Annotated in this window: 113 protein-coding genes (2 of these 113 only partly in view); 49 read left to right on the forward strand and 64 right to left on the reverse strand. The window is 69.4% G+C overall.

Annotated elements, in window-relative coordinates:
- Positions 1-172 carry the 3' end of a hypothetical protein gene (locus tag KBZ12_RS18620; RefSeq protein ID WP_254956835.1) on the forward strand. Its footprint begins 233 nt before the window's first position, so 172 of the gene's 405 nt are visible here — the last part of the coding sequence; the start codon falls outside the window, past its left edge; its stop codon occupies positions 170-172.
- Positions 173-232: 60 nt separating this feature from the next.
- Here the strand turns inward: KBZ12_RS18620 and KBZ12_RS05335 are convergent, their stop codons facing one another.
- The 9 genes from KBZ12_RS05335 to KBZ12_RS05375 form a co-directional block, all read right to left on the reverse strand.
- The gene (locus KBZ12_RS05335) at positions 233-484 is read right to left on the reverse strand and encodes a carboxysome peptide B (protein WP_216909748.1); all 252 of its coding nucleotides are present in this window, start codon (positions 482-484) and stop codon (positions 233-235) included.
- Complete coding sequence (locus KBZ12_RS05340; protein WP_254956837.1) at positions 484-786, reverse strand: carboxysome peptide A; 303 nt, start codon at positions 784-786, stop codon at positions 484-486. Before KBZ12_RS05340 ends, KBZ12_RS05335 begins: the two co-directional genes overlap by 1 nt.
- Positions 787-788: 2 nt before the next feature.
- On the reverse strand, positions 789-2,324 hold the full coding sequence (locus KBZ12_RS05345) for a carboxysome shell carbonic anhydrase (protein ID WP_254956839.1): 1,536 nt from the start codon (positions 2,322-2,324) through the stop codon (positions 789-791).
- A gap of 6 nt (positions 2,325-2,330) precedes the next feature.
- A complete protein-coding gene (locus KBZ12_RS05350; RefSeq protein WP_254956841.1) occupies positions 2,331-4,742 on the reverse strand; it encodes a CsoS2 family carboxysome shell protein in 2,412 nt (803 codons plus the stop codon).
- Between the two features lie 72 nt (positions 4,743-4,814).
- On the reverse strand, positions 4,815-5,156 hold the full coding sequence (locus KBZ12_RS05355) for a ribulose bisphosphate carboxylase small subunit (RefSeq protein ID WP_094586905.1): 342 nt from the start codon (positions 5,154-5,156) through the stop codon (positions 4,815-4,817).
- Positions 5,157-5,256: 100 nt separating this feature from the next.
- A complete protein-coding gene (locus tag KBZ12_RS05360; RefSeq protein WP_254956843.1) occupies positions 5,257-6,669 on the reverse strand; it encodes a form I ribulose bisphosphate carboxylase large subunit in 1,413 nt (470 codons plus the stop codon).
- 51 nt (positions 6,670-6,720) lie between these two features.
- Positions 6,721-7,032, reverse strand: coding sequence for a BMC domain-containing protein (locus tag KBZ12_RS05365; protein ID WP_015107695.1), 312 nt, complete (start codon positions 7,030-7,032; stop codon positions 6,721-6,723).
- Between the two features lie 201 nt (positions 7,033-7,233).
- Positions 7,234-7,515, reverse strand: coding sequence for a P-II family nitrogen regulator (locus KBZ12_RS05370; RefSeq protein ID WP_254956845.1), 282 nt, complete (start codon positions 7,513-7,515; stop codon positions 7,234-7,236).
- 46 nt (positions 7,516-7,561) lie between these two features.
- Positions 7,562-8,593, reverse strand: coding sequence for a sodium-dependent bicarbonate transport family permease (locus tag KBZ12_RS05375; RefSeq protein ID WP_254956847.1), 1,032 nt, complete (start codon positions 8,591-8,593; stop codon positions 7,562-7,564).
- 235 nt (positions 8,594-8,828) lie between these two features.
- On the opposite strand from KBZ12_RS05375, the gene KBZ12_RS05380 reads away from it, so the two are divergent.
- The 4 genes from KBZ12_RS05380 to KBZ12_RS05395 all read left to right on the forward strand — a co-directional run bounded on the left by KBZ12_RS05380 (position 8,829) and on the right by KBZ12_RS05395 (position 14,122).
- On the forward strand, positions 8,829-9,437 hold the full coding sequence (locus KBZ12_RS05380; RefSeq protein WP_254956849.1) for a non-canonical purine NTP pyrophosphatase: 609 nt from the start codon (positions 8,829-8,831) through the stop codon (positions 9,435-9,437).
- A gap of 82 nt (positions 9,438-9,519) precedes the next feature.
- A complete protein-coding gene (locus KBZ12_RS05385; protein ID WP_254956850.1) occupies positions 9,520-10,950 on the forward strand; it encodes a DUF3365 domain-containing protein in 1,431 nt (476 codons plus the stop codon).
- Between the two features lie 26 nt (positions 10,951-10,976).
- A complete protein-coding gene (locus tag KBZ12_RS05390) occupies positions 10,977-12,158 on the forward strand; it encodes a GGDEF domain-containing protein (protein ID WP_254956851.1) in 1,182 nt (393 codons plus the stop codon).
- The gene (locus KBZ12_RS05395) at positions 12,155-14,122 is read left to right on the forward strand and encodes a sensor domain-containing phosphodiesterase (RefSeq protein ID WP_254956852.1); all 1,968 of its coding nucleotides are present in this window, start codon (positions 12,155-12,157) and stop codon (positions 14,120-14,122) included. The genes KBZ12_RS05390 and KBZ12_RS05395 overlap by 4 nt, the downstream gene beginning before the upstream one ends.
- Here the strand turns inward: KBZ12_RS05395 and KBZ12_RS05400 are convergent.
- Together KBZ12_RS05400 and KBZ12_RS05405 are read right to left on the reverse strand one after the other, a co-directional pair.
- Positions 14,100-14,900 (reverse strand): BMC domain-containing protein, encoded by an 801-nt coding sequence (locus KBZ12_RS05400; RefSeq protein WP_254956853.1) that lies wholly within the window; start codon positions 14,898-14,900, stop codon positions 14,100-14,102. The two genes, KBZ12_RS05395 and KBZ12_RS05400, sit on opposite strands and share 23 nt — an antisense overlap.
- A 130-nt stretch (positions 14,901-15,030) precedes the next feature.
- Positions 15,031-15,591, reverse strand: a complete 561-nt coding sequence (locus tag KBZ12_RS05405) for a hypothetical protein (protein ID WP_254956854.1) — start codon at positions 15,589-15,591, stop codon at positions 15,031-15,033.
- 161 nt (positions 15,592-15,752) lie between these two features.
- Here KBZ12_RS05405 and KBZ12_RS05410 point away from each other — a divergent pair, with 161 nt between their 5' ends.
- From KBZ12_RS05410 to KBZ12_RS05430, 5 genes are all read left to right on the forward strand, one after another.
- The gene (locus KBZ12_RS05410) at positions 15,753-16,256 is read left to right on the forward strand and encodes a hypothetical protein (protein ID WP_254956855.1); all 504 of its coding nucleotides are present in this window, start codon (positions 15,753-15,755) and stop codon (positions 16,254-16,256) included.
- A 103-nt stretch (positions 16,257-16,359) separates the two neighbouring features.
- Complete coding sequence (locus KBZ12_RS05415; RefSeq protein ID WP_254956971.1) at positions 16,360-17,628, forward strand: ferredoxin:protochlorophyllide reductase (ATP-dependent) subunit N; 1,269 nt, start codon at positions 16,360-16,362, stop codon at positions 17,626-17,628.
- Positions 17,629-17,635: 7 nt separating this feature from the next.
- Positions 17,636-19,330: a ferredoxin:protochlorophyllide reductase (ATP-dependent) subunit B gene (locus KBZ12_RS05420; protein WP_254956856.1), complete on the forward strand. Its 1,695-nt coding sequence runs from the start codon at positions 17,636-17,638 to the stop codon at positions 19,328-19,330.
- 116 nt (positions 19,331-19,446) lie between these two features.
- Positions 19,447-20,358: a ferredoxin:protochlorophyllide reductase (ATP-dependent) iron-sulfur ATP-binding protein gene (gene bchL, locus KBZ12_RS05425; RefSeq protein WP_254956858.1), complete on the forward strand. Its 912-nt coding sequence runs from the start codon at positions 19,447-19,449 to the stop codon at positions 20,356-20,358.
- 77 nt (positions 20,359-20,435) lie between these two features.
- Positions 20,436-20,987, forward strand: a complete 552-nt coding sequence (locus KBZ12_RS05430; protein ID WP_254956859.1) for a manganese efflux pump MntP family protein — start codon at positions 20,436-20,438, stop codon at positions 20,985-20,987.
- Between the two features lie 40 nt (positions 20,988-21,027).
- On the opposite strand, the gene KBZ12_RS05435 is transcribed toward KBZ12_RS05430, so the two are convergent.
- The 5 genes from KBZ12_RS05435 to psaM all read right to left on the reverse strand — a co-directional run bounded on the left by KBZ12_RS05435 (position 21,028) and on the right by psaM (position 24,380).
- Entirely contained in the window at positions 21,028-21,912 is an 885-nt protein-coding gene (locus KBZ12_RS05435) for a hypothetical protein (protein WP_254956860.1), read from the reverse strand.
- Positions 21,909-22,496: a hypothetical protein gene (locus tag KBZ12_RS05440; RefSeq protein ID WP_254956861.1), complete on the reverse strand. Its 588-nt coding sequence runs from the start codon at positions 22,494-22,496 to the stop codon at positions 21,909-21,911. The genes KBZ12_RS05435 and KBZ12_RS05440 overlap by 4 nt, the downstream gene beginning before the upstream one ends.
- Before the next feature lie 99 nt (positions 22,497-22,595).
- Entirely contained in the window at positions 22,596-23,600 is a 1,005-nt protein-coding gene (locus KBZ12_RS05445; protein WP_254956863.1) for a protochlorophyllide reductase, read from the reverse strand.
- A gap of 35 nt (positions 23,601-23,635) precedes the next feature.
- Positions 23,636-24,049, reverse strand: coding sequence for a hypothetical protein (locus tag KBZ12_RS05450; protein ID WP_254956865.1), 414 nt, complete (start codon positions 24,047-24,049; stop codon positions 23,636-23,638).
- Between the two features lie 226 nt (positions 24,050-24,275).
- Positions 24,276-24,380 (reverse strand): photosystem I reaction center subunit XII, encoded by a 105-nt coding sequence (psaM, locus tag KBZ12_RS05455; protein ID WP_254956972.1) that lies wholly within the window; start codon positions 24,378-24,380, stop codon positions 24,276-24,278.
- 91 nt (positions 24,381-24,471) lie between these two features.
- On the opposite strand from psaM, the gene KBZ12_RS05460 reads away from it, so the two are divergent.
- Positions 24,472-24,957: a CRR6 family NdhI maturation factor gene (locus KBZ12_RS05460; protein ID WP_254956867.1), complete on the forward strand. Its 486-nt coding sequence runs from the start codon at positions 24,472-24,474 to the stop codon at positions 24,955-24,957.
- On the opposite strand, the gene KBZ12_RS05465 is transcribed toward KBZ12_RS05460, so the two are convergent.
- The gene (locus KBZ12_RS05465; protein ID WP_254956868.1) at positions 24,918-25,727 is read right to left on the reverse strand and encodes a sulfite exporter TauE/SafE family protein; all 810 of its coding nucleotides are present in this window, start codon (positions 25,725-25,727) and stop codon (positions 24,918-24,920) included. The two genes, KBZ12_RS05460 and KBZ12_RS05465, sit on opposite strands and share 40 nt — an antisense overlap.
- Before the next feature lie 20 nt (positions 25,728-25,747).
- Between KBZ12_RS05465 and KBZ12_RS05470 the strand changes: the two genes are divergently transcribed.
- Positions 25,748-26,626 (forward strand): lipoyl protein ligase domain-containing protein, encoded by an 879-nt coding sequence (locus KBZ12_RS05470; RefSeq protein WP_254956869.1) that lies wholly within the window; start codon positions 25,748-25,750, stop codon positions 26,624-26,626.
- Here KBZ12_RS05470 and KBZ12_RS05475 read toward each other — a convergent pair.
- Entirely contained in the window at positions 26,560-27,864 is a 1,305-nt protein-coding gene (locus tag KBZ12_RS05475) for a site-2 protease family protein (RefSeq protein ID WP_254956973.1), read from the reverse strand. The two genes, KBZ12_RS05470 and KBZ12_RS05475, sit on opposite strands and share 67 nt — an antisense overlap.
- Positions 27,865-27,943: 79 nt before the next feature.
- Here KBZ12_RS05475 and KBZ12_RS05480 point away from each other — a divergent pair, with 79 nt between their 5' ends.
- Together KBZ12_RS05480 and KBZ12_RS05485 are read left to right on the forward strand one after the other, a co-directional pair.
- Positions 27,944-28,603, forward strand: coding sequence for a phosphoribosylanthranilate isomerase (locus KBZ12_RS05480; RefSeq protein ID WP_396100711.1), 660 nt, complete (start codon positions 27,944-27,946; stop codon positions 28,601-28,603).
- 55 nt (positions 28,604-28,658) lie between these two features.
- Entirely contained in the window at positions 28,659-29,189 is a 531-nt protein-coding gene (locus tag KBZ12_RS05485) for a hypothetical protein (RefSeq protein ID WP_254956870.1), read from the forward strand.
- Between the two features lie 15 nt (positions 29,190-29,204).
- On the opposite strand, the gene folE is transcribed toward KBZ12_RS05485, so the two are convergent.
- The 6 genes from folE to KBZ12_RS05515 all read right to left on the reverse strand — a co-directional run bounded on the left by folE (position 29,205) and on the right by KBZ12_RS05515 (position 34,433).
- Positions 29,205-29,948 (reverse strand): GTP cyclohydrolase I, encoded by a 744-nt coding sequence (gene folE / locus KBZ12_RS05490; protein WP_254956871.1) that lies wholly within the window; start codon positions 29,946-29,948, stop codon positions 29,205-29,207.
- An 8-nt stretch (positions 29,949-29,956) separates the two neighbouring features.
- The gene (locus KBZ12_RS05495; protein WP_254956872.1) at positions 29,957-30,667 is read right to left on the reverse strand and encodes an SDR family oxidoreductase; all 711 of its coding nucleotides are present in this window, start codon (positions 30,665-30,667) and stop codon (positions 29,957-29,959) included.
- 25 nt (positions 30,668-30,692) lie between these two features.
- Positions 30,693-31,682, reverse strand: coding sequence for an acetyl-CoA carboxylase carboxyltransferase subunit alpha (locus KBZ12_RS05500; RefSeq protein ID WP_254956873.1), 990 nt, complete (start codon positions 31,680-31,682; stop codon positions 30,693-30,695).
- Positions 31,683-31,720: 38 nt separating this feature from the next.
- Positions 31,721-32,770 (reverse strand): long-chain acyl-[acyl-carrier-protein] reductase, encoded by a 1,050-nt coding sequence (locus tag KBZ12_RS05505; protein ID WP_254956874.1) that lies wholly within the window; start codon positions 32,768-32,770, stop codon positions 31,721-31,723.
- An 83-nt stretch (positions 32,771-32,853) separates the two neighbouring features.
- Positions 32,854-33,594 (reverse strand): aldehyde oxygenase (deformylating), encoded by a 741-nt coding sequence (locus KBZ12_RS05510; protein ID WP_254956876.1) that lies wholly within the window; start codon positions 33,592-33,594, stop codon positions 32,854-32,856.
- A 35-nt stretch (positions 33,595-33,629) separates the two neighbouring features.
- Positions 33,630-34,433, reverse strand: a complete 804-nt coding sequence (locus tag KBZ12_RS05515) for a creatininase family protein (RefSeq protein ID WP_254956878.1) — start codon at positions 34,431-34,433, stop codon at positions 33,630-33,632.
- A gap of 71 nt (positions 34,434-34,504) precedes the next feature.
- On the opposite strand from KBZ12_RS05515, the gene KBZ12_RS05520 reads away from it, so the two are divergent.
- From KBZ12_RS05520 to pgeF, 3 genes are read left to right on the forward strand one after another with little or no spacing between them, the layout of a single operon-like run.
- Entirely contained in the window at positions 34,505-35,779 is a 1,275-nt protein-coding gene (locus KBZ12_RS05520; protein ID WP_254956879.1) for a S1 RNA-binding domain-containing protein, read from the forward strand.
- Positions 35,776-36,660, forward strand: a complete 885-nt coding sequence (locus tag KBZ12_RS05525) for a Tab2/Atab2 family RNA-binding protein (protein ID WP_254956880.1) — start codon at positions 35,776-35,778, stop codon at positions 36,658-36,660. The genes KBZ12_RS05520 and KBZ12_RS05525 overlap by 4 nt, the downstream gene beginning before the upstream one ends.
- Positions 36,653-37,486, forward strand: coding sequence for a peptidoglycan editing factor PgeF (pgeF, locus tag KBZ12_RS05530; RefSeq protein ID WP_254956882.1), 834 nt, complete (start codon positions 36,653-36,655; stop codon positions 37,484-37,486). Before KBZ12_RS05525 ends, pgeF begins: the two co-directional genes overlap by 8 nt.
- Here the strand turns inward: pgeF and KBZ12_RS05535 are convergent.
- The 7 genes from KBZ12_RS05535 to hemH form a co-directional block, all read right to left on the reverse strand.
- The gene (locus tag KBZ12_RS05535) at positions 37,428-39,128 is read right to left on the reverse strand and encodes an NAD(P)/FAD-dependent oxidoreductase (protein WP_254956883.1); all 1,701 of its coding nucleotides are present in this window, start codon (positions 39,126-39,128) and stop codon (positions 37,428-37,430) included. The two genes, pgeF and KBZ12_RS05535, sit on opposite strands and share 59 nt — an antisense overlap.
- Before the next feature lie 208 nt (positions 39,129-39,336).
- The gene (gene ppsA, locus KBZ12_RS05540) at positions 39,337-41,799 is read right to left on the reverse strand and encodes a phosphoenolpyruvate synthase (protein ID WP_254956884.1); all 2,463 of its coding nucleotides are present in this window, start codon (positions 41,797-41,799) and stop codon (positions 39,337-39,339) included.
- A 104-nt stretch (positions 41,800-41,903) separates the two neighbouring features.
- Positions 41,904-42,107, reverse strand: a complete 204-nt coding sequence (locus KBZ12_RS05545) for a GIVxVP protein (protein ID WP_216909680.1) — start codon at positions 42,105-42,107, stop codon at positions 41,904-41,906.
- Positions 42,104-42,460, reverse strand: a complete 357-nt coding sequence (locus tag KBZ12_RS05550) for a hypothetical protein (protein WP_254956886.1) — start codon at positions 42,458-42,460, stop codon at positions 42,104-42,106. Before KBZ12_RS05550 ends, KBZ12_RS05545 begins: the two co-directional genes overlap by 4 nt.
- Positions 42,442-44,214 (reverse strand): biosynthetic-type acetolactate synthase large subunit, encoded by a 1,773-nt coding sequence (gene ilvB, locus KBZ12_RS05555; protein ID WP_254956976.1) that lies wholly within the window; start codon positions 44,212-44,214, stop codon positions 42,442-42,444. The genes KBZ12_RS05550 and ilvB overlap by 19 nt, the downstream gene beginning before the upstream one ends.
- 233 nt (positions 44,215-44,447) lie before the next feature.
- Entirely contained in the window at positions 44,448-45,062 is a 615-nt protein-coding gene (locus KBZ12_RS05560; protein WP_254956888.1) for a M23 family metallopeptidase, read from the reverse strand.
- Positions 45,043-46,218 (reverse strand): ferrochelatase, encoded by a 1,176-nt coding sequence (hemH, locus tag KBZ12_RS05565; RefSeq protein ID WP_254956889.1) that lies wholly within the window; start codon positions 46,216-46,218, stop codon positions 45,043-45,045. Before hemH ends, KBZ12_RS05560 begins: the two co-directional genes overlap by 20 nt.
- Before the next feature lie 177 nt (positions 46,219-46,395).
- Here hemH and KBZ12_RS05570 point away from each other — a divergent pair, with 177 nt between their 5' ends.
- Both KBZ12_RS05570 and cobO read left to right on the forward strand, forming a co-directional pair.
- On the forward strand, positions 46,396-47,619 hold the full coding sequence (locus KBZ12_RS05570) for a site-specific integrase (RefSeq protein ID WP_254956890.1): 1,224 nt from the start codon (positions 46,396-46,398) through the stop codon (positions 47,617-47,619).
- 63 nt (positions 47,620-47,682) lie between these two features.
- Positions 47,683-48,384 carry a cob(I)yrinic acid a,c-diamide adenosyltransferase gene (gene cobO / locus KBZ12_RS05575; protein WP_254956891.1) on the forward strand — a complete coding sequence of 234 codons (702 nt, stop codon included), beginning with the start codon at positions 47,683-47,685 and terminating at the stop codon, positions 48,382-48,384.
- Between the two features lie 24 nt (positions 48,385-48,408).
- Here the strand turns inward: cobO and KBZ12_RS05580 are convergent, their stop codons facing one another.
- Positions 48,409-48,594, reverse strand: coding sequence for a hypothetical protein (locus KBZ12_RS05580; protein ID WP_254956892.1), 186 nt, complete (start codon positions 48,592-48,594; stop codon positions 48,409-48,411).
- 100 nt (positions 48,595-48,694) lie between these two features.
- Here KBZ12_RS05580 and pyrH point away from each other — a divergent pair, with 100 nt between their 5' ends.
- From pyrH to KBZ12_RS05595, 3 genes are read left to right on the forward strand one after another with little or no spacing between them, the layout of a single operon-like run.
- A complete protein-coding gene (gene pyrH / locus KBZ12_RS05585; protein WP_254956978.1) occupies positions 48,695-49,414 on the forward strand; it encodes a UMP kinase in 720 nt (239 codons plus the stop codon).
- A gap of 27 nt (positions 49,415-49,441) precedes the next feature.
- The gene (gene frr / locus KBZ12_RS05590; protein WP_254956893.1) at positions 49,442-49,981 is read left to right on the forward strand and encodes a ribosome recycling factor; all 540 of its coding nucleotides are present in this window, start codon (positions 49,442-49,444) and stop codon (positions 49,979-49,981) included.
- Positions 49,978-51,117 carry an NAD(P)/FAD-dependent oxidoreductase gene (locus KBZ12_RS05595; protein WP_254956894.1) on the forward strand — a complete coding sequence of 380 codons (1,140 nt, stop codon included), beginning with the start codon at positions 49,978-49,980 and terminating at the stop codon, positions 51,115-51,117. Before frr ends, KBZ12_RS05595 begins: the two co-directional genes overlap by 4 nt.
- A gap of 6 nt (positions 51,118-51,123) precedes the next feature.
- Here KBZ12_RS05595 and KBZ12_RS05600 read toward each other — a convergent pair whose 3' ends face one another.
- The 5 genes from KBZ12_RS05600 to KBZ12_RS05620 all read right to left on the reverse strand — a co-directional run bounded on the left by KBZ12_RS05600 (position 51,124) and on the right by KBZ12_RS05620 (position 56,626).
- A complete protein-coding gene (locus KBZ12_RS05600; RefSeq protein ID WP_254956895.1) occupies positions 51,124-51,513 on the reverse strand; it encodes a Crp/Fnr family transcriptional regulator in 390 nt (129 codons plus the stop codon).
- A 76-nt stretch (positions 51,514-51,589) separates the two neighbouring features.
- Positions 51,590-52,759 (reverse strand): transaldolase, encoded by a 1,170-nt coding sequence (locus KBZ12_RS05605; protein WP_254956896.1) that lies wholly within the window; start codon positions 52,757-52,759, stop codon positions 51,590-51,592.
- Positions 52,760-52,859: 100 nt separating this feature from the next.
- Positions 52,860-54,710, reverse strand: a complete 1,851-nt coding sequence (locus KBZ12_RS05610) for a peptidoglycan D,D-transpeptidase FtsI family protein (RefSeq protein WP_396100685.1) — start codon at positions 54,708-54,710, stop codon at positions 52,860-52,862.
- The gene (locus tag KBZ12_RS05615; RefSeq protein WP_254956897.1) at positions 54,710-55,150 is read right to left on the reverse strand and encodes a hypothetical protein; all 441 of its coding nucleotides are present in this window, start codon (positions 55,148-55,150) and stop codon (positions 54,710-54,712) included. Before KBZ12_RS05615 ends, KBZ12_RS05610 begins: the two co-directional genes overlap by 1 nt.
- Before the next feature lie 57 nt (positions 55,151-55,207).
- Entirely contained in the window at positions 55,208-56,626 is a 1,419-nt protein-coding gene (locus KBZ12_RS05620) for a CPBP family intramembrane glutamic endopeptidase (protein ID WP_254956898.1), read from the reverse strand.
- 84 nt (positions 56,627-56,710) lie between these two features.
- Between KBZ12_RS05620 and KBZ12_RS05625 the strand changes: the two genes are divergently transcribed.
- Both KBZ12_RS05625 and KBZ12_RS05630 read left to right on the forward strand, forming a co-directional pair.
- The gene (locus tag KBZ12_RS05625) at positions 56,711-58,036 is read left to right on the forward strand and encodes a histidine phosphatase family protein (RefSeq protein WP_254956899.1); all 1,326 of its coding nucleotides are present in this window, start codon (positions 56,711-56,713) and stop codon (positions 58,034-58,036) included.
- A 28-nt stretch (positions 58,037-58,064) separates the two neighbouring features.
- Positions 58,065-59,345 (forward strand): dihydroorotase, encoded by a 1,281-nt coding sequence (locus KBZ12_RS05630; RefSeq protein ID WP_254956900.1) that lies wholly within the window; start codon positions 58,065-58,067, stop codon positions 59,343-59,345.
- Here KBZ12_RS05630 and lepB read toward each other — a convergent pair.
- Positions 59,299-60,027, reverse strand: coding sequence for a signal peptidase I (lepB, locus tag KBZ12_RS05635; protein WP_254956901.1), 729 nt, complete (start codon positions 60,025-60,027; stop codon positions 59,299-59,301). The genes KBZ12_RS05630 and lepB overlap by 47 nt on opposite strands.
- 67 nt (positions 60,028-60,094) lie before the next feature.
- On the opposite strand from lepB, the gene KBZ12_RS05640 reads away from it, so the two are divergent.
- Positions 60,095-61,612 carry a hypothetical protein gene (locus tag KBZ12_RS05640; protein WP_254956902.1) on the forward strand — a complete coding sequence of 506 codons (1,518 nt, stop codon included), beginning with the start codon at positions 60,095-60,097 and terminating at the stop codon, positions 61,610-61,612.
- Here KBZ12_RS05640 and KBZ12_RS05645 read toward each other — a convergent pair.
- Positions 61,609-61,974 carry a Spx/MgsR family RNA polymerase-binding regulatory protein gene (locus KBZ12_RS05645; RefSeq protein ID WP_254956903.1) on the reverse strand — a complete coding sequence of 122 codons (366 nt, stop codon included), beginning with the start codon at positions 61,972-61,974 and terminating at the stop codon, positions 61,609-61,611. The two genes, KBZ12_RS05640 and KBZ12_RS05645, sit on opposite strands and share 4 nt — an antisense overlap.
- 6 nt (positions 61,975-61,980) lie before the next feature.
- Positions 61,981-62,343: a 2Fe-2S iron-sulfur cluster-binding protein gene (locus KBZ12_RS05650; protein WP_254956904.1), complete on the reverse strand. Its 363-nt coding sequence runs from the start codon at positions 62,341-62,343 to the stop codon at positions 61,981-61,983.
- A 151-nt stretch (positions 62,344-62,494) separates the two neighbouring features.
- Between KBZ12_RS05650 and KBZ12_RS05655 the strand changes: the two genes are divergently transcribed.
- Positions 62,495-63,181, forward strand: a complete 687-nt coding sequence (locus KBZ12_RS05655; protein WP_254956905.1) for a class I SAM-dependent methyltransferase — start codon at positions 62,495-62,497, stop codon at positions 63,179-63,181.
- Positions 63,182-63,660: 479 nt separating this feature from the next.
- Here the strand turns inward: KBZ12_RS05655 and KBZ12_RS05660 are convergent, their stop codons facing one another.
- A complete protein-coding gene (locus tag KBZ12_RS05660; RefSeq protein WP_254956906.1) occupies positions 63,661-64,071 on the reverse strand; it encodes a hypothetical protein in 411 nt (136 codons plus the stop codon).
- Positions 64,072-64,331: 260 nt separating this feature from the next.
- On the opposite strand from KBZ12_RS05660, the gene KBZ12_RS05665 reads away from it, so the two are divergent.
- The 4 genes from KBZ12_RS05665 to KBZ12_RS05680 all read left to right on the forward strand — a co-directional run bounded on the left by KBZ12_RS05665 (position 64,332) and on the right by KBZ12_RS05680 (position 68,990).
- Positions 64,332-66,122 (forward strand): proline--tRNA ligase, encoded by a 1,791-nt coding sequence (locus KBZ12_RS05665; RefSeq protein WP_254956908.1) that lies wholly within the window; start codon positions 64,332-64,334, stop codon positions 66,120-66,122.
- 25 nt (positions 66,123-66,147) lie between these two features.
- The gene (gene psb27 / locus KBZ12_RS05670; RefSeq protein WP_254956910.1) at positions 66,148-66,561 is read left to right on the forward strand and encodes a photosystem II protein Psb27; all 414 of its coding nucleotides are present in this window, start codon (positions 66,148-66,150) and stop codon (positions 66,559-66,561) included.
- A 74-nt stretch (positions 66,562-66,635) separates the two neighbouring features.
- Positions 66,636-67,949 (forward strand): adenylosuccinate synthase, encoded by a 1,314-nt coding sequence (locus KBZ12_RS05675; RefSeq protein WP_254956911.1) that lies wholly within the window; start codon positions 66,636-66,638, stop codon positions 67,947-67,949.
- Positions 67,950-67,991: 42 nt separating this feature from the next.
- A complete protein-coding gene (locus tag KBZ12_RS05680) occupies positions 67,992-68,990 on the forward strand; it encodes an adenosine kinase (RefSeq protein ID WP_254956912.1) in 999 nt (332 codons plus the stop codon).
- Here KBZ12_RS05680 and cutA read toward each other — a convergent pair.
- Entirely contained in the window at positions 68,926-69,315 is a 390-nt protein-coding gene (gene cutA / locus KBZ12_RS05685; RefSeq protein WP_254956913.1) for a divalent-cation tolerance protein CutA, read from the reverse strand. The two genes, KBZ12_RS05680 and cutA, sit on opposite strands and share 65 nt — an antisense overlap.
- Entirely contained in the window at positions 69,308-70,114 is an 807-nt protein-coding gene (locus tag KBZ12_RS05690) for a precorrin-6A/cobalt-precorrin-6A reductase (protein WP_254956914.1), read from the reverse strand. Before KBZ12_RS05690 ends, cutA begins: the two co-directional genes overlap by 8 nt.
- Positions 70,115-70,143: 29 nt before the next feature.
- Between KBZ12_RS05690 and KBZ12_RS05695 the strand changes: the two genes are divergently transcribed.
- Entirely contained in the window at positions 70,144-70,662 is a 519-nt protein-coding gene (locus tag KBZ12_RS05695) for a single-stranded DNA-binding protein (RefSeq protein WP_254956915.1), read from the forward strand.
- 19 nt (positions 70,663-70,681) lie between these two features.
- On the opposite strand, the gene KBZ12_RS05700 is transcribed toward KBZ12_RS05695, so the two are convergent.
- Positions 70,682-70,933: a hypothetical protein gene (locus tag KBZ12_RS05700; RefSeq protein WP_254956917.1), complete on the reverse strand. Its 252-nt coding sequence runs from the start codon at positions 70,931-70,933 to the stop codon at positions 70,682-70,684.
- 60 nt (positions 70,934-70,993) lie between these two features.
- On the opposite strand from KBZ12_RS05700, the gene KBZ12_RS05705 reads away from it, so the two are divergent.
- From KBZ12_RS05705 to KBZ12_RS05715, 3 genes are read left to right on the forward strand one after another with little or no spacing between them, the layout of a single operon-like run.
- Positions 70,994-71,569, forward strand: coding sequence for a DUF2854 domain-containing protein (locus tag KBZ12_RS05705; protein WP_254956918.1), 576 nt, complete (start codon positions 70,994-70,996; stop codon positions 71,567-71,569).
- Complete coding sequence (gene argB / locus KBZ12_RS05710) at positions 71,566-72,462, forward strand: acetylglutamate kinase (protein ID WP_254956919.1); 897 nt, start codon at positions 71,566-71,568, stop codon at positions 72,460-72,462. The genes KBZ12_RS05705 and argB overlap by 4 nt, the downstream gene beginning before the upstream one ends.
- Positions 72,455-73,588 (forward strand): DUF3153 domain-containing protein, encoded by a 1,134-nt coding sequence (locus tag KBZ12_RS05715; RefSeq protein ID WP_254956921.1) that lies wholly within the window; start codon positions 72,455-72,457, stop codon positions 73,586-73,588. The genes argB and KBZ12_RS05715 overlap by 8 nt, the downstream gene beginning before the upstream one ends.
- Positions 73,589-73,616: 28 nt before the next feature.
- On the opposite strand, the gene priA is transcribed toward KBZ12_RS05715, so the two are convergent.
- Positions 73,617-75,923 carry a primosomal protein N' gene (gene priA / locus KBZ12_RS05720; RefSeq protein WP_254956922.1) on the reverse strand — a complete coding sequence of 769 codons (2,307 nt, stop codon included), beginning with the start codon at positions 75,921-75,923 and terminating at the stop codon, positions 73,617-73,619.
- A gap of 431 nt (positions 75,924-76,354) precedes the next feature.
- On the opposite strand from priA, the gene rpoD reads away from it, so the two are divergent.
- The 7 genes from rpoD to KBZ12_RS05755 all read left to right on the forward strand — a co-directional run bounded on the left by rpoD (position 76,355) and on the right by KBZ12_RS05755 (position 84,858).
- Positions 76,355-77,629 (forward strand): RNA polymerase sigma factor RpoD, encoded by a 1,275-nt coding sequence (gene rpoD / locus KBZ12_RS05725; protein ID WP_254956923.1) that lies wholly within the window; start codon positions 76,355-76,357, stop codon positions 77,627-77,629.
- Between the two features lie 77 nt (positions 77,630-77,706).
- Positions 77,707-78,816 (forward strand): glycosyltransferase family 2 protein, encoded by a 1,110-nt coding sequence (locus KBZ12_RS05730; RefSeq protein WP_254956924.1) that lies wholly within the window; start codon positions 77,707-77,709, stop codon positions 78,814-78,816.
- A 78-nt stretch (positions 78,817-78,894) separates the two neighbouring features.
- Positions 78,895-80,712, forward strand: coding sequence for a glycosyltransferase family 39 protein (locus tag KBZ12_RS05735; protein WP_254956925.1), 1,818 nt, complete (start codon positions 78,895-78,897; stop codon positions 80,710-80,712).
- A complete protein-coding gene (locus tag KBZ12_RS18485; protein ID WP_254956927.1) occupies positions 80,709-81,464 on the forward strand; it encodes a phosphatase PAP2 family protein in 756 nt (251 codons plus the stop codon). Before KBZ12_RS05735 ends, KBZ12_RS18485 begins: the two co-directional genes overlap by 4 nt.
- Positions 81,370-81,783, forward strand: coding sequence for a DUF1824 family protein (locus KBZ12_RS05745; RefSeq protein ID WP_254956928.1), 414 nt, complete (start codon positions 81,370-81,372; stop codon positions 81,781-81,783). Before KBZ12_RS18485 ends, KBZ12_RS05745 begins: the two co-directional genes overlap by 95 nt.
- Positions 81,784-81,890: 107 nt before the next feature.
- Positions 81,891-82,844 carry a hydroxymethylbilane synthase gene (gene hemC, locus KBZ12_RS05750; RefSeq protein ID WP_254956929.1) on the forward strand — a complete coding sequence of 318 codons (954 nt, stop codon included), beginning with the start codon at positions 81,891-81,893 and terminating at the stop codon, positions 82,842-82,844.
- On the forward strand, positions 82,819-84,858 hold the full coding sequence (locus KBZ12_RS05755; protein ID WP_254956930.1) for a chloride channel protein: 2,040 nt from the start codon (positions 82,819-82,821) through the stop codon (positions 84,856-84,858). The genes hemC and KBZ12_RS05755 overlap by 26 nt, the downstream gene beginning before the upstream one ends.
- Here the strand turns inward: KBZ12_RS05755 and KBZ12_RS05760 are convergent.
- Genes KBZ12_RS05760 through KBZ12_RS05775 form a run of 4 tightly spaced genes read right to left on the reverse strand, consistent with a single transcriptional unit; the run spans position 84,804 to position 87,909 of the window.
- Entirely contained in the window at positions 84,804-85,106 is a 303-nt protein-coding gene (locus KBZ12_RS05760) for a hypothetical protein (RefSeq protein ID WP_254956931.1), read from the reverse strand. The two genes, KBZ12_RS05755 and KBZ12_RS05760, sit on opposite strands and share 55 nt — an antisense overlap.
- 10 nt (positions 85,107-85,116) lie before the next feature.
- Positions 85,117-85,692, reverse strand: a complete 576-nt coding sequence (locus KBZ12_RS05765) for a L,D-transpeptidase (protein ID WP_254956932.1) — start codon at positions 85,690-85,692, stop codon at positions 85,117-85,119.
- Positions 85,693-85,740: 48 nt separating this feature from the next.
- Positions 85,741-86,328 (reverse strand): inorganic diphosphatase, encoded by a 588-nt coding sequence (locus tag KBZ12_RS05770; RefSeq protein ID WP_216909603.1) that lies wholly within the window; start codon positions 86,326-86,328, stop codon positions 85,741-85,743.
- Positions 86,329-86,382: 54 nt separating this feature from the next.
- Complete coding sequence (locus tag KBZ12_RS05775) at positions 86,383-87,909, reverse strand: carboxypeptidase M32 (protein WP_254956933.1); 1,527 nt, start codon at positions 87,907-87,909, stop codon at positions 86,383-86,385.
- 77 nt (positions 87,910-87,986) lie between these two features.
- Between KBZ12_RS05775 and KBZ12_RS05780 the strand changes: the two genes are divergently transcribed.
- Complete coding sequence (locus KBZ12_RS05780) at positions 87,987-88,664, forward strand: hypothetical protein (protein ID WP_254956934.1); 678 nt, start codon at positions 87,987-87,989, stop codon at positions 88,662-88,664.
- Here KBZ12_RS05780 and KBZ12_RS05785 read toward each other — a convergent pair.
- Positions 88,606-89,022: an OsmC family protein gene (locus KBZ12_RS05785; protein ID WP_254956935.1), complete on the reverse strand. Its 417-nt coding sequence runs from the start codon at positions 89,020-89,022 to the stop codon at positions 88,606-88,608. The genes KBZ12_RS05780 and KBZ12_RS05785 overlap by 59 nt on opposite strands.
- Positions 89,023-89,100: 78 nt before the next feature.
- Here KBZ12_RS05785 and KBZ12_RS05790 point away from each other — a divergent pair, with 78 nt between their 5' ends.
- Positions 89,101-89,550, forward strand: a complete 450-nt coding sequence (locus KBZ12_RS05790) for a DUF2721 domain-containing protein (RefSeq protein ID WP_254956936.1) — start codon at positions 89,101-89,103, stop codon at positions 89,548-89,550.
- Between the two features lie 11 nt (positions 89,551-89,561).
- On the opposite strand, the gene KBZ12_RS05795 is transcribed toward KBZ12_RS05790, so the two are convergent.
- Complete coding sequence (locus tag KBZ12_RS05795; protein WP_254956937.1) at positions 89,562-91,103, reverse strand: NAD(P)/FAD-dependent oxidoreductase; 1,542 nt, start codon at positions 91,101-91,103, stop codon at positions 89,562-89,564.
- A gap of 200 nt (positions 91,104-91,303) precedes the next feature.
- Between KBZ12_RS05795 and KBZ12_RS05800 the strand changes: the two genes are divergently transcribed.
- From KBZ12_RS05800 to KBZ12_RS05815, 4 genes are all read left to right on the forward strand, one after another.
- The gene (locus tag KBZ12_RS05800) at positions 91,304-92,365 is read left to right on the forward strand and encodes a fatty acid desaturase (protein WP_254956938.1); all 1,062 of its coding nucleotides are present in this window, start codon (positions 91,304-91,306) and stop codon (positions 92,363-92,365) included.
- 18 nt (positions 92,366-92,383) lie between these two features.
- The gene (locus KBZ12_RS05805) at positions 92,384-92,836 is read left to right on the forward strand and encodes a secondary thiamine-phosphate synthase enzyme YjbQ (protein ID WP_254956939.1); all 453 of its coding nucleotides are present in this window, start codon (positions 92,384-92,386) and stop codon (positions 92,834-92,836) included.
- Between the two features lie 25 nt (positions 92,837-92,861).
- Positions 92,862-93,149 carry a 4a-hydroxytetrahydrobiopterin dehydratase gene (locus tag KBZ12_RS05810; RefSeq protein WP_254956940.1) on the forward strand — a complete coding sequence of 96 codons (288 nt, stop codon included), beginning with the start codon at positions 92,862-92,864 and terminating at the stop codon, positions 93,147-93,149.
- Between the two features lie 72 nt (positions 93,150-93,221).
- Positions 93,222-93,995 carry a Coq4 family protein gene (locus KBZ12_RS05815; RefSeq protein WP_254956941.1) on the forward strand — a complete coding sequence of 258 codons (774 nt, stop codon included), beginning with the start codon at positions 93,222-93,224 and terminating at the stop codon, positions 93,993-93,995.
- Positions 93,996-94,023: 28 nt separating this feature from the next.
- Here the strand turns inward: KBZ12_RS05815 and KBZ12_RS05820 are convergent, their stop codons facing one another.
- The 3 genes from KBZ12_RS05820 to KBZ12_RS05830 form a co-directional block, all read right to left on the reverse strand.
- Positions 94,024-94,494: an NUDIX hydrolase gene (locus KBZ12_RS05820; protein WP_254956942.1), complete on the reverse strand. Its 471-nt coding sequence runs from the start codon at positions 94,492-94,494 to the stop codon at positions 94,024-94,026.
- Positions 94,495-94,527: 33 nt separating this feature from the next.
- On the reverse strand, positions 94,528-97,173 hold the full coding sequence (clpB, locus tag KBZ12_RS05825) for an ATP-dependent chaperone ClpB (protein WP_254956943.1): 2,646 nt from the start codon (positions 97,171-97,173) through the stop codon (positions 94,528-94,530).
- A gap of 155 nt (positions 97,174-97,328) precedes the next feature.
- Positions 97,329-97,667, reverse strand: coding sequence for a hypothetical protein (locus KBZ12_RS05830; protein ID WP_254956944.1), 339 nt, complete (start codon positions 97,665-97,667; stop codon positions 97,329-97,331).
- Positions 97,668-97,719: 52 nt separating this feature from the next.
- Here KBZ12_RS05830 and KBZ12_RS05835 point away from each other — a divergent pair, with 52 nt between their 5' ends.
- Entirely contained in the window at positions 97,720-97,926 is a 207-nt protein-coding gene (locus tag KBZ12_RS05835) for a hypothetical protein (protein WP_254956945.1), read from the forward strand.
- Positions 97,927-98,022: 96 nt separating this feature from the next.
- On the opposite strand, the gene KBZ12_RS05840 is transcribed toward KBZ12_RS05835, so the two are convergent.
- From KBZ12_RS05840 to KBZ12_RS18390, 6 genes are all read right to left on the reverse strand, one after another.
- Positions 98,023-98,364 (reverse strand): c-type cytochrome, encoded by a 342-nt coding sequence (locus KBZ12_RS05840; protein WP_015107789.1) that lies wholly within the window; start codon positions 98,362-98,364, stop codon positions 98,023-98,025.
- 106 nt (positions 98,365-98,470) lie between these two features.
- Positions 98,471-99,502 (reverse strand): NAD(P)-dependent oxidoreductase, encoded by a 1,032-nt coding sequence (locus KBZ12_RS05845; protein ID WP_254956946.1) that lies wholly within the window; start codon positions 99,500-99,502, stop codon positions 98,471-98,473.
- On the reverse strand, positions 99,499-100,557 hold the full coding sequence (gene hemE, locus KBZ12_RS05850; protein ID WP_254956947.1) for a uroporphyrinogen decarboxylase: 1,059 nt from the start codon (positions 100,555-100,557) through the stop codon (positions 99,499-99,501). The genes KBZ12_RS05845 and hemE overlap by 4 nt, the downstream gene beginning before the upstream one ends.
- A gap of 63 nt (positions 100,558-100,620) precedes the next feature.
- Complete coding sequence (locus tag KBZ12_RS05855) at positions 100,621-101,805, reverse strand: FUSC family protein (protein ID WP_254956949.1); 1,185 nt, start codon at positions 101,803-101,805, stop codon at positions 100,621-100,623.
- Entirely contained in the window at positions 101,802-101,978 is a 177-nt protein-coding gene (locus KBZ12_RS05860) for a hypothetical protein (RefSeq protein ID WP_254956950.1), read from the reverse strand. The genes KBZ12_RS05855 and KBZ12_RS05860 overlap by 4 nt, the downstream gene beginning before the upstream one ends.
- Complete coding sequence (locus KBZ12_RS18390) at positions 101,975-103,222, reverse strand: hypothetical protein (RefSeq protein ID WP_261359832.1); 1,248 nt, start codon at positions 103,220-103,222, stop codon at positions 101,975-101,977. The genes KBZ12_RS05860 and KBZ12_RS18390 overlap by 4 nt, the downstream gene beginning before the upstream one ends.
- 205 nt (positions 103,223-103,427) lie before the next feature.
- On the opposite strand from KBZ12_RS18390, the gene KBZ12_RS05870 reads away from it, so the two are divergent.
- Complete coding sequence (locus tag KBZ12_RS05870) at positions 103,428-104,825, forward strand: TolC family protein (protein ID WP_254956951.1); 1,398 nt, start codon at positions 103,428-103,430, stop codon at positions 104,823-104,825.
- 19 nt (positions 104,826-104,844) lie between these two features.
- Here the strand turns inward: KBZ12_RS05870 and KBZ12_RS05875 are convergent, their stop codons facing one another.
- The 4 genes in view from KBZ12_RS05875 to KBZ12_RS05890 are tightly spaced (at most 59 nt apart) and all read right to left on the reverse strand, a layout consistent with a single transcriptional unit that may run on beyond the window.
- A complete protein-coding gene (locus KBZ12_RS05875) occupies positions 104,845-105,516 on the reverse strand; it encodes an ion channel (RefSeq protein ID WP_254956952.1) in 672 nt (223 codons plus the stop codon).
- A 59-nt stretch (positions 105,517-105,575) separates the two neighbouring features.
- Entirely contained in the window at positions 105,576-107,870 is a 2,295-nt protein-coding gene (glgB, locus tag KBZ12_RS05880) for a 1,4-alpha-glucan branching protein GlgB (protein WP_254956953.1), read from the reverse strand.
- Between the two features lie 51 nt (positions 107,871-107,921).
- Entirely contained in the window at positions 107,922-108,692 is a 771-nt protein-coding gene (locus tag KBZ12_RS05885) for a DUF3887 domain-containing protein (RefSeq protein ID WP_254956954.1), read from the reverse strand.
- Positions 108,693-108,714: 22 nt separating this feature from the next.
- Positions 108,715-109,725, reverse strand: the 3' portion of a protein-coding gene (locus tag KBZ12_RS05890; RefSeq protein WP_254956955.1) for a CocE/NonD family hydrolase. It continues 600 nt past the right edge of the window; the window shows 1,011 of its 1,611 coding nt (coding positions 601-1,611); its start codon lies beyond the right edge, outside the window; it ends in the stop codon at positions 108,715-108,717.

The raw sequence follows: 109,725 nt of genomic DNA on the forward strand, positions 1-109,725 counted from the left end.
CGGGGTGCCGCCCCCGGCTGGCCCTGCGGTGCTGCCAGCCACGGGCGGTGGAGCCGCCGCCGGTGTCGCCGGTTTGGCGGCGGCCGGCGCCGGAGCGGAAGTGGCCGGCTGGGGGGTGGCGTCGGGACCGGTGCGGGGGGTGCGGCTGGCCATGGGACGGGCGCGGGGATGAGGAACAGGACTGCTGATGATCGACAGGAGGCAGGCCGCCAGGGGCGGTACCCCCCGGCGCTTACCCGTCCGGCTCCCAGAAATCGATGATGCCGCCGATGGTGAGGTCGGTGTGCGTCTCCGGGTTGCCACAGGCGAAGCGTGCGGCCGAACCACTGGCGGTGAACACCCAGTTGCCGGGGGCGGCACCGACGGGGTCCACGGCGACGCTGAGCTTGCCCTTGGGGCTGCGCAGCACCCGCAGGTTCCAGTGTTCCAGGCCGGGGACCCGCTGGGAGCAGACCAGGGAACCGGTGACCTGCATGATCTCCATCAGGCGGCACCTCCCTGGGTGGCCGCGGCACCGCTTGGGGGCGGGCTGGGCTTGCCGGCGTCGGGGTCCCAGTGGTCGATGATCCCCACGATCGTGAGATCGCTGGGGTAGGACTTGCTGCCTGCAGCCTCACGGGCCGCCGAGCTGCCCACGCAGATCACCCAGTCGCCAGGGATGCAGCCCACCGCATCGACGGCCACCTTCTGGGTGCTGCCGTCCTGAACCACCTGGAGGTGCTTGTGCTCGAAATCAGGGATGCGGTTGGTCGAGACAAGGGGCTTGACCACTTTGCAGATCAACATGGTCAGTGCCCTCCTGCGGTGGTGAGGCTGATGGTGGAACCTACCGCCTCGGCGGGCGTGTGCCGTTCCTGGTCGCGCACGGTGAGCAGGGCATGCAGCAGGCCCTGGGCAAAAAGATCCGGGTAACGGTTCTCGATCGCTTCCTGCACCCGCTGGGCATGGCGCACCGCCCGCTCCCGGGCACCGGGCACCTTGCCGTTGTAATCGAAGCGCACCACCACCGGCACCGGCAGGCCGCGGGAGACGTTGAGGCCCTTGAAGATCTTCACTCCCACGTCCATGTCGGGGGCCCCCTCCTCAACGGTGTCCATGTAGGCGAAGTAGGTGAGGTTGCGCAGGTGGATCTCCTTGAAGCCGATCCCCACGCCGATGAAGCGCTCGGCATGGCCGGCATCGGCGTAGTGGCCGTGGTGGTACTGGCGCACGTAGTCGATCTGGGAGATGTTGTGCTCCAGGAGCCGGGCAATCAGCCGCACCATGCCGGGATCAGGGGTGCTCGCTGCCGCCGCCGTGGCCAGCTCGGCGATCCGGCGCCTGGCCTCCTCGGGGTGCAGGTGGCGCGTCGCCTCATACACCGTGGTGGCATCCAGCCAGTGATCCAGGCGGGTGCTGCCATCCATGCCCGGCACGTGAACCCGGATGGCGTCGGTGTCGGTGTCGATCCCCAGCAGCAGCAGGTCGACGGAGGCGCCGCAGCAGAAGCTGTTCTCCACGGCCTGCTGGAACTCCATCAGCCGCGCTCGGCCGCAGCTGGCGGCCAGGGCGTCATCACTGCCGTGGGCGGCGCAGCCCTCGTGGGACGGGTCACGGGAACTGAAGTGGTACAGCACCACCTTCAGGTAACGGGTGTCGTCATGGGCGGGGTTGGGAACGCCCTCCCGGTAGCGGCGATGTTCGGTCTTGACCCAGCGGTTGACCGTGTTCTCCACATCAAACAGGGCACCGGCATGGGGGCGGCGGCGCACCGAGCTGAACGGCAGCCTCAGGGCAAAGGCGATGGCATGGGCCAGGCGTCCATCGGCGCAGGGGGTGGCATCCAGCAGGTGGAAGCCACAGGAGAGCAGGAAGGCGTTGAATTCCGCCGCCGCCGGGCTGCCGGGTTGGCCCTGCAGGGGATCGTTGCGGAAAAACCCGTCGCTGGTCTGTTCGTAGGTTTCGAAGACGCACCAGGCGAACAGGCTGCGCATGTCGAGCTGGCTGACCCAGGCCTTCTCCAGGATCGGCAGGGGCAGGCTGAACCCCAGTTCGGCCTGGGCCAGGGCCTGGGCGCGCGCGACGAAGTCATCCTCGTGCTGCAGGGCCGACAGGCGCTTGAGCACGGGCACGATCCGATCGAAGGCGTCCTTGACGCCGCGGTCGTAGCCCTCGAGGGCCGCGTTGGCGGCGCTGTCCGTCAGCGGATGGAGGCCCGACGCCCCCTGACCGAGCCGGACAGCCGCCAGGCGCCGGGAGAGATCGGCGCCACCGGAAGCGTCGGTCCGGCGCCGGGGGGCGCTGGGGGCAAGGGGACGGATCGTTGGAGCCGGGCGGCGGGGCATCAGGGATCAGCCCCGGGCTCCGCCGGAGACCGTGATCAGGGAACCGGAGTTGGTGCTGCCGCTGGATCCGGTGATCTTGTTGGTGGGCTCGGGCAGGGCCTCGTTGCGCTTGTTCTGGAAGCCGGGCATGGCCGACATCGGGCCAACCCTGCTGGGGTTGCGGCGACGGGCCGAGGCCCCTTCGGTGCCGGTGACGTGCTTGCCCCGATCCCAGTCGTCACCGGTGATGTTCAGGCCGGCGGAGATGCCTTCGCCGGTGACTCGGGAGGTGGGACGGGCATCCTCATCGACAGTCACCGGAGCTGCCGCCGCCGGCGGGCGGAGGCGCACCCGATCCTGGGCGGGACGGTCGAAGCGGAACTGTTCGGTGCCGGTCACCTTGTCGGCGGCCATGTCGAACGGTCCGGTGATGCGGTTGCCCTGCTCGTAGCTGTTGCCGGTAACGCCACCGGGCCGCTGGCGGGAGCTCTGGGCCGTCTGGGCGGCGCGGGCCGGGGACTGGACACTGAACTGCTGCCAGGGCTGACCAGTGAGGGGCTGGGGGAAGTCGGCGTCCTGGCTAACGGCGGCGCCGCAGGCTTCTGCCAGCTGGTCGCCGCCGATGTAGGGGGTGCCGGTGATGTCCTCGCAGGCGCCGCGCTCGGCACCGGTCATGACGCCGCCGACGCCAGGCTGAAGACCGGTCATCACGGTGCCCATGCGCACCGGGGTGCGCTGGCGGATCTCGGTCAGCCGGTCGGAGGAGCACCAGGTACCCGCCTGCTCCATGCCGGCGTAGGGGGTGCCGGTGACCGCCTTGCAGGTGCCGGGTTCATCGCCGGTGACCTTCTCGGAACGGCCGGTGCGGGTGCCGCTCACCACCATCGCCTTGTTGGTGACGCTGAAGCCCACCTTGGCCGCTTCCGGTGCCGGCTTGGTGCCGCAGAACTGTTCGAACTGCTGGGTGCCGATGTATTCGTCGCCGGTGACCAGGCGGCAGGAGCCCGGCTCGTCGCCGGTGACGTGCTCACTGCGGCCCACGTGGGTGCCGGTGATGCCGGTGCCCCGCAGGGTGTGCAGGCTGCTGACCTTGGCGGGGGCACGGCCAGGCACCTGGGCCTGGTCGTCCATGTACTGGGTGCCGGTGAGCTGGCGATTGGCACCCGGCTCGTTGCCGGTGACTTTTTCGGAGCGCTCCACGCTCACCCCGGAGACCGGCCGGCCCTCGGTGGTGCGGGTGAAGGCCACCTTGCGGGGGGAGGGAGCGGGGGCGGAGGTGCCGCACCAGGCGGCGCTCTGGTTGGCGGAGATGTACTCGGTGCCAGTGACGTTTTTGCAGGTGCCGGGCTCGTCGCCGGTGACCTTCTCGGAACGACCGACCTCGTTGCCCGTGACCCGGTTGCCGTGGCTGGTGGCGCTCACCCGCACCTTGGCGGGCTGCAGGGGGGTGGGATCGCTCTGGCAGAAGGTGCGGAAGATCTCGGCGCCCATGTACTCAGTGCCGGTGACCGGCCGGCAGGTGCTGGCCTCGTTGCCGGTGGTCTTGAGGGAACGGTTGGCCTGGGTGCCGGTGACCACCTGGCCCCGGGCCGTCTCGCTCACACCCACCTTCCAATGGGCATCGGCGGCGGCATCGATCTTGGCCTGGCCGCGTCGGGGCCCGGTGGGACGGGAGCCACCGCTGCGGGAGCTGCCGGCGGAGCCCACCTTGCACTTCAGTTCGCGCACCTTCTGGGCCAGCTCGCGGCTGCTCATGTCGGGGTTCGCCTGGCGAGCCACCGAGGCGGCGACGGCGCTGGTGGGGGCGCTGGCGGATTTGCCCCGCTTGGAGAGGGCCTCGCGCCGGGCCATGACGATGGCCCGGCTGGGGTTGTGCTGGGCGGTGCGCTTGGCGGTGCCGCGGCGCTCGCCGTTCCGCGAATTTCGGTTGGCCAGGGAGGCCCCGAGGCCGGCGGAAGAGCTGGTGCTCACGGCGGCGGCGGCCGCCGCCTTGGCGTCCTTGCAACCGCAGGGGCGGTCGCTGGCGGTGGCCGCGACGGGGGTGGCGGCGCTGGCCTTGCTGGCGCGCATCGCCTCCTGGCGGGTGCGGTCGCTGGAGGTGTCGGCGCGCTTGCCGCGGCGGGAGAGGGCTTCCCTGCGCTCCAGCACCAGGTTCCGGCTGGGGTTCGCCAACGGCTTGGCGTTGCTGCGATGGCCGGAGCCGGAGGAGGCGCTCAGGGAGGAAGCACCCCCACGACGCGCGGTGGGGGTGGGGCGCTGGGGCGCCGGGGCAGCGGCGACAGGTGCGGCACTCACCGTTTCGGGGCGGCTGCGCTGGGCGTCAGCGGCCGTGCGCACCCTGCCCGGGGAGGACATGAACTGGGCGGAGGCTTTCTTGCCGCCGTTGGTGAGGGCCTTGCGGCGCTCCAGAGCTGCTTCCCGACTGGTGGTCCTGGCCATGTCCGCCCCGTGAATGGATGATCAAAAGTGATGGATCCCGACCGCCGGTCGGGATCCGCTGGAACCGCTGGATCAGCGGCCTTCGAACACAACGAAGCAGGCACCCTGACTCTGGGTGTAGGCGTCGTAGCCGACGAGGCGCACGTGATGGTCCGGATAGGCCCGGTGGCAGGACTCCAGTTCGTTCACGATCACACCCAGATCCTTCTCACCGAAGAAGGGCAGCTTCCAGAACGACCAGTAGGTGGCCATGGAGCGGCTGGGGTGGACGTGCTCGACCAGGGGGCTCCAGCCCTGGGCAATGATGTAGGCGATCTGGTCGTAGATCTCGTCCTGGGTCATCGGCGGGAGGAAGCCGAAGGTCTCCAGGGTGGCGACTGTTTGATAGTCACCCACGGTGCTCTTGAAGGGCATGGGGATCCTTGTGGGGAATGGGATGGGAAGCCCAGCTCCGCTGACCTCCGGTGGGTACACCTTCGGTCAGCGGAGGCAAGGCAGGGGGCCGGATGTCGGCTCAGCCGACGTCGAGTTTGTCGACGGTGTCGAACTCGAATTTGATTTCCTTCCAGGTCTCGAGGGCGATGGCCAGCTCGGGGCTGTGCTTGGCGGCTTCCAGGAGGATGTCGCGGCCTTCTTTCTCGATCTCACGGCCGGCGTTGCGGGCCTTGACACAGGCTTCCAGGGCCACCCGGTTGGCGGCGGCTCCGGCGGCCGAGCCCCAGGGGTGACCGTGGGTGCCACCACCGAACTGGAGCACGGAGTCGTCACCGAAGATGGCGACCAGGGCGGGCATGTGCCACACGTGGATGCCGCCGGAGGCCACGGCGAAGACGCCGGGCATCGAACCCCAGTCCTGATCGAAGAAGTTGCCGCGGGTGCGGTCTTCGGGGATGAAGGATTCGCGCAGCTGGTCGATGAAGCCCAGGGTGGTCTGGCGGTCACCCTCGAGCTTGCCCACCACGGTGCCGGTGTGCAGCTGGTCGCCGCCGGAGAGGCGCAGGCACTTGGCCAGCACCCGGAAGTGGATGCCGTGCTTGGGATGGCGGTCGATCACCGCGTGCATGGCGCGGTGAATGTGCAGCAGCATGCCGTTCTTGCGGCACCACTTCGACAGACCGGTGTTGGCCGTGAAGCCACCGGTGATGTAGTCGTGCATGATGATCGGCTGCCCGAGTTCCTTGGCGAACTCGGCCCGCTCGTACATCTCCTCAGGAGTGGCGGCGGTGCAGTTGAGGTAGTGCCCCTTCTTCTCGCCGGTTTCTTCCTGGGCGAGCTGGACGGCTTCGGCCACGAACTCGAAACGGTTCTGCCAGCGCTGGAAGGGCTGGGAGTTGATGTTCTCGTCGTCCTTGGTGAAGTCGAGGCCACCGCGGAGGCATTCGTAGACCACCCGGCCGTAGTTCTTGCCGGAGAGGCCGAGCTTGGGCTTGATGGTGCAACCCAGCAGGGGACGGCCGTACTTGTTCATCCGGTCGCGTTCGACGTGGATGCCGTTCGGCGGGCCGGGGCAGGTCTTGATGAAGGCCATCGGGAAGCGGATGTCTTCCAGACGCAGGTGTCGCAGGGCCTTGAAGCCGAACACGTTGCCCACCAGGGAAGTGAGCACGTTGGTCACGGAGCCTTCCTCGAACAGGTCGAGGGGGTAGGCGATGAAGGCATAGAACGACTCCTTGTCACCAGGGACGTCTTCGATGCGGTAGCAGCGGCCCTTGTAGAAGTCGAGATCGGTGAGGAGCTCGGACCACACAGTGGACCAGGTGCCGGTGGAAGACTCGGCGGCCACGGCGGCAGCCACTTCTTCCTTGGGAACACCTTCCTGGCCGGTGCACTTGAAGCAGGCCAGCAGGTCGGTGTCGAGGGGGACGTAATCGGGAGTCCAGTAAGTGTCGCGGTACTCCTTGACCCCGGCGTCGTACTTCTTGCTCATGGGATTGTTCGGATGGGTTCGGATGAAAAATCAGAGGGTCGCCTTGACCGCTCAGTCCTTCGATCCCAGGCCGAAGCTGCTGTTCAGCGCCGGCTCCACTTCACGGTGGGGACGGGCGATGATGTGGGCGGCCACCAGGCCGTCGCCCACCCGCTCGCAGGCGTCGGCGCCGGCGCGGACGGCGGCGTTGACGGCACCGGTTTCACCCCGCACCAGGACGGTCACGTAGCCGCCTCCGACGAATTCGCGACCAATGAGGCGCACTTCGGCGGCTTTGGTCATGGCGTCAGCCGCTTCGATGGCGGGGACCAGACCGCGTGTCTCGATCATGCCGAGGGCGATGCCCATGGTTTCGTTTGCCATTACCTGCTCCTGGAGGAGGGGGGTGGAATGTTCGTGTGCAACCTTGCTCCTCCGTCAAACCCTCCGTCAAGCGATTGGCAGCCCTGCGGCCATCATGGTTTCGCGATTGGCTGATAAGGGCAGCTGATCAGTGCGACACAAAAAGCAAACTTTGCTTGATCGCTGCTGCCGCCTCGGCCGCTGCGGCGCCGCCTGCCGCGTTCAGAGGGGCTCGGCGCTCGAGACGAAGCCCACGCCGCCGTAGCGCTTCAGCAGGGGGCGCAGGGCCTTGCCCACGGCGTCCAGCACGGCGTCCTCCACGAACACGATCACGTGGGCATTGGCCCCCAGCCCGCTGAAATCCATCCCCTCCGAGATCTCCCCGGACGGCCCCATGCCCGTGACGTGCCGCATCACTGAATAGCCCTTGGCCCCGGCCGCGGTGATGGCCTTGCAGACGCGGTTCAACTCCCGTTCGCTGAGAAACAGATCGATTCGCTTCATGGTGTCGGGGCGAAGGTTCGGCGACGGGATGGCAGACGGCCTGCGTTCAGCCGACGGGGATGAAGTGTCGGGTCAGCGCCATGTACAGGGGAATCCCGACAACCACATTGAAGGGGAAGGTGAGGCCCAGGGCCGTGGAGATGTAGAGGCTCGGGTTGGCCTGGGGAACGGTCATACGCATCGCCGCCGGCACGGCGATGTAGGAGGCGCTGGCGCAGAGCACCATGAACAGCAGGGTGTTCCCCTGGCTCAGGCCCAGCAGGGCACTCACCAGCAGCCCCAACAGGGCATGCACGGGGGGGGCCAGCAGGGAGAAGCCGATCAGGAAGGCCCCTGTCTGGCGCAGGTCCCGCAGCCTCTGCGCCGCCACGATGCCCATGTCGAGCAGGAAGAAGCAGAGGGCGCCGTAGAACAGTTTTTCGGTGAAGGGATCCATCTTTTCCAGCCCCGCCGGGCTGAAGGCGGCCACCACATAGCCAATCACCAGGCTGCCGATCAACAGGTACACGGAACCGTTGAGAAAGGCCTCCTGGAGAACTTCCCGCCAGCGCAGACTGCCACTGCCCTCCTGATCCCCGCCGTTCTCTTGATCCCTGACGGACTCCGCATCTTCGGCAGGGGCCGAGAGCTTGGCCAGGATCACCCCCACCACGATCGCCGGCGATTCCATCAGGGCCAGGGCCGCCACCATGAAGCCGTCGAAGTTCACCTCGAGAACATTGAGGAAGCTCTCGGCGGTGATGAAGGTGACGGCACTGATGGAGCCGTAGGAGGCGGCGATGGCGGCGGCGTTGTAGCCATCCAGCCGCAGCCGCAGCAGCAGGAAGCTCGTGAGGGGCACCAGCAACGACATCACCACCGCCGCCCCGATCGTCAGCAACACCTGCGGGCCGAGGCCGCTGTGGGCCAGTTCCATGCCCCCTTTGAAGCCGATCGCCAGCAGGAGGTAAAGGGAGAAGAGCTTTGGCAGCGGTGAGGGGATCTCCAGGTCGGAGCCGACCAGAACACCGAGGATGCCCAGGAAGAAGAACAGCACCGGCGCTGAGAGCAGGTTCTGTAGGACCAGGCTCGACTGCATTGCCCTCCGGGGCCCAAAGGGTGGAGGCAACCTAGGGGCGATTCCGGCTGGCGAACGTCACCGGTCGCGCAATGTTGCCCGCCGTTTCGTCCGATCGGTGGCGAATTCCCTATCCTCCGCCCGGGGCAGGAACCCTGGAGTTCTCCGGGGGTGGAATGTTCAACCCGTCCTGCCCCACCCCTTCAGCGACCTCCCTACCCCGCTGCACCACAATGGGGCCCCCCGTGGGCCCGGTTTGTCCCTCTCCCCTTCCCGCCCGGTGCTGGTGATCGCCAGCGGCAACCCCCACAAGGTGGCCGAGATCACGGCCATGCTCGAGGGTGTAGGTCCGGAGGTGGCTCTGGAGGTGCGGCAGCAGCCCAAGGGCCTGGAGATCGAGGAGACGGGCCTCACCTATGTGGAGAATGCGCGCCTGAAGGCCTCCACCGTGGCCTCCCTCACGGGCTGCTGGTCGCTGGCCGATGATTCGGGCCTGGAGGTAGATGCCCTCGATGGCCGCCCGGGTCTGCATTCGGCCCGCTATGCCCCCACCGACCACGAGAAGATTCACCGGCTGCTGCACGAGCTGGGGCCCACGCCCTATCGCAGCGCCAGTTTCAACAGCGCCATGGCCCTGGCCGATCCCAGCGGTACCACGGTGCTCGAGGCCGAGGGGATCTGCCGCGGCGAGATCCTTACCGCGCCCCAGGGCCATGGCGGCGGCTACGACCCGATCTTCTGGGTGCGGGAGGCGGGCCTGAGCTACGCCGAGCTCCCCGAGCACCTGCGCCATAAGCTGGGTAGCCGCGGCAAGGCGGCGCGGACGATGGCCCCCGGGCTCAGGCACTGGCTGGGGGTGGCCTGACGCCCCATTTGTGTTAAAGCATTACCCCTAGCATGGGCGTCGGTCTGTGGTTCAGGGGCGTCGCTGGTTGGGTCTGCGGCTTATGCCGCGCATAGCTGGCGGCATCGGCAAACTGCGCCGGGTTCTGCTGCGGCCTGATGCCATCCTCTGGCTGTTGCTGGCCTGCCTGTTGCTGCTGCCCGTGGTGGGGCTCAACGCGATCTCGAGCGCCACCATCAGCCAGATGCAGTTGCAGGCCCGGGAGGTCTCGACGCTGGCGTCGGGCATCCGCGCCTACTACGCCGACAATGTGATCGCCCGCCTGCAGGCCGCTGACGGCCAGGCGGTGTATTCCGAGAAGTACCGCGAGGTGCATGGCGGCATTCCGATTCCTGCCACCCTTTCCATTGAGCTGGGCGCCCTGTTTGACAACGCCCATACCGACGGGCGCATCTCCTATGAGTTCATCTCCGACTATCCCTTTGCCAATCGGGTATCCCGCAGGCTCGATCCCTTTGAGGGGCAGGCACTGGAGGCCTTCCGCAGCGACCCTGGCCTGAAGACCGTCACCAAGCTGGAAGGCAATGGCCTGGGGCGCTCCTCCTACCGCCTGGCCACCCCGGTGCTGATGCGTCAGGCCTGTGTGACCTGCCACAACGCCCATCCCGATTCGCCGAAGCGCGACTGGAAGCCGGGCGATGTGCGCGGCATCCAGGCGGTGACGGTGCGCGGCCTGCGCGTGGACGGCTTCGGCAACCTCGGTTACTTGTTGGGCTACGTGGGGCTGCTGGGCGTGATCTCCGTCGGGGCGACAGGCGTCTTTCGGCATCAGAGCCTGCAGTTGAACAAGACGAACCGGCGGCTGGTGGAGGCCAATGCCCGCGAGTCGACGCTCTCGGCCCGCATGGCCGACCAAGTGCAGGAGCTCTCCATCTTCGGCACGGTCGTTGACCATTCCGTGGTGGGAATCGCCGTGGCCGACATGCGCCAGCCCGACAATCCGCTGGTGTACGTGAACCAGGCCTTCACGGCGATCACGGGCTATTCCAGGGCGCTGACCATCGGCTTCAACTGCCGCTTCCTGCAGGGCCCCGATACGGACCCCAAGGAGTTGGAGCGCCTTCGTCAGGCCATCCGCTCCGGGGCTCCCTACAGCGGTGAATTGATCAACTACCGCCAGGACGGCAGCCGCTTCTGGAATCGCCTCACGCTGACGCCGGTGGGTGGCTCCAGCCGTGAGCAACCGGATTTCTATGTGGCCAATCAGGTGGATATCACCCGCCTCAAGGAGGAGGCCGGTGTGCCGCTGCGGGAGCTGCGTGCCCTGGAGGGAGAACTCCAGACGGCTGAGCAGGCCCTGAGCGATGCTGCCCGCTTCGGTGACGCCCTGCAGCGCCAGATGGAGGCCGCGGGTGATCTCGCCTCCCTGCAGATGGAGGCGTTCCTGCGTTCGCAGCAGCAGGCCCTTGGTCAGCTCACCGAGGTGTTCGAGCGCATTGCCCAGCTGCTGCGAGAGCATCGCGACGCCGGATGAAGGAGACGCGATCCCTGCACCGCCGAATGTCCAGCCAGCTGCTGCGCCTGCTGTTCGGCTACTGGCTGGGGGCCACGCTGCTGCTCACCCTGCTGCTCTCGTTGATCGACGTGTTGGAGCGTCACCGCGAGGTGATCCGCGCCGGTGAGCAGGCCAGCGAGGTCGTGGCCAGCTCCATGGCGGTGGTGATGCCGCCCGCTCTGCGCCAGAGCCTGGTGGAGGCCTATGGCAAAACCTCCGGGAGCAGGGGTGCCGATGACCTGAATCTGCTGCTGGTGCTGGATGGGGAGGGGCGCGTTGCGTACAGCTCCAGGCCTGCCTGGCGGACGCTGCCCATTGGCGATCCGGTGTTCTCCTTTCCCGAAACCAGCGATCCTGAATTCCGCGCGGTTGTCGACTGCTTTCGGCTGAATCGTGACGACTGCGGCCTGTTGCGATCCAGCAACATCAGGCTCGCCACCGACAGCCTGACGGTCATCAGGTCCGTGGAGATGGCGTCGCAGGATCTGGGCCTTCCCCGCCAACGCTTCCTGGTGGTGGTGAATTTCGACGCCGGCCTCATCTGGGTCCATCTGCTGGAGGACGTGCTGGTCTGGCTGCTGGTGTCGATGCTGTTCGCCACCCTGCTGGCGGGATTCTGCTGGCTGACCATCGCCATGCGGCTGCTGCCGCGGATGGCCGAGGAGGCCCAGACGGATGGCCTCACCGGATTGAGCAACCGCAACCACTTCATGGAGCAGGCCATCACCCTGCTGGCCGCTGCCGAGGAGAGCCATGGCTCCTATGTGTTCGCCATCCTCGATATCGACCACTTCAAGCGCATCAACGACACCTATGGCCACGGCTGTGGCGACGCGGCCCTGGTGGCCGTTGCCGGCGTGCTCAAGGCGGTGACCCGCCCCGAAGATCTGGTGTGTCGCTTCGGCGGCGAGGAGTTCGCCCTGCTGATCCCCGCCCCTAAGGAGGCCGGTCGCAGGGCGATGGAGCGGCTGCGGATTCAGCTGGAGACCAGTTCCGTGCTCTATGGCGGTCATCGCCTGTCGATCACGGCCAGCATCGGCGCCTTGGCCACAGCCGATAGCGGCTACAACATCGACTATCTCTATACCGTGGCGGACCGCGCCCTCTACCAGGCCAAGCAGGAGGGCCGCAACCGGGTTGTGTGGTTCGGCGGTGAGTCGATCTCGCTCCTGAGGCTGTCGCCATGACGGGGATGCAGGAACCCGCGATTCCGGCCGATGAGCACGCCAGGTTGCTGGACCTCTACAGCCTGGGCGTCCTCGATACGGGTGCGGACGCCCGCTTCGATGACATCAGCGAGTTGGCGCGGCGCATCGCCGGCACGGAGATCGCCATCATCAGCCTGGTGGATGCCAACCGCCAGTGGTTCAAGAGCTGCGTGGGTGTGCCCCTGGCCCAGGAGGAGACGCCGCGCCGCATCTCCTTCTGCGGCCACACGATCCTGCAGCGCGATCCGATGATCGTGGATGACTGTCTGGAGGATCCCCGCTTCGCCGGCAATCCCCTGGTGAGCGGTGAGCCCCATATCCGCTTCTATGCCGGCTTTCCGCTGATCACCACCAGGAGCTTCGCGGTGGGGAGTCTGTGTGTGATCAGCCGCGAGCCGCACCAGCTCGATCAGCAGCAGATCGACAGCCTCACGCGGCTGACCCTGCTCACCGTAGGCCTGCTGGAGGGAAGACCCGACGCCGGCCGTCCGGCCGGCCGCACGCTGGGCCAGGAACCGAAGCGCCGGGGTGAGGCTTCCCCCAGGCGCCTGAGCTCCCTGGAGCGCCTGATCAGTCGCGATCAGATGGTGCAGAGGCTGGATCTGCTGTTCACGATGGATGTCGGCGCCCCCTTCGCCGTGATGCGCTGCCGCTTCCGCGATTACGAGCGGATCAACGCCACCCTGGGCGGCAGGGTGGCCGAAGACTTCATCAATGAAGCGGCACGGAGGATGTTCGCAGCCCTCCCCAGGGCCGCCACCATCGCCCGCTTTGCCGATGCCGAACTGGTGGTGTTGCTGCCCTTCCAGCAGGATCAGCCCGCCGTGGAGCAGCTGGCGGAACGGGTGATCGCCTTCAGCGGCCAGCCCTATCGCAGCGGCTCCCAGGCCCTGTCGATGGGGGTGGCCATCGGCCTTGCCATCTGCCGCCAGAACGATCAGAACGCCGAGACGATTCTGGCTGATACCAGCATGGCGCTGCGGATGGCGAGCCGCCGCACGGCCAGTGCCTGCTGCCTGATCGATGCGGAGGCCCGCGTGGCTGCCCAGCAGATCTATCGGCTGGAATCGGATTTCCGCGATGCCGTGGCCCGCAAGCTGCTGGTGCCCTACCTGCAGCCGATCGTGGACCTCGCCAGCAGCGAAACCGTGGGCTTTGAGGCCCTGGCGCGCTGGCCCCAGAACGGCGAGGTGCTGCAGCCGAGCCACTTCCTGCCGCTGGCCCTCGAGACCGGCCTGACCGGCGAACTCGACCTGCTGATCCTGGAGAAGGCCCTGGCGGCGCTGCCGTTGCTGGCCCAGCCGATTCCGCGCCAGGAGATGACGATGAGCGCCAATCTCTCCGGCACGCTGCTGGAGGATCCCCAGCTGCGCGAACGGCTGCTCAACCTCATTGACGAGACGCCGATTCCGCCGGGCTGGACCCTGCAGGTGGAGCTTGTGGAGGACATCTTTCAATACACGGATGCGGCCTTTGATCAGTTCCTTGATGCCCTGGCGCACCGCGGCGTGAGGATTGCCCTGGACGACTTCGGCACCGGCTATTCCTCGCTGGCCCGACTGCTCTCCCTGCCGATTCAGATCGTCAAGGTCGATCAGACCTTCGTGACCCGCCTCAGTGGACAGCAGGATTCACCCCGCACCCTGCTGCGCACCATGCTCACGATGGTGCAGGATCTGGGGCTGGCGACGATCGCCGAGGGCGTCGACTGTGGCGACCAGCGTGACTGGCTGCTGCAGAACGGTGTGGCCAAGGCCCAGGGCTACCTGTTCTCCCCGCCGGTCTCGGTTTCCGAGGCGATTGAACAGCTGCAGCGGCAGGAGTTCCGTCCCCCGGCGATTCCCGTGGAAGCCAGTCGCCTGCGGGCCCTGCGCCGCCGTCTGCCGGGGCGTTCCTGGGCCGCTGATCTGCTGGGGCGTTTCAGGCGCCGGCGCCGGCGTTGATCTGGGCCACGGCGCGCATGGCGGCGGCGGCGGCCTCCTCCACATCGCCCTCCTTGCCCGCCAGGGTGAGGCGGCCGAAGGCACCGACGGCCTTGACGTCGACCACGGTGATGTTGGAGCCCTTCTCCGCCTCATTGGCGGCGATCAGCACGTAGCCGGCCGGCTCGGTCTCGAGGATGAACATGCTCATGCCGGCCTGGATCATCGAACCGCGGCGGTTCTGGCGGTTGATCAGCACGGCATGGTCGGGGGTGATCGCCCGGATGATCTCGGTCCAGGTCACCTCACAGCGGCTGCGCAGCTCCACCCGGCTGCCGATGGCCTCCAGCACCACGTCACCGGAGTGGAGCACATTGCTCTGGTCCCGGTGGTAGAGGGCCAGGGAGCCGAAGGCCCGCTCCACCACCATCTGGCCGAGCCGCACCGTGCTGGCCTTCAGGGCAATGTCGGTGACCCGGTGCACCGCCATGCCCGGGGACACCTCCAGCCAGAGGCAGGCATCGCCGGGAATCGGCAGGAAGCCATGGGACACCGTGCCCATGTAGGACGCCAGCTGGGGCTGGAGCGAATCCAGGAAGACGTAGGTGCGCAGCTCGATCGACTGCACGTGGCTCGACTGGCGCGCCAGGCGCCTGCCCTCGCTGTCGGTGGTGATCACGCAGCTGGCCCCGGAGGCCTCGCCGCTCACATCGGTGCCGGTGATGCGGAGGTTCGCCGTCCTTCTCCTGGCGTCCGACCGGTCGTCGCGAAGGAAGGAACGGGCAGCCTGCGAATCCATCACGGCGCCAGGCGCCAACTCCCGGAAAGGACGATCGTCTCGATCACCGGGGGGTGAAGCACCGGGATCCCTGGTTGCCACCGATGGCAGTCCAGGACTGGAGGGTACTCCCCCCCGGGGCGGCAGCGGCCTAATGACTGCTCAGGGCAAGGGCATCGGCGGCGCGCACCCGGTCGCCGGCGTCGTGGCCGAAGCTGTCGATGACCTGCTTGCCATGGTCGGAATCCAGTTCGATCAGGGAGTCGCTGGCGGGCAGCTTCCCCTCCTCCAGGGTTCGACGGTTGGCCAGGCCCGTGTGTGGATCGCAGAGGGCAGTGGTGTTGCGGGCGGCCACCTCGTGGGTCTCCCGTCGCTGGGGGTGTCGAAAGACCTCAGCCAGCCGGGGCAGGGCGGCGCAAATGTCGGGGGCGGAGTGGTGACAGACGAGCCAGCGGATGGCGCCCAGATCGATGTTGGCGCGGAGTTTGGCGAGGGTGCCTTGGTTGGTGAACGGCGAACCCGGATCGATCAGCACGCCGTCCGAACCGTTGGCAATGACAGAGGTGTGGCACTGGAAATGGTCACTCGCCAGACGCACTCCAACCCACCACACACCGGGGGCGATTTCTATGGGCTCTTCCCGTGATGCCGTCGCGTCGAACCGGGGGTACGCAGCGGAATGGTCGCGGGGCCGATGGAGAGAACGCTCCATGGGGACGGGGTAGAGGCACTGCGCGCTGGCACGGAAATGTGCGCGTAGAGCAGGGACTTCCATCCTGCGTTGATTCTGCTTGAGGCGGGCTTCAGAGCCCAGAGACCTTGCGAGACCGATGGCAACCGATACCTTCCGGTACAACCTTCCCAGGCGCGACCATGACCAGCCGGCGCACCGCTTCCGCCCCTTCCGCCACCAGCGAATCCCCAGCCGCTGGGGTGTCGGGCGAGACCCATCCCCTGCGCCCCTCCCTCGACCAGGACACCGTGTCGGAATGGCTCACCCGGGCGCTGGATGAGGGGGTGCGGCCGGAGCAGGCCCTCGCCTTCATCGGCCTGGGTCTGATGCGGCGCATGGGCAGTGTCGGCGCCGACGGCTTCGGTGACTGGAAGGAGTCCGGGGAAGCGGACCACCCGGTCGATCTGACCGGCCTGCGCCAGCGGCTCGAGATCACCGACCTGGCCATCCGCACCGGCGCCCCCCTGACCACCGCGGAGGTGGCCCAGCTGATGGGGGCCCGGCCGGGGGCAGCGCTTGTGGAACGCGGTGGGCTCAGGGCCCGCCGGCTGGGGCGCAACGTCTGGAAGCTCAGCCGCAGCGCCGATGGCGATCGCGACGAGCGCAGCGCCGGTTTCGGTGAGGGTTTCCGCCGCCGCCTCTGAGCGCGGGAATCCGCACACGATCCCGAAAAGATGTAACGCAGTCGGGCGCGGACCCCGTCCGCCCCGCTAACCCATGGAAGCTCGATACCTGGCGATCGCCTCCATGGGTGTGTCCGCTCCACCGATTCAGCCTTCTCCCCCGGACATCCTCAAGGAGAGTGGCCAGCGGGAAGTGTTCTGCGGCCTCACGTCCATCGTCTGGCTGCACCGCCGCATGCCCGACGCCTTCTTCCTGGTGGTGGGATCGCGCACCTGCGCCCACCTGATCCAGTCGGCGGCCGGGGTGATGATCTTCGCCGAACCCCGTTTCGGCACGGCGATCCTGGGCGAACGGGACCTGGCGGGCCTGGCCGATGCCAACGAGGAACTCGACCGGCTGGTGAAGGATCTGCTGGAACGCCGGCCCGAGATCCGCACCCTCTTCCTGGTGGGCTCCTGCCCCAGTGAGGTGATCAAGCTCGACCTGGCCAAGGCGGCCGAACGGCTCAACACCCAGCTCCTCGGACGGGTGCGGGTGCTGAACTACTCCGGCAGCGGCATCGAGACCACCTTCACCCAGGGGGAGGACAACGCCCTGCTGGCCATGCTCCCCCTGCTGCCCTCCTCCGATGAGGAGCAGCTGCTGATCGTGGGCACCCTGGCCGATGCGGTGGAGGATCGCTTCCGGCTGATCTTCGAGCGGCTGGGCATCACCACGGTCCGCAGCCTGCCGCCGCGGCGCTCCACCGAGCTGCCCCCCGTCGGCAAGGGGACACGGGTGCTGCTCGCCCAGCCCTTCCTCAGCGCCACCGCCCGGGCCCTGCAGCACCGGGGCGCCACCCTGCTGAGCGCCCCCTATCCCTTCGGCGTCCAGGGCAGCCGCGACTGGATGGCCGCCGCGGCCACCGCCTTCGGCGTGCCCACCGACCGCTTCAATGCGGTGCTCGACCCCCTGGTGGAGCGGGGGCGCCGCGCCCTGGAGCCCCACCGGGAGGTGCTCGCCGGCAAGCGGCTGTTCCTGCTGCCCGATTCCCAGATGGAGATTCCCCTGGCCCGCTTTCTGTCCCGCGAATGCGGCATGGAGCTGGTGGAGGTGGGCACCCCCTACCTGGATCGCCAGCTGATGGCCGCCGACCTGGCCCTGCTCCCCCCCGACACCCAGCTCAGCGAGGGCCAGGACGTCGACCTGCAGCTGGAGCGGGTGCGGGCCGCCCGCCCCGACCTGGTGCTCTGCGGCCTGGGGCTGGCCAATCCCCTCGAGGCCGAAGGCATCGCCACCAAGTGGTCGATCGAACTGGTGTTCAGCCCGATCCACGGCTGCGACCAGGCCGGGGAACTGGCCGAACTCTTTGCCCGCCCCCTGCGGCGCCGGGCCCTGCTGCAGCTCTCCTGAGATCCCCATGGAACTGACCCTCTGGACTTACGAAGGCCCCCCCCACGTCGGGGCCATGCGCATCGCCACCTCCATGGAGGGGGTGCATTACGTGCTCCATGCCCCCCAGGGCGACACCTACGCCGACCTGCTGTTCACGATGATCGAGCGGCGGGGCCTGCGTCCTCCCGTCACCTACACCACGTTCCAGGCCAGGGATCTGGGCGGTGACACCGCCGAGCTGGTGCAGCGCTCGATCCGCCAGGCCGTCGAGCGCTTCCAGCCCGAAGCATTGCTGGTGGGGGAAAGCTGCACCGCCGAATTGATCCAGGACCAGCCCGGCGCCCTGGCCGCCGGCATGAACCTGGGGGTGCCGATGGTGAACCTGGAGTTGCCGGCCTATTCCAAGAAGGAGAACTGGGGAGCGGCCGAAACCTTCTACCAGCTGGTCCGCACCCTGCTCAAGAGCCAGCTGCCTGCCCCTGGTACCGCCAAGCCCTCCCCGTCCCGCTGGCGCGACGAGGGCCGCCGGCCGAGGGTCAACCTGCTGGGTCCCAGCCTGCTCGGCTTCCGCTGCCGCGACGACGTGCTGGAGATCACCCGGCTGCTGGCCGAGCACGGCATCGATGTGGCGGTGGTGGCGCCCCTGGGGGCCCGGCCCGCCGATCTGCTGCGCATCCCCACGGCCGATGCCAACGTCTGCCTCTACCCGGAGGTGGCGGGGCCGGTGTGCAGCTGGCTGGAGCGAAGCTTCGGCACCCCGGTGGTGCGCACGGTGCCAATCGGCATCGGCGCCACCGCCGCCTTCCTGCGGGAGCTGCACGGCGTGCTCGACCTGGCGCTGCCGGCCGAGCTGCAGGAGGTGGAGGGGCAGCCGAGCGAGGCCGAGCGCCGCTCCCGGCTGCCCTGGTACTCCAGGTCGGTGGATTCCACCTACCTCACCGGCAAGCGGGTGTTCATCTTCGCCGATGCCACCCACGCCATCGCCGCCGCCCGGATCGCCTCCAAGGAACTGGGCTTCCAGGTGGTGGGTCTGGGCAGCTACAGCCGTGAGCAGGCCAGGGAGGTGCGGGCCGCGGCCGCCGAGCTGGGCCTGGAGGCCCTGATCACCGACGACTACCTGGTGGTGGAGAAGGCCATGGGCGAGGCGGCGGCCGAGCTGGTGCTCGGCACCCAGATGGAACGGCACAGCGCCAAGCGGCTGGGCCTGCCCTGTGCGGTGATCAGCGCCCCCCTGCATGTTCAGGACGTGCCGGCCCGTTACTCCCCCCAGATGGGCTGGGAGGGGGCCAACGTGATCTTCGACTCCTGGGTGCACCCGCTGATGATGGGCCTGGAGGAGCACCTGATCGGGATGTTCCGCCACGACTTCGAGTTCGTCGACGGCCACCGCAGCCACCTGGGCGACGGCGCACCGGCGGCGGCCTCGGGCGCCGACCACGAGGGCCCCACAGCAACGGCCCCGACTCCGACGCCGGCCAGAGCCTCGGCTTCCGTTGGCGCCACCGCCGCCCCGGCCCCGGGCACCACCACGGCCGCCGCCGCCGTGCGGGAGGCGCTCGAAAGCCTCTGGACGGCCGACGGGGAGGCGGAACTCGCCAAGATCCCCTTCTTCGTGCGGGGCAAAGTGCGTAAGAACACCGAAGCCTTTGCCCGTGAGCGGGGCCTGGAGAGGATCGATGCCGAAGCCCTCTACGACGCCAAGGCCCACTTCAGCCGTTGAGGGCCTCTCTGGCGATGTTTCGGTTTGCGTGATCCCCCGACAGCCGGGATCCGAAATGAGCAGGCTGTTTCCTTACGAGTGATCCGCCGGTGCGCCGGCTTCCCCTTGTTCTTCCTATGACCACCACACTCACGTCTCCTTCGAGCACCACTGCCAACCCCCGCGAAGACGGCGAGGGCAGCCTGCAGGTGCATCAGGACGACTCGATGAACATCGAGGAGGGGGCCCTGGTGATCGCCGTCTACGGCAAGGGCGGTATCGGCAAGTCCACCACCTCCTCAAATCTGTCCGCCGCCTTCTCCAAGCTGGGCAAGCGGGTGCTGCAGATCGGCTGTGACCCCAAGCACGATTCCACCTTCACCCTCACCAAGAAGATGGTGCCGACGGTGATCGACATCCTCGAGACCGTCGACTTCCACACCGAGGAGCTGAGGCCCGAGGACTTCGTCTTCGAGGGCTACAACGGCGTGATGTGTGTGGAATCGGGTGGCCCTCCGGCCGGCACCGGCTGCGGTGGCTACGTGACCGGCCAGACGGTCAAGCTGCTCAAGGAGCACCACCTGCTGGAGGACACCGATGTGGTGATCTTCGATGTGCTGGGTGACGTGGTCTGCGGCGGCTTCGCGGCGCCGCTCCAGCACGCGCACTACTGCCTGATCGTGACCGCCAACGATTTCGATTCGATCTTCGCCATGAATCGGATCATGCAGGCCATCAATGCCAAGGCCAAGAACTACAAGGTGCGCCTGGGTGGGGTGATCGCCAACCGCTCGGAACAGACCGACGAGATCGACAAGTTCAACGAGCGCACGGGCCTGCGCACCATGGCCCATTTCAAGACCGTCGATGCGATCCGCAAATCACGGCTCAAGAAGTGCACCATCTTCGAGATGGAGAGCACACCGGAAGTGGAGGCCGTGCAGCAGGAGTACCTGAGCCTGGCCCGCAAGATGCTCACCGACGTGGAGCCTCTGGAGGCCGAATCGCTCAAGGATCGGGAGATCTTCGACCTGCTGGGATTTGATTGAGTCTGTGGCCTGGTGCTGACCCGGCCAGGATTGACCTGCAGGTGGGTGGCTAAGGTCAGGCCCTACGCCACCGAAGAATGATCCCTGAGTTGCTGCTGTTCACGGCAGTGCTGAGTGTGGATTCGTTCTCGGCGGCCATTGCCCTGGGATTCCGGCACTTCTCCTGGCGACGGGCGTTGTTCTTTGCCCTCAGTTCGGGCCTGTCGGAGGGGCTGGCCACGGCGATCGGTTTTCTGCTGGGCCGCATCGCCCGCAAGCTGATCATGGATGTCGACCACTGGGTGGCCTTTGCACTGCTGGTGGCCGTGGGGGCCCACATGTGCTGGGCGGCCTACCGGGAACAACACGACGGGGAGGGGCAGGAACAGGAGCTGAGAGTGCACGGACCCCTGCGCATTCTGTTTGTCTCCGCCATCACCAGTATTGATTCCCTGGGAGTTGGTGTATCGCTGGGCATTGTGAACAAGCCCATTGGCCTCTACTCCACGGCCATCGGTGTGGGAGCCTTCGTTTCCACCTACCTGGGCCTGTTCCTGGCCCGCAGGCTCTCCGGGCATCTGGGCAGCAAGGTGGAAATGCTGGCCGGTCTGGTGTTGATCGCTCTGGGGTTCAAGATGCTGTCGATCTAGAAGCTGTGTGCGGACAGCACAGCGCCACCCGCTGCCACCTTCAGATTTCCGCGGCGGCCCGCTCCACCAGCCGGCGGGCCACCGCCTGAACCCCCGTGTGCTGGTAAGTGTCGGTGAAGGCATCAAGGAAGGTGGCCATCTGCTGGAAGCTCCCTTGCCAGGGGCCCAGGGTGTTCTCCAGGGCCTGCACGGCCTTCTGGCCGGTGAGGCCCAGCTGGCTGCTGAACCCGCCGGCCCAGCCCAGCCACTGGTCCACGCCGCGGCGCAGAAAGCTCAGGTGGGCCCCATCGCCCCGTCCCGGCAGCATGGAGGCCATCCCGGCGTAGGCGGGCAGCTGGTGCAGGTCCCGCTGGCTGACGCCCCCCAGCAGGCCATCCAGCCGCTGCAGGGCCTGGTCGCCCAGGGGCAACAGGGCATCGAAGCAGATCAGGGCCGCCATCCTCACCCGGGCCTCGCCGGCGTACTCGCCCAGGGAGGCGGCGAAATCGCCGAAGCTGTCACCGGGCAGGCCGTTCACCTGGGTGAAGGCCAGCATCTCGGCGGCCACCTTCAGACTCAGATCCGCCGCCTGCAGGGTCTCGCTGGTGGGGGTGAGGTCGGCAACCCGTTTCACCAAGGGCAGGGCGCCGCCGACATTGGCCAGCAGCCGCAGCCCACCGGCAGCCTTCTGGGAGCGGTTGACGGCGTCATACAGGCTCAGGGCACGGCCATAGCCTTCGTGGCGGGCCCGGCTCAAGGCGTCGGCCCGCTCACGCACCTGGCGGATCAGCTCCGGATCGCTGCTGCCCAGCACGTCGGCGATCAGGCCGTCGGCGCTGGTGATGTTCTTCCAGCCGCCGGGCACCAGGGTGCTGAGGCCCTTGATGGCAAGCACCGTCAGGTTGCGGCGGGGCAGGCGATCGAGGCGCTCGAGAACGGAGCTCATGACGCGGGCTCCATCGCCGCAACGCGCTCAAGGCTCTGGCGTCCGGCGGAGTCTTGGCCGCTGGGCAGGGCCGCCCGCGGCCCGCTGGGCAGGGCCGGCTGCAGCGCCGCCAGGCCCCTGAGGTTGAACCGGCCGATCAGTTCCTGACGCTGCTCGGCCTCCAGCCCGTCGCCCTGGCCGATCACCTTGACCTGGAAGCGGTCGGCCACCAGCAGGGCCGTGGCCTGCGGACCCTGCTCCACCAGCGGCCAGCCCTGCAGCCGGCTCTGGCTGGTCTCAAACTTCTTGCGTGCCTCAGGCGCAGTGGTCACATCGGAGATGGCGAGCAGGGCCTTCACCTGGCCGTCATGCTTGAGCCGGGCCTCACTGAAGCCGCGCTTCTCCTGGGTGAACACCAGCTGGTCACCGTTGTCCGGCTCGGGAAACAGACGGTTGAACGCCGTGCCGTTCACCACCTGGCTGAGCGGCACATCCGCCACCGTTCCGCCCGGCAGCCAGGAGCGGAACGGCAGCAGCAGGAAGGCACCGATCGACAGGCTGACGACCAGCAGCAGTCCCACTCCCCAGCGCAGCGTGCGGGCCATCGACTCCGGGGGTGGTACTGGATGATTTTTAGCGGCTCCAGCACGCCCTACGTCTGAATCCGCAAACTCCGACGCAATGGCGTCGGCCCGCTGATCGCCTCAGGCGAGTCCCACGAGCTGCAGGGACAGGTCCCACATCCGCTGGGCGGTGACCGGGTTGCTCGCTTTCTCGGAGAGCTCCTGGCTGAACTGCTTGCCCCCCTTCGTCTGGCGGTTCCCCCAGCTCCAGTGCACGCCGGAGACGGCGAAGTCCGGATCCGCCGCCACCTGGGCCACCCGCTCGCCCGCCAGGGCCTGGCTCACGTAGCCGCCGGTGATGTTCTTCTGGAACCAGGGGAAGATGGTCTGGAAGGCCCGCGGGGTGTGGCGGAACAGGGGGGTGTCGGCCACGCAGCCCGGGTAGAGGGAGGTGAACACGATCCCGGTGCTGTCATGCAGCCGGCGGTGCAGCTCCTGGGTGGTGATCATGTTGCAGAGCTTGCTGTCCTTGTAGGCCTTGCCGGGCTTGAAGCTCTTGCCGTTGGCCATGGCGATCGGGGCCTTGAAGCCGGCGGCGAAGCCGGAGAGATCGCCCAGGTCGGCGGGGGCGGGGATGGGGATCTTGCCCCCCAGCTCCTTGGAGTTGGCGGTGACGGTGCCCAGGATCACGAGCCGACGCGAGGGGTGGCTGGAGCGCTTGAGGTCGTCGAGCAGCAGGTGGATCAGCAGGAAATGGCCGAAGTGGTTGGTGGCCATCGAGATCTCGTAGCCCTGGGGAGAGCGTTCCGGATGCTTCAGCCGCGGCAGGTAGACCGCCGCATTGCAGACCAGGGCATCAAGGGGGCGGCCGGTGGCATGGAAGGCGTCGACGAGGGCGCGTATACCGTCGAGATCCGCCAGATCCACCTTCAGGTGGGTCACCGCGTCATCGGCAATGGCCAGGGCGGCCTGGGCGCGGCGGGCCTTGTCGGTGTCCCTGCAGGCCATCACCACGTGCCAGCCGCGATCCACCAGGGCCTTGGCGGCGAACAGACCAACACCGGAGGAGGCGCCGGTGATCAGGGCCGTTCCGGGAACGCCGCTGCGGGCGGGAGAAAGGGCGGGGTCACCGGAGGGGGTCACCATGGCGGGGATGGACCGGGGGCGAAGGGGGCCCCAACCTACGGACGGGCGCCCTGGTTTCCGGAACCGGAGGCGGGGGCGTCAACAGTTGGAAACGGACGGTTCGACTGCCAGATCACCCGCAGGCGGTTCGGGGCGATCCACTGGCTCTGCTCCCGGATCAGGCGCTGCTCGCCTTCCACCATGAACAGGGCATCGAAGCGTTCCCTGGCCTTGACCAGCTTGGCGTTCTCGATCTCCAGAACCGCCGAGATCTCCCCCTGGCTCTCCATGCGCTGCTGGTAGGCGCCGGCAAGCTGGAACAGGCTCACGCCGGTGAGGCCGATGAGCCCCAGCTTCACCGCCAGCCCGATCAGGCTGCAGACCAGTTCCTGGCGCTCGGCGGACAGGGAGAGCAACTGGCTTTCCATGCCATACCCCCCGGCTTCGGAGGGGGCATGGGGCGACGGCACAGAGGGAACGGCGCTGGCGGCTGGACGCCAGGGGAGCGGAGCGACCGGGCCTTCCGCGGCCGCACGCAGAGCCGAGGAACGGCGCGAGCGACCGGTGGAGCGGCTTGCAGCGGAAGACTGGCGCCGGGAGGGCTGGGGCTGGGTCTGGCGCACCTGAGGAAAGGCTGCGAGCCCTTCGCTTGTAGCAGCCGGTACGCCCCTTGCCAAGGGCACAGCCCCTGCAGCTTCAGGCTTTGTAGAGGCTGAAGCAGAGACGCACGGCCAGCACGCCGGCATGGGCCGCCACGACGAGGGTAATCAGCACTTCGGCCTGGTTGATCGGGGTGACCATATCCGTGACGGTGGATGGAGTTTGACCGACCCATTCTTCGGCCATCGCGAGCTACGGTCCAGCCTCAGACCTTGCCCTGTCACAGCTCTTGATGGCGCCCCCACCCTGCTCCGACCCTCTGAAGGTGTCCGCCGACCAGGTGCGCGGGCTCGATCTCTCCCCCCTGGTGGGCCTGGCGTCCCTGGCACCCGCCGCAGTGCTCACCGCCGCCAGCGGACTGCAGATCGATTTCGACTGGCCCAGGGAGGCGGAGGATCCCCGCGAGCTCTCGGAGATCGCCGAACTGCGGCTGTGGAGTCTGCGGGCCGATGCGCTCCATCCCTGGCTGCCCCTGGTGCTGGAGCGCAGCGGCGGTCAGCTCACCCGCCATGTGGCGATGCTGCTCCCCCATGGCTTCAGTCCCACCGAGGGGATCCGCTTCGCCCCCGAGAGCCTGGAGCTCTGGATCACCCAGCGCCTGTTCCTGCTCGACCACTGGGCGGCCGCGGGGGGCATCGAGTGCCGCGCCAACCTGGGCCAGATGGCCGCCGTCCTCGGCTACGAGCTCGATCCCGGTTTCTGGAGCGTGATCCCCTGAGCTTCGAACCACAGGCCCACGGCGCGGCGGCCGCTGTCCAGGGCCAGCACCAGGGTGATGGCCCGCAGCATCCACACCAGCCGCTCCTCCCGGACCTGCTCGAGTCGGCTGGCGGACCACTGGGCGGCCATGGCCGCGGTGCCCCCCAGCACCAGAGCCACCAGGGGATTGGCCCGGCCGTCGGCCAGAAAGGCCAGCGAGGCGCTGCAGGAGGAGGCCAGCACCGCGACGGTGCTGTACCGGATCGCCCCGTGGACGGGCATCCCCAGCCCCGCCACCATCACCGGCACCATCACCAGGCCGCCGCCCACCCCCAGCAGGCCGGCGGCCACCCCCGCCAGGGCCCCCACCAGGGCCAGGGCAAGGGGATGGGGCTGCCGCTCCCGCGCCGGGGCCAGCTGGCTGCGGGGTTTGACCAGCCCCGTGAGCAGCGCATAGAGCGCCGCCTGCAGGCTCAGCAGCTGCCAGCCGGCGAGGCCCTGGCCCAGGTGGCTGAACAGCCCTGCACTGAGGGCGGCACCGGCCGCGATGGCCACCCCCCCGGGCCAGGTGAGCCTGCCGCTGCGCACATGGGCGACCGTGCCACCGAGGGTGGTGGGCACGATCGCCAGGGTGCTGGTGGCCAGGGCCTGGTGGGGCGTCAGGCCCAGCAGCAGCAGCAGGGGGGAGAAGATCAGCCCGCCGCCGATGCCCAGCAACCCGGAGAGCAGGCCCGCCACCAGTCCGAGGGGCAGCAGGGGCAGCAGACTCCAGATCAGGGACGTTGTCATGGGCTGGGCGGGCAAACGTCATGACAACGCAGGCCTTCCCCTCCGACCAGCCGGCGGCGCCGGTTCGCTGGATCGCGCCCTGCCTCCGCGAGGGGGCCTGGCAGATGGCCATCGACGCCTGGTTGCTGGAGGGGCCAGGGGCCGTGAACCCCGCGTCCTTGGTGGGTCCTGCGCCGGCCTTCCGTCTCTACCGCTGGTCGCGTCCGACCCTCTCCCTGGGCTGGCACCAGCGGCGCCTGGAGCCCCACTGGAGCGATCTGGTTCGCCAGGGGCGCCTCTCGCTGGTGCGCCGGCCCAGTGGCGGCCGGGCCGTGCTCCACGGCGGCGATCTGACCTATGCCCTGGTCTGGCCCCGGCCCCAGGGATCCCGTGCCGAGGTCTACGGCCGCGCCCTTGCCTGGCTCATTGAAGCGTTCGCGGCCATGGGCGAGCCGCTGCGAAGCGGCAGCCAGGCGGCCAGCCTGCAGCGCAGCAGCTGCTTCGCCACCAGCACCGCCGCCGATCTGGTGCACGCCAATGGGGCCAAGCGGGTGGGCAGTGCCCAGCTGTGGCGCGGCGGCCATCTGCTGCAGCACGGTTCGATCCAGCTGGACCCCTGCCCCGTCCTCTGGCGCGAGGTGTTCGGCGGCGCCGCTCCGAAGCTCGATCCCCTGCCCCTGGCCGGAGAGCCGCTGGAACAGCACCTGTACCGATCGGCGGCCCGCTGGCTGCCCCTGCTGGCGGGCAGCGTCGCTGAGGGGGGGCCTGGAGGCGCCGCTCAAGCCAATCCCATGCCAGACGCCTCGCCCCTCAGTCCCGCGGCGCTCGCCCTGATCGCCCGGGGCCTGGGCCGTTATCGGGCGACCTTGTCGGTGAGCGGCGACACGTCGCCCGAGCTGACCATGCCGCGGGCCACCTGACCCAGGGCCATGCCGAGGGGGTAGCCGTTCTCGCGCCGGGCCACCGACAGGAGATTGGCGGGCAGGCGCAGGCCCAGCTTCTTCAGCACAGCGTCACCCAGCTCGGGGCGCTCCACGGTGCCGCAGGGCAGACCGGCGGGACTCAGCACCAGCAGCCGCTGGTGGTTGCCGTCATCGAGCTGGAGGGCGGCCTGCCACAGCGGGGCGGACTCCGGGATGGCGGGCAGGCTGGAGAGGGGCTGGAGATGGTCGCCCACCCGCTCCCTGTCCCAGCACTGCACCGGCAGGGTCTGCAGGGGGGCGTCGTCGATGACCCCCTGCCAGCGGCCCCGGTCGCAGACGAGCAGCCATTCCGCGGGGCCATTGGCGTCCTTGTCGGCTGGTGCGGCCCCTTCACCGGCCTCCGCGATCGGTGGGGCGGTGCCGAGACGGATCCGGCTCAGCTCCCGCAGGCTGGTGTCGGCCTCGAGCACCCGGAAGCGGCGCTGGGCCACATCCCTGACCTTGAGATCCTTGAGGGCCTGCTGGACGACCAGCATCTGCTTCTGGTTGCGGGCCGCCCCCAGGCCGAACCAGCCCAGCAGGATCAGCCAGGCCCCGCCGATGACGCCGCCCCGAAGCAGCAGCACCGTTCCCATCCCCACGGCGAACAGGGACAGGAACCGGCCGCAGGCATTGGCCACCTCCACACCCCGCCGCTGGCTGCCGGAAAACTCCCAGACCAGGGCCTTGACGATCAGACCCCCATCCAGGGGCAGTCCGGGCAGCAGGTTGAACAGCCCCAGGACCAGGTTGAGGGCGCCGAGCCGCTCCACCACCTGGCCGAGGACGGGGGTGAGGTGGCTGGCGGCATGGGTGGTCGCCAGCAGGCCGATGCCCAGCACCAGGCTCACCGCCGGTCCGGCCGCCGCCACCATCAGGGCACCGCGGGCGGTGGCGCATTCGCGCTCCACACTGGCCACCCCCCCCAGCAGGAAGAGGGTGATCGATTTCACCTTCACCCCCTGCTGCAGCGCCACCAGGGAATGGCCCAGCTCGTGCAGCAGCACGGAAACAAACAGGGCCAGGGAGGTGACCAGGGCCACGGCCCAGAGCGCCGCCGGCGAGAGCTGGCCGCGCAGGCTGAGGGCGTACTGCTGCTGGAACCCCAGGGTGGCCAGCAACAGGATCACGAACCAGCTCGGATGGATGCGCAGGGGAATGCCGCGGATCGTCAGCAATTGCCAGCCTTCACCCACGGGCACCGTCCGGGCAGTGATCCGGCCGTGGCCGGAATTATCGCGCCCATCCTAGAAAGGCAGCCCGGCCGACCTGGTTCTGATTTCCTCTCCGCTGCTGAAGGTCTGTGGGCTCAGGGAGCCGGCCCAAGCCACCGCCATCGCGGCTTTGGGGGTGGATGCGATCGGGGTCATCGCCGTTCCCAGCTCGCCCCGCTTCGTGCCGGCGGCACAACGCCCTGCGTTGTTCGCGGCCATGGCCGCCGGCGCTGCCGATTGCTTCGGTGTGCTGGTGGTGGCCGATCCCAGCGACGATCAGCTGGAGGAGCTCGGCCCGTGCCGGGGCCATGCGGTGGTCCAGCTGCATGGCAGTGAAACTGTGGAGCGCTGCCGCGAGCTGGCCCAGCTACTGGGTGGTGTGCGGCTCTGGAAGGCCCTGCGGGTGCGCTCCCCCGAGGATCTGGAGACGGCGACCGCCTACGCCGGTGTGGTGGAGGCCCTGTTGCTCGATGCCTGGCAACCGGGCCAGCTGGGGGGCACCGGGCACCGGATCCCCATCGCCTGGCTGGAGGGTTTCCGCCCGGCCTTCCCCTGGTGGCTGGCCGGCGGCGTCGGCCCCGAGACGGTGGCCGAGCTGCTGGACCGCCTGCAGCCCGACGGTCTGGATGCCTCCAGTGCCCTCGAGGATCGCCCCGGCGTCAAGAACCTGGCCCGGGTCGCGGCCCTGCTGGCGGCGATGCGTGGATCCACCACCGGTTGATTGGCGTTTGGCGCTGCCGGGTGCAGGATCGGTGCAGTCCGACATCTGGATCCCGTTGACCTTCCTTCGTCGCACCCTCAGCGTTCGTGCCGCCCTGCCCCTCGGCCTGCTTCTGCTGCTGGGGCCAGGGGCCGGCTCCAAAGCCCAGGACCTGGTGGGCTGCCAGCTGGTCCAGGGGACGCTGCAATGCGTCCCGGGAATCACGGCCGATCCCCAGCAGCAGATCCAGCTGTTGCGCCAGGAGATCGCCGGGGATCAGCAGATCGAAGGTGCGGTGGAGCAGCGGATCACCGGACTCAACCGGCTGTTGCTGCAGGGGGAAGCCCGTCAGGGGGCGCTGCTGCAGGCCATGGCCACGGCGGATGTTCTGGCCGCCCTGCCCCCCAGTGCATTCCACTGGTATCGCCTGGCCCCCGGCCGTCGCAACTGGCAGCTCATCCAAGGGGCCAGCGGCCCCAACTATGCCTTGACGCCGGCTGACGTGGCGTACCAGGTGATGGTGGTGGTGGCCGTTCCCACCGCCTCCGGCAGCCAACGCAGTGTCTCCCAGGTGGTGGGGCCGGTGATGGCCCGACCCGGATCCTGAACGCCGCTCAGCCGCTCAATTGCCGAGCAGCGACTCCTGCTGACGCACGAGCTCGAAGAACTCCTGCTTGAGGCTGGGGTCGTGGCGGAAATCACCGCGAACGACCGAATTCACCATGCTGGTCTGGGGTTCCTTCACCCCGCGCCATTTCATGCAGTAGTGCTGGGCTTTGACAAGGATCGCAAGGCCGAGGGGCTCGCAGAGCCGTTCGATCTCATCGGCTAAGATGATCACGGCCTCCTCCTGGATGTGGGGCCGTGAGAACACCCAGTCGGCCACCCGGGAGAACTTCGACAGACCGATCACCCGTTCACCGGGTTTGATCCCGATCCAGCAGTTGCCGAGGATCGGCACCAGGTGGTGGGAACAGGCGGAACGGATGGAGATGGGCCCCACCGTGTAGATCTCATCGAGCTGCTTCACGTTGGGGAAGCTGGCGATCTTGGGTTGCTCGTGGTAGCGCCCCTTGAAGACCTCGTGGAGGTACATCTTGGCCACCCGTTCGGCCGTCTCCTCGGTGTTGTGGTCGTTCTCAATATCGATCACCAGACTGCGCAGCAGTTCGCGCACCTTGCCGGCGACCTCAATCTCCAACTGGTCGAGCTCACCCTCGCGCAGATGCTCCGAGATGTTGTCGTTGGCCAGAAACGGCACACCTTCCTTCTGCAGTCGCTCGCGGATCCGCAGGCTGACGGGAATTGGAGTCGTGACGGAAGCGGCCTGACGGGCGCTGAGGCCGCTGGGGAGGGTGGATGTCATAAGGGGGGTTAGAAGGCTCCGGCGGCTGGCATCAGGGTGAGGTCCTCAACCGTCTGGCTGTGGGGCTGCCGCGCAAGGTAAAGCAGGGAATCAGCCACCTGCTCTGCGCAAAGCATGGCACGTCGGTCGAAGGAGCTGTGGACGGTTTCACTGTCCCAGAGAGGTGTATTCACCGCCCCCAGGGTGAGGGTGCTCACCGCGATGCCGGCGGCCCGTTCCTCGGCCTCAAGGCAGCGGCTGAAGGAGGCCAGGGCGGCCTTGCTGACGCAGTAAGCGCCCCAGTCCGGGAAGGCATTCCTGGCGGCATGGCTGCTGACGTTGATGATCCGTCCGCCTCCGGCCTGGCGCAGGCCGGGCAGCACCGCCAGGCAGACCTGGAAGACGCTGGTGAGATTGAGCTGCAGGAGCCACTGCCAGCGTTCGAGGGGCATGGCCGCCAGGGGGCCGGTCCAGGCGGCACCGGCGTTGTTGATCACCACCGAAGGGCTCAGCCCCCGCCCGAGCAGCTCGGCCATCGCCCCAGGGATGGCCTCCGCCTGAGCCAGGTCGAAGGCCAGGGTTTCGACGCGCCGTCCCAACCGCCGCAGCTCCCCGGCGAGGTCGTCAAGGTCGGCACCGCTGCGGGCCACCAGCAGGAGGTCGTAGCCCTCAGCGGCAAAGCGACGGGCGGCGGCGGCGCCGATGCCGCGGGAGGCACCGGTGATCAGGGCGGCGGTCAACGGACGAATGGGCAGTGAGACAACCCTACGGGGCGAGAGCGGGATCCGTTGCCGCCCCCTCCAGGACCTGGCCCATGCGCCGGAACTTGGCGTAGCGGGCGTTCACCAGATCGGATTCGCTGCAGGTCTGCAGCTCGGCGAGCTGGTCCAGCAGGGCCGTGCGGAGGGTCTCGGCGGCCTGCATCGGTGCCCAGTGGTTGCCCCCGGAGGGCTCCTTCAGCAGGGCATCCACCAGCCCCAGCTGCAGCAGGTCGGCACCGGTGATGCGCAGGGCCTCGGCGGCGGCGGGGGCCTTGGCCGCATCGCGCCAGAGGATCGAGGCACAGGCTTCGGGGCTGGCCACGGTGTAGACGCTGTGCTCGAACATCAGCAGCCGGTCGGCCACGCCGATGCCGAGGGCACCGCCGGAGCCCCCTTCCCCGATCACCACGGCGATGATCGGCACCCGCAGGCGGAACATCTCACGCAGGTTCACGGCGATCGCCTCCCCCTGGCCCTCCTCCTCGGCCTTGACGCCGGCGTAGGCCCCGGGGGTGTCGATGAAGCTGAGGATCGGCAGGCGGAAGCGGTCGGCGTGGTCCATCAGCCGCAGCGCCTTGCGATAGCCACCGGGCGAGGCCATGCCGAAGTTGCGGGCCACGTTCTCCTTCATGTCCCGGCCCTTCTGGTGGCCCAGCAGCACCACGGGCTGGTCGCCGATGCGACCCACGCCGCCCACCAGGGCGCGGTCGTCGTTGCCGCGGCGGTCGCCGTGCAGCTCGATCCACTCGTCGGTGATGACCTGGATGTAGTCGAGGGTGCTGGGCCGCTGGGGGTGGCGGGCCACCTGGATCTTCTGGGCCGGGCTGAGGGAACTGAAGATCTCCTCCCGGCGCCGGGTGGCGAGGGTTTCCAGCTGCAGCAGCTGCTGGCTCACATCGACCTCGGAATCGCGGGCCAGCTGGCGGATCTGCTCGATCTGCTCCTCCAGCTCCACCAGCGGTTTCTCGAAGTCCAGCAGGACGCGGCGGGCCATGGTTGGAGGTGCAGGGGACGGATCAGGCGGAGGGGAAATCAGGTGGAGGAGAGGCTGGGGACCGGAGCAGGACGCTCCAGGCCCAGGGCCTGGAAACCGTGGCGAAGCGAGGCGGCGCCGATGAGGTCCATCTTCTCCAGGGTGATGTTGTTGCGGCCCCAGCTGAAGTTGGTGTGCAGGCCTTCGAACTCCAGCAGCATCGCTTCGGCGAAGCAGGCGAACATCTCGCGCTGGGGGTTGGCCATGTCCGCTGCCTCCATCATCTGCCAGCCGATATCGGACCCGAAGGCCACGATGCCCCCCTTGAGGACGTGGATGCCATCGCCGCTGGCCTTGGTGTCCAGATTCTTGGGGTAACCGCCATCGATCATCAGGCAGGGGCGGCGCAGGCGGCTGGGATCGAGGCTGCTGGCCTGGGCCAGGCTGGCGACCCACACCACCACATCCGCCTCCTCCAGGGCCTCCTCCAACGCAAGGATGCGACCACCGCCCAGCTCCTGCTGGAGATCGGCCAGTGGCTGGGGACGGCGGGCCACCAGCAGCAGTTCCTGCACGCCGGTGCGCTGGGAGAGCCAACGGCAGACGGCACTGCCGATGTCACCGGTGGCGCCCACCACGGCCACCTGGGCCCGCCGCAGGTCAATGCCCAGCCTTGGCGCATTCTCTTCCACCTGGCGGCAGATCACCCAGGCGGTGTGGGTGTTGCCGGTGGTGAACCGCTGCCAATCCAGGGTGGTGGCTCGCACCTGCTGTTCACTGAGCAGCTTGAAATCCTCGAAGATGATCGAGGTGAAGCCACCGAGGGCGGTGATGTCGATGCCGTTCTTCTGGGCCAGCTCCATGGCATTCAGCACCTTGCGCTTGGCCGTCTTGAAGCGGCTCAGCATTTCCGGGACGAACACCGAATCGATGTAGGCCCCTTCAATGCGCTTGCCCGTGGGGCTGGTGACGCTGATCCTCTCCACCAGCTGGGGGGGAGCACTGCACCACATGTCCAGATCCCCGTCGGCGTACTCCTCAAAGCCAAGGCCTCGCGCCAGATTGCGCGCCGACTCAAAGCTGGTGGAATGACCGATGAGGCCGAACATGCAGGAACAGGAAAGCGGCGGCGAGAGCGGGGCCGGATGTCGCCGACGCTACATCCTCCTCCGATGGGAGCGAGCGGTTCGGCTCAGCCCACCAGTGCCGCTGCAGCCATGCGGGCGATCTCCCGAGGGGTGAAGCCGATGTCCGTGAGGGCGTCCTGGTAGGCGATCAGGAAATCCTCGATCAGGTCTTCCTTCTCCATGTGCAGGACGGCGGCATCGGCGGCCACCCGATCCAGCATGCGACGGACGTGGGGAAGGTTGTCGCGGTTGGCCTGCTCCAGCTCGGCGCGGGACTCCTCGAGGTGGGCCTTGAGCCACTCCTGGCCGTAGTTGAGGTGGGTGTACTCATCCTTGACCACCCCCTCGGTGATCTTGCGGGCGAAAGGATCGGCCACAGGAATATAGATGTGATAGGCCGAGATGGCGAAGGCTTCAATCAGCAGGGCCTGAATCAGCAGACAGGTGACCACCTTGCCGTCCTTCAGGGCCGCCTGGAAGTTGTTGCGCAGGGGGGAGAAGAACTCCTGGGCGAAGGGCATGTCGGCGGTGACGCCCAGGTTGTTGGCGCAGGCGGTGAAGCCCTTCATGTGCTTCAGCTCCATGCGGGCCAGACGGGTCAGCTCTTCGGCCTGGTCGGGAAGCAACGTTCCCAGCGACATGTAGTTGTCATGGGCTTCCTGCTCGCCTTCGATCACGATCGCGTTGATGCGGCTGTAGGCGTCCTTGTAGGCGGCGGCGGTGAAGTCGGGAAGCTCACTCCCCTCGAACGGGCCTGAGGGATCCAGTGCCGAATCGACAGACGTGGTGGTTTCGAGGGTGGGCATGGGAACCACAGGCTCAGGCAATCAGACGACTCTAGTCATGGTCTGCCGGAAGTCGGCGGCCAGTTGCTGCGCACCAGGGCGTCCAGGCGCCGCTCCCAGCTGCCCACCAGGCGCAGGAAGAGCTTGCGGCCAAGGTCGTCGCTGGCATCACGGGGATCCCCGATGACCCCGCTGCTGCTCAGTTCCTCCGTGCGCCAGGAGCAGGGGCAGGCCCCCTCCAGGCTCCAGCCGGTGGGCGGGGGGGAGGGGGCCAGTCCGTCGGCGGCGGGCAGGGCGCCGACGGTGGCCGGCTCGAGGAACAGCATCAGGCTGGTCTCGGCCAGGCCGGCATGCAGCCCCGTGCTGCGTTCAGGTTCGGGAATCAGTTCCGCCAGGCCATCGGCACCACGCCAGAGGAAACAGGGCAGGACCGCCAGGCCGGGTTCCAGCACCCGCAGCTCCCTCGCCGCCGCCTCCAGCAAACCGATCTGGCCGCCGTGGGCGTTGAAGAGCACCAGCCGCTGGAAGCCCGCCGCCGCGATCCCCCTGCCCACGCTGCGCACCAGCTCAATCACCAGATCGGCGGGCAGGCTGAGGGTTCCGGGGAACCCAAGGTGCTCCGGAGAAAAGCCGATGCTCTGCAGCGGTAGCCGCCAGATCGGCAGGTCGGGGTCGAGCCGCTCCAGCACCGCCTCAGCCACCCGTTCGGCGAACAGGCCATCGGTGCCCAGGGGCAGCAGGGGCCCATGCTGCTCGATGGCACCGAACGGCCAGACCACTGTGCTGCCCGGTCGGGAGGCCTGCTCACGCACCGCCGTCCAGCTGAGACTGGCGAGGCGTCGCTCGGTGCTGGGGGGCATCGGCGGGGGGAGGACGGGCCTCAACGGGTGATTCGTACAGTGTGGAGCCCCGTGCTTCGCTGAGGACCTCCATGGCAGGAATCGGCAACCCCGCGCCGCGTCAGCCCCGGAACCCCGCCCAGCGCCCCATGCCGCCGGCGCGGCCTACCGGGTCGGCCCCGGCGCCGCTGCGCAAGCCCCCCCAGGTGTTGATGATCAAGAAGGAGGAGGAGGTGGTGGCCGAAGCCCCCTCCGCTCCTGCCGCGTCGAGCCCGGTCGCGCCGCCGGTGCGGCCGCCCTCGTCCGCCCCGGCGGACGAGGACCTCTTCAGCATGGACGGCCTCGAGGGCCTCACCATGGCCGACTTGCTCGGCCCGGCGCCCGATCGCCGCGGCGGTTCGGCCGGTGCGGCCACCCGTGGTGCCGCTGCCGCCGACGCCTCCCCTGCGGCGGCGTCCCGCCAGGCCCGCACCGTGGATGACTTCGATTTCGACGAGGAGGCCTTCCTCGCCGCCCTCGATGAGAACGCTCCGGTCGGCACCACCGGTGAGGTGGTCAAGGGGGTGGTGATCGGCATGGAAAGCGACGGCGTCTATGTGGACATCGGCGGCAAGGCCCCCGGCTTCATGCCCAAGAGCGAGTGCGGCCTCGGGGTGATCACCAACCTCAAGGAGCGCTTCCCCAAGGGCTTGCCGATCGAGGTGCTCGTCACCCGCGAGCAGAACGCCGATGGCATGGTGACCATCAGCGCCCGCGCCCTCGCCCTGCGCCACAGCTGGGAGAAGGTGCGCCAGCTGGAGAAGGAGGGCAAGGTGGTGCAGGTCAAGGTGAGTGGTTTCAACCGCGGTGGCGTCACCTGCGATCTGGAGGGGCTGCGCGGCTTCATCCCCCGCTCCCAGCTGAACGCCGGTGAGAACCATGAGGCCCTCGTCGGCCAGACCCTGGGGGTCGCTTTTCTGGAGGTCAACGCCGAGACCCGCAAGCTGGTGCTTTCCGAGAAGCGGGCCGCCACCGCCGCCCGCTTCGCCACCCTGGAGGTGGGGCAGCTGGTGGAAGGTCATGTGGCGTCGGTCAAGCCCTACGGCTACTTCGTCGATCTGGGCGGCGTCAGCGGCCTGCTGCACCACTCCTGCATCACCGGCGGCGTCCTGCGCGACCTGCGCGAGGCGTTCCAGCAGGGGGAACCCATCAAGGCCCTGATCACCGCCATCGACCCCGCCCGGGGCCGCATCGCCCTCAACACGGCCCTGCTGGAAGGGCCTGCCGGCGAGCTGCTGATCGCCAAGGACACGGTGATGGCCGAGGCCGAGGACCGGGCCCATCGGGCCCGGTCGCTGCTGCGCCAGCAGGAACAGGACGCGGGATGAGCAGAGCGTTGCAGGCGCCTGGCCCTGACTGGGAACTCGACTATTACTCCAGGCCGATCCTGGAGGCCGATGGCAAGAAGCGCTGGGAACTGCTGATCTGCACCACGGCCGGGCTGCAGCCGGCGCCGGACCCCTTCCGCTGGTCGATGGCGTGCCCGGCCGCCAGCGTCAATTCCCAGTGGTTGCGGGGGGCCATCGAAGCGGCCATCCAGGACGCCGCCGCCCAGGGCTACGGCCCACCGCGGCGGCTGCGCTGCTGGCGCGGCTCGATGCGCGCCATGGTGCAGCGGGCCGCTGAAGGGCTTGGCCTGGAGCTGGTGCCGAGCCGGCGCTGCTACGGCCTGGTGGAGTGGCTGCAGGAGCGGCAGGCGACTGTCTACCCCCAGGAGCCGGGTTACATGGCCGGTCCCCTGGCCCCGCCGCCACAACCGATCGCACCCGTGGCACTGCCCCTGCCGGAGGCGGCCCGGGGCGACAGCTGGAGCTGGGCCACGCTCAGCGCCGCCACCCTGGCCGAAGCGGCCGGCTGGGAGATTGCCTTCCCCGGCCTGGTGGCCCTGCCCGAGGGCCTGGATCCCACCACTCCCGTGCCGGGGATCCGGCTGTTCAGCCGCCGGCGGGCCCTGGCCATCGCCGGCTGGCTGTCCGGCCTGGAGCCGGCGCGGCTGGAGGTCTGCGCCAGTCAGCTGGTGCTGGAGGCCGGGCTTGAGGACCGCTGGATCCTGGCCCGCCTGCCGGAGGAGGAAGCGCGGCTGGCCAGTGTGGCCCTGACGGAAGCCCGGCAGCGGGCCGGCGGCCTGCAGTTCATCGCCATCCAGGCGAGCGAGGAGGCGCCCGCCCTCGAAGGCTTCTGGCTGCTGCGGGACCTGCCGGATGGCTGAGGCGCTCGAGTCCCCTTTCGAGCGGCCCGATGCGGGCTTCAACGACCTGCCTGGCTGGACCTGGGTGGGCACCTACGGCGGCCAGTACCTCCAGTGCGACCTGCTGGCCGGCTTTGAACATGGCTTCTTCACCCGCCAGTGGCAGGGCCGTCAGCCGGAGGAGCTGGCCGGGGAGATCAGTGCCGGTGTGAGTGTGCACCGCACCCGCCAGGTGCATGGCGGCACGGTGCTGGTTGCTGGGGAGGCCGAGGGGGCCCCCTGGCCGGAGGCCGATGGACTGTGCAGCGATGGCGGCGGCCAGAGCCTCTGGGTGTGCGGCGCCGACTGCACACCGGTGCTGATCGTCGATCCCGCCGGCGGCCGGGTGGCGGCCTGCCACGCCGGCTGGCGTGGCGTCGCGGCGCGGATCGTGCCGGCGGCGATCGAAGCGCTGGAGGCGGACGGGGCCAGCCGTGAGCAATTGCTGGTGGCGCTCGGGCCGGCCGTGGACGGCCTCCGCTACCAGGTGGAGCGCTCCGTCACCCTGCAGGTGGCAGCCTCCCTGGACGCCGGGGCCCCTGACCCGGCACCGGATGGCGCCCTGGAGGATCTCCAACGCTGCGGTGCCTTGCTGCTGGATCCGGAACCCGGCCGGGATCGGCTGGACATCCGCCGGGCCACGGCGCTGCAGCTGGAGCGGCTGGGGCTGGGGCCGGAGCGGATCGCCCTCTGCCCGCTCTGCACGGCGGCCGAACCGCTGCTGTTCCATTCCTGGCGCCGTGATCAGGTCAAGGCCGTGCAGTGGAGTGGGGTGGTGTCCCAGGCAGGGGTGTCCCGCAGAGGCTGAGGGCCACCGCCTCCGCCACCTTGATGCCGTCGATCGCCGCCGAGAGGATGCCACCGGCGTGGCCTCCCCCTTCCCCCGCGGGGAACAGCCCCGGGGTGTTGAGGCTTTCCAGCCGCGTCGGGTGACGCTGCAAGCGCAGGGGCGAGGAGGTGCGGGTCTCGACGCCGGTGAGCAGGGCGCCTTCCATCGCATAGCCGGGGATGCGGCGGGCGAAAACAGGCAGGGCCTCCCGGATCGCCCCAAGCACATAGTCCGGCAGGCAGCCATCAAGGCTGCCGAAGCGCAGGCCGGGTTGGTACGACCCCTCCACCGCCTCCGGGGGTGGCTCCCGGCTGGCTCGACCGGCCAGGAAGTCCCCCAGCCACTGGGCCGGTGCCCGGTAGTCGCCGCCGCCGGCGCGGAAGGCCTGCTGTTCCCAGTGGCGCTGGAAGGCCATCCCAGCCAGGGCCTCCCCCCCCGGCGCGCCGTAGGGCGCCAGATCCTCCTGGGTCACGGGCACCACCAGGCCGCTGTTGGCATTGCGCTCCTGGCGGGAGTGCTGGCTCATGCCGTTGGTGACGACGCAGCCCTCCTCCGAGGTGGCGCCCACCACCAGGCCGCCGGGACACATGCAGAAGCTGTAGACGCTGCGGCCGGCGTTGGCTTCGCCGTTGCAGTGGTGCACAAGCTTGTACTCGGCGGGGCCGAGGCGCGGATGGCCGGCGGCCTCCCCCCAGCGGGCCCGGTCGACCAGGGCCTGGGGATGCTCGATCCGCACCCCGACCGCGAACGGTTTCGGCTCCATGGCGACCTCCAGCCCGTGCAGCATCAGAAAGGTGTCGCGGGCGCTGTGGCCCGGCGCCAGCACGAGATGCCGGGTGGGGATGGCCGTGCCGTCAGCCAGGCGCACACCGGCCAGCTGCCGGTCGGACCCGCCCTCCAGGACCAGCGCGACCACGTGCTGGCCGAAGCGGACCTCACCGCCCAGGGCCTCGATCCGGGCCCGCAGCCCCCGCACCACCGTGGCCAGCTTGAAGGTGCCGATGTGGGGATGGTGCAGGGTGAGGATGTCGGGATCGGCCCCGGCCTCCACCAGTTCTTCGAGCACCTTGCGGATGTAGGTGGGGTCCTCGCTCACCTGGCTGTAGAGCTTGCCGTCGGAGAAGGTGCCCGCGCCCCCCTCGCCGAACTGGGCATTGGAGCCGGGATCGAAGCGGCGCCGTCCCTGCCAGAAGCCGAAGGTGTCCGCCGTGCGCTCCTTCACCACCTTGCCCCGCTCCAGCAACAGGGGCCGCCAACCCATCTGGGCCAGCAGCAGGGCGGCGAAGTAGCCGCAGGGGCCGGCGCCCACCACCACCGGGCGGATCGCCGTGCTCGCCCCATCGGCCCGGGCCACGGGCCGGTAGCGGCTGTCCGGGGTGGGACGCAGGTGGGGGTCGCCGGCGAAGCGGCGCAGCAGGCGGCGCCTGGCGCCTCCCTCGAGCTCAAGGTCGAGGCAGTACACCAGCGAGATCGCCCCCCGCCGCCGGGCATCGACGCTGCGTTTGACCAGCTGGTGGCGGCGCAGTTCACCGGGCGCCAGCCGCAGCCGCAGGGTGATGGCCGCCTCCAGATCGGCGGCGCTGTGATCAAGCGGCAACTTCAGCTCGCTGAGGCGCAGCACGGCCGGCGCAGGCAGGGGTCTGCTGGCGTTCTAGGGCACGGCGCCGCAAGAGGTGCCATGGTGGAAGCTGATCGAGGTTGGGGCCGGCGTTCTGATGGGTCTGGCTCACTGTCCCCTCTGCATGGGTCTGGCGGCGCTCTGCGTGGTGCGCTGCAGCGCCCACGCCCTGCTGCTCTGGCGCCTCTGGGCCCCACCCTTGGGCGCCCCCTCAGTCCGGCTGCGTCAGGCGTCCTGCTGAGGCGGCCCTGTCCATTTCGGCCTCCATGGCGGCGATGGCGATGCGGGTGGGCACCACCGCATCGGGGTTGAGGCTGATGGAGTCGATGCCCTCCTCCACCAGGAAACGGGCGAAATCGGGGTAGTCGCTGGGGGCCTGGCCGCAGATGCCGATCTTGCGGCCGCAGCGCCGGGCCGTGCGGATGGCCAGGCGGATCATCTCCTTGACCGTGGGGTGCCGCTCGTCGAACAGGTCCGCCACCAGGGCGGAGTCCCGGTCGAGCCCCAGGGTCAGCTGGGTGAGGTCGTTGGAGCCGATCGAGAAGCCGTCGAAGCGCTCGGCGAAGGCCGCGGCGCCGATCACGTTGCTGGGCAGTTCACACATCACGTACACCTCCAGGCCGTCCTTCCCCCGCACCAGCCCTTCGGCGGCCATGACCTCCAGCACCCGGTCCCCCTCCTCGGGGGTGCGGCAGAAGGGGACCATCGGGATGACGTTGCGCAGCCCCATGGATTCCCGCACCCGGCGCAGGGCCTGGCATTCCAAAGCGAAAGCGGCGCGGAAGGCCGTGGCGTAATAGCGGGACGCCCCCCGCCAGCCGATCATCGGGTTTTCCTCGGCCGGCTCGAAGGCCGATCCGCCCAGCAGACGCGCGTACTCGTTGCTCTTGAAGTCGGAGAAGCGCAGGATCACCGGCCGGGGATGGAAGGCGGCGGCGATCCGGGCCATGCCCTGGCTCAGCAGGTCGACGTAGTAGTCGGACGGGGTGTCGTATCCCGCGACCAGCTCGGCGATGGCCGCCCGGTCGGCCGCCGCCGTCACCCGCTCGGGCTGCAGCAACGCCATCGGGTGCACCCGGATGTGGTTGGCGATGATGAACTCCAGCCGGGCCAGCCCCACCCCGTCGCAGGGGATCGAGGCCAGGTGGAAGGCCTCCTCGGGGTTGCCCACGTTGATCAGGATCCGGGTGCGGGTGGCGGGCAGGTCGCCGATGGCCTGCTCCTCCACCCGGAAGGGCAGGGCGCCCCGGTACACGTGGCCCACATCACCCTCGCAGCAGCTCAGGGTGATGCTGTCGCCGTCGCCGATGCGGCTGGTGCCGTCGCCGGTGCCGACGATCGCCGTCAGGCCCATCTCCCGGGCGATGATCGCCGCGTGGCAGGTGCGGCCCCCCTGGTCGGTGACCACACCGCTTGCCTTGCGCAGGATCGGCTCCCAGTCGGGGTCGGTGCGGCGGGTGACCAGCAGGTCGCCGTCCATGAACCGGGCGATCTCGCCGGGATCGCTGATCACCCGGGCCCGGCCACTGCTCACCGAGGCGCCGATGGCCCGGCCGCTGGTGATCTCTTCGGCCCTGTGCGGCTCCAGGTGCCAGCTGCGCAGCACCGCCCCGCCCCGGCGGGATTCCACCGTTTCCGGCCGGGCCTGGAGGATGAACAGCTGGCCGCTGAGGCCGTCCTTGGCCCACTCGATGTCCATCGGGGTGGGCACGCCGCGGCGTTCGCCGTAGTGGCGTTCGATCACGCAGGCCCAGCGCGCCAGCGTCAGCGCCTCCCCGTCGCTGAGGGCGAAGCGCCGGCTGTCCTCCGGGGACACGGCCTCATTGCGCACCGCCCGGCCATCGCCGCCGCCGGGGTCGGCATAGACCATGCGCAGGGCCTTGCTCCCCAGCCGCCGGCTCAGGATCGGGGCGAACCCCTGCTCCAAGGTGGGCTTGAAGATCAGCCACTCATCCGGGTTCACGGCCCCCTGCACGACGTTCTCCCCCAGCCCGTAGGCGGCGGTCAGCAGCACGGCGTCGCGGAAGCCGGTTTCGGTGTCGATGCTGAACATCACCCCGGAACTGGCCAGATCGGAGCGCACCATGCGCTGCACCCCGATCGAGAGGGCCACCTCCAGGTGATCGAAGCCGTGCTGCTGGCGGTAGGCGATGGCCCGATTGGTGAACAGCGAGGCGTAGCAGCGCCGGCAGGCCGCCAGCAGCGCCGCTTCCCCCTCCACGTGCAGGTAGGTCTCCTGCTGCCCGGCGAAGCTGGCCTCCGGCAGGTCTTCGGCCGTGGCACTGGAGCGCACCGCCACGGCGGCGGGGACGCCGCTGGAGGCCATCGCGGCGGCCAGCTCCCGGTAGGCCGCCACGATCGCCTCCGCCAGGGGCGGCGGCAGCTCCGCCCCACCCAGCAGCGCCCGGGCCCCCTGGCCAGCCGCCTGCAGGGCCGCCAGGTCGTTGGTGTCGAGGCCGTCGAGCAGGGCGGCAAGGGCGGGCCTGAGCCCGTTGGCGCTGATGAACAGGCGGTAGGCGGCGGCCGTGGTGGCGAATCCCCCCGGCACCTGGACGCCCACAGGCCCCAGCTGCTGGATCATCTCCCCGAGGGAGGCGTTCTTGCCGCCCACCTCGGCGATGGATTCCAGGCCGACCTGTGCCAGGGGCACAACGAGCTGATCGGAGTTGCCCATCCCCTTCGCCCTGACTGTCCCAAATCTGGAGCCGCGACCCCCTTCCGGCCGCAGGCTGTGATGTTCTCGCATGGGGTCTGGCAGGCCGCCAACCACCCATGGACTCAGGGGTCGGAGGGGGGCGGGCCGGGTTCGGGCAGCAGCTGGGCCAGCAGACCGGCTCCCATCAGGATTCCCCCCAGGGTGAGCGCCAGGCCGCGGTTGGCGGCGGCCGGGCCCTCCATCCAGGTGCCGGCGGCTAAGAAGGCCCCGCCGAGCAGCAGGGTGGGCACCAGCACGATGCCCTTGGCGGTGCGGTTGAGGCTCATGGGCAGGCCTCCGCCGTGGCCAGGCCGGCCTCGATCAGGCCGGTGGCGATGTCGGCGCCGCTGGAGAGCAGGCTCACCTGGGCCAGCAGCGTGCCATCCCGCTGGCCCATGGGGCGCAGATTCACCTTGGTGCGGCGGGGCAGGGCCTGCCGCAGCCAGGCGGTCGCCTGCTGCTCCTGCTCCGCCACCAGTTCCATGCAGGCCAGCTCGACGGCATAGCTGCGGTTTCCATCCCCCACCTGCAGCAACGTGCCGCTGCGCACCTGGAACACCTCCGCCGCCGCCGCCGCGCCGGGCCAGGCGAGCAGCAGGGCCAGCAGGATCCCGAGCAGGCTCAGAGTTTGGCGCCGCAACTGGGACAGAAGAGGTGGGCGCTGGCCGTGGTGCTGCCGCAGGCATTGCATTGGCGGATCGTGTCGATGGCGAGTTCGGGATGGCTGGGCAGACCCACCATCTGGGCGTTGCTGGCTCCCGGGGGCACCATCGGGTAGCAGTTCTCGTTGCGCCGAACGCGCACGTCGACGAACACCGGACCGGGGTGGGCCAGGGCCTCGGCAAGGCCCGAGTGCAGCTGGGCCCGGTCGGTGATGCCGATGCCCTTGACCCCGAAGGCCTCCGCCAGGGCGGGGAAGTCCGGCATGCCGCCGGTCATCTCGGAGCTGGAGTAGCGCTCCTCGTAGAAGCTTTCCTGCCACTGGCGCACCATGCCCTGCCACCCGTTGTTGAGCACCACCACCTTCACCGGCAGCTGGTACTGGCTGAGGGTGCCCAGTTCCTGGATATTCATCAGGATGCTGGCGTCCCCGGCCACGCAGATCACCCGCTCGTCGGGGAAGGCGGTCTGGACGCCCATGGCGGCGGGCATGCCGAAGCCCATGGTGCCCAGGCCGGCACTGCTGATCCAGCGACGGGGTCCGTTGCGCAGGAACTGGGCTGCCCACATCTGGTGCTGGCCCACATCGGTGGTGAAGAACGCCTCCGGGGCCAGTTCCCGCAGGGCGATGACCACCTCCTGGGGGGCGATCTCGCCGGCGGGCTGGGGGATCACCAGGGGGTAGTGGTGTTTCCAGGTGTCGATGCGCTCCAGCCAGGCATCGGTGCGGCGGTTGGAGCTTTCGCCGACGGAGGCCTGCAGCAGGGCCTCAAGGGCCAGGCGGACATCGGAGACGACCGGCACCTCGGGCACCCTGTTCTTGCCGACTTCGGCCGCATCGATGTCGATGTGGATCACCTGGGCCCGGGGGGCGAAGCTGTCGAGGCGGCCGGTGACGCGGTCATCGAAGCGGGCACCGACGGCGATCAGCAGATCGCATTCGGTGACGGCGAAATTGGCGTAGGCGGTGCCGTGCATGCCCAGCATGCCCACCGCCAGGGGATGGTTCTCGTCGAAGGCCCCCTTGCCCATCAAGGTGGTGGTGACCGGCAACCGGAACCGTTCCGCCAGCTGATGCACTTCGCCATGGGCGTCGGAGGCGATGGCACCGCCCCCCACGTACAGAAGGGGGCGCCGGGCCTGGCGGATCAGGGCCAGGGCAGCCTCGATGGCTTCCGGCCTGGGGGCCGGCGGACGCTTGAAGCCCGAGGGGATCGCCGATCCCGGGGCCACCGGGGTGTAGTCGAACTCCTCGGCACCAACATCTTTAGGCACATCGATCAGCACCGGCCCCGGCCGGCCGCTGGCGGCAATCAGGAAGGCTTCGGCCACGATGCGGCCGATGTCGGCCGGGTCGCGCACCACCCAGGAGTGCTTCACGATCGGCAGGGTGATGCCGAAGATGTCGGTTTCCTGGAAGGCATCGGTGCCGATCGCGGCGCGGGGCACCTGCCCGGTGATGACCACCATCGGCACCGAATCCATCTGGGCGGTGGCGATGCCGGTGACCAGGTTGGTGGCGCCAGGGCCGGAGGTGCCGAAGCAGACGCCCACCTTGCCGGTGGCACGGGCGTAGGCGTCGGCGGCGTGGGTGCCGCCCTGCTCGTGGCGCACCAGGATGTGCTTCAGCCAGCCCCGGGACTCGGCCTTGTGGAGCTCGTCGTAGATGGGCAGGATCGCCCCACCCGGGTAGCCGAAGATGTGCTTCACCCCGTGGCGGTGCAGGGCATCCATGAGGGCGTAGCCGCCGCTGACCCGCATCGGTGCCGACGCCTCCAGGGCCTCCTCAGGGGCGTAGACGGCGGCTGTCTGCCCTGCGGCGGCTGATGGCCCTGCGGCGGCTGTGGTGGGGGGAAGGGGCGTGAGCGTCACGGCGGCGGCTGGGACTGGCGAGGGGGAACGGGGTCGTCAGGATGGAAGGCCGAAGCACCCGGAAGGCAAGACGCCGGGCAACGGTCTGGACACCATCAGCGGAAGACACCCAGGTTAGGTCGCTGCAGGGTGATTGGGTTGCGCTGGCGGCGGCTCTCCGCCATGGCCCGCAACACCCGGGCCGGGTCCATCCAGGCGCCCCGGTAGCGCATGCCCCAGTGCAGGTGCGGGCCGGTGGTGCTGCCCGTCAGGCCGACGTGGGCGATCACCTGGCCGGTGGCCACCCGCTGGCCCACCCGCAGCAGCACGTTGCCGCTGCGGTAGACGCCGTTGCCGGCCTGGCCACTGAGGTGGCAATAAATGTGCTCATAGCTGCCCGAGCGGATCACCAGTCCGTTGCCGCAGCCGCCGTCGACGATCACCTCGCTCACTGTCCCCGTCCACCAGCTGCGGATCGGAGACCCCAGGGGGGCGGCGATGTCGATGCCGTAGTGGGGCCTGACGTCGCCGCTGAGGGGGTGGGAGCGCATGCCGAAACCGCTCGTGTAGCCCGCGAAGCTGGCCACCGGAAAGGCACCCCGGCCCCAGAGGCTGGCGTTGCGGGCTTCGGCGGGCAGACCCTGGCTGCTCAGGCCCAGGGTCGCCGCGATCACCAGCGACCGGCCCCGCAGACGGGGACGCCGGGGGCGATCAGAGCAGTCCGAGGGCATGAAGCGGGCCTTGACCGGTGAGCAATTCCAGCAGAAAAGCGGAAAATCCGACCATCGCCAGGCGACCATTCCACACCTCGGAGCTGGTGTTCCAGCCCCAGGCCCATTTGTCCTGGGGGTAGAGCTTCACCTTCTTGGGCAGCTGGGCCGCCATGTCGAGGTTCACCTCCGGGCCCGCCATGGCCTCGTGCACCAGGTCGGCGAGGCCCTGGATGAAGGTGGGATCGGTGTCGAGGGCGGGCACCCGACGGAAGTGGGTGATGCCGGCTTCGGTGGCGATCTCCCTGTACTCGATGTCGATCTCCTCGAGGGTCTCGATGTGCTCGCTCACGAAGCTGATCGGCACCACCACCAGCTCCTTGACGCCCTGCTCGCCCAGCTCCCGCAGGGCATCCTCGGTGTAGGGCTTGAGCCATTCCACCGGTCCCACCCGGCTCTGGTAGGCCAGGGTGGAGGGGTTGGCATGGCCCAGCAACTCCTCCAGTCGCTGCATCACCAGGACGGCACAGGCCTCGATCTCCTTCTGGTAGGGGTCTCCCGCCTCCTCCACGTAGCTCTTGGGCACCCCGTGGGCACTGAAGAAAATGTGGGCCGCTTCCGGCGTGCCGGAGGCGCCGACCTCCCGGGCAATCAGCCCGGCCATGGCATTGATGTAGCCGGGATGGTCGTACCAGCTGCGGATGCAGCGGATCGGCAGGCGCCGGAAGGCCGGGTCGGCCTGGCGCAGCCGCTGCAGTTCCCGGAAGCTGGAGCCGCTGGTGCTGATCGAGAAATGCGGGTACAGGGGCAGCACAACCACCTCCTCCACACCGTCGGCCTTGATGTCGCCCACGGCCGATTCGGTGAAGGGATGCCAGTAGCGCATCGCCACGTAGCTGGTGGCGTCGACCCCTTCCTGTCGCAGGCGGCTCTGCAGCTCCCTGGCCTGTTGCTCGGTGATGCGCCGCAGGGGGGAACCGCCGCCGATGGAGCGGTAGGCCTCCTTTGATTTGCCGCTGCGCAGGGTGCTGATCAGCCAGGCCAGGGGTTTCTGCAGCGCCGGCGTGGGCAGACGGATGATCTCCGGATCCGAGAACAGGTTGTAGAGGAAAGGCCCGACATCCTCGATCCGTTCCGGACCGCCGAGGTTCAGCAGCAGCACGCCGACCCTGGCCATGCTTCCTATCAGAAACGATGAGCGTAACGCCGCCCACCGCCGCCAGGCGCCGCCTTGGCAAGGAACCACACCCTGGCGGCCCGGAGATGGCCTGGGTAGGTTCCGGCTCAGGTCCCTGCCTGCCGCGCCATCGCCCTGGCCGCCCTGCCATCGCCAGCCGCTGCCGATCCGGGTGCCATGGCTGACACCGACCCGGCAACGCTGGTGCGGCAGGAGAATCAGCGTCTGGCGGCCCTGGGCACCGGCCTGCGCCTGGAGATCCGCCAGCAGCGGCTGGGTCTGCGCGGGCCCCTGCCCTGCCCGAAGGGCACGGCGGCGCGGCCGGTGCAGCGCATCAGCCTGGGGCTGCCGGCCACCGGTGCCGGCGTGACCGCCGCCCTCGAGCAGCTCCACCGGGTGCGGCAGTCGGTGGAGAAGGGAACCTTCCGCTGGGAGCCCTGGCGGCGGCGCCCGCCCGCTGCGGCGGCCCCTGCCCCTGCCCCTGCCCTGGAGATGGCTCAGGCGGTGGTGCCCCCTGAGGCTGGGGAACTGCTTCCCCTCCTGGCCGGCTTCGAGGCGGCCTTCTTCGCCGATCCCCGCCGCCGCCGCCGGCCCGCCGGCAGCCGCAGCACCTGGAGCGGCGCCTACCGGCCCTACCTGCGGCGTCTGGCGGCGGTGGCCGCCGCGTCGGGGTCCTCACCGGCGGCGGTCGACGCTCCTCTGCTGGAGCGGGTGCTGGAGACCTACCCCCTGGCCAGCCGCAGCCGCCAGCAGTGCGGCATCGCCCTCGGGGCCCTCGCCCGCCACCTGCAGCTGCCCCTGCCGGCCGACTGGAGCGAGCGCAGCGGCGGCTATGGCCTGCATGTGGCCCGGTTCCGGGGTCTGCCCAGTGATGCCCGCATCCTCGAGCTGGTGGAGGCCATCCCCAACCCCCGCTGGCGCCTGGCCTATGGCCTGATGGCCACCTACGGCCTGCGCAACCACGAGATCTTCTTCTGCGATCTCTCCGCCCTGGCGCCGGGGGGCGACCGGGTGCTGCGGGTGCTGCCCACCAGCAAGACCGGGGAGCACCAGGTGTGGCCGTTCCAGCCCGACTGGGTGGAGCACTTCGGCCTGGAGGGCCTGGGGGAGGGCGGCGCCGAGTTGCCCCGGGTGTGCACCGATCTGCGCCGCACCACCCTGCAGCAGGTGGGCCGGCGGGTGGCGGAGCAGTTCCGCCGCTATGGGCTGCCGATCACCCCCTACGACCTGCGCCACGCCTGGGCCGTGCGCACCATCCACATCGGCCTGCCCGACACGGTGGCGGCCCGGATGATGGGCCACTCGGTGGCAATCCACACCCGCACCTACCACCACTGGATCACGCGGCGCGACCAGCAGCAGGCGGTCGACACCGCCCTGGCCCGCCTGCGGGCCTCCTGAGGCGCGGGGCCGCCCGGGTCGCCAGGGGTTCCGCCAGAGTGCCTCAAACGAACACCGCTACCGATGACGGCGATCGCTTCAACGACCCCAGCGGCTCCGGACGAGGCGTTGGCGCTGGATCGCCAGGCCGAGGAACTGGGCCCGGGGGGGGATCTGGCCCCCGAAGGGGACCAGGAGGCCTATCGGCGCCGCATGCAGCGTCGCCGCGAGGTTCAGCAGCAACGGGTGGGAGAGCGGAACCTGGAGAAGGGCCTGGTGCTCGTCTTCACCGGTGAGGGGAAAGGGAAGACCACCGCCGCCCTGGGCCTGGTGCTGCGCACCCTGGGCCATGGCGAGAACGTGGCGGTGGTGCAGTTCATCAAGGGGGGCTGGCAGCCGGGGGAGGCCAGGGCTCTGGAGCGCTTCGGCGAGGCGCTCCACTGGCATGCCCTGGGCGAGGGCTTCACCTGGGTGACCCAGGACCGGGAGCGGGATCGCCAGCTGGTGCAGAGCGCCTGGGAACGATCCTGTGCCTACCTCGCCGACGCCGACCGCAAGCTGGTGGTGCTCGATGAGATCAATGTGGCCCTCAAGCTGGGCTATCTCGCCCCCGACCAGGTGCTGGCAGGTCTCGCCCTGCGCCCACCCCTCACCCACGTGGCCCTCACCGGCCGCGGCGCCCCGCCGGCCCTGCTGGAGCGGGCCGACCTGGTCACGGAGATGAAGGCGGTGCGCCACCCGTTCCGGGAGCAGGGGGTGAAGGCCCAGGCTGGGATTGAGTTCTGAGATCTCAGCCTGAGGCCACCGGGATCAGCCCAGGTCGGCCCGCAGCCGGGCCAGGCTGCACACCAGCACCGACAGCCCGCTGACCAGCAGGGCGCGGTGCACTTCCGGCTCGCCCCAGAACCCGGGGCTGCCGCTGGCCCGATCCATGGCTGACAGCGTCAGGCGGGCCATCACGTCGCTGCTGCGGGGTCCGGGCTGGTCGCGGGCCATGGCGGTGCTCCTTTGGGGCAGTGAAGCGGGTGAAGGAGCGGCGGGCAACCTGGTGGCGCCGCGGGGAGGGTTGCTACTGTTCGGCCGATCGCATGAGCCGATGGCCTACAGGCGCGTTCTCCTCAAACTCAGCGGTGAAGCGCTGATGGGGGGCCAGGGGTATGGGATCGATCCCGCCATCGTTCAGTCGATCGCCAAGGATGTGGTCGAGGTGGTGGCCGGGGGCACCCAGTTGGCCATCGTGGTGGGTGGCGGCAACATCTTCCGGGGCCTCAAGGGTTCGGCGGCGGGGATGGACCGGGCCACGGCGGACTACGTCGGCATGCTGGCCACGGTGATGAATGCCATCACGCTGCAGGACGGGCTTGAGCGTGTCGGTGTGCCGACCCGCGTTCAGAGCGCCATCTCCATGCAGGAGGTGGCCGAGCCCTACATCCGCCGCCGGGCCATCCGCCACCTGGAGAAAGGAAGGGTGGTGATCTTCGGGGCTGGCTGCGGCAACCCCTTCTTCACCACCGACACCACCGCTGCCCTGCGGGCCGCCGAGATCAACGCCGATGTGATCTTCAAGGCCACCAAGGTGGACGGGGTCTACGACAAGGACCCCGCCAAGCATGCCGATGCGGTCCGCTACGAGACCCTCACCTTCCTGGACGTGCTCAGCGGCGAGCTCGAGGTGATGGACAGCACCGCCATCGCCCTGTGCAAGGACAACGCCATTCCGATCGTGGTCTTCGACCTGTTCGGCTCGGGCAACATCGGGCGGGCCGTCGCCGGTGAGCCCATCGGCACCCGCATCGTGCCGGCGCCCCCCCGCTGACCCCTCTCCCTCCGCCCTTCCCCTGCCATGGATCTCGAAGCCAGCATGCGCAAGTCGGTGGAAGCCACCCAGCGCACCTTCAACACCATCCGCACCGGTCGGGCCAACCCTTCCCTGCTCGACAAGCTGACCGTGGAGTACTACGGGGCCGACACGCCGCTCAAGTCGCTGGCGACGATCTCCACCCCTGACGCCCAGACGATCCAGATCCAGCCCTTCGACAAGGGCTCCATGGCGCTGATCGAGAAGGCGATCGCCATGAGTGATCTGGGCCTGACCCCCAACAACGACGGCCGCCTCATTCGCATCAACATCCCGCCCCTCACCGAGGACCGCCGCAAGGAGCTCTGCAAGCTCGCGGCCAAGTACGCCGAGGAGGGCAAGGTGGGTCTGCGCAACCTCCGCCGTGAGGGCGTCGACCGGATCAAGAAGCAGGAGAAGGACGGGGAGCTCTCCGAGGACCAGAGCCACGACGAACAGGAGAAGGTCCAGAAGCTGACCGATCGCTACATCGCCGAACTGGAGAAGAAGCTGGCGGAGAAGGAAGCCGAGATCCTCAAGGTGTGAGCCAGCCCGCCCATGCCGATGTGATCGTCGTGGGTGCCGGGGCGGCGGGCGGTGCGGCGGCCTTCCACCTGGCGGCCCGTGGCCGCCGCGTCATCCTGCTGGAGGCCCAGGCCCCGGGACGGTCCAAACCCTGCGGTGGCGGCATGGCCGCCTCGGTGCAACGCTGGTTCCCCTTCGATCTGGCCCCCAGCGTCGACCAGGTGATCCGCCGGGTGCGGTTCACCTGGTGCCTGGAGGATCCAGTGACGGCGGAGCTGCCGGGCGCGGCCCCCTTCTGGATCGTGCGCCGCAGCGTGCTCGATGCCTTCCTGGCCGAGCAGGCCGTCCAGGCGGGCTGCGACCTGCGCCATGGCTGCAGGGCCGAGCGGATCGAGCGTTGCGCCGATGGCCTCTGGGAGGTGTCGGTTCCAGGCGAGGGTCCGCTGCGGGCCAGGGCCGTGGTGATCGCCGATGGCTCCGGTTCCCGGTTCGCGGCGCCCCTCGGCCTGGGCCCGCCCCGTCCCCGCTTCGCGGCCACCGTTTCGGTGGAGGTGGCGGCGGATCCGGATCCCGCCGACATGGCCCGCTTCGAGTTCGGCTTGGTGCACCATGGCTTCTGCTGGGTGTTTCCCCGCAAGGGCGGCTACAGCATCGGTGTAGGCACATTCGTCGGCCAGCAGGAGGCCGACAGCGGAGCGGTGCTCTCCTCCCTGTTGCCCAGCCTCGGGCTGCCAGCGGATGCCGGTGATCGGCGTCACGGCCAGCTGCGGCTCTGGAACGGCCACCATGCCTTGCATGGGCCGGGCCTGGTGGCGGTGGGCGATGCCGCCTCGCTCTGTGATCCCTTCCTGGCCGAGGGTCTGCGCCCGTCGCTGCTGAGCGGTTGCGAAGCGGCCGCAGCCCTCGATCGCTGGCTGGATGGCGAGGGCCCTGCCCTGGAGCACTACAGCCTGCGCATGCGCGAGGCATGGGGCGATTCGATGGCCTGGGGCAAACGCATCGCCCAGGTGTTCTACCGGGTGCCCCGGGTGGGCTACCAGCTCGGCGTCAAACGCCCCACCGCCCCCCAGCGCATCGCCCAGATCCTTTCCGGCGAGATGGGTTATGGGGAGATCGCCCAGCGGGTGATCCGGCGGTTGCTGTTCCAGCGGGGCTGAGCGGTTTCAGGTGCGGGGCACACCCTTGATGTCCCGCAGGCGCTGGTCGATCGAACCCAGCAGCTCGATGGCGAACATGGGCGCCTCCTGGACGGCGAACAGGAACTTTTCCCGGTTCATCACCAGCAGCCGGCAGGCGGTGAGGGCCGTGGCGTGGCCGTAACGGCGGTGTTCCGCCGTGGCCAGGGCTCCGGCTCCGAAGACGTCGCCGGCCTGGATGTCCTCATGGCCCGCGTCAGCGTTCCAGCTGAGCCGCACCGTTCCCTCCAGCAGGCCAAACATGCAGTCGCCGGATTCGCCGGCACTGAAGATGACGGAACCGGCCTCGACATCCCTCACCTCACCCTTGTAGGCGAGGGCGCGCATCGTGTCGAGAGCATGGACGGTGTGGGTCATTCGTCAGAGGGTGGGTTGCCCATCTTTGCCCATCAAGGTGAACATCTGATCAAGGAATGGGGCCCTGAGCGGACGTTCAGCGGCTGATTGCCAGCGGAGCTCCCAGGCCGCCGCGCACATCCTCGGGTGCCAGGCGACCGTCGTTGTCGGTGTCGAGGGCATCGAAGACGGCATCGCTGCCGAGCCATTCCTCGCGGGTGATGCAGCCGTCACCATCGAGGTCGTTGAGCAGGAAGATCTCATGCACCGCATGGGTGAAGGCGGCTCCGCCCTCGATCACCGCCAGCCTGTGGGCCAGCTGACCTTCCAGGGTCTCGATGGCCTTGGTGAAACCGCGGATGCCCTCATCGAGCTTTTCGCTGGCCATGGGATCGGCCGCCATCATCGTGCGGAAGGTGGCCTCGTCGACGTGGAACCTGGCCTCGGTCGCGCCGGGACGGGAGGGATCAAGACGCCGTTCCAGGTGCTGCTCGCTCTGCCGCAGCTGGTCCATCAGGGCCGGGGAGATGGTGAGCAGATCGCAGCCCGCCAGTTCGACGATCTCGTCGATGTTGCGGAAGCTGGCGCCCATCACCTCGGTGCCGTAGCCATAGGTCTTGAAGTAGTTGAAGATCCGCGTCACCGACAGCACGCCGGGATCTTCGGCTCCGGGGTAGCTGTCGCGTCCGGTGGATTTCTTGTACCAGTCGAGGATGCGACCCACGAAGGGGGAGATCAGGGTGGCGCCCGCTTCGGCGCAGGCCACGGCCTGGGAGAAGCCGAACAACAGGGTGAGGTTGCAGTGGATCCCTTCACGCTCGAGAACCTCCGCCGCCTTGATCCCCTCCCAGGTGGAGGCGATCTTGATCAGCACGCGGTCGGTGCCGATGCCGGCCTGGGCGTAGAGGCCAATCAGCTTGCGGGCCTTGGTGATCGTGGCCTCGGTGTCGTAGCTCAGGCGTGCATCCACCTCCGTGGAGACCCGGCCCGGCACGATCTTGAGGATCTCCTTGCCGAAGGTGACGCTGATCTCGTCAATGGCCTCGCGCACCACGTCCTCGGCGGGGGCCGCCGCGCCGATCACCTCACGGGATTCGCGCAGGGAGCGGTCGATCAGGTCCTGGTAGGCCGGAATCTGGGCCGCCGCCAGGATCAGGGACGGATTGGTGGTCGCATCCCGCGGCGTGAACTGGCGAATCGCCTCAATGTCGCCGGTGTCAGCCACGACCACGGTCATGGCGGCCAGTTGTTCGAGCAGGTTGGCCATCGTGGAACGGCGTCGGGAGGGAGGTCGTCAGGACCAGACGCTAGCCATGGCCCCCCTGGGCGAGGCAGCGGGGTTGTGGGAATGAGGACAGGGCCGGGCCTCAGGACGGCGTGGCTCGTCGGGGCCCGCTGACGATCGGCTGGCTGGGGGGCACCTTCTCGATCACGAGCAGGGCTTCGGCGATCTGGCGGGCCACCGGCAGGGCCACGGTGGAGCCGTAGGCGTTGCCGCCCTGGGGCTCGTCGACCACAACCAGCACCACATAACCGGGATCGTCCCCCGGCAGGATCGCCACGAAGCTGCAGATCCTGGCCCCGGGGATGTACACGCCGTTCCGTGCCTTCTGGGCCGTACCCGTCTTGCCGGCGATGCGGTAACCGGGGATCTTCATCCCCTTGCCGTTCTCGACCACCGTTTCCATCCAGTTGACAACGGTGCGGGTGACCCCTGGATCCAGCATCTTCACGCCCGTCGGGGCTGTGGCGCTGGCCAGGGCATCACCGGATCGCAGACCTCGGGTGATGTGGGGGCTCACCAGCCGGCCGCCGTTGGCGAGCATCCCGTGCAGCTGGAGCAGCTTGAGGGGGGTGAGGGAGAAGCCCTGGCCGAAGGCGGCGACCGCCGGTTCGATCGGCGCCGATGTGAACTCCTGGCGGCTCTTCAGCTGGCCCGCCACGGCTCCCGGCAGATCCGTGTCCGGCATCTCGTCGATGCCGAAGGCCCGCAGCCAGTGCCAGAAGCGATCCCGCTTCACCTGGGACATGGCCTTCACCATCGCCACGTTGCTGGACACCTGCAGCACCGTGGGGAAATCGATCAGGCCGTTGGCGCGGCGGTCGTGGTTGAAGATCGGCCAGCCGCCGATGCTCAGCTGCCCCACGTCGTTCACCTTGTCGCCAGGACGGATCGCTTTCTCCTGCAGCGCCAGGGCCAGATTGATGGGCTTGAAGGTGGAGCCGGGCTCGTAAAGGTCCTGCACCGACCATTCCCGGAACAGGGCGGGGTTGTACTTCCAGAACCTGTTGGGGTCGTAGCTGGGGGTGGAGGCCAGGGCGAGGATCTCGCCGTTGCGGGCATTCATCACCAGGGCGGCGCCCTGCTTGGCCCTCCATTGCTTCACCTGCTTGCCCAGCGCCTGCTGGGCCACCTGCTGCAGACGGGCATCGAGGGTGAGCTGCAGGCGCAGGTCGTCGCCATACAGCGCCCCGGCCTGCAGGCCATCCGGCAGGGGGGTGCCATCGGCGCCGCGGCGCATGCTCATCGTCACCTCATGGCGACGCAGGTCCCGGTCCCGGCTCTGCTCCAGACCCGCCTGGGCGACCCGCTCCAGGTTGAGAAAGCCCACCACGTTGGCGAACAGCTGACCCTGGGGGTAAACCCGTTGCGGGTAGGCCTCCAGATCGATGCCGCTGATGCCCAGTTCCCGCACCCGATGGGCCGTTTCCGGGTCCAGTCCGGTGGCGAGCTTGACGCCGCTGCGGCGGCTGCCAATGGTTTGCAGCAGCTCTCCGGGCGGCTGCGCCAGCACCTTGGAGAGTTCCCGTACGACGTCGGCGGGTGGGCGGATGTTCTGGGGTTCGTCACCCGGCAGGTTGAAGTAGCGCGGATGGGCCCAGAGGGTGAAGCGCTCCTCGTCGAGGGCCACCAGCCGGCCCATGCGGTCAACGATGGTGCGCCGCTTGCCGATGGGGGTGATCGCCTGGGTCTGGATGGCCCTGGCCCTGGCCTGGAGAGCCGGCGCCTGCACCACCTGGAGCCAGGCCAGGCGTCCCGCCAGCCCGACCAGGGCCGCGCAGAGCAGCAGATAGACAGCCAGCATCCGGCCGGTGGGGATCGGCTGGATCTCGACCACCCGCCGCGTCCCCGCTGTCTTGCTCCGGCGTCCGCTCGTCTTGCCGGAAGCGGCCTGGCCGCCGGCGTCGAAAGACCTCGAACGGAAAGGAGAAGGCATCAATAGCCGGCCGGGATGGCGCGCAGCTGGAAGCCGGCGAGCAGGGGCAGGGAGGCGCGGGGCCGGTTGCTGCGCGGCTCCGGCAGGTGGATCAGTTTGTCGCTGCTGGTGGGCTCCAGCAGACCGGGCCGCCGGACCAGGCTGAGGTGGTGCTGTTCGAGCAGGGCGGAAGACTCCTGCATGCGGTGCTCCAGGGTCTTGGAGGCCTGCAACTGGCCGAAACTGCTGGCCCACTGGTTCTGCCAGTGGAGGGTGAGGGCACTCAGGCCGAGCATGGAGAGCCCCAGTCCCAGCAGGGCTCCGCTGCTGATCCGATGCAGACCGGCCAGCCAGGGCGCCTGCCGTTCAATCTTGCGCGCCGAAAGCGACCCCTCGATCAGATGCAGGGGCCTCAGTCTTGGCGAGGGATTCTGGCTGCGTGGGGCGGGGGAGGCGGCCAAGGGACCTGGAAGGCACTGCGCAAGTGAACCACCCCAGGGGGGCGCCAGCAAGCGGTGTCAGTCGGCGAGAAAGAGGAGATTCATGAAGGTCAGCCCATTCCAGAGGGCATGCATCAGAACGGCCGCGCCCAGTCGGCCGCTGCGCCACCGCAACCAGCCGAGGCCGAGGCCGAGCACGAACAGGGGCGCCAGCTCCGCCAGGCTCAGGTGGGCGATCGCGAACATGGCGGCACTGAGGATCACGGCTCCGGCGCCACCGAGCCTCTGCCCCGCCACCGGCAGCAGCACGCCCCGGAACAGAACCTCCTCGAACAGGGGGGCCACCACCAGGGCGGTGAGGGCGAAACAGGAGAGGGCCAGGGGATCGGCGCTGGTCAGCACGAGGTCCAGCAGCGGATTGCTCCCGCCTGGGTCGCTCCAGACCCTGTCGATGACCCAGCTGGAGGCCGTCACCACCGGCAGCACCATCAACAGGCTGACGAGGGCACCGCTGACGGCGGACCGGGCCGGCCGCCACTGCCATTGCAGCCAGCCCCCCACAGGAGTGGGGGTTCGGCGCGGCAGCATCAGGGCGAGCAGCAGCAGGGGCACCGCCATCAGGGCCGCGTAGAGCACCAGCACCTCGAGGCCCTGGCTGAGGGCCCTCGGTGTGGCCAGGCGCTCCAGGGCGATCTGGAGCGGCGGCTGCACCACGACCGGGACAACGACCTCCCCGAGCACCACGAACCCGCCGGCGATCAGCAGGGTCACATCGACGGGGCTCAGGGGTGGACCCAGCAGCGGCGGCGCGGCCGGGAGCCGATGACGCCACGCCATCCAGCCCTGGCGCAGCAGAAGGATGACCCCCGTCAGCAGAAACAGGGCCGGCAGGGCGGTCACCGCCAGCAGCCTCAACAGCAATCCCAGGGACCGCTCCTCCGCCGGACAGGTCCCCGGGTCCCCCGGCAACTGTTCGCAGACCAGCTGCTGCACCATCAGCGGCGCTGACCAGGGGGCCAGCAGCTCCTGCCGTCGCCGGGCGTCCACGGAGCGTCCGGCAAGCAGGACGTCGATCAGGGGGCGCCGCTCGGCGTCCACCTGGGTGGCCAGGGCCCCCAGTTCCGTCCCATCGACCAGGGCCGCAGGGTCCGCCTCGGAGCGCTCCAGCAGGGCCAGTTCGAGGCGGCGCAAGGCCAGCGGCGGTTCTTCGGAGGCTTCCATCTGCCGCCTCAGCTCCAGCTTCAAGTCCTGGCGGGGAGCTTCCCCGGCCAGGAGCGGCCGCAGGCCCGGCGGGACAGCCTCGGCCGCCAGGGCCCCCAGTTCCAGCTGCCGCAGGCTGAGGGAGTCCACCACTGACGGCCGCTCCAGGCTGTCGATCAGCCCCCCCACCCACAACAGGGCGCAGAGGGCCAGGCTGAGCAGGGCCAGCAGGCTCTTCCAGCCCGGCGGAGCGGCGGGGGGTCCGGATCGGGAAGGGGTTCCGTTCAAACGGACCACCTCGGCGGCAAGGGCAGCTGATTCTCCCCTGCCCCCTGTCTCTGGCCGCTCCCATACGATGGCCGGGCCTGCGCCACAAGCACCGTGCCCCTTCGCATCGTGCTGGTCCGCCATGGGTTGAGCAGCTTCAACCTGGAGCACCGCATCCAGGGCCGTGACGACCTCTCCAACCTCACCGAGGAGGGGCAGCTCCAGGCCTGTCGCACGGGCGAGGCCCTCGCCGAGCTGCCGTTCCATGCCGTCTACAGCTCCCCCCTGCAGCGGGCCAGCGCCACGACGGCGGCCCTGCTCGCCAGCCATGGCTCGCCGCTGAGCCCCCTCTTCGACGACGATCTGCTGGAGATCGACCTGGCCCCCTGGAGCGGCTTGCTGCGCAGCGAGGTGCGGGCCTTGGACCAGGAGCAGGAGCGCCGCTGGCGCGAAGCCCCCGAGACCATGGAGCTGCAGCGCGCTGACGGCAGCCGTTTTCTGCCGGTGCCCGAACTTCTGCAGCAGGCGGGCCGGTTCGCCGCTCGGCTGCTGGAGCGCCATGGCGACGACGACACCGTGCTCGTGGTGGCCCACAACGCCATCCTGCGCTGCCTGGTGCTGCATCTGCTCGGGCTGCCGGCCAGTGGTTTCCTTCGCCTCAGGCTCGACAACGCCTCCATCTCGGTGCTCAACCTGGTCCGCGGCGAGGGCGGACGCCCGGCGGTGCAGCTGGAATCCCTCAACGGCACAGCCCACCTGGGCACGGCCCTGCCGCCGGCCGGAGCGGGCTGCCGGCTGCTGCTGGTGCGCCATGGCGAGACCGACTGGAACCGGGAGGGCCGGTTCCAGGGCCAGATCGACATCCCCCTCAATGCCCACGGCCTGGCCCAGGCCGAAGCGGCACGGGCCTTCCTGGCCCCGATTCCGCTGCAGCGCGCCTACAGCAGCGACATGGCACGCCCCCTGCGCACCGCCGAGGTGATCCTGGGCTCCCACCCCGGGGTACCCCTCACCACCAACCGGGGTCTGCGGGAGATCGGCCATGGCCTCTGGGAGGGCCGGCTGGAGAGCGAGATCTCCGCCGGCTGGCCCGATCTCCTGGCGGCATGGAAGCGCAGCCCGGAAACGGTGCAGATGCCGGAAGGTGAGACCATCGTCGAGGTTTGGGACCGGTCCCTGGCGGCCTGGAACCACATCGCTGCCGGGCTGGGGCCCCAGGAGACGGCCCTGGTGGTCGCCCATGATGCGGTCAACAAGACCATTCTCTGCGCCTTGCTCGGTCTTTCCCCCGGCGACATCTGGACCGTGAAGCAGGGCAACGGCGGTGTCACCGTGATCGATTACCCCCAGGGGGCCACGGCAACGCCGGTGGTGACCGCCCTCAACCTCACCGCCCATCTGGGCGGAGTGATCGACCGCACGGCCGCCGGCGCCCTCTAGCCGCTCCACTCCCCCCGAGGCCCCTGCCATGGTCCGTCAGCTGCTGATCCGCGGGGTCCATCTGCTGGAATCCCCAGGCCGGCCGCCACGGCGGGCCGACGTGCTCCTGGAGCAGGACTTGCTGGTGGCGATCGATCCGGATCCGGCCGCCTTCCCGGAGGCGGCAGGCGCCAGCGTCGACGGCGACGGCTGCTGGTTCGGCCCGGCGCTGGTGGATCCCCACAGCGTGCTGGAGGTGCCCCTGCAGGGGAGGGCGGAAACCCTGGCCAGCCTTGGGGCCGCCGCCGCCGCCGGTGGCTACGGCACCGTGGCCCTGCTCCCCTGGGCCCCCACCTGGCGGGACCGCCCCGATCGGCTGGGCTGGAGCTGGCCCGAGCCCCTGCAGTTGCTCCCCTGGGGCAGCTTCAGCGTCGATGGCCTCGACCGGGAGCTGGCCCCCCACGCCGACCAGCTGGCGGCCGGAGCCTGCGGTCTGGCGGCCGGGGCGACCCTGCCGCCGATCGACCTGCTGGAGCGGGGCCTGAGGCTCGCTGAGATGGGGGACCGGCCCGTGCTGCTGCCGCCCCGGGACCGGTCCCTGGCCCAGCGGGGCTTTGTGCGGGAGCGGGTGGAGGCCCTGCGGGCGGGTTGGCCCCTCGACCCTCCCGGCAGTGAAACCCTCCCCCTGGAGACCCTGCTCACCCTGGCCGGCGACCTGCCCAGCCTCCAGCTGCGGCTGATGAACGTCTCCACCGCTGAAGCCGTGGCGCGTCTGCGGCGCGAGGCCCTCCCTGCGATGGCGTCCGTGTGCTGGTGGCATCTGGTCGCAGACAGCGGTGGCCTCGATCCGGCCGATGACGGCTGGCTGCTGGAGCCCGCCCTGGGGGGACCGGCCGACCGGCGGGCCCTGATCGATGCCCTCGCCGATGGCGTCATCGGGGCCGTTGCGGTCCACCACGTGGCCCTTGATGCCGAGGAGGAGCTGCTGCCCCTGGATCAACGCCGCCCTGGCGTGGCGGGCCACGGCCTGGTGCTCTCCCTGCTCTGGGAGGAGTTGGTGGGGCGCCAGGGTTGGCGGGCGGAGCAGCTCTGGCAGGCGCTCTGCTGGGGACCCGCCCGCTTCCTGGGGCGGCCCCAGCCCGTGCTGGCCCCGGGCACGCGCCAGTGGCTGCTGTTTGATCCTGGCCATGCCTGGCGTTGGGCCGACGCACCGCCTGGCTCCCTGGCGGCCAACCGGCCCTGTCGGGATCGTCAGCTGCAGGGACGGGTGATCGCCACAGGGCTCAGCGATCCAGCTGGTTGGGTTCTGGCAGCGGGCCCGCCGAACTGAACGGGAAGAAACGCCAGAAGGCCCGGCCGATCAGCTCGGATTCGGGCAGCAGCGGTCCGCCGGGCCAGAAGCGGGCATCCCAGCTGTTGGCCCGGTTGTCGCCCATCACCACCAGATGGCCGGCGGGCACCACCACATCGAGGGTGCGGCAGGGGCCGACCCCCTGGCGATCGACGGGGCAGTAGTTGCGGACGTAGGGCTCGTCGAGGGGGCGGCCATTGATCGTGACGCGGCCGCGGGGATCGGCCACCACCCGCTCCCCGGGCAGGGCGATCACCCGTTTGATGTAGGCGTCGCAGGCCGGTTGCTGGAGGCCCGGCACGGAACCGATCAGGGGGAGGTTGACCAGCAGACAGCGCAACCCACCGGGCTTGGTCGGTCCGGTGAGGATCGGATCGAAGTGGTAGGGGGAACGGAACACCACCACCTCGCCGCGCTTGGGGGGGCGTTGTCGGAAGGTGAGCTTTTCCACCAGCAGCCGGTCCTGCAGTTGCAGGCCCGGAAGCATGGAGCCGGAGGGGATGTAGCGGGCCTCGAGCAGGAACTGGCGGATCCCCAGGGCCACCGCCAGGGTGATCAGGACACTGCGCCAGAAGGCCCAGGGGCTTTCCTGCTGCGGTTCTGAGTGGGGCTGCGGCTCATCGCGAGCGCCGTCGTCGACCTGGGGATCCGAGGGGCTCAAGGGGTTCGTGCGGCAGGTTCGGTGGTCGGGAGGCAGATTAGGCACGCACCCGCCCGCCGCGTCCCCGATGGCACGCCCACGCTGGCACCAGACCCTGGCCCTGCCCTCCAGTGGCCTGGGCCGCCGCTGGGATCGCTTCGTGGCGCTCTGGGCCGCCCTGAATCTGCTGTGGGTGGCGTTTGACGTCACCTACATCCCCTTGCGTACCTTCTGGCTGCAGCGCAACCTCTACCCGCTGGCGTCGGTGCCCCTGGTGGTGCCGCTCACCTTCATCCCCGACATCACCCCCTGGGTGGATCCGATCAAGGGGATCGAACCCCACCGAGAGACCCAGGCCTACCAGGCCCAGTTCGCTCGCCTGGATGCGGCCCTGCGCCAGGGGCCCCCTGGGCCGCCCAGCCCTGCCCAGGAAAAGCTCCTGGCGGAGCAGGTGCGGCTCACCGTTGAGATGATTGATTCCAACCCGATGCTGGCCTCGGGTACCTCCGGCACCCTGGAGAAGATCAAGAACCGCCTGCGTCAGCGCGCCGACAAGGACTCGGCCAAGCAGGCGGCGGCGGTGCTGCTGAGTCCCTCTTGGATCGCCTCCCATCCCTGGGACCAGGAGCGGTTGTTCTGGCGCCAGCAGGTGCTGCCCCTGGTGGCCACCACCTACTGGCGCTCGATCGATGAGAACGGGCGCCCCACCGACCATTTCTGGCGCTACGACCTGATCCTGTTCCAGAGCGTCTTCGCCCTGGACATCCTGCTGCGGGCCTACCGCCTGCGTCGCCGCCTGCCGGGCCTGAGCTGGAACCGGGCCCTGCTGCGGCGCTGGATCGACCTGCCCCTGCTGCTGCCCTTCTGGCGCCTGCTGCGGGTGGTGCCGGTGCTGGAGCGGCTGCACACCAGCGGGCTGATCACCATCGAGCCGATCCGGGCCGTCATCAGCCGCGGCGTGGTGGCCCTGCTGGCGGTCGAGCTGTTCGAGGTGCTGGCGCTGCAGCTGATCGATGGTCTGCAGCAGCTGATCCGCTCGCGCCGCTGGCCGATGCGGATCCGGGCCCTGCGCAGCCATCAGACCGTGGTCAGTAACGATGAGCGGGAACTGGTGGAACTGGTGCGGATCTGGGGCCCCCTGCTGCTGGTGCGGGTGGCGCCGCGCCTGGCCCCCGAGCTGCAGGGGGTGCTGGGCCATGCCCTGCAGCAGAGCCTCCAGAACGCCATCGTGCCGCCGGGTCTGCGCCAGCTCCAGCCCCTGCTGCAGGTGGAGAAGGGGCTCTCCCGCCAGCTGGCCGGGGGGATGGTGGACAGCCTGCTCGACCTCACCCGCAGCACCGGTGAGCGCCTCAGCCGGCGCGATGACCAGCAGCTGGAGCTGCTGCAGCGCTTCATCGACCGCTTCTGGGAGGAACTGGCCGAAGCCCTGGAGAGCGGACCGGCCCTAGAACGCTCCCAGCAGTTGCTCTGCACCTTCCTCGAGGAGTTCAAGGGCACCTACCTGAGCCAGATCAGCCGGGCCGGCATCGAAGGGCTGATCGAGGAGCTTGACCAGCTGATGGTGAAGGGAACCCAGGGGCCGGGCGAAGGCAACGACCCGGCCTAGGCGAACAGCTCCTGCCATTCCTCGGGGCGGAATCCGGTGACGATCCGCCCCGAGGCCGTGACCAGAAAAGGACGCTTGATCAGGCGCCCATCGGCGGCAAGGGCCGCCAGGGCCGTGGCCGTGTCCATCGCCTTCACCGTGGCGGCGCCCAGGGCCCGGTAGCTCTGGCCACTGGTGTTGAACAGCCGGCCGAAACCACCCAGCTGGCGGTGGGCCTCGCTGAGCAGCTCCAGGGACGGGGGGCTGGTGGTGATGTCGATGGCCTCGAACGGGATCTGCCGATCCCGCAGCCAGGCCAACGCTTTGCGACAGGTGCTGCAGCCGGCGTAATGAAAGAGGCGATGGACCGCCTGATCAGCCATTGAGGCTCACTTACGGCCGACGAGCGCCTTGAGGGCGCCGATCAGGCTGTTGGAGCCCTTGCCCACGCCGGAGTCCGGCTTGGTGCGGATGGTGACGTTCCCATTGACGGTGGTGCGGCAGCTCAAGCGGTAGCTGGAGGGACGATCCGCCAGGTAGACCTCCTCGACGTCGCTGCGGGGGGACAGGTTGCGGGCCCCCTCCACCACTTCCACCACACAGGTGCCGCACTGGCCGAGGCCGCCGCAGTTGTTGAGGTTGTTGAGGCCCGTGTAGGGATTCACCCCGGCGTCAAGGGCCGCCTTGCGCAGATTCGCCCCTTCAATGCAACCAACCTGCTGGCCTTCCTTTTCGAAACGGATGGTGGGCACGGTCGATCGTGGGTAGGGGGCGCCGCCCAACTTAGGCCACACCCCGTCCCAACGATCCCACTTTCGTTGCCTTGGGCAAGGATCATGGCCTTGGGATTGGATCGGGACGGTCGGGAGGGGCTGCCTACGATGGGCAGGTTGCCAGCAGACCTTGCTCTCCTCCGACCCCGCCCCGGCCCGGCAAGGCACCTACGACCTGGTGGTGCAGCAGCTGATCCCCGGCTACGCCAGCCTCGCTCGACTGTCGGTGGCGCTGCTGGCCTCCTCTCCCCTGGCGTCAAGGCAAGCGGCGGAGGTGCTGGTGGCGGGCTGTGGTACGGGGGCCGAGCTGCTGGAGGCTGACGCCCAGCGACCCGACTGGCGGCTCACAGCCATCGATCCATCGGCGGAGATGCTGGCGGTGGCCCGGCAGCGGCTGCAGAACCGGGGCCAGATCGACTGGTACCACGCCACGGTGGAGCAGCTGGGCGCCGAGGCCCGATTCGATGGCGCCCTGTCGGTGCTGGTGCTGCAGTCCCTCCCCGACGACGGCACCAAGCTGACCTTCCTGACCGCCCTGGCCCGCAGCCTCAGGCCCCAGGGGCAGCTGGTGCTCGTCGACCTGATGCGCCCAGAGCGCTCGCCCCTGTCTCCCCAGGTGGCCGAGGCCTGGCGTTGCTTCCAACAGGCCAGCGGCGTGGCTGGAGGGGCTGTGGATCCCACCGCCCAGATTCAGGGCTTCCACCCCATCGGCATCGCCCGTCTGACGGCCCTGGTGGAGGCCGCCGGCCTCAGCGATCCGGCGCCGTTTTTCCAGGCCCTGGACTTCCAGGGCTTTCTGCTACAGCGACGGGCCTGAAGCGCCGCTCGCTGGACTGCTGTTCGCCGGGCAGAAGGGGCCTGTCGGTGATCACCCCGGCCAGGGGGACAAGCACAGTCGCCAGTCCGAGCAGAAATCCGGCGATGGCTCCCAGGGGCTGGTCAAAGAGCAGGTCAGAGGACGCCTCCGCACTGTTGCCGTAGCCAGGGGATCTGGGTCCCGGACTGTCAGGCTCTTCGCTGGGTTCTGCGTCGCCCGTGGAGGGGCCCAGTGCGAAGCCATCAACGGGACTGGAAGGGGATGCCGCGTTGATCAGGGCATCCGGGACGGCCGGGGAAGGGATGGTTCCGCGATGGGAACCGGCGCGGGGAAAGGGTCGGGCGTGTTGGACGTGATCCATGCAGTCGTGCAGCGGACGGACCGGGGCACTCGACGGGAAACAAAGGATGTTTGGTTGATTCTGACACCGATCCGTCCGTTCTGCCCCCTGCCGGGCCTTCCGGACAGGGTTGCGGGACTCAGGCAGCCGGCCGTGACTGGGAGTGCTGCTGGCGGTGCAGGTGGAGGTCGGTGGGGGTGGCGTCGGCCCCATCGAGCCGGGCGCGGATCGCCCGCAGTTCCTCCAGGATCGAAGCCAGCAATTGCTGGGTGGCGGTGGAGGGGGAGTTGAGCACCTCCACGGTCACTTCTTTGATGCGCAGCACGTCGCGGGCGAAACGGGCCACCTCGTGGGGGTGAAAGACGAGGGGTTCCTTTTGGTCGCTGCGGTACTCGGGATTGAGTTTGCGGGGGTTGAACGGGGGGTTGAGGTTGCGGGGATCGGTGTTGGTGTAGCGATACACCGAGGCACGGGATCGGTTCAGGGAACGCTGCACCTCGTCAATGCCGATCAGGGTTTCGGCATCGGCGGCGGGCTCAGCCTGCAGCATTTGGGGCGGCGACAGAGGCTCTGACCGCTCCACCGAAGCAGCGGGGCCGCCCATGGAAGAGCCGGCCTGGGCAGGGTGAGCGAGCATTGAGACTGGTGTTGGACACGCTGGACTAGCGGCTGACCATAGCAGAGCTTTTTGCCTGCGGCTGACCCCACGCCACAGGGAAGCCCGTTGCGGCGACTCCGTCTTCGCCCCCTGCGCTGCCGGGCTCAGCGGGCCTGCGGTGATAGCGTCCAGCGCCGATCCTGACTTTCTCCATGCGCGTCTCCCGCCTGATGCTGGTGACGCTTCGGGACGACCCGGCCGAAGCGGAGATCATCTCCCACAAACTGCTGCTCCGGGCCGGCTACATGCGGCGGCTGGCGCCGGGGATCTTCGCCTACCTGCCCCTGCTCTGGCGGGTGCTCCAGAAGGTCTCCGCCATCGTCCGCGAGGAGATGGCCGCCGTCGACGCCCTCGAAACCCTGCTGCCCCAGCTCCAGCCCGCCGACCTCTGGCGCCGCAGTGGCCGCTGGGATGGCTACACCGCCGGGGAGGGAATTATGTTCCACCTGGTCGATCGCCAGGAGCGCTCCCTGGGGCTCGGCCCCACCCATGAGGAGGTGGTCACCGAGCTGGCGGCCGACCTGCTGCGCTCCTACCGGCAGCTGCCGGTTTGCCTGTATCAGATCCAGACCAAGTTCCGCGATGAGATCCGGCCCCGTTTCGGCCTGATGCGCGGTCGCGAATTCATCATGAAGGACGCCTATTCCTTCCATGCCGATGAGGCCTGCCTGCGGCGCACCTATGCCGCGATGGACGGGGCCTACCGGCGCATCTTCGAACGCTGCGGCCTGCGGGCCGTGGCGGTGGAGGCCGACAGCGGCGCCATCGGCGGTTCCGCCAGCCAGGAGTTCATGGTCACCGCCGAGGCCGGCGAAGACCTGATCCTGGCCAGTCCCGATGGCCGCTACGCCGCCAACCAGGAGCGGGCCGTCTCCTTGCCGCCGGCGGCGGTGCCCCTGGAGGCCGGCGTCTGCCGGTCCCTGGCCACGCCCGCCCAGAAGAGCATCGAAGATCTCTGCACTGCCCATGGCTTCGACCCCACCCAGACGCTGAAGGTGCTGCTGCTGCTGGCCCGTTTCGCCGCGGCGCCCCCGCGGGGGGTGCTGGTGTGCCTGCGGGGCGACCAGCAGCTCAACGACGTCAAGCTGGCCAACGCCGTGACGGCCCGCTGTCCCGATGCCGGAGCCCTGCTGGAGATCGTGCCGTTGCTGGCCGACCATCTCTGGGACGCCGTGCCTTTCGGCTTCCTTGGTCCCCATCTGGAGGATCCGGCCCTGCGCCACGGCGAAGCCCCCGGCAAGGCGGTTCCACTGCTGCGCCTGGCGGACTCCTCTGCCGCCGAACTCGAGGCCTTCGTCTGCGGTGCCAACCGCAGCGATGAGCATCTGGTGGGGGCGCGCTGGGGTGAGATCTGTCCGGTCCCTGAGGTGGAGGACCTGCGATCGGCCCAGCCTGGAGACCGCTGCCTGCACGATCCCTCCCAGCGGCTGGAGGCGGCCCGAGGCATCGAGGTGGGCCACATCTTCCAGCTGGGCCGAAAGTATTCCGAGGCCCTGGAGGCCCGCTTCACCAACGAGGCCGGTAACGAGGAGCCCCTCTGGATGGGCTGCTACGGCATCGGTGTCTCGCGGCTGGCCCAGGCCGCCGTGGAGCAGCACCACGACGCCGACGGGATCCGCTGGCCCGTGGCGATCGCGCCCTACACGGTGATCATCGTGATCGCCAGCAGTCAGGATCCGGTGCAGGTGGCCCTGGCCGAGGAGCTCTACAGCCGTTTGCTGAAGGCCGGAATCGACGTTCTGCTCGATGACCGCCCCGAACGGGCCGGGGTCAAGTTCAAGGACGCTGACCTGATCGGCATCCCCTGGCGGCTGGTGGTGGGCCGTGGCGCTGGGCAGCGCACGGTGGAGCTTGTGGACCGCAGCGGCGACACGGGCAAGCGCGAGCTGAGCGCCGACGCCGCCCTCGAGCACCTGCTCGGGCTGCCGGGTGCATCCCCGTAGGATTTATCCAGACGCCGTTCCTCCCTTGGTCGCCCTTCTGCGCCGCAGCCTGCTCCGTCCCCTTCTGGCCCTCGGCCTGTGTCTCTGCCTCGGACTGAGCGGCTGCAGCCAGGCCCCCGGCGGCCTCAGCGGCAACTACGTCGATGACACCGTCAGCGTGGCCCAGACCCTGCTGACCACCATCGCCCTGCCCCAGGAGGACCCCGCCCGCCAGGAGGCGGAGCTGCAGGCCCGGCAGTTGATCAACGGCTACACCGCCCTTTACCGGCCCCGCCAGGACATCCACGCCCTGGCCTCCTTCACTACCATGCAGACCGCGGTCAACGGACTGGCGGCCCACTACGCCGGCTACGCCAACCGCCCCCTGCCCGATGCCCTGCGCAGCCGGCTGGAGAAGGAGTTTAAGAAAGCTGAAGCGTCCGCGGTGCGCGGGGCCTGAACCTTTGACGAAGGGGGCCCCGATCTGAGAAGCTCTCCCCTTGTGCTTAGAAGCGGCTACGGGCCGCTGTTTCCTTGGCCAATGTTGTCGTCATCGGTGCGCAATGGGGTGACGAAGGGAAAGGCAAGATCACCGATCTGCTGAGTCGCTCCGCCGATGTCGTGGTCCGCTATCAGGGCGGGGTCAACGCCGGGCACACCATCGTCGTCGAGGACCGGGTCCTCAAGCTCCACCTGATCCCCTCGGGGATCCTCTATCCGGACACCATCTGCCTGATCGGATCGGGGACGGTGGTGGATCCCAAGGTGATGCTGGGCGAGATCGACACCCTGCTGGAGCTGGAGATCGACGTCTCCGGGCTGAAGCTCGCCTCCACGGCCCACGTCACGATGCCGTACCACCGGCTGCTGGATCTGGCGATGGAGCAGCGCCGGGGCGACCGCCGCATCGGCACGACGGGGCGGGGCATCGGCCCCACCTATGCCGACAAATCCCAGCGCAACGGCATCCGGGTCATCGACCTGCTCGATCCGGACTGCCTGCGCGATCGCCTGCTCGGCCCCCTCGCCGAGAAGAACGACCTGCTCGAGAAGGTCTATGGCGTCCCCGGCCTGGATGCGGACGCGGTGATCGAGGAGTACGCCGCCTACGGCCGCCGGCTGGCCCCCCACGTGGTGGATTGCACCCGCACCATCCATGAGGCGGCCCGGGCCCGCAAGAACATCCTCTTTGAGGGCGCCCAGGGCACCCTGCTGGATCTCGACCACGGCACCTATCCCTACGTCACCTCCTCCAATCCCGTGTCGGGGGGCGCCTGCATCGGCGCCGGCGTGGGCCCCACCCTGATCGACCGGGTGATCGGTGTGGCCAAGGCCTACACCACCCGGGTGGGCGAAGGACCCTTCCCCACCGAACTGGAGGGCAGCCTCAACGACCACCTCTGCGACCGCGGCGGGGAGTTCGGCACCACCACCGGCCGTCGTCGCCGTTGCGGTTGGTTCGATGGGGTCATCGGCCGCTATGCGGTCCAGGTGAACGGCCTAGACTGCCTGGCGATCACCAAGCTCGATGTGCTCGATGAGCTGGACGAGATCCAGGTGTGCGTGGCCTACGAACTCGATGGCCGCCGCATCGACCACTTCCCCAGCAGCTCCGACGAGTTCGCCCGCTGCCGTCCGGTGTTCAAGAGCCTGCCGGGCTGGCAGTGCTCCACGGCCGATTGCCGTGCCCTGGAGGATCTGCCCCCCACCGCCATGGCGTACCTGCGCTTCCTGGCCGAGCTGATGGAGGTTCCGATCGCCATCGTTTCCCTCGGTGCCCAACGGGATCAGACGATCGTGGTCGAGGATCCGATCCACGGCCCCAAGCGGGCCCTGCTCAGCGTCTGAGCCCAAGTCTCCGCCTCCCCATCCCCCCTGTCGCCCCTCCCTTTGACAAGCACCCCCAAGCGCTTCGACGTCGTCGGCATCGGTAACGCCATCGTTGATGTCCTTGTCCAGGCCGATGACGCCCTGCTCGAGGCCCACGGCCTCACCAAGGGCACCATGGCCCTGGTGGACGAATCCCAGGCCGAACGGCTCTACGCCAGCCTTGGTGCGGGCCTCGAGACCTCCGGGGGATCGGCGGCCAACACCCTGGCCGGCATCGCCCAGCTGGGCGGCCAGGCGGGGTTCATCGGCCGGGTCCGGGACGACCAGCTCGGGGCGATCTTCGCCCACGACATCCGGGCCGTGGGGGCCAGCTTCGAGACCCCCCCGGCCAGCAGCGGACCCTCCACCGCCCGCTGCCTGATCCTGGTCACCCCCGATGCCCAGCGCACCATGTGCACCTACCTGGGGGCGTCGGTGGGCCTGGATCCCGCCGACCTCGATCTGGAGATGGTGCGTCAGGCCAAGGTGCTGTATCTGGAGGGCTACCTCTGGGACAGCGAGGAGGCCAAGCGCGCCTTCATCGCCGCCGCCGAGGTGATGCGCGCCAGTGGCGGCGAGGTGGCCCTTTCGCTCTCCGACGCCTTCTGCGTCGAGCGCCACCGCCAGAGTTTCCTGGAGCTGGTCGACGGCCACGTCGATGTGCTGTTCGCCAACGAGACGGAAATCACGTCCCTCTACGGGAGCGATAGCTTTGAAGCGGCCGCCGACCAGGTGCGGGGCCGCTGCAAGCTGGCGGCCCTCACCCGCAGCGAGCGGGGCTCCCTGCTGTTGAGCGGTGATACCACCCTGGCGATCGAACCGTTCCGGCTCGGCCCTTTGGTGGACACCACCGGCGCCGGCGATCTCTATGCCGCCGGCTTCCTCTACGGCCACACCAGGGGGGAGAGCCTGGAGCGCTGCGGTCAGCTCGGTTCGCTCTGCGCCGGCCAGGTGGTCACCCAGCTGGGTCCGCGTCCCCAGGCTTCATTGCCGGAGTTGGTGGCCCGCCACCTGGGCTGAGCGGCAGCTGCTCGAGCAGCCAGCGGCCATAGGGGCCATCGCTGCTGGCCTGCCAATGGATCCACTCCGGTGTGTCGTAGCTGTGCAGCTCCCCCAGGTTGCGGCGCAGCTCCTCAAGCTTCCCGGGGCTCGTCTTGAGCAGCAGCTGCACCTCCTCACTCCGCTCCAGCTGCCCCTGCCAGCGGTAGAGCGACTCCACCGGGTGCAGGCTGGCGCAGGCCACCAGGCCCCGCTCCAGCAGTGCCAGGGCCAGGGCCTCGGCCCGCTTCCGGTCGGCTTCGGTGGTGAGCACCAGGCTCACGGGGATGGGGTCGGTCTCAGGCATGGGGGCCACTCTGGCCGAGGCGTTGCAGCAGGTCCCGCAGCGGCAGGGCTTCCGCCTGGCCAGGCTCCGGCGGGCGCTCCAGGAGCAGCCGCCGCAGGCCCAGTTCGGCGCAGATGCGGTGCCACTGGGCTTCGTTGGTGCCGCCGGAGCGGCGGCACAGCACCGCTTCAATGCACCAGAGGCGGCAGAGGGCCCGCTCGATGCGGCCGTCGCCGCTGGGCCGCAGGGGGGCCAGCCGCTGGGCCGGGATCCCGGTGGCCAGGGCCAGCGCCAGGGCCTCGCCGTGGGGCAGCAGGCGGGCGTGGTGCAGGGCCTGCGGCGCGGCCGCCACGGCCTCGCCCAGGCGGCGGGCGCCGATGGCCAGCAGCAACCGCTCGCCTGGCCGGCAATGGGCGCCCAGGCTGGCCACATCGCCCAGGACCACGGCGCCTGCGGGATTGAGATCGGGTCGCTTCAGCCGCAGCAGGGGCTGCCCCTGGGCAGGGCAGGTGAGGGCGAGGGCGGCGCTGATGCGGGTGGCGAAGGGGTGGGTGGCGTCGATCACCCAGGTGTAGGGCTCGCCCCGGCGTCGGGCCTCGACCAGTTCGGCGGCCACCCCCGCCTCCGGCCCCTCCGAGGCGCCGATCGCCCCCACCGCCAGCTCCAGCTGGGGGTGGGCGCCGTAGGCCAGGGCGGCGGGCCGGCTCACCAGGGACACCTTCAAACGCCAGCCCCCAGCCAGCAGCTGTCGCGCCAGAGAGGGACCCTCCCCGGTGCCGGCGATCAGCCAGATCCTGCCGCCGTGGGGAGGATGCTTCAAGATGATGCCTCCCATCGGTTGGTGCCGGCGTGAATCACTGCTTGCTGGAGGTGGAGGTTCTGGAGGCGCCCCAGGTGCGCTACACCCAGGACAGCCAGACGCCGGTGGCCGAAATGGCTGTGCAGATCGAGGGCCTGCGGCCCGATGATCCCCCGGGCCAGCTGAAGGTGGTGGGCTGGGGAAATCTCGCCCAGGACCTCCAGAACAGGGTTCAGGTGGGTCAGCGGCTTGTCCTCGAGGGGCGGCTGCGCATGAACACCGTCACCCGGCAGGACGGGGTCAAGGAGAAGCGGGCCGAATTCACCCTGGCGCGGCTCCATCCCCTCACTCCCGGCGCGGCTGTCCCCCAGGCCCAGAGCCAGTCCCCAGCGCCTGCCCCCCAGCCGGCACCCCGGCCAGCCGCTGGCTCAACGACCCCAGCGCCGCGCCGCGCGCCGGCCCCGGCCGCTTCACGCCCCGCCAGCGTCGCGCCGGCCGAGGCGGCCGCGCCTGTCTGGGACACCTCCCCGCTGGTGCCCCTTGGCGACGACGACGACATTCCCTTCTGATTCGGGCCCTGATCCGGGTTCAGAGCCGTTCGCCGGCCTGGTCGATCAGCTGGCCCAGCTCCCTCTCCAGGGCCGCCAGATCCAGTCGCCATGGGCTCCAGCGGCCGCTGTCGAGCTGGCGCAGCAGCCAGAGCCGGTCCTCTCCCAGCTGAGAGAGGAGTTCGGCCGTCGAAGGGGCTTCGGTCGCGCTCCAGGGGGTGCCGCCGGCAGCACCTGAATCCTCGCTGCTGCCGGTGGGGGCGTCGCTCTGGTGGTCGGGATGGCTGGCCATGGGGCTGGCGGACGGCCTTGTGGGGCTCCATCCTGCCCCCCGCTGCTGGACAATGGGGAGATGCAAGCGTTTCTCTCCCCCGGCAGCCTGGTGACCGTGGCTGGTGCCGTGCTCACCGTGATCGGTTCGATCGCCTACGTCACCGACAGCCCCAACATCAGCCTTGCCGGCGTGTTCTACGGCGTGCCGATCCTGCTGGGGGGTCTGGCCCTGAAGTCCTCCGAGCTGCCACCCGCTGAGCGCCTCACCCCCGCCGCCCAATTGCGTGATCTGCGTCAGTTGCCTGAGAACGAACCGCTGCGCAAACTGCTGGCCGATGTCACCCGCTGGCGTTACGGCCAGAAGGCCCACCTGGAAAGCTCCCTCGAAGCCCTCAAGCTCTGGGATGAGGACTCCCCTCCCCAGCTGCTGGCCGTCGAGGAGCTGGAGGCCGGCGGCGGCTACGGGCTACGCCTCACGATCGACTGCCAGGGGGTGCCGTTCCAGCGTTGGCAGGATCGGCAGGACCGGCTGGGCCGTTTCTTCGGTCCCGGCCTGACCGCTGACCTGCAACAGGCTGGTCCTGGCCGCCTGACCCTGAGCCTGCTGCCGGCACCCGCCACCTCCGACCCGTCCCTCGCCGCCCCCGTCCCTTGAGTCCCGATCGGCACATCAGCGCGGAAGACACCCTGCGGGTGTCCGTGCTCAGTGAGGCGCTGCCCTACATCCAGCGCTTCGCCGGCCGGCGGATCGTGATCAAATACGGCGGCGCCGCCATGGTCCGCGAAGACCTGCGCGAGGCGGTCTTCCGCGACGTGGCCCTGCTGGCCTGCGTCGGGGTCCAGCCGGTGGTGGTGCACGGAGGCGGGCCGGAGATCAACCAGTGGCTGGAGAAACTGGCGATCGAGCCCCGCTTTCAGGACGGCCTGCGGGTCACCTGCCCCGACACCATGGATGTGGTGGAAATGGTGCTGGTGGGCCGGGTCAACAAGCAGATCGTCAACGGCCTCAACGGGGTGGGGGGCCGGGCCGTGGGCCTCTCCGGCAGCGATGGTGCTCTGGTGCAGGCCCGCACGATGGGGGATGGCACCCTCGGCGTGGTGGGGGACGTGGCGCGGGTGGACCCCTCGGTGCTCTCCCCCCTGCTGGCGGCCGGCTACATCCCGGTGATCTCCAGCGTGGCTCCCAACGCCGATGGCCTGGCCCACAACATCAATGCCGACACCGTGGCCGGGGAGCTGGCCGCGGCCCTGCAGGCGGAGAAGCTGATCCTGCTCACCGACACCCCCGGCATCCTGCGGGACCGCAGCACCCCCGCCAGCCTGATCCGCGAGCTCAGCCTGTCCGAGGCCCGCCAGCTGATCGCCGACGGTGTGGTGGAAGGGGGAATGACCCCCAAGACCGAATGCTGCATCCGGGCCCTGGCCCAGGGGGTCAAGGCGGCCCACATCATCGATGGCCGGGTGCCCCATTCCCTGCTGCTGGAGGTGTTCACCAACGCCGGCATCGGCACCATGGTGGTGGGCAGTCCCGGCCTGCTGCATGCCTGAGGATCCGCTGGCCGAGGCCCGCTGGGCCCTGGACCGTGGCGAGTACGGCCAGGTGCTGCGGCTGCTCGAACCCCTCCAGGAGGAGCGATCGCCGCTCACCGGCGCCGGTGCCGAACTGCGCCTGCTGATGGCCACGGCCCTGATGGGCCAGGGCCGCACCGACCAGGCCGCCGCCTGTTGCCGCAGCCTGGTCCGCTGCCAGGACCCGAACCTGCGCGCCCAGGCCAAGGCGCTGCTGATGGTGTTGGAGGCCCCGGAGCTGCGCCGCCCCAGCAACTGGTCGCTCACCCTGCCGGATCTCACCGCCACCACGCCCCTCGAGGGGGTCGGCGGCGGCGTCAGCCGGCGCTCCCGCCGCCGCCCCGAGCCACCGCCTCCCCCGCCGGTGGGTCCCACCCAGGCCCCGGTGGGCTTCGCGGTGGTGGTGGCGGTGGTGCTCCTGCTGCTGGCCTCCCTGCTGGGCGGGTGCATGGAGGTGCGCACCGAGTTGCGCTTCGAAGGGCCCGGGCGGCTGCAGGTGAGCCACCAGCTGCGCAGCAACGCTGGCCCGGAGAGCCCCTGGCAGCGGCGGTTCGTCGCCGCGCTGGAGGGGCATGAGCCCCAGATGACCGCGCCCGGTCCCTTTCACTTGCGGGGGGGCAGTGGTGACCAGCTCCTCTCCACCCCGGTGTTGCCGGCCCGCCAGGCTCTCGGGGCCCTGACGGGCAGCCTTGAGCTGGCGGGCCAGCTCAGCGGTGTCGCCCTGGCCGCTCCGCTGGTCCGCTGGGAGGAGCGCAACTGGCTGGTGGGTGTGCGTCAGCACCTGCTGCTGGAGCTCGATCTGCAACCGCTCGAAGCGATCCCAGGACTGGATCTGGCGCTTGTCCTCACCCCGGTGCGGCCGGCGGCCGTGCGGCAGGCGATCCCCAGCAGCCCGGTTCCGGCTCCTCCGGGGAATGGCAAGGGGGGCCGCCAGCTGGTCTGGCCCCTCCAGCCTGGCCAGGTCAATGTGCTGGAGCTGCGCTGCTGGCGCTGGAGCGGCCTGGGGTTGGGGGCGACGGCGGTGGGCCTGGCCCTGCCGCTGGTGCTGGCCCTGCAGGCGATCCGGCGCCGGCTGGGCTTCGGCCTGCCGGAACTGCCGGCCTGAGACCAGCGCCGCAGGCCTGACCCCTTTCTCAGAGCTCCAGCGGGTCGGGATCGATCGTCAGGCTCACCCCCGGTGGCAGGGCCCGCCGCAGCTCGGCGTCGGGGGGCAGGGGCAGTGCCGCCGTGCCAGGGCCATGCAAGAGCAGTTGCCAGCGGCTGCGGCCCGCCACCCTGGCCACCGGGGCGGGTGCCGGTCCGATCAGCACCCAGCCGGCCCGCTCCACGGCGGGGCGGATCCTTTCGGCCAGGGCGGCGGCGGCGGTGGCGGTGCCGCTGGCGGTGGGACCGGCCAGGCGCAGCAGGCAGGCCCGACCGAAGGGCACCATGCCTCCCTGGCGCCGCAGCTCCAGCTCCTCCGCCAGGAAGGCGCCGTAGCGGCCGTCCACCAGATGCCGGATGACGGGATGGTCGGGGCTGTAGGTCTGCACCAGCACCTCCCCGGGGCGTTCGCCCCGGCCGGCCCGGCCAGCGAGCTGCAGCAGCAGCTGCAGGCTCTGCTCGGCGGCGCGCAGATCCGGCCGGTGCAGCAGGCCGTCGGCCGCCAGCACCGCCGCCAGGGTCACCGCGGGCAGGTCCATGCCCTTGGCGAGCATCTGGGTGCCCACCAGCACGTCCGCCTCGCCGGCGGCGAAGCGTTCCAGCAGGCGGCGATGGCCATCCCGGCCCCGGGTGGTGTCGCGGTCGAAGCGGATCAGCCGCAGGCCCTCCAGCTCCGTGGCGAGCTGCTCCATCACCCGCTGCGTACCGGCGCCGAAGGGTTTGAAGGCGGTGGAGCCGCAGTGGCCGCAGCGGTCGCCCATCTCCTGGCGGTGGTCGCACCAGTGGCAGCGCAGCCACTCCCGGCCCTCCTGGCCGCCGGCCCGGGGGCCGCGGTGCACGGTCAGGGCCACATCGCAGTGGGGGCAGAGCACCACCTCGCCGCAGCTGCGGCAGCTCAGGAAGGAGCGGTAGCCGCGCCGCGGCACCAGGACGACGGCCTGCTCACCCGTCTCCTTCAGCCGTTCCAGCCGGGCCATCAGGGGGCGGCTGATCAGGCGGCGGTGGCCGTCGACCAGCTCCTGGCGCATGTCCACCAGCCGCACCGGCGGCAGGGGCCGCTGGCCGATCCGCTCCGGCAGCGGCAGCAGGCGGGTGTCGCCGGGACGGCCCTGGGGACCGCTCTGGCAGCGCCACCAGGTTTCCAGGGACGGGGTGGCACTGCCGAGCACCAACCTGGCCCCCGTCTGGCTCGCCCGCAGCCGGGCTACTTCCCTGGCGTGGTAGCAGGGCATGGGGCTCTCCTGCTTGTAGGAGGCGTCGTGTTCCTCGTCGAGCACGATCAGCCCCAGGTGGCCCAGCGGCAGGAAGACGGCGGAACGGGTTCCCACCGCCAGGCAGGCCTCCCGATGGCCGGAGGCCTCAAGGCAGCGGCGCCAGGCGACGACCCGTTCGGCGTCGCCCATGCCGCTGTGATATTCGATCACCGCCGCTCCGAAACGCCGCCGGCAGCGATCCAGCAGCTGGGGGATGAGGCCGATCTCCGGCGCCAGGATCAGCACGCTGCGTCCCGCCGCCAGCTCCCAGGCGGCGGCCTGCAAGTAAACCTCGGTCTTGCCGGATCCGGTCACCCCCCACAGCAACAGGGCCTGGCCGGGTGGGGCGTCGGCGATCGCCGCCATGGCCTCGGCCTGGGCCGGGCTGGCCCGTTGGGGGGGCTCCAGGCGGGTGGGCCCATCACCGCCGCCGCCGCCAACCCTCCCAGGGCTTCGGCCGGACTCCTTCAGGAGCAGCCCCCGGCGTTCCATGGTCCCGATCAGGGAGCGCCCGAAGCCCGCCTCCTGGACCAGATCCCGCAGCAGCCGCGCCCCCCCGTGGCTGGCCAGATGGTCCAGCAGCTCCTGCTGCCGGGGGTGGCTGGCCAGAGCGCTTGTGTCGGGGTTGAGCCGCACCGTCCAGAGGATCCGCCCCTGGCCCGTTGGCGCCCGGTGGGCCTGTCCCAGCCAGCCAGGGGGAAGGGCGCTTTTCAGGGTGCGGAACAGGCCGGCGTGGCATTGCCGGGCCACCTGCTCAAGCAGGGCCTGCCAGTGGGGGTCGATGGCGGCGCTCTGCAGCACCGCCTCCACCGGCAGGAGCGGCCGGCCCTCCATGGCGGCCGGGCAGGCCATGGCCGTCGCCACCACCAGGCCCGTGTGGGGCCGCCCCTGGAGACGGACCCGCACCAGATCCCCCACGCCGATGCCCAGGGCTTCCGGGTTGGCGTAGGTGAAGGTCCGCCCCTCGCGGCCGGCCTCGAGCCAGACCTCCAGCCAGCCTGGAGGGGCTGTCAGGGGAGCGGCGGGTGAAGAGCTGGCTGGCAATCTTGCAAAGATCTCATGCCATTCCTAGGATGGAAGGGTTGGGCCGCTCGCAAGGCTGCCGTCGGAACCGCGCAGAGTTCCGTCCACAGGGAAGACCCGCTGAGGATGCAGGGATTCACTCCCTCCCCATTTCTCCGGTCTGAGACCACCCGTGACAGCCCTGCACCGGCTCCTGCCGTTCGTTCCCACCCCATTCGCGCTCCTGGAGCGATCCATCGCCGATCCCGACACAGGACCCCCGTGACGGGGGGGCTCAATCCCATGTCCTGCTGCTCTTCCCGCCCTCCCGACTTGCTTCGTGCAGGGTCCAAGGACGAGGAAGTCCGAGGATGGGATCCAGCCGCTGAGCACCGATGGATCGAGCGGGTCGACACCCGCCAGTCCGCTCCCGCCTTCTTTTCTCCCGCTCCCTCCCATTTCGCGTCGTTTCCATGAGCCCAGTCGCCGCCAAGGCCAAAGCCGCCGTTCCTGAAATCCTGGCCACCGTTACCGCCAACGGGGACGTGCTGCCCATCGAGCCAGCGGCCACTGCCGCCACGGTCAGAAAGGCCGCCTCCCGTGCCAAGACGGCTGCCGCCAAGACGGCTGCCAAACCCGCCGCCAAGGCCGCGGCGAAGGCTGCCGCCACCAATCCCGTTGTGGTCGTTCTCGACGACAGCCTGGACGGCGGCGACGACCAGGTGGAAGCCGGCGCTGACCTCCCCAAAGATGCCAAGAGCGCCAAGGCCCTGGCCAGCATCAAGGTGGGGCCGAAGGGGGTCTACACCGAGGATTCGATTCGCGTCTATCTCCAGGAGATCGGCCGCATCCGTCTGCTCCGGCCTGATGAGGAGATCGAGCTGGCCCGCAAGATTGCCGATCTGCTCGAACTGGAGGAGAAGGCGGCCGAGTTCGAAGCCGACAAGGGCCACTTCCCCGACACCAAGGAATGGGCCGGCATCTTCGACATGCCGCTGATCAAGTTCCGCCGGCGGCTGATGCTGGGTCGACGGGCCAAGGAAAAGATGGTCCAGTCGAACCTGCGGCTGGTTGTGTCGATCGCCAAGAAATACATGAACCGGGGCCTGTCCTTCCAGGATCTGATCCAGGAGGGCAGCCTCGGCCTGATTCGTGCCGCTGAGAAGTTCGACCACGAGAAGGGTTACAAGTTCTCCACCTACGCCACCTGGTGGATCCGCCAGGCGATCACCCGGGCGATCGCCGACCAGAGCCGCACCATCCGGCTCCCGGTCCATCTCTACGAGACCATCTCCCGAATCAAGAAGACCACCAAGACCCTTTCCCAGGAATTCGGCCGCAAGCCCACGGAAGAGGAGATCGCCGAAAGCATGGAGATGACGATCGAGAAGCTGCGCTTCATCGCCAAATCTGCCCAGCTGCCAATCTCCCTGGAAACGCCCATCGGCAAGGAGGAAGACTCCAGGCTCGGCGACTTCATTGAGGCCGACATCGAGAATCCCGAGCAGGACGTGGCCAAGAATCTGCTGCGGGAGGATCTGGAAGGCGTCCTGGCCACCCTCAGCCCCAGGGAGCGCGATGTGTTGCGTCTTCGCTACGGTCTGGACGATGGCCGCATGAAGACCCTGGAGGAAATTGGGCAGATCTTCGATGTGACCCGCGAACGCATCCGCCAGATTGAAGCCAAGGCGTTGCGCAAGTTGCGTCATCCCAATCGCAACGGCGTCCTCAAGGAGTACATCAAGTAGCCCCCAACGGCCCAGGGGAGCTTCCTGACTCTGCTCCCAGTGCATGAACGCTCCCCAAGCCACGGGCAACTCTCCTGATGACTGAAGCTGGCGATCTGTTGCGGCTGTCGGTGGTGCTGCCCACCTTCAACGAATGCGACAACGTTGAACCGATGGTCCACGCCCTGCTGTCGTTGCAGGATCACTTTGATCTTGAAATCCTTTTCGTCGATGATGATTCCAACGACGGAACGTCTGAAAAGGTCCGTCACCTGGCCCACCGTCATGACAGCGTCAGGCTGATTCGGAGGGTGGGTCGATTCGGGCTCTCCAGTGCCATCAAGGAGGGCATCCTGGATGCGACAGGAGATGTTGTTGTCGTCATGGACAGCGATGGCCAGCACGAACCCGCCGCGGTGGCGCAGGCCGTTTCCGCCCTGCTGGAGAGTGGCAGCGATCTGATGATCGGCAGCCGTTTCCACAAGCAGGCCAGCATCATGGGCCTGAGCGAGCAGCGCGAGCGGAACTCCACCTGGGCGAACGCGGTGGCCCGTTTCAGCCTGCCCCGCTACCGCCATCTAACCGATTACATGAGTGGCTTCTTCGCCCTGCTTCCGGAGCGATGCCTCCCCTACGTCCGGCAGGTGGATGTCAACGGCTTCAAGTTTCTTTATGAATTGCTGGCCCTTAGCCACGGCCACCTGGCCGTGGCGGAGGTGCCCCTGAGTTTTCAGCCCCGCAGTGCCGGCGAGTCCAAGCTGAATGTGGCGGTGATCTGGGATCTTGGCGTCTCGATCCTGCACACCCTGCTGTTTCGGATGGTGCCCCGGCGGGCCGTCAGCTTTGCCCTGGTGGGGGCCACCGGCATCGGCATTCATCTGCTGGTGTTTGCGCTGATGCAGCAGGTGGTCGGACTGGGCTTCGAGCAGGCCCAGGTGGCTGCGGTGGTCTGTGCGGGGTGCTCCAACTATCTGATCAACAACGTGCTGACCTTCCGCTCCCAGCAGCTCAGCGGCCTGGCTCTGGTGTTCGGTCTGGTCCGCTTTCTTCTGGTCACCTCCCTCGGCATGGCCGCCAATGTCGGGGTGTCCTCGGCCTTCTTCCGGCAGGTCTCTCCACAGCCGCTGCTGGCCCTGCTGGCCGGCATTGCCGTCGACTTCGTCTGGAAGTACGCCGCCTCCTCCCGCTTCGTCTGGAACACCCCCTAGGCAGGGTCCGCCGCGGGCGATTGCACGCGTCGGCTTCCCCGGGTCTTAACTTTCTCTTGACCTTGCCTTTGTTCAGGGATGGTTTCTGCTGCCCAAGGGGCCCAGCCGGAGCGTGCCAGCAGCCGGATTCACCGGCGGATGATCTGGGTGCTGAGCGGCCTCTGGCTGCTGTTGCTGTGCTGGCAGGCCTTCTTCCAGGGCCTGGGCAGCCTCGGTCTGATGGACAAGACCGAGGCCTTGTTCGTGGAGGTGGGCCACCAGATGCTGGAGCGGGGCGACTGGATCACCCCCTGGTGGAACGGCGAGCGCTTTTTCGATTACCCCGTCTGGGGGTACTGGATGGTGGGCCTCAGCTTCCGGCTGTTCGGGGTCAGCGAGTGGGCCGCCCGTCTGCCGGTGGCACTGGCGGCCAGCGCCGTGGTGGTGGCGGGCTTCGGCCTGATGCTGGCTTGGTCACCAGCGGGCGAAGCCGGCCGGCCCCGGGTGCTGCGGGCCGCTCTGGCCGCTGGGGTGATCGCCACGACGCCGGGCTGGATCGGCTGGGGACGCACCTCCACCACCGACATGTTCCTCTCCAGTGCCATCAGCCTGGCGTTGTTCGGATTCCTGCTGGTCCATCGCCACCGGTTCCACCCCTGGCGGGCCGCCCTCGGCCGGGCGGCCATGGCACTGTTCGCGGCGATCGCCGTGCTGGCCAAGGGCCCGGTGGGTCTGTTGTTGCCGGGCCTGGTGGTGGTGGTCTTCCTGCTGCTCACGGGCCACTGGCGATCCTGGCTGCGCTGGCGGCCGCTGCTGGCGATGGTGGCCCTGTTCCTGGGGGTGAGCGCGCCCTGGTACGCCGCGGCGGCCGTCGTCAACGGCGGTGACTTCCTGGGCGGCTTCCTCGGGTTCAGCAACCTGCAGCGGTTCACCACGGTGCTCTACGACCACCCCGGCCCTCCGTGGTTCTACCTGCCCTGGCTGGTGCTGCTGGTGCTGCCCTGGTCGCTGTTCCTGCCCCTGGCCATCGCGGCCCAGGGGTTCTGGCAGCCCCGCCGCTGGCGAGCGGGATCGGCTGGGGCCCTTTCGGGGGACGGTGGCGCCCCGGCGGAACTGGGCCTGTTCCTGCTGCTGTGGCTGGTGCTGGTGGTGGCCTTCTTCTCCGCGGCCGCCACCAAACTGCCCGGCTACATCCTGCCGTCCCTGCCGGCGGCGAGCTTGCTGGTGGCCCTGCTGTGGCGACCCCTGCCCGAGGCCTCCGCGGATCCCCAGGCCGTCGGTGGCAGGGCAGGGGTGCGAATCGCCACCGTTGTCGAGGTGCTGCTGCTCGCGGTCATGGCGGTGGCGGCGGCCCTGGCCCCGAGGTGGGCGGCGAGCGATCCGGCCTATCCGGCGTTCGGCGCGGCCCTGTCCAGCTCCGGCCTGCCCCTGATGCTGAGCCTGTGTCTGGGGCTCACGGCCCTGGCCCTGCTGGTGCTGCTCTTTCGTCCGGCGGCGAGCGATTGGTTGTGGCTGCCCAGCCTGGCCGGCTTCCTGGCGGTACTGGGCCTGGTGATCGCGCCCCTCGGCCCCCTGCTCGACCGCGAGCGTCAGCTCCCCCTGCGCCAGATGGCGCGCACGGCCCAGGGCGCCGCCCAGCCCGATGAGCCCCTGTTCATCGTCGGCACCAAGCGCTACAGCCTGCTGTTCTACGGCGAGCCGGAGGCCCTCTTCGTCTCCGATCGCCACCACATCAACCAGTTGGCGCTGCAGGGGCCTGCCGCCCTCTCGCTCACCCCGGCGAGTCGCTCGGTCCGGCTGCTGGGCGATCGCCGCGATCTCGAGGCGCTGGCCCTGCCCGCCGAGGGCATCGAACGTCTGGCCCGCTCGGGGGAACTGGCCCTCTGGCGGGTGCCCCGCCACCATCTGCTGCCGTGATCACGTTCCGTCTGCTGCCGCGGGAGAAGGTTCTTCTGCCCGCCTGCCTCGTTCTATTGGTGGGGCTGTTCGTGGCCGTGGCCCCGGGCCGGCCGCTGGCGCTGCTGGATGACGCGCTCCTGGTCTGGATCGGCGACCACCTGCATGGCTGGGTGGGGGATGGGCTGACCCAGGTGTATCGGGCCACCGGAGTGGGCTTCACCGCCGTTCTGGTGGCGATGGCGCTGACCCTCCTCGTGCTGCGCCGCTGGTGGAAGGATCTGCGCCTGCTGGTCATGGCCACCGGGGGGATCCTGATCCTGGTGGATCTGGTGTTCAAGCCCCTTTTCAGCCGGAATCGGCCCCCCGGCAGCCTGCTGCCGCTCGATGGCCACAGCTTCCCCAGTGGCCATGCCGCCGGGGCCGTGGCCTTCTACTTCGCCATGGTGGTGATCCTGGGGGCCCACCATCCCCGCTTGCGGCGGCTGCTGATGGTCGGTGCCTGTCTGCTGGTGGGTCTGGTCTGGCTCAGCACCCTCTACGTGCGCGCCCACTGGCCCACGGATCTGGTGGCGGGGGCCGCCGTTGGCCTGGCCTGGCTGACGGTGTGTCTGGCCTTCTGGCGGGAGCCCGTCGCCGCGCACCTCCAGAGTGGGACGGTTCGACCGCTGCGATCCCTTGACCACCGCCCTGCCCACCTCCGGCCTGGACGCTCTGAGGGGACTCCGATCAGCCCCTCAGCTCGACGGAGATCAGGCCCGCCAGCTGCGTGAGGAGCTCCTCCCCGTGCTGGGGGCCTGTGGCTGGTTCACGGTCGGCATCATGGCGCCCTCGTCGTCGTCGGCCGTGGCGGTCCTGCGGCAGCTCGAGGCTGCCCTTGGCTGGCCGGCCCTGCGGCCTGCGGAGGCCGGAGACGGGGAGCAGGCCGGAGCGCCCGGCCCAGTGTTCCTGAAGGGCAACCAGCGCACGGGACTGTTCCAGCTGCGCCGGGAGGACGGCCTCGGCGAGGGGGTCCTGATCACCGGCCATGGGGCCCCCGATCCGGCCGCCGAGGACACCTGGGGCCCCATGCCGCTGGATCTGTTCGCCTGATCCCATCAGCTGATCACGTTCCGTCCGCAGGCCGGGAGCAGGGACGGGCCGGTCCCTAGGCTGGGCGGCTGTTGCCTGGCAGCTGTCGCTGCCGCCCGAAGCGTCCAATGGCCAGCTCCACCCTGCGCATCGCCTCCCGCCGCAGCCAGCTGGCCATGGTCCAGACCCACTGGGTGCGGGACGAACTCTCCCGGGCCCACCCCGAGCTGACGATCGCGATCGAGGCGATGGCCACCCAAGGGGACAAGATTCTCGATGTGGCCCTGGCCAAGATCGGCGACAAGGGCCTGTTCACCAAGGAACTCGAGGCCCAGATGCTGGTCGACCGGGCCGACATCGCCGTGCACAGCCTCAAGGACCTGCCCACCAACCTGCCGGAGGGGCTGATCCTGGGCTGCATCACCGAGCGGGAGGATCCGGCCGATGCCCTGGTGGTGCATGAACGGCACAAGGAGCTCAGCCTGGCCACCCTGCCCGAGGGCAGCGTGGTGGGCACCAGCTCCCTGCGGCGCCTGGCCCAGCTGCGTCACCACTACCCCCACCTGGTCTTCAAGGACGTGCGGGGCAACGTGATCACCCGTCTGGAGAAGCTCGATGCCGGTGTCTATGACTGCCTGATCCTGGCGGCCGCCGGCCTGACCCGGCTGGGCCTGGGCGAGCGCATCCACGAACTGATCGATCCCTCGATTTCGCTCCATGCCGTGGGTCAGGGGGCCCTGGGCATCGAATGCCGCGCCGGTGACCAGGCCGTGCTGGAGACCATCGGTGTGCTGGAGCATCTGCCGACGGCCCGTCGCTGCCTGGCCGAGCGCTCCTTCCTGCGCAGCCTGGAGGGGGGCTGCCAGGTGCCCATCGGCGTCAACACCCACTTCGAGAATGACGAGCTGGTGCTGACCGGCATGGTGGCGAGCATCGACGGCCAGCGCCTGCTGCGCGACAGCTGCCGCGGCCCGGCCAGCGATCCTGAAGCGATCGGCCTGGCGCTGGCGGGAACCCTGCGGTCCCAGGGGGCCGGGGAGATCCTGGAGGAGATCTTTGCCACCGTCCGCCCCGGAAGCTGAGGCCAACGGCCACCGGGCCCCAGGGCCCGAGGCCGACCTGCGCGGCCTGCCCTTCCAATGGAACCTGCTGGCCTGGGCGGCCCTGGTCGGCACCCTGACCGGCCTGGCGGTGGTGGCCTTCCACGAACTGCTGGGCTTCATCAACAATTTTCTCTTTGGTCCCTTTGTGGAGGGCCTGCTGGTGATCGGGCGCTCCTCGCCCGCCTCCCCTGCCGACCTGCCGCCGATCGACCTGCCGCCCCTGGCGCCAAACAGTGGCACCCCCCTGCGGGCCCTGCTGCAGCTCGGACTCGATGGCATCGGCCTGCTGGCCACGGCACCGCCGCCACCACCCGAACCCACGCCCATCAGCCTGCCCACCCCTCCCGACTGGCTGGCTCTCTGGCCGGTGGTGGTGGTGCCGACCCTGGGGGGCCTGGCGGTGGGCCTGCTGCGTCACGTGGCCGGCAGCATCGGTCCGGGTCTGTCGAGCCTGATGGCGATCGCCGATGGCAGCCAGGGCGGCGAGCCGCGTCTGCCCTGGCTGCGGCTGGTGGCGGCGTCCCTCAGCCTGGGCAGTGGGGCGTCGCTCGGGCCGGAGGGCCCCAGCGTTGAGGGCGGCGGCAACATCGGCCTGTGGGTGGCCCTGAAGGGCCGCCTCTCCCCCCAGGCCCAGAAGGCCCTGGTGGGGGCCGGGGTGGCGGCGGGTCTGGCGGCCGGTTTCAAGGCGCCGATCGCCGGGGTGTTCTTCGCCTTCGAGGGCAGCTACAGCGCCATCCCCGGACGCCCCAGCCTGCGGGCGGTGCTGGTGGCGGCGGTGGCCTCCGCACTTGTCACGCAGCTGTGCCTCGGCGACACGCCGATCCTGCGCCTGCCCGCCTATGACGTGCGTTCGCCGCTGGAGCTTCCCCTCTACCTGGGGCTGGGCCTGCTGGCCAGCCTGATGTCGTGGCTGCTGATCCGGCTGCTGGCGGCGGGACGGGGTGAGCGGGTCCAGTCCGTGGTGCGGCGCCTGCCGCCCGGCCTGCCCACGGCCCTGGGCGGGGCCGCGCTCGGCGGCATGGCCCTGGTGTTCCCCCAGGTGCTGGGCGTCGGTTATGACACGATCGAGGCGCTGCTGGGCCGCGATGGCGGGATCCCGCTGCTGACCCTGGTGGCCCTGATCGGTGTGAAGCTGGTGGCGACCACCGTCAGCAACGCCACCGGCTTCGTGGGTGGGGGCTTTGCGCCCTCTCTGTTCCTGGGTGCCGTGCTGGGCAGCTGCTATGGCCAGGCCCTGGGCAGTGGTGGCCTCAACCTGCCGGTGGCCGAACCTCCGGCCTATGCCATGGTCGGCATGGCGGCGGTGCTGGCCGGTAGCGCCAGGGCGCCGCTGACCGCCTTGCTGCTGCTGTTCGAGCTCACCCGCGACATCCGCATCGTGCTGCCGCTGATGGCGGCCGCCGGCCTCAGCGCCGCCCTGGTGGAGCGTTGGCAGGGCATCCACGATCCCGGTCTGATGGGACCCGATCTTCTGGAGGAGCGACGCCGCAGCCGGCTGGCGGCCATGGCCGTGGAAGAGGCCTTCGAGCCGGAGGCGCCCCTGGTGCTGCCGGCCGCCATGACGGCCTCAGACGCCCTGGCCAGGCTGGTCGACAGTCACGGCCATTGCCTCCTGGTGGAGCAGGCCGGCCAGGCCCTGGGACTGGTGACGATCGGCGACCTGCAGCGGGGCCTCTCGTCGGAAGTAAAGCGCCAGGATGCGTTGGCTCTGGCGGATTGCATCCGCACCGAACTGGTGTGGTTGCCGATGGGGGTGAACCTTGACCGCCTCGAAGACCAGCTCAGACCCAACGGTCTGCGGCAGGTGCCCGTCTTCGCGCTGGAGGGGGGTGCTGGGGAGCATCTGCCCCATGGGTTACCTGCCGGTGGTCTTCCCGTCAGCAAGCTTCGGGGCATGGCCAGCCGCGATGGCATGGCCAGGGCCCAGGCGCGGCGATTTCAGGCCGCTTCGGAGCGGCCCTCCATCAGGGCCTCGGCGACGGGGTCAACCTGAGAAAGCAGCCCAAGAATGCGCTGGAGATCCAGTTCGGAGAGCTCACCATCGTTGCCCCATTTCAGTGACGTGCTGTTCAGCTGGTCGGTGGTGGGGTGGGAGTCGGAATCGAACATGGAAAGTGGACGGCCTGGAAGGGTGCCGCTCGGGATCGGTTTTTTGAGATTAGGTGTTTGCACCCAGACATCAAACCCTTCGAGACCAATCTCCAGAATCTCTTCGGTCGCTGACCGATGCCCTGCGATCACCCTGCTGCGTTCAGGGTTTCACCACCACCGGCGTTCCCACCTCCACCTGGTCAAACAAGGCGCGGACATGGGGGGTGAGCATCCGGACACAGCCGTTGGTGACGGCGGAGCGGGAGGTGACGGTCCAGGCCCAGGCACTCGGGGTGCCGTGGATGCCGTACTGGTTGAGGCCGCTGCGCTTGAAGCCGATCCAGCGATCCCCCAGGGGGCCATTGGCACCCTTGGTGGGGTTGATCTTGCCGCTGGCGGTGCTCTGGTACTGGGGATTAACCACCTTGGTCTCCACCAGGAAGCGTCCCTTGGGGGTGGGGGTGTCGGCATCGCCGATGGCCACCGGCCAGCTGCCGATCACCTTGCCGTTGTCACGCAGGCTGATCGTGCGCTTGCCCAGCTCCAGCACGATCTCCTTGGTGCTGGTGATCGCGGCCTTGGTCGGGGCCGGTGGTGCCGGGCTGGTGGCCGGCGCCTCAACGGCTGGAGCGATGGCCGGCGCCTCAACGACAGGCGCGATGGCCGGGGCCCCTGAGGCCATCGCAGCGCTCCCGCCGGTTGTCAGGAGCAGGGCAAGGACAAGGGAACGCGACATGGATGGAGCGGGATCAGGGAAGTCGCCGGGGGGCGGTGGTGGGGGGCGTCAGTCGACCAGTCGGGAATCGATGACCGTCATGTAACGATCTTCGCATTCCTTGATGATGCGCACGGCTTCGCCGTTGTCGTGGAAGCCGTTGACCTTGCAGGTGCCGGGCTTCTTCAGATCCTTGTAGTGCTCCCAGTAGTACTGGGTTTCCTTCAGCCAGTGCTCACCGAGCTGGGTGTAACTGGTGATGTGATCCATGCGCTTGTCGTCGGCCAGCACGGCGATCACCTTGTCGTCCACCTCGCCGCCATCGTCGAAGCACATGATGCCGATGATGCGGGCCTCTACCAGACTGCCGGGCACCAGGGGTTCGGTGACGCCGACGATCTCGATGTCGAGCGGATCACCGTCCTCGTCCCAGGTACGGGGAATGCAGCCATAGGCAAAGGGGTAGGCCAGGGAGGAATAGCCCACCCGGTCCAGCTTCAGGTGGCCGGTTTCGGTGATCAGCTCGTATTTGTTGATCGTGTTCGAGTTGAGCTCCACGATGGCGTTGAGGCGGAGCTCGGCCTCATCGGCGAAGGCCGGCAGCACATGCAGCAGGTTCAGCATGGTGCGGCTGGGGGCGTGGTCGATGTTCGCCATGGTGGGGGCTTTTCGGCGGCGGCATCTTAGGCAGCGGGCCTCGTTAGGCCCGGCTCAGCCCCCCTCGCCCAGCTGGCCCACCTTGGCGCGCAGGTAGGTCAGGAAAGCGTCCGAACCCAGCGGCCGGCCCGTGACCTGCTGGACCAGTTGCTCGGCATTGACCGAGCGGCCCAGGGGCCAGAGGTTGCTGGCGAGCCAGTCCTGCAGGGCGGACTCCTGGCCCGCCGCCACCAGCGCCTCGATCGGGCCGATCTGCTGCTCGAGGGCCTCGGAGATCTGGGCGCTGATCAGGTGGCCCAGGGCATAGGAGGGGAAGTAGCCGAACAGGCCCTCGGCCCAATGGATGTCCTGCAGGCAGCCTTCGGCATCGCTGGGCGGCACCAGGCCCAGCAGGTCCTCCAGGCGCCGGTTCCACTGCCCGGGGAGTTCTTCCACCGGCATCTCCTGCTCCAGCAGGGCCAGCTCCAGCTCAAAACGCAGCACGATGTGGAGGCTGTAGCTGAGTTCGTCGGCCTCCACCCGGATCAGGCCCGGCCGCAGCGGGTTGAAGGACCGCCAGAACCCCTGAACCCCACCCCACGGGTCGGACCCCAGACCCTGGCAGAAGCGGGGATGCCAGCGCTCGGCGAAGGCGCGGCTGCGCGCCACCCGGCACTCCCAGAACAGGGACTGGGACTCGTGCACCCCCATCGAGGTGGCCTCCCCCAGGGGCCAGGGAAAGAAATGGTCGTCCGTGCGGGGCAGGCCCTGCTCGTAGAGGGAGTGACCCCATTCATGGGCGGTCGCCAGGAACGCCGAAAGAGGCTGGCCGCGCACCACGCGGGTGGTGATGCGGAAGTCCTCGGGGCCCACGGTGCAGGAGAAGGGATGGGCGGAGCGGGAGCGCTGGCAGCGGCGGCCGTCGTAGCCCCAGCCGTCGAGCAGTTCGGCGCAGAGACGGTCCTGCAGGTCTTCCGGCAGGTCGCAGGCCTCCGCCGGGCAAGGCGCAGGCGCCGCCGCCACCTGCTCCAGCAGGCCGGGCAGCTCCGCCGCCAGCGGCGTGAACAGCTCCTGGAGCCGCTTCTTGCTGATGTCGGGTTCGAAGGGCTGGGCCAGAATTTCCCAGGGGCTGCGGGCCACGGGTTCGGCCGCCGACAGCTGGCCGGCTTGCTCGCGGCGCAGCGCGATCAGCTCCCGCAGGGTCGGCGCGAAGGCGGAGAAGTCGTTGGCGGCCCTGGCCTGCTGCCAGACCGCATTGCCGTGGGACTGGGCCCGGGCCAGGGCGGTGACCAGCGCCGGATCAAGGCAGCTCTGGCGGTCGAGTTCCAGGCGCAGCAGCTGCAGGTTGCGGCGCCGCTGCGGGGGGGCATCGGCCGTGAGTTCGGCTTCGGCGGCGGCCACCAGGTCGGCGTAGGCCGCACTGCTCTGGCGCTCGTGCAGCTGGCTCGCCAGCAGGGCCAGCTGCTCGCCGCGCCAGGCGGCGCCGGCGGCGGGCATCACGGTGTTCTGGTCGTAGTAGAGGGCGCTGCTGATCGAGCCCAGCAGGCGGGTGGTGTGCAGGTGCCGCTGGAGCTGGTCGAGGGCTGGAGCCGCTGCGGGCATGGGATCGGTGGGGCGATGGCGCCAGCATGGTGCTGGCGGCGCCATGGTGGGGCTACGTGACGTCTGCGGCCGGATCGATGCATCCCCCTTCTCCGGAGCAGGCCCTAGTGCTCGCGGCCATTGAACGGTTCATGGCCGACCCCGATCTGGTGCTCGACGACCAGCCCAGCAACGGCGAAGCCGGTGACGTGCTCAGCGCGATCCTGCGGGCCCTGACGATGGTGCTGCCGCTCGGGGAGATCGAACTGGCGGTGACCGGCCTGCTCACGGTCCATTGCGACCAGCTCGACGACGACACCCAGCTGGTGCTGGAGGCCCTGCTCACCGCCATCGAGCGGGACGACGACGAGATGGCCCTCGACACCCTGCTGGCCAGTGAGGCCAGCCTGCTGGAGGCCAACGCCCTCGACGGCAACTATCTGCTGGTGTGGGATCCGGCCGACGCGGCGCCGCTGCGGGAAATGGAGATCCTTGATGTGCTGGAGCGCTACCCCTGCCGGGGGGAGGGGGCCCGCTGGACCTGTGACGACTTCGTCGCCCTGCTGGAGGGGAAGATTCTGCAGTGGCGCAAGACGATGGTGGCCCTGGAGATCCTTCAGGAGCAGCCCGGCACCCGGCCCGCCGCCAGCACCATGGTGCTGCTGGTGCCGGCGGATCCTGATGCGCCCCTCGAGCAGCTGGAGGTGGGGGTCACCCTCAGCCCCCCGCCGCCGGAGTCCAGTGCAGCCGCATCGGCACGCAGCCTTCCAGACTGACCTTGACCGGGCAGCGCTCGCCGGCACGGATCAGCAGCTCGCGCTGCTCGGTCCCGAGGCCGGCCGGCAGGTCGATCCAGGCCTCCAGCAGGGCGATGCGGCGCTCGCCGCTGCTGCTCATGCCCTTCTCCAGCCGCACCGAGGCGCCCTCCAGGGGGATGCCCTGGCGTTCGGCCACGATCCCCATCACCGTCAGCAGGCAGGTGGCCAGGGCCGTGCCCACCAGGTCGGTGGGGGAGAAGGCCTCCCCCTTGCCCTGGTTGTCCACGGGGGCATCGGTGATCAGCCGCGATCCCGAGGCGGCATGCTCCGCCGCGCAGCGCAGGGCTCCTTCGTAGCGGCAGACAATCGTGGTCATGGTTGGTGAGGCGGGCAAACGCAGCAGCAGGCTGGCAGGGGCCGTCGCCCTAAATTGCTGGCCGCGCGCTTTGGATCTTTGGCGTTGATCCTGCTGGTGGTGTCCCAGAGCGCAGGGGGTCTGGCGGAAACGATCCGGCTGGCGGTGACGCCGGTGTTCCTGCTGGCGGGCATCAGTGGCCTGCTGGGGGTGATCACCACCCGCCTGTCGCGCATCATCGATCGGGCCCGGGTGATCAAGGCGATGGATCCGGCCACCAGCGTGGCCCGGTCGCGGGAGCTGCAGGGGGAACTGCTGCTGCACCGCCGCCGCATGACCCTGGCTTCAGCGGCCTTTGCTTCGGCCACCACCAGCTTTCTGCTGGTGGCGACGGTGGTGATGGTGCTGTTTCTGAGCACCCTGGCCACGATCGACCTGACCCCCCTGGTGGCCCTGCTGTTCGTACTGGCGATGGGTTCGCTGATGACCGCCGTGCTGTTGCTGCTGCGGGAGGTGCAGCTGGGCAACCAGGCCCTGCGGCGCTTCTGAGCGCTGGCGCCCTAAAGGTCCGTCAGGCCGATCTCCTCCAGCAGCTGCCGTTGCTGCCGGGCGCTGACGAAGCGGTGGGCGGCCATGGCGCCGCTCACCGCCACCGGCGGCACGCCGATGCCCGGGAACACGCCGGCGCCGCAGAGCACCAGGCCCTCGATCGGGGTGGTGCCGCCGGGGAAGGGACCGCCGCTGGCCGGCCAGGCCGGGCCGTAGCTGCCCTGGTGCGTGCGCAGGTAGTGCCGGTGGCTGAGGGGGGTGCCCTGCAGTTCGATCACCACCCGCTCCCGCCAGTCGGGCAGCACCTGGGAGAGCACCTGCCCGAAGACGGCGCAGCGCTCCTGCTTGAGGGCGTCGTAGGCGGCGCTGCCCCGCTCCAGCCCCTGCCACAGCTCCCAGGGTTCGTTGGCCGGGGTGTAGCCGTGCAGCACCTGGTGGCCGGGCGGAGCGCAGGCCGGGTCGAGCCGGGAAGGCATCGACAGCACCACCATGTTGCGTTCGGCGCCGATGCCCCGTTGCCAGTCGCCCACCCAGACGTGGTGGATCGGCAGCTGGTCGAGGTCGTCGCCGCGCAGGGCCAGGTGCCAGTGCAGGAAGCTGGCGCAGGCCGGCGTGGCCGCCTGGCGCCGCCGCCAGCGGGAGGGCACCGCCTCATCAGGTAGCAGGGAGAGCAGATCCCAGGGGCTGGTGTTGGCGATCACCCCCCGCCGAGCCTCGAGGCGCTCGCCGTTCTCCATGCGGATGCCCACCGCCCGACCGCCTTCCACCAGGATCTCCGCCACCGGCGCTTCGGTGCGCAGCCGGCCGCCGTGGCGCTCGATGCCGCGCACCAGCGCCGCCGCCACGGCCCCACTGCCGCCGATGGGGTAGTCGAGACAGGCGTCGGGCTCAAACCATTCACCGAACAGGGTCGCCATGGCGGCGGCGCTGGTCTGGTCCATGGGCAGGCCCGAGATCAGGAAGCAGAGCAGCTCGACCCAGTGGAGCAGGAAGGGATCACGGAGGTGGCGGCGGGCGATCGGCCCGAAGGCTCCCCCGAGGCTGGCCAGCCGCCCCGCCTGGCCCAGCAGGCGCAGGGCGTTGCCGCCGCCGAGGGTGGTGGCCAGCCCCGCCCCGGGCCGCAGGGCCAGCAGGGGCAGGGAGCGGGCCGCGTCGCAGCTGGGTTTGAGGGCGGTGAGGAAGCGGTCCCATTCCTCGGCCACCGCCGGTCCGCGCAGCTCGCGCAGCAGGGCCAGGAAGGGACCCTGCCCCACCCCCACCCGCAGCGACCCCTCCGGCAGCAGCAGGCCCCAGTCGCGGTAGGTGGCCACGGGCAGGGTTTCCCCCACCGCCCGCAGCACCTGGGCCAGGGGGTTGGTGCTGGGCCAGCGCCCCAGGCCGCTCCACAGCGATGGACCGGACTCGAACTGAAAGGGTCCACGGCGAAAGCCATGGGCCGCGCCGCCCGGGGTGGTGTGGGCCTCGAGCACCACGACCTCCAGCCCATGGCGGGCGGCGATGGCGCCGGCACACAGGCCGCCAAGGCCACTGCCCACGACGATCAGGTCGCTCACCTTGGGCGCAGCATGTCCGCTGCAGATCCTATTCAGATTCCCTTCGCCAGGGCGCCTGTCGCCACGCTGGATCCCTGCCTAGGATCGCGCGATACATCCAACAAAGGTGTGCATTGGTGCAGGGATCCTCCCCAACCACTCTGCCCGATCGCGCAGTGGCACGACAGCCCAAGCGCGGCGATTTTGAGCTGAAGTCCTTCATGGACAGCTCAAACCTGCGCGGCGCCTGGCAGATCGCCAACACGGTGATCCCCTATGCGGCCCTCTGGTGGGTCGCCGACTGGAGCCTCCAGCATGCTCCGCTGCTGCTGATCCCCACGATGGTGGTGATGGTGCTGCTGCTGGCGCGCGTCTTTTCGCTGATGCACGACTGCGGCCACGACTCCCTGTTCCGCAGCCGGCGGGCCAACCAGGTGTTCGGCTTCCTGCTCGGGGTGCTCAGCGCCATTCCCCAGTACCCCTGGTCGCGGGGCCATGCCTACCACCACCGCCACAACGGGGACTGGGAGAAGTACCAGGGACCGTCGGCCCTGGTCACCACCAGCGCCTTTGCGGCCCTCAGCCCCGGCCAGAAGCGGTTCTATGGCGTGCTGCGCCACCCGGCGATGCTGTTCCCCGGTGGCTTCTTCTACCTGGTGATCAAGCCCCGGGTGGCCCTGCTGCTGGGGCTGGCGGGCTTCTTCCCCCACCTGGTGGCCTGCCTGCGCAGCCCCGAGCCGATGGGCCTGGGCCAGATCCTTTCCAGCTACCGCTCCAAGCACTGGTACACCAACGAGGAATTCCGCCACTTGGTGGCCAACAACATCGCCGTGCTCGGCTCCTGGTGGCTGATGGCCCACTGGCTCGGTGCCGGAGTGTTCTGGTCGATCTATGCCCCGGTGATGGCCTGCGCGGCGGCGATCTTCATCTGCATCTTCTTCGTGCAGCACAACTTCCCCGGCTCCTATGCCCATGCCACAGCCGGCTGGAGCGAGATGACTGGGGTTCTGGAGGGCACCAGTGACCTGGAGCTGCCGCCGATCTTCAATTGGTTCTCCGCCGACATCGGCTGCCACGCCATCCACCACCTCTCCTCGAAGATCCCCAATTACCGGCTGCGGGCCTGCCATGAGCGCAACGCCCACCTGCTGAGCGGGGTGCGGCGCCTGTCGCTGGCCGACATCCCGGGCTGCTTCAGCTACATCCTTTGGGATCCCCAGGCCTGCCGCCTGACCACGATCGACAACCAGCGATCGGCTGTCCCTGTTGCCGCCGCCGGCTGACCATCACCAGGAGGCCTGATGTTGCGCCAGACCCTCAGCTCCCTGGAGCTCACCACCAAAGGTGAGGGCTTCGATGACATCACCGGCCCCATCAACGGCCTGATCGCCGCCAGCGGGCTGCAGCTGGGCAGCGCCACCATCGCCAGCCAGCACACGTCCTGTTCGTTGACGATCAACGAGAACGCTGATCCCAGGGTGCTGGTGGATCTGGCCGCCTTCCTGCAGGCCCTGGTGCCCCCCGAGGGGGTGCGGCCGATCAGCGGGCAGGGCGAGCGGCGCGACTGGGTGCATGACGACGAAGGCCCCGACGACATGCCCGCCCACATCCGTACCGCACTCACCTGCACCAGCCTGGTGCTCCCCTTCCAATCGGGCCGGCTCTTACTCGGCACCTGGCAGGCGGTGTATCTGTGGGAGCACCGGGCCCGACCGCACCGGCGCCGCCTCAGCCTGCATCTGGTCGGCGAATGATCCTGATCCCCTGCCCCCTGACGCCATGGCTGCCAAGCCCCTGACCCCGGCCCAGATCGCCGCCCTGCCCACCGAACTGCCGCAGTGGACGGTCAGGGAGGGCAAGCTGCACCGCGAGCTGCGCTTCGCCGATTTTTCCGCCGCCTTCGGCTTCATGGCCCGTGTGGCCCTGGCAGCCGAGGCGCTGGGGCACCACCCGGAGTGGTGCAACGTCTGGAACCGGGTGACGATCAACCTCACCACCCATGACACCGGTGGCCTTTCCAACCTGGACCTGGAGCTGGCCCAGCGGATCGATGGCTTCGCGCGCTGAGGCTGGTCGTGTGGGCCGGCCCGGGCTCCGTGTCTAGTTTCCCTGGGTGCACCCCCGTTTCGCACCGCCACCATGGGATTTCGCTACCTCGATCGGATCGCCACCGAGGAGAACATCCACGCGTTCCTCGAACTCGCCGATCTGGCCGCCGGAGCCGGTGCGTCGGCCAACAACGTCTTCCTGCTCTCCCATCGGCTGCGGCAGTCCCGTCCGATGCAGGTCTGCCGGGCGTTGCTGCAGCGGGACCCGGCCGCGGTGGCCCTGATCGAGCAGCGGCGGCTGAGCGGCCCCTACGACGCGGCCGCCCTCAAGGCCCTGCCGAAGGGGACCCTGGGGCGCACCTACGCCACGGTGCTGGAGACGATGGGGTACGACATCAATTTCTTCCCCAAACCCGACTTCTTCGCCAACCTTGACACCGACGCCGATTACATCAACTATCGGGTCTATGCCACCCACGACATCCACCACATCGTCAGTGGCTTCAGTCTCGACAATTTCGGTGAGCTCGGTGTCATCAGCCTGAGCGTGGCCCAGTTCGCCCACCCTGGCCTGGCCTTCACTGATCTGATGGCGCTCCTGCTCAACTGGTTCCGCAACGACACGCCGATCGATGAACTGGAAACCCCGGCCGAGCAGGCCCGGACCGCCGGTTACGCCTTCGGCATGATCAGCAAGGGTCTGCACATCGGCGCCGATGCCCGGCCGCTGTTCCCGGTGATCTGGGAGGAGCGGATGGGCCAGAACCTGGAGGAGCTGCGGGCCGAGCTGGGCATCGAGGCCGTGACGGAGGGGACCTGCAGCTGGCAGGCCAACCCGGCCCTGGTGGCGGCGCTGGCCGCCTGAGGCCCCACGGTGCAGTGGCATGGAGTGATCAGCCCCTCTCCATCAGATACGCCCTCACGTGGCTGACGAGCGGCCGGCTTAGCGCCACCTCCGTCGTCAGCCAGTGGGCAGCCACCAACTCGAGGCCGTCGAGGCGGATCGCCGGCGCTCGCGCCGCCCGCAGGGCAAAGATCGTCACGGTGTTCGTCCCGCGCGCCGAGGTTTCGGTGATCTGCCAGGGATCCAGCAGTTCGTCAGGCGACACCTTGAGCCCCAGCTCTTCGGCCAGCTCCCGCACCGCCGCCTGCCGCTCCGTTTCCCGTCGCTCCAGCCCCCCTCCCGGCAGCCCGAGGCCGTGGCGGTAGCTGGTCTGCACCAACAGCAGGTGCTGCTGGTGCCAGATCGCCACCAGGGCGCCGTGGTTGTGGGGCCGGGCCAGCAGTTGCCAGGTTTCATACAGCCGCGCCGCCAACCAGTAGAGGCGCAGCCTGGCCACCAGCCGTGTCAGCCGTTTCCCCATCACCCGGGTGGCCCAGCGCCCATCAACGGGCGTTCATCCCACCATCGCCGGTGCCACGGCCTGGATCTCGGCCGGTTCGGCCTGGCGGAAGCGCAGGCGCGGGTTCTCGCCCAGGCGCTCCACATCCACCGCGATGGTGCTGCCGGCCGGGAAGGTGCCCGCCAGGATCGCCTTGGCGATCGGCGTCTCCAGTTCCCGCTGGATCGCCCGCTTCAGCGGCCGGGCCCCGTACACCGGGTCGTAGCCAACGGCGGCCAGCCAATCAAGGGCTTCGCCATTCACCCGCAGGGCCAGCTTGCGCTCCTCAAGGCGCCGTGTCAGCCGCTGCACCTGCAGCGCCACGATCTGGCGCAGTTCGTCTTCCCGCAGACTGCGGAAGATGATCGATTCATCCAGACGGTTGAGGAATTCCGGCCGGAAGTGGCCCCGCAGCGCCTCGTTGACCCGCTTCTCCATTTCGCCGTAGCGGGCCGGATCGCCGGCCAGATCGAGGATCGAAGCGCTGCCGATGTTGCTGGTGAGAATGAGCACCGTGTTGGTGAAATCCACCGTGCGGCCCTGGCCATCGGTGACGCGGCCGTCATCGAGGATCTGCAGCATCACGTTGAACACATCGGGGTGGGCCTTCTCCACCTCGTCGAACAGGATCACCGCGTAGGGGCGGCGCCGCACCGCTTCGGTCAGCTGGCCGCCTTCCTCGTAGCCCACGTAGCCCGGAGGCGCTCCGATCAGCCGGCTGACGGCGTGCTTCTCCATGTACTCGCTCATGTCGATGCGCACCAGCGCCTCCTCGCTGTCGAACAGCTGGGACGCCAGGGCCTTGGAGAGCTCGGTCTTGCCCACTCCCGTGGGTCCGAGGAACAGGAAGCTGGCGATCGGGCGGTTGGGGTCCGACAGGCCGGCCCGCGAGCGCTGGATGGCATCGGCGACCGCCGTCACGGCCTGGTCCTGGCCGATCACCCGCGTGTGCAGCTCGTCCTCGAGATGCAGCAGTTTCTCCATCTCGCTCTGCACCAGCTTGCTCACCGGAATGCCGGTCCACTTGGCGATCACCTCGGCGATGTCGTCCTCGGTGACCTCCTCGCGCAGCAGGTTCTTGTCGCCGGCATGGGCGCTGAGCTCCTCGGTGCGGGCGGCCAGTTTCTTGTTCAGCCCCGCCAGGGTGCCGTACTCCAGTTCGGCGGCCTTGTTGAGGTCGTACTGGCGTTTGGCCTGCTCCACCTGCAGCTGCACCTGCTCGATCTCCTCCTTGAGGGCGGAGAGTTCATCGATCGAGCCCTTCTCCTTCTGCCATTGGGCATTGAGGCTGCTCTGCTGCTCGCCCAGGTCGGCCAGTTCCTTCTCCAGCTTCTCGAGCCGGTCGCGGCTGGCGGGGTCCGACTCGCGCCCCAACGAGAGCTTCTCCATTTCCAGCTGCAGGATGCGGCGGTCGAGCTCGTCGATCTCCTCCGGCTTGGAGGTGATCTCCATCTTCAGGCGCGCTGCCGACTCGTCCATCAGGTCGATGGCCTTGTCGGGCAGGAAGCGATCGGCGATGTAGCGGCTGCTGAGCACGGCCGCCGCCACCAGGGCGTTGTCGGCGATGCGCACGCCGTGGTGCACCTCGTAGCGCTCCTTCAGTCCGCGCAGGATCGAGATCGTGTCCTCCACCGTGGGCTGGTCGACGAACACCTGTTGGAAACGGCGCTCCAGGGCCGGATCCTTCTCGATGTGCTGGCGGTGCTCATCGAGGGTGGTGGCACCGATGCAGCGCAGCTCGCCGCGGGCCAGCATGGGTTTGAGCAGGTTGCTGGCATCCATGGCGCCGCCGCTGGCGCCGGCCCCCACCACCGTGTGGATCTCGTCGATGAACAGGACGATCTGCCCTTCGCTGGAGGTGACCTCCTTGAGCACGGCCTTGAGGCGCTCCTCGAACTCGCCGCGGTACTTGGCGCCGGCGATCAGGGCGCCCATGTCGAGGGCGATCAGCTGGCGGTTCTGCAGGGCCGTGGGCACATCGCCGTTGACGATCCGCTGGGCCAGCCCTTCCACGATCGCCGTTTTGCCGACGCCAGGCTCACCGATCAGCACCGGGTTGTTCTTGGTGCGGCGGCTGAGGATCTGGATGGTGCGGCGAATTTCCTCATCGCGGCCGATCACCGGGTCCAGCTTGCCGTCGCGGGCGGCGGCGGTGAGGTCCCGGCCGTATTTCTCGAGGGACTCATAGGTTCCCTCCGGGTTCTGGTCGGTCACACGCTGGCTGCCACGCACGGCCTGAACGGCCTCCTTGATCTTGGCCCCATCGGCGCCCGCCTGCGAGAGCAGCTGGCGGCCGCAGCGGTCGTCGCCGGCCAGGGCCAGCACCAGGTGCTCCACGGCGATGTAGCTGTCCTGGAACTCGGTCTTGAGGGCCTCGGCCCGATCCAGCACCGCGTTCAGCCCCTTGCCCAGATAGACGTTGTCGGGGGCGGCGGCCAGGCTGGGCTGGGCGGCGATGAAGGCCTCCAGCTTCTGGCCCAGGACGCCCAGGTCCACGCCGGCCTTCTCCAGGATCCGGCTGGCCAGGTCCTGCTGGGCGAGCAGGGCGGCGAACAGATGCTCGCTGTCCATCTGCTGCTGGCGCTTCTGCTGGGCCAGCTGCTGGGAGGCCACCACGGCGCCCCAGGCCTTCTCGGTGAACAGTTCGGCGGTGGGATGCATGGTTGACGTTCTCCCTTCGGACGATGACTGAAGCCAACGTATGAATCCTGTCGGGATCGGCCGAGTGGGAGGACCGAACCAGTGCGTTCGGCCCTCCTCCCCAGAGGCGTGCAGGCCGTACCGGCGGGGGTGGCCAACCGCCCAGCCGGGTGCGATCAGGGGCTCAGGGGCACCTGGTAGCCATTCTGCTGGCCGCAGAGTCGGCTGGGGCAACCGTCGGGGCCATAGAGGGCATCCGCCGCCGACAGGCAGCCCATGCTGTTCTTCTGGGCCACCTGGGCCGGCTTGATCCGCAGGGGCTGGAGCAGCGCATCACTCCTGGGAACCACCAGCCGGCAGGCAGGCGGCGACAATCCAGGGCTGGCCTCGATCGCCAGGGGTTGGTTGGGGGACGGCCGCTGGGCCAGGGCCGGCGCTGCGGCCAGGGGCAGGGCCAGCGGAATCGCTCCGGCCAGCAGGCCCGCCAGCAGCCCGGCAGATGGGCGGATCGCCATGATGGTCTTTCGGCTGGGCCCCATTCTCGCCTCTCCAGCCCGTCCGTTCCCCATGCCCTCTGCCGCCGACGACCAGGCCCTGGTGGCCGCCCTGGCCAGGGAATCCCAGGCCCTTGGTGGCGGCGCTGAGCCGGAGCGCGATTGCTGGCGGGTCGTGCACCGCCATGTCCACGGGATGCTGCCCTCGGAGTACGACATCCGCGAGGTCCCCGAGGAGCTCTACCTGGCGGTGCTGGCCGCCTGCCGGGCCGAGCACTGAGCTCCGGCGGCCGGCCCATTCAGGTGGCCATGAAAAAAGCCCCGGCGGAGCCGGGGCTTCTGGGCGTCAGAGACGGTTCTGAGGGGGGCGTGTGGATCAGGCCCAGCCCTTGGAGGCCATGTCCTCGACATAGGCCGCCACATCAGCGATGTCACCCTCGCTGAGCTTGCCGCCGAAGGCGGGCATGGCGTTCTTGCCGTTGGTGACCTGGTAGGCGATGGCGGCCTCGTGGCCGGCGTCGTAGTTGGCCAGGTAGGAGGCCAGGGCATCGGCCTTGAGGGTGCGCTCGGCGTTCACCACGTTGCCGCCACCCATGTGGCAGGCCGCGCAGTTGGCGGAGAAGATCTGGCCGCCATGGGCTGCATCGGCGGCGAAGCTCGGGGCGGCACCCAGCACCAGCGCCAGGCAGAGAGCGAACAGGGAAAGAAGACGACGCATGGGAGGGTGCAAAAGAAGGTGCCTGATAGCACTTGCAACCGGACCAAATTAGGCAACGGCCGCCTTGCGGTGGGGCCCTCCGACACATTCGCAACAATTCAGCGTTTCAGGGCTGGCGTCCCGCCCCGAGCCGGCCCCGGTGGGGAACGCCCGCCGTCTCCAGCACCGCATTGAGGGTGGGGGCCAGGCTCACCAGGCCGAAGCGTTCGGGCGGACTCACGGGCTGGTGGACGAAGTGGCGCTGGCGGATCGAGAAGCGGTCCCAGGCGTTCACCTCGATGCGCAGCAGCTTGATCAGCCCCTCGATCAGCCAGCCGCGCAGATCAACCCCCACCGGCGGCACCCACACCCGCCGCCAGCGGCACAGGGAGGCCACGGCGCCGTTGATCGTGATCGGCGCCTGGCCGAGCACCAGCCGCCGCACCGGCCCCTGCCCAGGCTCCGGGTTGGGGCCGTGGGGGGTGGTGGCCAGGTGGGCGCAGACCGTGGCGATGTCGGCGGCGTGGATGAAGTGGAAGCTGGCGTCGGTGCGCAGCCAGCGGGCCAGCCACAGCCAGCCGAAGGCCTCCTTCAGCCCGGCCGTGAGATAGCTGGTGGGGTGGGGATCGGCCGTGCCCACCGAGCCGCCGAACACCAGGGTGGGGAACACCGCCACGATCCTCGGCGCCAGGGGATGGCGCTCCAGGTCCTGCAGGCAGGTGGCCTTGGTCTGGATGTACTCGGTGCCGTAGGCCATGGCTTCGGGCAGCAGCTGCAGCTGCCGGTCGAGGATGCTGGCGGTGGAGAAGTAGATCACCTGCTGCAGCCGCTCCGGATCGGTGAGCCGCAGCAGTTCCTTCACGGCCACCACGTTCACCGCCTGGGCCCGCTCCGGGTCGCCCCAGGCGGTGGCCGTGTGGATGATCCGATCGGCGCTGGCGATCGCCTCGGCATGGGGGCCCAGCTCGCGCAGGTCACCCACCAGCAGGGTGATGCGCGGGTGATCGGCGGGCACGGCGCTGAGCTTGGACGGATCCCGCAGCAGCAGCAGCAGCTGGGCGTCGCTGTTGGCGAGCAGGTTTTCAGCGATGTACTGGCCGACGCAGCCGCTGGCGCCGGTGATCAGGATCCGCTGGGGCCCGGAGGTGGCGGCGCTCAAACAGCGGCCCCCAGCAGCTCCGTCACGGCCTTGCCGGTCTCGAAGAAGACGCGGGCGTTGTCTTCCGGGGTGCCGGGCAGGATGCCGTGGCCCAGGTTGAGGATGTGGCGGCGGCCGCGGGCCTTGCGCACCGTGTCGAGGATCCGCTCGCGGATGGCCTCGGGGGTGCCGAACAGCAGGCCGGGGTCCACATTGCCCTGCACGCCCAGGTGCTGGGGCAGGCGGGCGCAGCCATCGGCCATGTCCACGGTCCAGTCCAGGGAGATGAAGTCCACCCCGGTGCTGGCCATGCGTTCCAGCACGCCGGCGCTGCCGGAGATGTAGAGGATCAGGGGGGTGTCGGGGTGGGTGGCCTTCACCTGGTCGATCACCCGCTTCTGGTAAGGGGCGGCGAACACGTCGTAGTCGATCGGGCTCAGCTGGCCCGCCCAGGAATCGAACAGCTGCACCACCTGGGCGCCGCTGTCGATCTGGTAGCGCACGTAGGTGGCGATCGAATCGGCCAGGTGGCCGAGCAGCTGGTGCAGCAGGGCGGGCTCCTGGAAGGCCATCGCCTTGATCACCGAGTACGTCTTGGAGCTCTTGCCCTCCACCGCGTAGGCCGCCAGGGTCCAGGGCGCGCCGACGAAGCCGAGCACGGCCGCCTGGTTGCCCACGTCGGCCCGCAGCCGCTGCAGCACCTCACCCACGAAGGGCAGCGCTTCGGCCGGATCCAGGGGGCGCAGGGCGTCCACCTGGGCCTGGCTGTGGATGGCGGGCTCGATGATCGGGCCCTTGCTCTCGATGATGTCGAAGTCGATGCCCATCCCCGGCAGGGGCGTGAGGATGTCGGAGAACAGGATCACGCCGTCGGGACGGAAGGCGTGGAACGGCTGCATCGAGATCTCGTAGGAGAGATCGGGGTTCTCCGAACGCTCCCGGAAGCCGGGGTGGCGGTCGCGCAGATCGCGGTAGACCTTCATGTAGCGGCCCGCCTGGCGCATCATCCAGACCGGTGGCCGCTCCACCTGCTCCCCTTGGGCGGCGCGCAGCAACAGGGGGGCGGATTCAGACATCGAGCCGGCCAGAAGGTCAACGGCGAAACCTAAACCAGCACCCCCAACCCTCGGCCGCTCCTGTCACCTGTCGTGGCATGGGGCCACCGCCTGGGCCTCCTCCGGCTGGAGCTGCTGCAGCAGGCGGAGGAAGTCCTGCTCCTGGCCCAGCAGCCGGGCTTCCTCGAGGGCGCTGGGTAGCAGGGCCGCCAGGTCAGGACCGAGGCCTATCGGCCCCAGGGTCTGCTGCTGGCTGCGGGCCAGGGCCCGGAAGCGGCGCAAGGCCGAGACGGGCCGCACCAGCAGACAGACCAGCAGGGCCAGAGCGGAGCCCATCAGGTAGTCGAGCCAGCGGCTTGGCACGTACCAGTCGGTGAGGACGCCGTAGCCAACGAAGGTGACCCCGCTGGAGATCAGGGCGGTGCGCAGGTGGGGCAGCAGGCCAAGCGATAGCAGCAGCGCCGTGGTGCCACCCATCACGATCGCCACCGTCACCGGATCGACCCCCAGGGTGTTGAACACCAGCCAGGGCATCAGCACCCCGAGGCTGACCCCCACCATGCGGTCGCGCACCCGGCCCAGGGTGGCGCCCAGGCTGTCGTTGAGCAGCAGCACCACCCCGAAATACAGGTATTTGGGTGTCACGGCACCGACGCCGAGGCCGATGCTCAGGGCCAGCATCGACACCACCAGCTTGCGCCAGAAAAAGGGATCGGCGAAGCGCTGGCCAAGCCCCCGTGGGGGCAGGTCCAGCTCCGGCTCCGGTGCGCTGTCCACCCCCTCCCCGGGCAGCCGCAGCCCCGCCTGAAGCCCAGTCGCCACCGCCATGCCGATAGTCACCGCCAGCAGCTGCTGCCAGGCCACCAGCCAGGTGGCGTCGGCACTCAGCAGCGGCAGCACCGCCAGTACCGCCAGCAGGTTGCGCACCATCAGCAGCCGGTCGGGCAGGGCCTGACCCAGGACCTGCGCGCAGGCGGTGACCACCGCGAACTGCCAGACCTGGGGGGCCTGCAGCAGCGGCCGCAGGCCCGTGCCCAGCCCCAGGCCAACGGCCACCACCAGGGGAAGCAGCAGGAACACCGGCGCCGGCCAGTGGTCGAAGCGGGGACGCACCATCAGGGCGGCGATCACAACGCCGTAGGGCGTCGCCCCCCCCAGGCCGAAGCTGTGGCAGATCGACCAGGTGAGACCGGAGGCCAGGGCGATGCAGAGCACCAGCCGCAGGGACCGGTGCCATGGAGCCGCCGGCTCCTTGGCGACAGAGGTCATGGCCGGGGGCGGGCCAGGCCCTGGATCAACCCCATCACCAGGCTGATGAGCAGCAGCGCCAGCCAGAACCAGAGACGGGGCGGGTCGCTGCGCAGGCACAGCAGCAGCAGCGCCAGGCTGAGCCACGGCAGGGGCCGGCGCCAGGGGGCCAGCAGGGCGCGGCGATCGATCATGAGCGCAGCCCCGCCAGCCAGCGCCAGAACGGCGTCACGTAGCTGACCAGGCTGCGCCGCTCCACCTCGGCCTCCACCTCGGCGGGGGTGCGGGTGGGCAGGGGGCCGGCCGGACCGCGGCCGCGGCTCCAGCGCAGTCCTGATGGGGTGGCCGCCGCCTCCAGTTCCACCACCGCCAGCACCAGCGGAGCACCCGTGCGCCCCGGCAGCTGGGCCGTGAGGTCGCCGCCGTCGCCATAGGAGCGCTCCCGGGCGCTGGCCATCAGGTTCAGGGCCTCCTCCCGGCTGCCGACCCGGGCCGCCACCTCTTCGGCGCTGACACTTTCGCGCGAGAGACTCAGCAGCCGGCCGGCCACCAGGCCGTAGCGCTGCTCGGCGCTGCCGAAGCTGTCACGGCTGAGCAGCTGGGGATTGAGCTGCACCTCCTCGCCCACCCGCAGGCGCGTGGCGTCGGCGGCGGTGAACAGCACCACCGCCTCCCGGCCCGGGCGAAGGCTGGCCAGGGCGATGCTGCCCAGCCGCTGGCCGGGCAGCACCGGCTGGCCGGCCAGCACCGCCAGGTCGAGCACCTGGCCCGCCACGGGGCTGAACACGTCCTGGGCCAGCTCAGCGCTGAGCAGGGAGGCCCTCTCGGCCCCCAGCAGGGCGGCCTCGGCCTGCAGCGCGGCCCGACGCACGCGCAGATCGGCCTGCAGGGCCTCCACCGACGAGATCTCGGCCCGGTTGCGCAGCCACAGGTCCTGGGCGCCCACCCACAGCGGGCTGTAGCGGGCGATCACATCGTCCTGGCGCAGGCTCTCCAGGGCACTCAGCTGGCTTCGCACCGGACGGTTGGTGGCCTCGATCTGCTCGCGCCGGGTCTGCAGGGCCCGCTGGTGGTCGTCGAGGGCGAGGCTCTGCACCTTCAGCACCGCCTGGCGCTGGGCCACGGCCACCAGCCGGGCTGTGATGGCCTCGGGGCTGCCCTCCGGCCCGGCCCCCGCCCCCGGTGCGCTCTGGCCCACCTGACTCAGGGTCAACAAGAGCTGGCCGGCCTGCACCCGATCGCCCACGGCCACTTTGAGGTCCTGGACCTCGCCGGGGCCGCGGGCATAGAAGCCGCGGCGGGCATCGGGCGGTGCCATCACCCCCATGCCGCGCACGATCACCGGAATGGCTGGGGTGAGCGCCCACACGCCGGTGGCGGCGGCCACCAACAAAGTGGGCAGGATGGCGTAGATCCGGCCGAGCGTGGCAGGGGCCATGGCGGGCCGGAGAAGGCCGCAACGGGCCTGAGACACTAAGAGCGTAGAGGAAGACCGCGCCGCAATTGAGCTACTTTTGGCGCCACAGTGCGCCCCCGTTTTGAAGGCCTTCCGCCTGTCCCGATGTGCAGGCGCGATCGGCAGCGTCAGGCCCCTGGCTGCCCTGGCTGCACTGGTGGCCCTGGCGATGCCGTGTTCCCCGGCGATGGCCCAGGTCCTCAGCTTGGAGCAGGTGCTGCAGCAGGCGCTGCCCAGTTCCCTGCGGCTGCAGCGGGCCCGCCGCCAGTTGCAGCGCGACGGAGCATTGGTGCAGCTGAACCAGTCCCTGCTGCTGCCGCGCCTGAGCCTGGTGGGCCTCGCCAGCTACACCGGAGTGAACAGCTCGGTGGGGCTGCTCACCAACCTCCCCACCCTCGGCGACATCAGCTTCTCCTTGCAGCCGAACGGTTACGCCGAGCTCCGCAACAGCTTCGCCAACGTGGGGCTGCTGGTCGATGCCGACCTGCTGCCCCTCGGCCGCCTGGCCCTGCTGCGGGCCAGCCGTGAACAGCAACGCAGCGGCGAAGCCACCCTGCAGGAAAGCGAGCGGCAGGCCCGCTTCGAGTTGGTGAACGGCTACCGCCAGCTGCAGCTCAGCCAGGCCCTGGTGCCGGTGTGGGCCCAGGCCCTGGAGGGTTCCACGGCCCTGGAGCGCACCGTGGCCAGTTTTCTCAGCAAGGGGCTGGCGGCCCGGCTCGATCTGGAGCGGGCCAGGGCCCTGCGCGCCTCCGACCAGATGGGACTGGTGCAGAGCCAGGCTCGCCTGCTGACGGATCGGGAGAGTCTGGCCACCCTGATGGGCCTGGCCAGCGGCAGTGACCTGCGCGCCGCCGATCCGATCCGCGAACAACCGCCCTGGCCCCTCGATCTGGCGGCCACCGTGGAGGCGTCCCTGCGGCAACGGCCGCTGCTGGAGGCCCTGCGCCGCCAGCAGCAGGCCCAGGCCCAGGAGGCCCGGGCAGCACGGGCCACCCTGATGCCCTCCCTTGCCCTGGTCGCTGGGGTCGGTTATAGCGGCAACCGCCTGGCGGTACCGGTGCTGCGGCAGGGCGGAACGCTGCGGGGGGGGGCGGAGCTGCCCCTGCCGGACTTGAACCAGAACGGTTCGGCCAGCGGCAGCTTCAGCAACTGGGGCGCGGCCCTGCTGCTGCGCCAGCCGCTCTGGGATGGCGGCAGGGCGGCGTCCACGGCAAGGCTCGCCGAGCGCCAGGCCGACCTGCTGGCCGCCGATGCGGACCTGGCCCGCCAGCGGATCCGCCAGGACGTGAGCCGTGCCTGGAGCGACCTGCGCAGCTCCGCGGCGGCGATCGCGGCAGCCCAGGAGGCGGTGCGGGCCGGCGAACGGGCCCTGCGCGATGCCCAGCTGCGCTACCGCGCCCTGGTGGATCCGCTCACCGAAGTCCTGCTGGTGCAGCGGGACCTCCAGGCCAGCCGCGCCACCCTGCTCACCAGCCTCACCCGTCAGGCCCTCGACCGCTCCGTGCTGGAGCTGGAGACCGGGCTGGTCGATCCGACGGCCGGAGTGGTCGACGCCGCCGTGCCATCGATGGCTGACGGACGCTAAACCGCCGCGCGCGACGGTGTCACCGCTGTCGCCCCGAGGGAGGGTCGATGGGCCCGAACCGGCTGATCAGGACCCCAAGCACCACGGAGGTGTACAGGAGGCCCAGTACCGCCAGGGCCACGGCGGCCAGGCGGGCAGCGGGTTTCACCGGTGTGAGGTCGCCATACCCGAGGGTGGTAAGGCTGACGAAGGAGAAGTAATGGAGTCGCTGAACGGTCTGCTCCCAATCGGCCCCGCCGATGTCCTTGGTGTCCTGTGGCAACACCAGCGTCAGGCCGTTGATGTTGTCGCGAAAGCTGCCGGGCTGCAGGCTCTCCAACAGCACCAGCAGCAGGCCCCCGCCCAGGCCCAGGAGCAGATAGCCGGCGGTGGCCCCGGCCAGTACGGCGCCGTCCACCCGCTCCTCGGCGGCAAGGCAGTGGATCAGCCGCCGCAGGCAGAGGCCGAGGAACAGGGTGTAGAGCACCAGCAGGGCGGGACCGACCAAGCGCAGCAGATCAGGACGCAGCAGCCAGAGGGCCTCCGCCGCCATACAGGTCAGACCCACAGGGCGATGTAGCCGCCCAAGACTCTGGGAAGCGCCCAGGCTCTCGATCGGTGGCTGGCGGAAGGTCAGTACGGCGGTGAGATACAGGTACCCCAGCCAGGGCAGCTTCGCCTCGGGGCCGGTGAACAGAAAAGCTGCGATCACCAGCAAGGTGGTGATCAGCAGGTGGCCGTAGAAGCCTCGGCGGTGGCGGGATCCGGGTCTCAGGACTCGCCGGGCTGGGGCCTGGCAAGGCTGCGGGTCTCGTCCAGACGCAACACCACCACGCTCAGGGGGGGCAGGCAGAGCTCGAGCGAGTTCTGGTAGTCGTGGATGGCCCAGGCATCGGTGAAGCGGCCGCCCAGGTTGCCGAGGTTGCTGCCGCCGTAGCGGCTGCTGTCGGTGTTGAACACCTCGGCGTAGAAGCCCTCCAGGGGCACACCCACCCGGTAGTGGGAATGGCTCTGGGGGGTGAAGTTGGCCACCACCACCAACCAGCGCCCGCTGCCGCTGTCGCGGCGCATGAAGCTGATCACCGAGTGGCGGTTGTCGTTGCAGTCGATCCACTGGAAGCCGTACTGATCGAAGTCATCGCCCCACAGCGCCGGCTCCGATTTGTAGAAGACGTTGAGGTCGTCCACCAGGTTGAGCAGGCCCTTGTGGGCTTCGTACTGCAGCAGCTCCCACTGCAGATCGCCCCAGACGTTCCATTCGGCCCGCTGGCCGAACTCCATCCCCATGAAGATCGTCTTCTTACCGGGGTGGGTCCACATGTAGGCCAGCAGGGCGCGCACATTGGCGAACTTCTGCCAGTCGTCGCCGGGCATCTTGTGGAGCAGGTTGCTCTTGCCGTGCACCACTTCATCGTGGCTCAGGGCCAGCATGAAGTTCTCGGTGAAGGCGTACCAGATCGAGAAGGTGACGTGGTTCTGGTGGAACTGGCGGAACCAGGGATCCAGCTCGAAGTAATCGAGCATGTCGTGCATCCAGCCCATGTTCCACTTGAGGTTGAACCCCAGGCCGCCCATGTCGGTGGGCTGGGTCACCATCGGCCAGGTGGTGGATTCCTCGGCGATCGAAAGGGCACCGGGGAAGTGCTGGAACAGCACGTGGTTGGCCTGCTGCAGGAAGCGCACCGCTTCAAGATTTTCGCGACCGCCCTGGTTGTTGGGCAGCCATTCCCCATCGGGACGCAGGTAGTCGCGGTAGAGCATCGAGGCCACCGCATCCACCCGGATGCCATCGATGTGGAACTCCTCGAACCAGTAGATGAGGTTGGCGACGAGGAAGTTGCGCACCTCATTGCGGCTGTAATTGAAGATCAGCGTGCCCCACTCCTTGTGCTCGCCGATGCGGGGGTCGGCATGCTCGTAGAGGTGGGCCCCATCGAAGAAGGCCAGGCCGTGGCTGTCCTTGGGGAAGTGGCCGGGCACCCAGTCGAGGATCACGCCGATGCCCTCGGCGTGGCAGCGGTCGACGAAGGCACGGAATTCGTCCGGGCTGCCGAAGCGGCTGGTGGGGGCGTACCAGCCCGTCACCTGATACCCCCAGGAGCCATCGAAGGGATGCTCGGAGATCGGCATCAGCTCGATGTGGGTGAAGCCGCGCTCCTTCACGTAGGGGATCACCCTGTCGGCCAGTTCCGGGTAGGTCATCAGCCGGGCCCCCGGCTTCAGATCGGCGGCGGGCACAGGGGGGCGGGCACTGCCGTCGGCTTCGAGGAAGGGCTGGTCGGCGGCGGCATGCATCCAGCTGCCCAGGTGCATCTCATACACCGCGATCGGCTGGGGCAGGGGATCGCGGCCATCCCGCTCCTGGATCCAGGCGCTGTCGTTCCAGTGGTAGGTGCCCAGCTGGGCAACGATCGAGCCGGTGTTCGGCCGGATCTCGTGGCGGAAGCCGTAGGGGTCGGCCTTCTGGTAGCAGTGGCCGTTCTGGGCCCGGACTTCGTATTTGTAGGTTTCGCCGACGCCGAGCCCGGGGATGAACAGTTCCCAGGCGCCCCCGACTCGCTGCTGCATGGGGTGATGGCGGCCATCCCAGCCGTTGAAATGGCCCAGCAGGGCCACGCTGCGGGCATTGGGCGCCCACAGGCAGAACTGCACTCCGGCGATGCCGTCCCGTTCGACGACATGGGCCCCCATGCGCCGCCAGACGTGGTGGTGGTTGCCCTCGGCGAACAGGTGGCGGTCCAGGTCCCCCATCCACTCCTGGCGGAAGGCCCAGGGGTCGTGCTGCTCGTGCTCGATGCCGCCCCGTTGCACGTGCAGGCGATAGCCACAGCCGGGGTCGGCCTCGAGGCGGGTTTCGAAGATCCAGGGATGGTGGGGGTTGGCCATGGCCAGCCGCTCGCCCCCGAGCAGCAGCTCCACCACATGGGCGTCCGGCATCCAGGCCCGCACCACCCAGCCACCGCCTTCCAGGGGCTGGGGTCCGAGCACGGAGAAGGGATGGTCGTGGCGACATTCCGCCAGCCGATGGGCATCATCGACCATCCATTCGAGGCTGGACAGGGCCATGGAAGAGGGGGCGGGCATGCGCCGGGAGCTTACGTCGGTGGACGCGCCGGCTCAGCGCGGCGGCGAGGGAGGGGCCGGATCCGTGGGGAAATCCACGCCGATGATCCGGTTCTCGGAATCCAGCGTGACGAACAGGTTGTCGGTGAGGCGGTTGAATTCGGTGTTGACGATCACCAGCCGCATGTCCGGGGTGCTTTCGGCACGGTTGATGCGCTTCACCCGCACGAAGTTACCGGTGATGCGCTGCAGGTTGAACCATTTCTGCTGCAACTGGGACTGGGAAATCTGCTCCTGCATCACGGGGGACAGGAAGCTGCTGGCGGAGATGAAGTGGCCGCTCGAGAGGGCGCCGATGAAGTCCCGCACCACCTTCTCGGCGGGTTGGTCGGTCACGTCGAAGTGGTAGCCGTCGATCCGGCCCTTGGCATCGATCACCATCAGCAGGTCGCGCTCGCCGGCGCTGGTGTACAGGGTGGCCTCCACCGAGCTCGAGTCGTAGCCAGGCTGGATGCTGCGGATGGTCCAGCGCAGCAGCCGCGGCTGGGTCTTCATGGTGTCGGCCACCATGCGGGGGCTGCTGACGCGCTGCAGGGCCGGCGAGAACTGGTTGAAGCGCGCCGTGGCATCACCGTTGCGGATCGTGGTCAGGATCCCCTCGGCGGCCGTGCGGGCCTGGGCTTCGCTCAGGGCGGCGCTGGGCTGGCCGGTGGTGACCGGGATCGGCACGGCCTGGGCCCAGGCCCCCCGCGGCGCCAGCACCGCCAGGCTGCTGAGGAGCAGCGTCAGGCCGATCAGGGCTCGGCGCGGTTGGGGGCGCGGCATGGGCGACGGGGTTCGGGTCGGCTCAGTTTGCCCGAATCAGGGGCTCCAGGCCCAGCCGACTGTCGGCCAGGTCCAACGTCAGGCTGATCACCCGGTGCCCGGGGCCACTACCCCCCGCCGGCAGGCTGCCGTCGCCGGGATTGACGGCGATCAGCGGCCAGGCCGCCGCCGCCACCGACAGCCGCAACCGTTGCCCGGCCGCCACCAGGGTCGCCAGGGGCTGCAGGGCCAGGGAGCGGCCGGCGGTGGCGGCCGCCTCCCCGGGGCCGAAGCGGGCCACGCCGGTGGTCAGCTGGCGCACGGATCGGCCGTCGGGGCTCACCTCCGAGAGGGCGGCGCAGAGATCGAAGCTGGACTGGTCGGCGCTCACCCGCAGCTGCAGGTGGAAGGTCCCGAGCAGCCAGAGGTCGTGCGCCAGGGGGGCGGTGCTGAAGCAGGCCACGTCGGAGCGCCGGTCGAGGTCGGCGCGCTCCACCGGTCCCGGTGCCGGGCCGAGATGGCCGCCCCGGCCGGGCGCCGGCCGCCAGGGGTCATGCACCAGCACCACCAGGCCGCCCCCCGCAGGCGCGGCTGCCGGCCGCAGTTCCCCTTCGTCACAACGGATCGCCGCCAGGCCCTCGGAATGGAGCGACCAGCCGATGGCCGCCCCCTGCGGCTCGCTGGGCTCGCCCGCGTTGTGCCAGGTGCCGGTGGCGCAGCACTGCAGGCGGATCGGGGCCTCGGTCTCCGCTTGCGGCGCCCCGGGAGGAGTCAGCGGATCCTGCAGATGACGCCGGAAGAAAGCCAGCAGGGTGCTGTCGAGGCCGCCGTTCCAGTCGAGGTGGTTCCAGGCGCCGACCACGAGCCCGGGGCTGCCGCCGGCGGCGCGGGCCCGGATCCAGAGATCGAGAACGCCGGTCAGGTGCGGGTCGTGCCAGCCGCCGATCAGCAGCATCGGTCGGCGCAGCAGCGCCGGCGCTGCGGTGTGGACCGTCCAGCCCTTTGGGATGGAGGGATCCTGCTTCAGCCAGCGCAGGCCCATGCCGGCGGGGTC

The sequence above is a fragment of the Cyanobium sp. Cruz CV13-4-11 genome (assembly GCF_024346055.1).
In the GTDB taxonomy this organism is placed as follows: domain Bacteria; phylum Cyanobacteriota; class Cyanobacteriia; order PCC-6307; family Cyanobiaceae; genus Cyanobium.

Coding starts and splice junctions, on each gene's coding strand:
- KBZ12_RS05335 (WP_216909748.1), bottom strand. CDS start 484: ATGGAGATCATGCAGGTCACCGGTTCCCTGGTCTGCTCCCAGCGGGTC.
- KBZ12_RS05340 (WP_254956837.1), bottom strand. CDS start 786: ATGTTGATCTGCAAAGTGGTCAAGCCCCTTGTCTCGACCAACCGCATC.
- KBZ12_RS05345 (WP_254956839.1), bottom strand. CDS start 2,324: ATGCCCCGCCGCCCGGCTCCAACGATCCGTCCCCTTGCCCCCAGCGCC.
- KBZ12_RS05350 (WP_254956841.1), bottom strand. CDS start 4,742: ATGGCCAGGACCACCAGTCGGGAAGCAGCTCTGGAGCGCCGCAAGGCC.
- KBZ12_RS05355 (WP_094586905.1), bottom strand. CDS start 5,156: ATGCCCTTCAAGAGCACCGTGGGTGACTATCAAACAGTCGCCACCCTG.
- KBZ12_RS05360 (WP_254956843.1), bottom strand. CDS start 6,669: ATGAGCAAGAAGTACGACGCCGGGGTCAAGGAGTACCGCGACACTTAC.
- KBZ12_RS05365 (WP_015107695.1), bottom strand. CDS start 7,032: ATGGCAAACGAAACCATGGGCATCGCCCTCGGCATGATCGAGACACGC.
- KBZ12_RS05370 (WP_254956845.1), bottom strand. CDS start 7,515: ATGAAGCGAATCGATCTGTTTCTCAGCGAACGGGAGTTGAACCGCGTC.
- KBZ12_RS05375 (WP_254956847.1), bottom strand. CDS start 8,593: ATGCAGTCGAGCCTGGTCCTACAGAACCTGCTCTCAGCGCCGGTGCTG.
- KBZ12_RS05385 (WP_254956850.1), top strand. CDS start 9,520: ATGCCGCGCATAGCTGGCGGCATCGGCAAACTGCGCCGGGTTCTGCTG.
- KBZ12_RS05390 (WP_254956851.1), top strand. CDS start 10,977: ATGTCCAGCCAGCTGCTGCGCCTGCTGTTCGGCTACTGGCTGGGGGCC.
- KBZ12_RS05395 (WP_254956852.1), top strand. CDS start 12,155: ATGACGGGGATGCAGGAACCCGCGATTCCGGCCGATGAGCACGCCAGG.
- KBZ12_RS05400 (WP_254956853.1), bottom strand. CDS start 14,900: ATGGATTCGCAGGCTGCCCGTTCCTTCCTTCGCGACGACCGGTCGGAC.
- KBZ12_RS05405 (WP_254956854.1), bottom strand. CDS start 15,591: ATGGAGCGTTCTCTCCATCGGCCCCGCGACCATTCCGCTGCGTACCCC.
- KBZ12_RS05410 (WP_254956855.1), top strand. CDS start 15,753: ATGACCAGCCGGCGCACCGCTTCCGCCCCTTCCGCCACCAGCGAATCC.
- KBZ12_RS05415 (WP_254956971.1), top strand. CDS start 16,360: ATGGGTGTGTCCGCTCCACCGATTCAGCCTTCTCCCCCGGACATCCTC.
- KBZ12_RS05420 (WP_254956856.1), top strand. CDS start 17,636: ATGGAACTGACCCTCTGGACTTACGAAGGCCCCCCCCACGTCGGGGCC.
- bchL (WP_254956858.1), top strand. CDS start 19,447: ATGACCACCACACTCACGTCTCCTTCGAGCACCACTGCCAACCCCCGC.
- KBZ12_RS05430 (WP_254956859.1), top strand. CDS start 20,436: ATGATCCCTGAGTTGCTGCTGTTCACGGCAGTGCTGAGTGTGGATTCG.
- KBZ12_RS05435 (WP_254956860.1), bottom strand. CDS start 21,912: ATGAGCTCCGTTCTCGAGCGCCTCGATCGCCTGCCCCGCCGCAACCTG.
- KBZ12_RS05440 (WP_254956861.1), bottom strand. CDS start 22,496: ATGGCCCGCACGCTGCGCTGGGGAGTGGGACTGCTGCTGGTCGTCAGC.
- KBZ12_RS05445 (WP_254956863.1), bottom strand. CDS start 23,600: ATGGTGACCCCCTCCGGTGACCCCGCCCTTTCTCCCGCCCGCAGCGGC.
- psaM (WP_254956972.1), bottom strand. CDS start 24,380: ATGGTCACCCCGATCAACCAGGCCGAAGTGCTGATTACCCTCGTCGTG.
- KBZ12_RS05460 (WP_254956867.1), top strand. CDS start 24,472: ATGGCGCCCCCACCCTGCTCCGACCCTCTGAAGGTGTCCGCCGACCAG.
- KBZ12_RS05465 (WP_254956868.1), bottom strand. CDS start 25,727: ATGACAACGTCCCTGATCTGGAGTCTGCTGCCCCTGCTGCCCCTCGGA.
- KBZ12_RS05470 (WP_254956869.1), top strand. CDS start 25,748: ATGACAACGCAGGCCTTCCCCTCCGACCAGCCGGCGGCGCCGGTTCGC.
- folE (WP_254956871.1), bottom strand. CDS start 29,948: ATGACATCCACCCTCCCCAGCGGCCTCAGCGCCCGTCAGGCCGCTTCC.
- KBZ12_RS05500 (WP_254956873.1), bottom strand. CDS start 31,682: ATGGCCCGCCGCGTCCTGCTGGACTTCGAGAAACCGCTGGTGGAGCTG.
- KBZ12_RS05505 (WP_254956874.1), bottom strand. CDS start 32,770: ATGTTCGGCCTCATCGGTCATTCCACCAGCTTTGAGTCGGCGCGCAAT.
- KBZ12_RS05510 (WP_254956876.1), bottom strand. CDS start 33,594: ATGCCCACCCTCGAAACCACCACGTCTGTCGATTCGGCACTGGATCCC.
- KBZ12_RS05515 (WP_254956878.1), bottom strand. CDS start 34,433: ATGCCCCCCAGCACCGAGCGACGCCTCGCCAGTCTCAGCTGGACGGCG.
- KBZ12_RS05520 (WP_254956879.1), top strand. CDS start 34,505: ATGGCAGGAATCGGCAACCCCGCGCCGCGTCAGCCCCGGAACCCCGCC.
- KBZ12_RS05525 (WP_254956880.1), top strand. CDS start 35,776: ATGAGCAGAGCGTTGCAGGCGCCTGGCCCTGACTGGGAACTCGACTAT.
- pgeF (WP_254956882.1), top strand. CDS start 36,653: ATGGCTGAGGCGCTCGAGTCCCCTTTCGAGCGGCCCGATGCGGGCTTC.
- ppsA (WP_254956884.1), bottom strand. CDS start 41,799: ATGGGCAACTCCGATCAGCTCGTTGTGCCCCTGGCACAGGTCGGCCTG.
- KBZ12_RS05545 (WP_216909680.1), bottom strand. CDS start 42,107: ATGAGCCTCAACCGCACCGCCAAGGGCATCGTGCTGGTGCCCACCCTG.
- ilvB (WP_254956976.1), bottom strand. CDS start 44,214: ATGGATGCCCTGCACCGCCACGGGGTGAAGCACATCTTCGGCTACCCG.
- KBZ12_RS05560 (WP_254956888.1), bottom strand. CDS start 45,062: ATGCCCTCGGACTGCTCTGATCGCCCCCGGCGTCCCCGTCTGCGGGGC.
- hemH (WP_254956889.1), bottom strand. CDS start 46,218: ATGGCCAGGGTCGGCGTGCTGCTGCTGAACCTCGGCGGTCCGGAACGG.
- KBZ12_RS05570 (WP_254956890.1), top strand. CDS start 46,396: ATGGCTGACACCGACCCGGCAACGCTGGTGCGGCAGGAGAATCAGCGT.
- cobO (WP_254956891.1), top strand. CDS start 47,683: ATGACGGCGATCGCTTCAACGACCCCAGCGGCTCCGGACGAGGCGTTG.
- KBZ12_RS05580 (WP_254956892.1), bottom strand. CDS start 48,594: ATGGCCCGCGACCAGCCCGGACCCCGCAGCAGCGACGTGATGGCCCGC.
- pyrH (WP_254956978.1), top strand. CDS start 48,695: ATGGCCTACAGGCGCGTTCTCCTCAAACTCAGCGGTGAAGCGCTGATG.
- frr (WP_254956893.1), top strand. CDS start 49,442: ATGGATCTCGAAGCCAGCATGCGCAAGTCGGTGGAAGCCACCCAGCGC.
- KBZ12_RS05600 (WP_254956895.1), bottom strand. CDS start 51,513: ATGACCCACACCGTCCATGCTCTCGACACGATGCGCGCCCTCGCCTAC.
- KBZ12_RS05605 (WP_254956896.1), bottom strand. CDS start 52,759: ATGGCCAACCTGCTCGAACAACTGGCCGCCATGACCGTGGTCGTGGCT.
- KBZ12_RS05610 (WP_396100685.1), bottom strand. CDS start 54,710: ATGCCTTCTCCTTTCCGTTCGAGGTCTTTCGACGCCGGCGGCCAGGCC.
- KBZ12_RS05630 (WP_254956900.1), top strand. CDS start 58,065: ATGGTCCGTCAGCTGCTGATCCGCGGGGTCCATCTGCTGGAATCCCCA.
- KBZ12_RS05640 (WP_254956902.1), top strand. CDS start 60,095: ATGGCACGCCCACGCTGGCACCAGACCCTGGCCCTGCCCTCCAGTGGC.
- KBZ12_RS05645 (WP_254956903.1), bottom strand. CDS start 61,974: ATGGCTGATCAGGCGGTCCATCGCCTCTTTCATTACGCCGGCTGCAGC.
- KBZ12_RS05660 (WP_254956906.1), bottom strand. CDS start 64,071: ATGCTGCAGGCTGAGCCCGCCGCCGATGCCGAAACCCTGATCGGCATT.
- KBZ12_RS05665 (WP_254956908.1), top strand. CDS start 64,332: ATGCGCGTCTCCCGCCTGATGCTGGTGACGCTTCGGGACGACCCGGCC.
- cutA (WP_254956913.1), bottom strand. CDS start 69,315: ATGCCTGAGACCGACCCCATCCCCGTGAGCCTGGTGCTCACCACCGAA.
- KBZ12_RS05700 (WP_254956917.1), bottom strand. CDS start 70,933: ATGGCCAGCCATCCCGACCACCAGAGCGACGCCCCCACCGGCAGCAGC.
- KBZ12_RS05705 (WP_254956918.1), top strand. CDS start 70,994: ATGCAAGCGTTTCTCTCCCCCGGCAGCCTGGTGACCGTGGCTGGTGCC.
- KBZ12_RS05715 (WP_254956921.1), top strand. CDS start 72,455: ATGCCTGAGGATCCGCTGGCCGAGGCCCGCTGGGCCCTGGACCGTGGC.
- rpoD (WP_254956923.1), top strand. CDS start 76,355: ATGAGCCCAGTCGCCGCCAAGGCCAAAGCCGCCGTTCCTGAAATCCTG.
- KBZ12_RS05730 (WP_254956924.1), top strand. CDS start 77,707: ATGACTGAAGCTGGCGATCTGTTGCGGCTGTCGGTGGTGCTGCCCACC.
- KBZ12_RS05735 (WP_254956925.1), top strand. CDS start 78,895: ATGGTTTCTGCTGCCCAAGGGGCCCAGCCGGAGCGTGCCAGCAGCCGG.
- hemC (WP_254956929.1), top strand. CDS start 81,891: ATGGCCAGCTCCACCCTGCGCATCGCCTCCCGCCGCAGCCAGCTGGCC.
- KBZ12_RS05765 (WP_254956932.1), bottom strand. CDS start 85,692: ATGTCGCGTTCCCTTGTCCTTGCCCTGCTCCTGACAACCGGCGGGAGC.
- KBZ12_RS05770 (WP_216909603.1), bottom strand. CDS start 86,328: ATGGCGAACATCGACCACGCCCCCAGCCGCACCATGCTGAACCTGCTG.
- KBZ12_RS05775 (WP_254956933.1), bottom strand. CDS start 87,909: ATGCCCGCAGCGGCTCCAGCCCTCGACCAGCTCCAGCGGCACCTGCAC.
- KBZ12_RS05780 (WP_254956934.1), top strand. CDS start 87,987: ATGCATCCCCCTTCTCCGGAGCAGGCCCTAGTGCTCGCGGCCATTGAA.
- KBZ12_RS05785 (WP_254956935.1), bottom strand. CDS start 89,022: ATGACCACGATTGTCTGCCGCTACGAAGGAGCCCTGCGCTGCGCGGCG.
- KBZ12_RS05800 (WP_254956938.1), top strand. CDS start 91,304: ATGGACAGCTCAAACCTGCGCGGCGCCTGGCAGATCGCCAACACGGTG.
- KBZ12_RS05805 (WP_254956939.1), top strand. CDS start 92,384: ATGTTGCGCCAGACCCTCAGCTCCCTGGAGCTCACCACCAAAGGTGAG.
- KBZ12_RS05810 (WP_254956940.1), top strand. CDS start 92,862: ATGGCTGCCAAGCCCCTGACCCCGGCCCAGATCGCCGCCCTGCCCACC.
- KBZ12_RS05815 (WP_254956941.1), top strand. CDS start 93,222: ATGGGATTTCGCTACCTCGATCGGATCGCCACCGAGGAGAACATCCAC.
- KBZ12_RS05820 (WP_254956942.1), bottom strand. CDS start 94,494: ATGGGGAAACGGCTGACACGGCTGGTGGCCAGGCTGCGCCTCTACTGG.
- clpB (WP_254956943.1), bottom strand. CDS start 97,173: ATGCATCCCACCGCCGAACTGTTCACCGAGAAGGCCTGGGGCGCCGTG.
- KBZ12_RS05830 (WP_254956944.1), bottom strand. CDS start 97,667: ATGGCGATCCGCCCATCTGCCGGGCTGCTGGCGGGCCTGCTGGCCGGA.
- KBZ12_RS05835 (WP_254956945.1), top strand. CDS start 97,720: ATGCCCTCTGCCGCCGACGACCAGGCCCTGGTGGCCGCCCTGGCCAGG.
- KBZ12_RS05840 (WP_015107789.1), bottom strand. CDS start 98,364: ATGCGTCGTCTTCTTTCCCTGTTCGCTCTCTGCCTGGCGCTGGTGCTG.
- hemE (WP_254956947.1), bottom strand. CDS start 100,557: ATGTCTGAATCCGCCCCCCTGTTGCTGCGCGCCGCCCAAGGGGAGCAG.
- KBZ12_RS05855 (WP_254956949.1), bottom strand. CDS start 101,805: ATGACCTCTGTCGCCAAGGAGCCGGCGGCTCCATGGCACCGGTCCCTG.
- KBZ12_RS05860 (WP_254956950.1), bottom strand. CDS start 101,978: ATGATCGATCGCCGCGCCCTGCTGGCCCCCTGGCGCCGGCCCCTGCCG.
- KBZ12_RS18390 (WP_261359832.1), bottom strand. CDS start 103,222: ATGGCCCCTGCCACGCTCGGCCGGATCTACGCCATCCTGCCCACTTTG.
- KBZ12_RS05870 (WP_254956951.1), top strand. CDS start 103,428: ATGGCCCAGGTCCTCAGCTTGGAGCAGGTGCTGCAGCAGGCGCTGCCC.
- glgB (WP_254956953.1), bottom strand. CDS start 107,870: ATGGCCCTGTCCAGCCTCGAATGGATGGTCGATGATGCCCATCGGCTG.
- KBZ12_RS05885 (WP_254956954.1), bottom strand. CDS start 108,692: ATGCCGCGCCCCCAACCGCGCCGAGCCCTGATCGGCCTGACGCTGCTC.